Raw genomic sequence first — 88,667 nt, forward strand, 5'->3', positions numbered from 1 at the left:
GGTCGCCGATGCTCCGCATGGACTCCCTCCTCCGCCTTGCGATGCACGCACCCCGACGCCGCGCGCTGATCCGACGCGAATTGTCAGACACGCCCCGGTCCTGTCCGGCGGCCCGTCCGGGAGCGCCGGGGGACGGCCGGGCGAGCGGGCGCTGCGCCGGAGAGGCCGGAATCCACCGGATGATTCCGGTCGTACGGTGGACTGTTGACGAATCCTCAGGAACCGCTGGCTACGCTGGGGGCCATGGAACCCACCGCGATCCCCCACGGGCCGACCGGCCCCGGCACCTCGGCGGCCAGGCTCCACCGCTCGGCCCGGGACGCCGACCAGGGCGAGTTCCTGCGCGAGGTCGTCCGGGCCGGATACCCGCGGCGGCTGGAGGCGTGGGCGGACGGTTACGTCCCCGGCACGGATCCCGCACACGTGCGGGCCGAAGCCGAGTTCCTCACCGCCGAGCTCGCCACCTTCGGGATCCGCCACGACCGGGCCTACGTCGAGATCATGGCCGCCTACCGGCAGTTGATGATCCCGGTCGAGGACCCCGAGCTGGGGCTCGCCCTCACCCGGGACTGCCTGGTCCCGCTGATCGTCGACGACGCCTGCGGCCGGAGCGAGGTCGACGCGCACCGGGCGCTGGGCGCCGTGATGCTGCGCGGTGCGGTCCACCCGCGGCACAGCCGGGCCGCCCTGGACAGCGCCCTGCACCCGCCGTCGGTCTACACCGAGCACTCCTTCAATGCGCTGGCCCGGTACTGTTCACCCGAACTCCTCGGCCTGCACAAAGAGTTCTACTACCAGTCGTTCATCGGGGTGGTCCTGGAGTCGGGCTTCGGCACCGATGTCTCGGACGGCATCGACACTGAGTACACCCGGCAGCGCTCCGGCTTCTGCGAGTTCTACGCGACCGTGGCGGCGGTGGCGTACGACTGCCTCGACTTCGTCCCCAACCTCCGGTACTGGGGCGCCACGCTGCGGTTCTGGGTCGACTACCTGAACCTGGTCAACGACCTGATGTCCTGCTACAAGGAGGTGCTGAACGGCGAGTTCACCTCCAACAGCATCCACCGGCGGGCCGTCCAGGGCGGCCTGAGCCGACTGGACGCCTACGCGTACACCTTCGACCGGGCCGAGACCGCCCACCGCCGGATCCTGGCCGCCGCGGACGCCCGGCAGCGCCCGCACGTGCTCCGCTACCTCCAGGGGTACGTCCACTGGCACGCCACCTCCGAGCGCTACCGCTGGGCCGAGTTCACGGCGTCGGCGTAGCGCGGATCGCCGATCGCGGAGCGCTGATCTCGGGGCGCGGATCAGAGCACGGTGGCGCCGAGGGTGATCGCGACCAGCACCATCAGCAGCCCCAGCGCCGCGAAGGCGTACTCCAGCAGGCGGCGCTCCCGGCCCTCGACCACGACCTGCCGGGGGTCGGCCGGGTCGTAGCGGACCGGGACGTACCCGCCGTCGGGCAGCGGATGGCGGGTGGTCGACGGCACCGGGGAGAACACCTCGACCACCCGGCCGTCCTCGGTCTCGAACTGCAGCAGCGGCCGCGGCGGCAGCGCCCGGTCCTCCGGCGCGGGGACGCGGGCCCGCACCAGGGCCTGCGCCGGCACCCCGACCCGGCGCATCCGCCGGAGGTCGCGCAGCCCGACCACTCCGGCGAGGTAGGCGACCACGCCGCCCAGCGCACCGAACACCACCACGGCGAACCCGGCCGTCCCGCCCACCGCGCGCCTCCCAGCCCGACCGTACCCGACAAGCCCGGGAATCCCCCGAGACCCCAGTATCCCGCACCGGCCCGGCGGTGTGCGCTGCGGCCCGGGGCGGGACGACCGGCTGCCGGCGCGCCTCAGACCCGGTCGAGCGGGACCTTCGGGTCGGCCAGCGCCGCGACGTCCACCTCCCGCCCCGAGCGGACCAGTTCGCGGATCGGGTCGACGACGTCCCAGACGTTGACGTTCATCCCGGCGAGCACCCGGCCGCCGGAGAGCCAGAAGGCGATGAACTCGCGGCCGGCCACGTCGCCGCGGAACACCACCCGGTCGTAGCCGCCGGGCTCGACGTAGCCGACGTACTCCAGCCCGGCGTCGTACTGGTCCGAGAAGAAGTACGGGAGCCGGTCGTAGACGGCGTCCGGCTGCCCGAGCATGGCGCGGGCGGCGGTCTGCGGCTGGTTGAGGGCGTTGGCCCAGTGCTCGACCCGGATGTGCCGGTCGAGCAGCGGGTGGAAGGCGCTGGCGACGTCGCCGGCCGCGTACACGTCCGGGTCGGAGGTGCGCAGGTGCTGGTCGGTCCGGACGCCGTTGTCGACGTCCAGTCCGGCGGCCTCGGCCAGGGCGGTGGCGGGGGAGATGCCGATGCCGACCACCACCGCGTCGGCCGGCACCTCGCTGCCGTCGCCGAGCCGCACCCCGGTCACCGTGCCGTCGGCGCCGGTCAGTTCGGTGACCCGGACGCCGAGGCGCAGGTCGACGCCGTGGGCGCGGTGCAGGTCGGCGAAGACCTGGGCGACCTCCGGGCCGAGCACCCGCAGCAGCGGCAGCTCCAGCGACTCCAGCACCGTCACCTCGGCGCCCGCCGTCCGGGCCGCGGCCGCCACCTCCAGGCCGATCCAGCCCGCGCCGACCACCGCGATCCGGGCGCCCGGGCGCAGCGCGGCCTTGATTCGCTCGCTGTCCTCGACCCGGCGCAGATAGTGCACGCCGTCCTGGTCCGCGCCCGGCACCGGCAGTCGGCGCGGCACCGAGCCGGTGGTCAACAGCAGTTTGTGGTAGGCCACTTCGCCGTCGTCGGCGAGCGTGACGGTGTGCCGGGCGGGGTCGATCGCGGTCACCGCGGTGCCCAGCCGCAGCGTGACGTCGTTCTCCGCGTACCACTGCGGCGGGTGGACGTAGATCTTCTCCCGGGCCTCCTTGCCGAGCAGGTAGCCCTTGGACAGCGGGGGCCGCTCGTACGGGAGTTCGTGCTCCTCACCGATCAGGACGATGCCGCCCCGGTACCCGGCCCCGCGCAGGGCCTCGGCCGCCTTGGCGCCGCCCAGGGAGGCCCCGACGATCACGATCGGCCGCTCGCTGCCTGACATGCCCAACTCCTCGCGCTCCGTGGAAGACCAGGGGTCAGCCTGCCGTCGTCGGGGTGGGGTGTCGAGACCGCGCCGGGCGTGCCGCACCATGCTCGCCCGTTCGAGTGAACGGTGGTGCGGAAGGTGCGGGCGGCACGGTGCGGACGGTGCGGACGGCGTGCCGCGGGCGGTGCGGTTCAGCCGGTCATCGCGTCCCGGACCAGCGCGGTGTCGGTGAACTGCTCGAAGCGGACGATCCGGCCGCCGCGCACCGTGAAGTGGTGGGCGACCCGGACCGCGAGCGGCTTCCCGGTGGCCTTGTGGACGGCCGTGTAGCGGGCCAGCACCACCACGTTCTCGCCGTCCACCACATAGCGGTCGTCGTGCGCCGTCCAGTGGTCCCACTCCTCGGCGAGGCGCTCCATGACGTTGGCGGTGACGCCCTTCGGGGTGCGGTAGGTGCCGGCCAGCGGGAAGCCGGCCATCTCGGTCCACTCGACGTCCTCGGCGAGGGTGGCGCGCAGCGCGGCCAGGTCGCCCCGGGCGGAGGCCAGGTACTGGCGGCGGACCACGTCGGCGGGGGCGCCGGACTCGGCGAAGGCGGCGACGTCGTGGGGGATCTCGATCATCGGCCGCTCACCCCCACACCAGCTCGCCCATGGCGACCTTGGTGCCGATGTCCACCGCGATCCGCAGCCCCAGCTCCGGGAAGCGCCGCTCCAGCGCCTCCCGGGCGGCGTCCGCGTTCGCGGCTCGGCCCAGCTCCGTCTCGAAGGCGCGCAGGTAGGCGCGGGTGTGGTCGATCGCGTTCAGGTCGGTGGGGGCGCCGGCGATCCGGTGGCCGGCCGCCACCCAGGTCGGGTGGAGCGCCTCCATGCCGTCCAACAGGTCGATCCAGGCGGCACGTTGGGCGGCGGTGGGGGTGTCGGCGGTCCACACGTGCAGGCCCTCGAAGAGCAGCACCCCGCCGAGCAGCGCGCGGTGGTGGTGCTGCCACAGGTACTGCCGGTCGGGGAGGTGGAAGTCGGCGCCGCGCAGCTCGAACCGGTGGCCCTCGAAGACGATCTCGTCCCCGTGCAGCGGCTCGGGCCGGACCAGTCGGGTGGGCAGCTCGGAGCCGAGGTGCGCCCAGGCGCGCAGCTTGGCCTCGTAGGTCTCCTGGATGTGCGCGACGGTCGAGGCGGTGGCCAGGAAGCGGGCCTCGGGGAAGGCGTCCTGGACCTCCTGGGCGCCGAAGTAGAAGTCCGGGTCGCCGTGGCTGACGAAGACCGTGGTCAGCCGCTTGCCGGTGGCGCGCACCCGCTCGACCAGGCGGCGCCCGTCGGAGCGGGTGAACCCGGCGTCCACCAGCAGGGCGTCGTGCGGTCCGGTGACCAGGACGGCGGTCTTGTTCAGCGAGCTGTCGGGGGCGTCGATGATCTCGAAGTCGAGAGCGCTCATGCTGCGGAGTCCTTCCTCGGGGCCGGGCACGCCTCGTCGCCAGCATCCGTGCTGGGCCGGGCGGCCGCATCCGGAGCGCGGGCGGCCGGGCCGGGAGCGCCCGGTCGCCGGGCCGGGGCGTCGCGGGTGCCGCCGATCGGGTGCAGTCCGGGCTGTGCCCGGAGGACACCGCGTGCGCGTCGCGGACGCTCCGGGCACCGCCCCAGAAGACTTCCAGGGCCCCATCGTGTTCACGTCATGAGAGGACCGCGGTGAAACCCGCACCAAGACCGACGGCAGCAGCCGTCCCCTGGAGACGCCGACTGGGCAGGGCGATGAGTTCCGCCCTCGCCCTGACGCTCGTCCCCTTCGCCATGTCATTCGTCGCCGCGACACCGGCCGCGGCCGCCGGGCTACCGGGCGGGCTCGGGCCCTGCCTGGGCGCGGACTGCCCGGCGACCTTCCCCCCGGTCAACAACGGCGCCTTCACCGGCCGCGACGCCGGGGTGAACATCTTCGTCGGCGGCGACTTCAACGTCGGCGGCTCGGCCGCCGAGGCCGAGGGACACGTGGTCACCCTCGGCAACTTCTCGCAGAACAAGGCCGCCGGCGTCAGCTCCGTCTACAACATCGGCATCGTCGGCGTCGGCTCGCGCGTCCCCCCGCCGGACGGCGCGGACTTCCTCACCGCCGGGGGCAACGTCACGATCGCCTCCGGCCAGCGGCTGCTGGCGGAAGGCGGCGTCGTCCGCTACGCGGGCACGGCCTCCGGCACCATCACCGGCACCCAGACCCAGGACGCCCAGGCGGTGGCCGCCTACGCGCCGCTGCGCGGGCAGCTGCAGACGGCCAGTGCGTGCTACGCCGGGGTCGGCACGCCCCGCCCGCCCACCGGGACCGCCGTCAACCAGGGCTACCAGACCCTGTTCACCGGCGACGGCAGCTCCGCGCTCCAGGTCTTCAACGTCGACTTCGACATCGCCGGCAACGGCGGCGGCGCCCAGGGCGTGGCCTTCGCCAACATCCCCGCGAACGCCACCGTGCTGGTCAACATGGTCGGCGGCGCCCGCACCATCAACACCTACAGCGGCAGCCTCGACGACAGCGACCCGTGGAACCAGCTGCGCCCCCGGCTGCTGTGGAACTTCCCGACCGCGGCGACCGTCACCCTCACCGGCTCCGGGCAGTTCCAGGGCAGCGTGCTGGTCGGCAACCCGGCCAGCACCAGCACGATGAACCTGCCCGGCCTGAACGGACGGTTCTTCACCACCGGTTCGCTGCTGCACAACTCCGGTGGCGGCATGACCGGCACCGAGTTCCACGCCTACCCCTTCAACGGTGACCTGCCCGACTGCGGCAACCCGCCGGCCCCGACCGCCGCGACCAGCGTGACCAAGGTCGACTCCGCGACCGGCCAGCCGCTGGCGGGCGCGGTGTTCCAGCTGTGGCGGGAGACCAACGGCGTCCCCGGCCTGCAGACCACGGGCACCACCCCGGACACCAAGGTCGGCGCCCCCTGCACCACCGGCGCGGACGGCCTCTGCTCGGTGGGCGACCTGCCGCTGGGCACCTACTACTGGCAGGAGACCACCGCCCCGCCGGGCTACGACCTGCCGGCCCAGCCGGTCACCACGGTGGTGCTGGACACCAACGGGCAGACCGTCCCGGTCACCGTCGCCGACACCAAGAGTCCGGTGGTCGAGACCGCGTCGACCGCCGTGAAGAAGATCGACTCGGCCACCTCGGCGCCGTTGGCGGGCGCGGTGTTCCAGCTGTGGCGGGAGACCAACGGCGTCCCCGGCCTGCAGACCACCGGGGCCAACCCGGACACCGCGGTCGGCGCCCCCTGCACCACGCCCGCCTCGGGCGTCTGCACCGCGACCGACCTGCCGCTGGGCACCTACTACTGGCAGGAGACCGCGGCGCCCGCCGGGTACGACCTGCCGGCGCTCAACGTGACCGAGGTGGTGCTGGACACCAACGGGCAGACCGTCGCGGTGACCGTCGCCGACACCAGGACGGCGGCCCCGACCGCCTCCACCACCGTCACCAAGGTCGACTCCGCGACCGGCCAGCCGCTGGCGGGCGCGGTGTTCCAGCTGTGGCGGGAGACCAACGGCGTCCCCGGCCTCCAGACCACCGGGGCCAACCCGGACACCGCGGTCGGGTCGCCCTGCACCACCGGCGCGGACGGGGTCTGCTCGGCGCAGGGCCTGCCGCTGGGCACGTACTACTGGCAGGAGGTCTCGGCGCCCAACGGCTACGAGCTGCCCGACCTGAACGTGACCACCGTGGTGCTGGACACCAACGGGCAGACCGTCCCGGTGACCGTCCAGGACACCCAGACCGTCGCGCCGACCGGCTCCACCTCGGTGACCAAGGTCGACTCCGCCACCGGTCAGCCGCTGGCGGGTGCCGTCTTCCAGCTGTGGCGGGAGACCAACGGCGTGCCCGGGCTGCAGACCACCGGGACGAACCCGGACACGGCGGTCGGGTCGCCCTGCACCACGCCCGCCTCGGGCGTCTGCTCGGCCGACGGCCTGCCGCTGGGGACGTACTACTGGCAGGAGACCGCCGCCCCGGCGGGCTACGACCTGCCGGCCCAGCCGGTCACGACGGTGGTGCTGGACACCAACGGGCAGAACGTGCCGGTCACCGTCCAGGACACCAAGTCGGTGGCGCCGACCGGCTCCACCTCGGTGACCAAGGTCGACGCGGCCACCGGTCAGCCGCTGGCGGGTGCGGTGTTCCAGCTGTGGCACGAGACCAACGGGGTGCCGGGGCTGCAGACCACCGGCGCCAACCCCGACACGGCCGTCGGTGCGCCCTGCACCACCGCCGACACCGGGGTCTGCTCGGCGGACAACCTGCCGCTGGGCACCTACTACTGGCAGGAGACGGCGGCCCCGCCCGGCTATGACCTGCCCGCGCAGCCGGTGACGACCGTGGTCATCGACGCCAACGGGCAGAACGTGCCGGTCACCGTGCAGGACACCAAGTCGGTGGCGCCGACCGGTTCGACCTCGGTGACGAAGGTCGACGCGGACACGGGCCAGCCGCTGGCGGGTGCGGTGTTCCAGCTGTGGCACGAGACCAACGGGGTGCCGGGGCTGCAGACCACCGGTGCCAACCCCGACACCGCCGTCGGTGCGCCCTGCACCACGGGCGCGGACGGGGTCTGCTCGGCGCAGAGCCTGCCGCTGGGCACGTACTACTGGCAGGAGACCGCCGCTCCGGCGGGCTACGACCTGCCGGCCCAGCCGGTCACGACCGTGGTGCTGGACACCAACGGGCAGACCGTCCCGGTGACGGTCAAGGACAAGAAGACGGCCGTCCAGACCGGTTCGACCTCGGTGACGAAGGTCGACGCGGACACGGGCCGGCCGCTGGCGGGCGCGGTGTTCCAGCTGTGGCGGGAGACCAACGGCGTGCCCGGGTTGCAGACCACGGGTGCCAACCCCGACACGATGGTCGGCCCGATCTGCGTCACCGGCGTGTCGGGCGTCTGCTCGGCGGACAACCTGCCGCTGGGCACCTACTACTGGCAGGAGGTCTTCGCGCCGCCCGGCTACGAGCTGCCGGAGAACGCGGTGAGCACCGTCGAGCTGACCCCGGACTGCCCGTGCGTGGAGATCACGGTCCAGGACAGCAAGTGCCCGCCGGTGCCCTGTCCGCCGGAGCCGTGCCCGCCGGAGCCGTGCGAGCCGCCCGGCCACCAGTGGGGCACCCAGCCCGACGACAGCGCCAATGGGGGCGCCAGCCCCTCGGCGGCCACCGGTCAGCACGGGGCGCGGGTCTGACCGACCGTCCCCGGGCCTGAGCGCCTGAACCGATGACGTGGCCGGAGGAGCCGACAACGGCGCCTCCGGCCACCGTCGTGACCGGCCCGGTGGTCAACTCCCGGGCCGGGAGCGGGTCCAGAGGGTGAGGTCGCTGCTGGTGGCCACCGCGAGGGTGCGGCCGGAGGGGGAGAAGCCGGCGGCGCGGAAGGTGGACCAGGAGGCGTGGAAGACGTGCCACCAGGTCTCGCCGTGCCGGCCACCGCGGGTCATCCCATCGTCACCCGTGCGGCTGCTCCACCGGTCCCAGCCGCAGCACCGCCGCCGCGCCGATCGCCGTGGCCGCCGCGAGCACGCCCCACAGCGTTCCCGGCCCCACGGCCAGTAGGGCCGTCAGCGCCGCCGGTGCGGCCGCCCGGCCCACGCCCGTCGACAGCTCCCAGCGGGCCACCGCCCGGCCGAGCAGGTGCGGCGGGGCGGAGGCCGCCACCAGGGCCGGACCGGAGCCGGTGTAGAGGATCTCGCCCAGCGTGTACAGCACGGCCACCGCCGCGACGCCCACCGCCCCCGGGGTGCCGCCCAGCGACCCGGCGGCCCAGAAGCCCAGGTAGGAGACGCTCAGCACGACGCCGGCACTCGCGAGCACCGCGCGCCGGGAGCGCTTCGCCAGCCGCAGCACCAGCGCCAGCTGGAGCGCGATCACCAGCACCGTGTTGCCCACGAACACGCCCGAGGACCAGGCCGGCGAGGCGTGCAGCCGGAGCACCAGCAGCGCGGGCAGCGCCACCTCCAGCACGTCGGCGCAGAACGCGTACGGCAGATTGGCCAGGCTCAGCAGGGTGATCCGGCGCAGCGGCTCCCCGGTCGGCCCGGCGGCCCGGGCCTGCTCGACCACCCGCTGCGGCGCCCGCACCCGCAGCGACGCCACCAGCGCGGCGGCGACCAGGCAGGTCACCGCCGTCACCCCGGCCAGCGCCCGGATCACCTGCGGCCCGCTCGCCACCGCCACCGTCGCCAGCAGCGCACCCGCGCCCATGCCCGCGTTGCGCAGCGACCGCCCGGCGGCCAGCGCGGCGTCCCGCAGCCGGCCCGCGGTCAGCGTGCTCACCACGGCGGTGTGGGTGGTCGGCCAGGACTGGCTGCCGGTGCCGAACAGCACGGCGGCCGCGGCGAACAGCGGCAGGCCGTCGGCCGCCAGCAGGGTGAACGCGCCCGCCGCCCGCAGCACCAGGGTGACGGCGGCGGGCAGGGTGCGGGCCCCGCGGTCGATCCAGCGGCCGGTCAGCGGCACCACCAGCAGGCCGGCCACCATACCGGCCGACAGGGCCAGGCCGACCGCCCCGGCGCGCAGGTGCAGCACCCCGATGCCGTACAGCAGCAGGAACGGGCGCAGCAGGCCGCCGCCCACCGCGTCGACGACGAGCGCCGTCGCGTACCGGGGGCCGCCGGCCGCGGTGAGCAGGCCCAGCAGGGCGGCGGGGCCGGTGCGGGCGGCGGTGCGGTTGTCGGTACGGTTGTCGGAAGCAGCGGTGCGGGCGGGGTCGGCGGTGCGGTCGTGGACGGACTTCTCCCGGATCAGGCTCATGGCCGGTACCGTCCGCCCGGGCGGGGACGGGTGTCCCGTGGATTGACGATCAGCGTCAATCCACGGTGGAGCCGGTGGCAGGGGGTGGCAGGATCGCAGCCGTGAGCGTGACCATCGACATCACCGGACTGCCCGAGGAGCGCGTGCTCTTCACCCCCTCCCCGCTCGCCGAGCTGAACGCCATGCTGCACGTGCTCGCCGAGCCCGCGCACCACCCGGCGCTGCACGGCTGGGCGGCCGGCACCACCACCCGCATCCCGCCCGAGCTGGCGGAGCGGCTGTCCGAGGCCGACTTCCTCTGGCGCTCCTCGCGGGCCGACTTCCTGGCGCCCGGCCTGCCCGGGGGCACCCTCGCCGAGGAGCTCGACGCCATCGACCGGATCGACGACGAGCTGTACGTCCGCGGGGCCCTGATCACCACTTGCGGCTCCGCCCGGTTCTCCCGCCGGCTGGGCTCCCCGCTCACCGACCCCGCCGCGAACGAGCGGGCCCGCGACCTCGCGACGGCCCGCGGCCCCCGGCAGGCCGCCTTCGCGGACCGGCTGCTCGCCGACCCGCCCGCCGTCCGGGCCCTGGTCCGGCGGATGCTGGAGGACTGCCAGGCCGCGTTCTTCGCCGACGCCTGGCAGCGCGTCCTGCCGGACCTCGCGGCGGACGCCCGCCGGAAGGCCGACCTGCACGCCCGGCACGGGCTGGCCGGGGCGATCGCCGCGGTCTCCCCGGCCGTCGCCCTGGAGGAGGACGGCGGCCGGCGGCGGATCGTCATCGACAAGCTGCAGGACAGCACCACCAGCGGGACGGACGGCGGGGGCGTCACCTTCATCCCGACCGTCTTCGGCCGCCCGCACCTGCTGGTGGTGCACGCCCGGGGCTGGCGGCCGGTGCTGCAGTACCCCGTCGCCGAGGCCGGGCCGTCCGAGCCCGTCTCGCTCGCGCTGGTGCAGCAGCGACTGGAGGCGCTGGCCCACCCGATCCGGCTGCGGCTGGCCCGCACCATCGCCCGCGGCCCGCACACCACCGGCGAACTGGCCGCCGCCTGGCAGCTGAGCGCTCCCGAGGTGTCCCGCCACCTGGCCGTGCTGCGCAAGGCCGGGCTGCTGATCACCGAGCGGCGCGGGCGGTACATGCTCTACCAGCTGGACCTGTCGGGCAGTGCCCGGCTGGGCTCGGACTTCCTGGAGGCGGTGCTGCGCTGACCCGGCGCGCCGCGAACGGTGGGGCCACCGGGAACAGTGATCGCCGGGAACACGTTCGTCCGGTCATGACCGACGACGCTCCTGAGACCACCGCCCCCGAGATCCTCCGCTACGCCGCCTTCGCGATCCGCCCCGAGGGCGGCAACCCGGCGGGCGTGGTGCTCGACGCCACCGGGCTGACCGAGCAGCGGATGCTCGCGATCGCCGCGGAGGTCGGGTACTCCGAGACCGCCTTCCTGGCCCCCGGGAGTGCCCAGGGCGCCTACCGCGTGCGGTACTTCAGCCCGCTCACCGAGGTGCCGTTCTGCGGGCACGCGACCGTGGCCTCGGCCGTCGCGCTGGCCGACCGGATCGGCCCCGGGCGGTACCTGTTCGAAACGGCCGCCGGGGACGTCCCGGTCGAGGTCGAGCGGGGCGCCGACGGCCTGCGCGCGACGCTCACCAGCGTCGAGCCGAAGGTCGAGGAGGTGTCGGCGGCGGACGTCGCGGAGGCGCTCGCGCTGCTCGGCTGGACGGACGGGGACCTGGACCCGGCCCTGCCGCCGCGGATCGCCTACGCCGGCGCCCGGCACCTGGTGCTGGCCGCGGGCACCCGTTCCCGACTGGCCCGGCTGGACTACGACTTCGACGGCCTGGCGGCCTTCACCCGTGCCCGCGACCTGGTCACCCTGCAACTGGTCTGGCGGGAGGCCCCCGAGGTCTTCCACGTCCGCGACCCGTTCCCGGTCGGGGGCGTGGTCGAGGACCCGGCCACCGGCGCGGCCGCGGCCGCCTTCGGCGCGTACCTGCGCGAGCTGGGCGAGGCGACGGCCCCGACCGTGCTGACGCTGCACCAGGGCGAGGACCTCGGCCGCCCGGGCGTGCTGCGGGTGGAGCTGAGCGCGGCGGACACCCGGGTGCGGGTCTCCGGCACGGCGGTGGCGATCGTCTGACGGAAGGGGGGCTCCGGCCTGGCCGGAGCCCCCCGGAACGGCTTCAGGACCGGTCGGCGATCAGGGCGGCCAGGCCGTCCAGCCCCCGGTCCACGGTCGCCGGGTCGACCTGGCTGACCGAGAGCCGCAGTTGACGCTCCCCGCCCGCGCCCGGGTGGAAGTGGCACATCGGCGTCCAGATCACCCCGTACCGCGAGGCCGAGAGCTCCAGCAGCGCGTCGTCCACCACGCACGGCACCGTGAGCACCAGGAAGAACCCGCCGCGCGGCTCGTTCCAGCTCACCCCGCCGCCGGGCGGGAAGCGCCGGGCCAGGCCGTCCAGCACCAGCGCGAGGTTGCGCCGGTAGAGCGCGGCGACCTCGGAGTTGGCGGCCCGCAGGCGGAAGCCGTGCTCCAGCAGCGCCCCGCCGATCACCGCCTGGGCGATCGGGGAGGTGTTCACCGTGGTCATGCTCTTGATCATGCCGAGCAGGTCGGCCAGCAGCGCGGTGCCGCCCGCGCCGTCCGCGACCAGCTGGTCCGCCACCACGTACCCGACCCGGGCGCCGGGCAGGGCGGTCTTGGCGAAGGAGCCGAGGTGGACCACCCGGCGCGCGGTGTCCAGCGCCTTGAGCGAGGGCAGCCGCTGCTCGCCCGCGAACACGCCGTACGGGTTGTCCTCCAGGATCAGGAAGTCCTCCTCGGCGGCCACCGCCAGCAGTTCCCGGCGCAGTTCCAGCGGCAGGCTGGCACCGCTCGGGTTGGCCACGTCCGGCACCAGGTAGAGGGCGCGCGGCCGCAGCCCCTCGGCCCGGGCGGCGGCCAGCTGCCGGCGCAGGTCGGCGAGGTCCAGCCCGTCCGGGCCGTCGGCCACCGGGCGCACCGGCAGGTCCGCCAGCAGGGCGGCGCCGGTCAGCCCGACGTAGGTGGGCGAGACGGCCAGCAGCACGTCCTCGGGGCCGCGGCGCAGCGCCCGGAGCGTCAGGAACATCGCCTCCTGGCAGCCGACCGTCACCACGATCGACTCGGCGGGCACCTCGATGTCCTCGTCCACCGCGAGGTACTCGGCGATCAGTTCGTGGATGATCCCCTTGGTCCGCCCGTACTGGAGCAGTTGGCGCCGGGCCGCCTCCTCGGACAGCCCGCGCTCGGCGCGCAGGTGTCCGACGTAGCGGTCCAGGTGGCGGTGGACGGCCGCCAGCTCGAAGAACTGCTCGGCCGGGCGGCCGGCCGCGAAGGAGACCGCCTGCGGGTAGCGGATGGAGATCTCGTTGAGCAGGTTCATCGAGGTCATCGCCGGGTCGGCGAGCGAGGGGTGCAGATCGGCGAGGTGCAGGTCGGTCAGGTGCAGGTCGTGCGGCGGGGCGGTGGCGGTCACGGGGCACTCCAGGCGGGGCAGGGCAGCGGGGTGGTGCGCAGTTCGGCGGCGGCGGCCGGGTCGGCGCAGCCGGCCAGGCCGAGGGCGTGCCGCAGTTCGGCGGCCAGCAGCTCCAGCACCCGGGTGCAGCCCGGTTCGCCGTCCGCCGCCAGGCCCCAGATCAGCGGGCGGCCCAGCAGCACCCCGGAGGCGCCGAGGGCCAGTGCGGTGAGCACGTCGGAGCCGCCGCGCACCCCGCTGTCCAGCAGCACCTGGCAGTCCCGCCCGGCGAGCGCCTCGGCGACGGCCGGCAGGGCGGTCAACGAGGGGACGGCCCGGTCGAGTTGGCGGCCGCCGTGGTTGGAGACCACCACACCGGCGGCGCCCAGCCCGGCGGCCCGCAGCGCGTCCGCCGGGTCGAGCACGCCCTTGACCACCAGCGGCAGTTCGGTGTGCTCGCGCAGCCAGGCGAGGTCCGCCCAGGTGACGGCGGGGGAGAGCAGCTCGGCGGTGTGCGCGGCCACCGCCGACTCCTCGGCGGCGGCCCGGTGCGCCCGCCCGGCGGCGCCGCCGTCCAGCAGTGCCGCCCGGACGTGCCCGGGCAGCGCGAAGGCGTTGCGGGCGTCGCGCAGTCGGCGTCCCATGTACGGCACGTCGGCGGTGACCACCAGGCACTCGCTGCCGGCCGCCTCGGCCGCCGCGACCAGGTCCAGCAGCCGGCCCCGGTCGCGCAGCCAGTACAGCTGGAACCAGAGCGTCGCCCCGGTCGCCGCCAGTTCCTCGAAGCCGACGCTGCTGAGCGTGCCGACGGTGAACGGCACCCCCGCGGCGGCGGCCGCCCGGGCCGAGGCGAGCTCGCCCTCGGGGTGGAACAGCCGGTGGTAGGCGATCGGCGCCACCGCGACCGGCAGGGCCGCGCGGCTGCGCACCAGGGTGGTGGCGGTGGTGCGGGTGGAGACGTCCGTGAGCACCCGGGGCACCACGGCCGTCCGGTCGAAGGCCGCCCGGTTGGCGGCCAGGGTGCGTTCCTGCTCGGCGCCGCCGGCCAGCCAGTCCCAGACCTCGGGGGCCAGTGCCGCCCGGGCCGGTTCGGCGTACTCGGCCACGGAGAGCGGGAGATGACGATCCGTCAGGGTAGGTGTGCTCATCTGGCCACTTCGCTGGCGTTGCGCTGGAGTTCGACGGCCTCGTAGAGGGCGCGGATGTTGTTGCTGCCGAAGTTGCGGGCCCGGATGCGCTCGATCACCTCGAAGAAGAAGGTGCCGCGCGGGTGCCGGGAGCGGGTGAAGATCTGGAACAGCTGGCCGTCGTGGTCCTGGTCGACCAGCAGGTTGAGGTCGCGCAGTTCGTCCAGGGAGTGCCGCAGCGGGGTGAGTCGGGCGGGCAGCGCGTCGAAGTAGGCGCCCGGGGTGCGCAGGAACGGCACGCCGCGGGCGGCCATGGTGGAGACGGAGTGGACGGCGTCCTCGGAGGAGAAGGCGACGTGCTGCACCCCGGCGCCGTCGTGGTCGGCCAGGAAGGAGGCGATCTGGCCGCCGGCGTCCGGGGTGAGCGGCTCGATCAGGGTGAGGGTGACGCTGTGGTCGGGGCTCTGCACGACCATCGAGTCCATGCCGAGCGCGCCGACCTCGATCCGCTCCTCGAAGACCATCCGGAAGCCGAAGACCTCGCAGTAGTGCCGGACGGTGTCGCGCAGGTCGCCGGAGGGGACGCAGACCGCGAAGTGGTCCACGGTGCGCAGGCCCACCGACTCCGCGCCGGTCGGCTCGGCGGCGTCGGGCAGGCCGGGGATCCGGTCGGCGGGGACGTCCGGGCCCCGCTCGATCAGGGTGTGCACCACGTCGCCGAAGGCGCCCACCACGGCGGTGACGCAGCCGTCCGCGGCCTGCGGCGGGCGCAGTCCGGCGGCGCCCCGCCCGGTCAGCGCCCGGTAGGCGGCGGTGGCGTCCGGCACCCGCAGGGCCAGCGCGGCCACGCCGTCGTCGTGGCGGGCCAGGTAGCCGGCGGCGGGGTGGCCGGCGGCCAGCGGCTGGGTGAGCAGCAGCCGGACGGCGGCCTGGCCGAGCAGGGCCGAGGCGCAGCGCTCGGCGCTCTCGCCGCGCTCGGTGGGCGGGACGAGCAGCTCGAAGCCGTACTCCTCGGTCAGCCGGGCGATCTCGGCGGCGAGGTCGGCCACGTAGAACTCGACGTGGTCCAGGGTGAGTTCGAGGGGGACGGTGGGGTCGGTCTGCGTCTGGGTCTCGGTCTGGGACTCGGGAGAGGAACGGTCGGGCATCTGAGGGGCTCTCTCGTGAGGAGTGCGCGGAGGCCCGCCCCGGCGGCGGTGCGGTGCGGCAGGGCCGCCGCCGGGGCGGGCCGGTGACGTGGAGCGTGGGGCGTGTGGGCGGGCGGGGACGGGTCGGTCAGGTGGACTGGAGGCGCGGGGCTTCCGGGGCGAGTTCCGCGGCCGAGGCCTCGGCGCCCGCCGGGTCCGCGGTCGGCTCCGCCGCGGTGAGTTCCTCGGCGGCCGGCTCGGTGGACGCGGCCGCCTCCGCGGCCTCGTCCTCGTCCTCGTCGTCCTCGATGGGGGTGTCGGGCTTGCCGAGCAGGAAGAGGGCCGAGAGGACGGCGCCGATCACCATGGCGGCCAGCACCGTCCGGAAGTCCAGCGCGGCCACCAGTCCGGCACCGACGCCGATGGCGATCGCCTGCGGTGCGGTGAGCGAGAGGTTGACGGCCGCCTGGGTGCGGCCCATCAGCTGGGGCGGGGTGAGCGCCTGGGCGGCGGTGGCCAGGCCGACCACACCGGCCGGCATGCCGGCCCCGGCGATCACCAGGCCCGCCGACACCACCCAGACCGAGGGCACCAGCAGCAGGGCGGCGCCCAGTCCGAACACGGCCGAGCCGAGCATGACGGTCCTGCGCGGGCCGATCCGGCCGATCAGCACCCCGCCCAGCACCGAGCCGCCCAGTGCCCCGACCGCCTCCACCGTCTCCAGTACGCCGAGGAACTGCGGCGAGCGGTGCAGCCCGTGCTGGATGAGCGAGAACAGCACCGGCTGCAGGAAGCTCAGCACGGTCGCGGTGAGGGTGGTGGCGATCAGCAGCGGCAGCAGCGAGGCGGTGGTGCGCAGGTGCTGGAAGCCCGCCAGCACCTCGGTGCGCCAGTGCCGGCCGGAGGGCTCCGGCTTGGGCTCGGGCACCCGCAGCGCCAGGAAGGCGAGCGCCGCCGCGACCAGGATGCCGATGTCGACCAGGGCGACGGCCCGGCCGCCGAGCCACCCGTACAGGCCGGAACCGATCAGCGGGGCGACGAGCGTGGTGCCCGCGCGCATGGTCTGGGTGAACCCGACGGCCGCGCCGAAGTCCTGACGTTCCGTCAGGATGCTGCGCAGCATGGCGCTCTGGGCCGGGGCCAGGACGGCCCCGGCCAGCCCGTAGAGCACCGCCGTGACGTAGATGATCCACAGGTGGCCGCGGCCGTCGACCAGCAGCAGCGGTGAAACCGCCAGCGCCAGCACCAGGTTGACCGCGACCAGCAGCGGCCGTCGGCGGACCCGGTCGGCGACCAGGCCGCCGAGCGGCAGCAGCAGCATCGGGACGGCGTAGCAGAACATCACCAGACCGGCCGCCGAACTGCTCCCCGTCAGCACCTTGGCCCAGATGCCGAGGGCGATGAAGAGGGCGCTGTCCCCGAGGACGGACAGCGTCTGTCCCGCGATGTAGAGCCGGAACTCCGGCCGCGCCAGAAGTGGGTGCATGTCCTGTCCTTCAGTTGCTGCGGTGTGGTGGATGGTGCGGACTAGCGGGGTGCGGTGACGGTTCCGGCGGCCCGGGTGAAGGCCTCGATCACGGCGTCGTTGGCGTCCTTCTCGCCGACGGCGATCCGGATGCCCCGGCCCGGGTAGAAGCGGACGGCCACCCCGAGCCGCTCCAGCTCCGCCCTGACCGGGCCCTCGTCACCGGGGGCCTCGACCCAGAGGAAGTTGGTCAGGCTCGGCGGCACCGATCGTCCCAGGGTGAGGAGTTCGGCCCGCACCCGGTCCCGCTCGGCGGCGATCTCGGCGATCCGCCGGGCCACCTCCTCGCGGGCCTCGACCGCGGCCCGCAGGCCCGCCTCCTGGAGCCGGTTGACCGCGTACGGGACCTGGACGGCCCGGACACGCCGGGCCACCGACTCCTCGGCGATCGCGTAGCCGATCCGCAGCGCGGCCAGCCCGTGCGACTTGGAGAGGGTGCGCAGCACCACCAGGTTGGGCCACTCGGCGATCCGGGCCGACGGCTCCGGGGCCTCCCAGCCCTGGGCGAAGTCGACGTAGGCCTCGTCCAGCAGCACCAGCGCGGTGGCCGGGACCTGCCGGAGGAAGGCGGTCAGCTCCGCCCAGGAGTAGACCGTGCCGGTCGGGTTGTGCGGGTTGCACAGCACGACGATCCGGGTGCGGCCGTCCAACTGCCGTGCCATCGCGGCCAGGTCGTGCCGGGCGTCCGGGCCCAGCGGGACGGCCCGGGCCTCGGCGCCGGCGATCCCGCAGAACAGCGGGTACGCGTCGAAGCAGGGGTCCGAGTGCACCACGTTGTCGCCGGGGCGCACGACCGAGTGGAAGAGGTCCAGGGCCACGCCCGCCGAGCCGTGGCCGACCACGACCTGCCCGGCCGGGACGCCCTGCCAGTCGGCGACGATCCCGGCGAACCGCTCCGGACGGAAGTCCGGGTAGCGGTTCAGGTCGGAGACCGCCCCGGCCAGGGCGGCCAGCACGGACGGCAGCGGCGGGTACGGGTGCTCGTTCTGGGCCAGCAGGTGTCCGGCCGCGGCGGCGCCCGCCATCAGTCGGCCTGCAGCACGTAGAGCCAGGAGTGCGGGGTGGCCAGCGCCTCGACCCGGTCGATCCGCAGCCCGGCGTCGGCGAACAGCTGCTCGTAGGTCTCCTTGGTGTGCAGCGGCACGCCCATCATCGCGTGGGCCAGCTCGAAGCCGACCGAGAAGACCGGCATCGCGCTCTGGGACTCGCCCGGGCCGCGCAGCATGGTGTCGCCGAGCACGAAGGTGCGGGCCTTCGGGAAGGCCTCGCGCATCCGGGTGAAGATCGAGGAGCGGGTGGTCGGGTCGGCCAGCAGGTCGTGCAGCAGGAAGAAGCTCATCACGGTGTCGACCTCGGCCACCTCGGCGGCCTCGGCGTCGTTGTCGATCTGGGTGCCCAGCAGGCCCAGCACGTCGGCCCGGACGGCGGTGACCCGGTCCTGCAGCCCGGCCGCGGCGATGTCGGCGCGGGCGATGTCGGTGGCCGGACGGCTGATGTCGATGCCCAGACCGCGGCTGCCCTCGCGCTGGGAGACCACCCGGCGGACCCGGGCGGAGGTGCCGCTGCCCAGGTCGGCGATGGTGCGGAAGTCGATGGCGGAGAGCACGTCGGTGAGTTGCGCGGCGAACAGCGACTGGTCGCACTGGGCGGAGCCGAGGGCGACCATCGCCTCGTCGCGGAAGACGTCGCCGTTGTAGTGGTGCGAGCCGGTGCTCAGGTGGCCGGCCCGGCCGAACACGTCGTGGTAGCCGCCGACGGCCCAGGTGAAGTAGCCGCGGGCGGCGGCGATCTCGATGCCCGCCTCGGTGGGCAGGTAGCCGGCGCCGTCGGCCTTGAGGTAGCCGTAGTCGGTGGCGGCGCGCAGCACGGCCTCGGTGCGGGCGGTGTCACCGGACTCGGCCGTGATCTCGGTGGCGGAGAGCGCCTCGCCGCGGCCGAGCCGCTCCAGGACGCCGATCCGGTCGAGCGCGAAGATCACGTTGGCGGCGATGAAACCGTTGTAGGCGTCGGTCGACGAGATCGGCGCCGGGGTGATGCCGCGCCAGGTGTCGGGGATGACGGCAGACTGCATCGGTGGTGTCCATTCCTCGGGGTGGGCCGGGTCGCGGCCGCTGGGCGTGGTGGTGCGGGGGTGTCGCGGTGGTGCGGGGAGTCCGTACGGCGGGAGGTCTCAGGGGTGGGGGTCTCAGGGGTGGGGCGTGGGGTCCGGTGCCCGGCCGCGCAGCCGGTCGGCGAGCACCGGGCCGATGACCGCGAGCGCCTCCGCGCCGGTCATCGCGCCGTGGGTGCTCGGCACTTCGTGGATCTCCAGCCGGCCGCCCACGTGGGGCCGCCAGCTCTCCGGGTCGGGGGCGTCGGCCGGGCGGTCCTTGGCGGCGACGAAGACCAGCGCGTCGCCGTCGTAGCCGGCCGGCTGGGCGTCACCGGTCAGGGCCAGGTTGGCGAGGAAGACCTCGACCACCCGGGCCACCCCGGCGCCGCTCAGCCCGGCCAGCGGGCCGTCGCCGTGCCGGACCAGCTCGGCGAAGCCCGCCTCGTCGGCCGGCCAGGCGGTGATCTCGCCGGCCTGCTGGCCGAGCGAGGCGAGGATCGCGGCGAGCAGCGCCGGGTCCCGGTCGGGCCCGTCCCCGGCGTACCCGGCGTACTCGTCCAGCTCCGGGTAGCCGTCCAGCACGGCGAGCAGTTCGACCCGCTCGCCCTGCTCGCGCAGCAGCGCCGCCATCGCGTGGGCGACCGGGCCGCCGAAGGACCAGCCGAGCAGGGCGTACGGGCCCTCGGGGCGCACCGAGCGCAGTTCCGCGAGGTAGCGGTGGGCCAGCTCCGCCAGGCCGGTCGGGTGGCGGTCCAGGTCGGCCAGTCCGGGGGCCTGGAGGCCGTAGACCGGCTGCTCGGCGTCCAGGTGGCGCAGCAGCCCGGTGTACACCCAGCTGATCCCGGCCGCCGGGTGCACGCAGAACAGCGGCGGGCGCGAGCCCCGGGTGCGCAGCGGCAGCAGCACCGGGAAGTCCTCCTCGGCGGCGGTGCCGCCCCGGGCCCCGGTCAGCAGGTCGGCCAGCCCGGCGACGGTCGGGGCCTGGAACAGCGCCCGGACGCCGAGCCGGTCCGTGCCGGTCAGCTCGCGCATCCCGGCGACCAGCCGCCCGGCCAGCAGCGAGTGGCCGCCCAGTTCGAAGAAGTTGTCGTCGATGCCGACCCGCTCCAGGCCGAGCAGATCGGCGAACAGCCCGCAGAGCACCTCCTCCAGCGGGGTGCGCGGCCCCCGGCCACCGCCGGCCCGGCCCGGCTCGGGGGCGGGCAGCGCCCGCTCGTCGAGCTTGCCGTTGGGCGTCAGCGGCAGCCGCTCCAGCGGCACCAGGGCGGCGGGCAGCATGTAGTCCGGCAGTTCGGCGGCCAGCCGGGTGCGCAGCGCGTCCAGGTCCAGCGGGCCGGCGTCCGGGGCCGGGACGAGGTAGCCGACCAGGCGCTTGTCGCCCGGAACGTCCTCGCGCACCACCACGGCGGCCGAGGCCACCTCCGGGCGGCGGCTGAGCACCGAGCCGATCTCGCCGAGCTCGATCCGGAAGCCGCGGATCTTCACCTGGGCGTCGATCCGGCCCAGGTACTCCAGTTCGCCGTCGGCCGTCCAGCGGGCCAGGTCGCCGGTGCGGTACATCCGGGTGCCGGGGGCGCCGTACGGGTCGGCGACGAAGCGCTCGGCGGTCAGCGCCGGGCGACCCAGGTAGCCGCGGGCGAGCCCGGCGCCGGCCACGTACAGTTCGCCGGGCACCCCGGCGGGCACCGGGCGCAGTCGGGAGTCCAGCAGGTAGAGCCGCAGGTCCGGGATGCCCGCGCCGATCAGCGAGCGGGACTGCCCGGCGGCGGTGGCCCGGTCCAGCGGGCGGTAGGAGACGTGCACCGTGGTCTCGGTGATGCCGTACATGTTGACCAGGACCGGCGCGTCCTCGGCGTGCCGGGTGTACCAGGGGGCCAGCCGGGCCAGGTCGAGCGCCTCGCCGCCGAACACCACCCGGCGCAGCGCGAGTCGCCCGCCGAGCTCGGGGTCCTCCTGGTCGGCCTGCATCAACTGGTAGAAGGCGGACGGGGTCTGGTTGAGGAAGGTGACCCGCTCGCGGACCAGCAGCTCCAGGAACTCCCGGGGCGAGCGGCTGGTCTCGAAGGGCACCACGACCAGGCTGCCGCCGTGCAGCAGCGCGCCCCACAGCTCCCAGACCGAGAAGTCGAAGGCGTAGGAGTGGAACAGCGTCCAGACGTCCTGCGGGCCCGGGGCGAACCAGTGGTCGGTGGCGGCGAACAGCCGGGCGACATTGGCGTGCGGGACCACCACGCCCTTCGGGCGGCCGGTCGAGCCCGAGGTGTAGATGACGTACGCCGGGTGGTCCGGGCCGAGGGCGGGAGAGGGGGCCTCGGCGGACGCGCGGTGCAGCCCGGCGGCCGTCTCCGGGGTGTCGAGCAGCAGTAACCGGAGCCCCGCGTCCGGCAGTCGGGCGGCGGTCGCGGTGGTGGTGAGCAGCAGCTCGGGGGCCGAGTCGCGCAGGGTGTAGGCGATCCGGTCGGCCGGGTAGTCCGGGTCGATCGGCACATAGGCACCGCCCGCCTTGAGGACGGCGAGCACCGCGACCACCAGCTCCACCGAGCGCGGCAGCGCCAGCGCCACCAGCCGCTCGGGGCCGACGCCGTGGGCGGTGAGCAGGTGGGCCAGCCGGTTCGCCCGGGCGTCGAGCTCGGCGTAGCTGACCCGCTCGTCCCGGTGGACCATCGCGACGGCCTGCGGGGTGCGGGCCGCCTGGGCGGCGAACAGGGCGGGGACGGTGCGGAGTTCGGGGTGCTGGTCGGGGTGCCGGTCGGGGTGCCGGTCGGCTGGGTCCGGGAGCTGTTCGGGGCGGCTCCAGCGGTCCAGGATCAGGCTCCGCTCGGCCGGGTCGAGGATCTCCGCCTCGCCGACCGGGCGGGCCGGGTCGGCCACCAGGGCGGCGAGCAGCCGGGCGAAGCGCCCGCCGATCGCCGTCACCGTGCCGGGGTCGAACAGCTCCTCGGCGAACTCCACCACCACGCCGATCCCGGCCGGGGTGGCGTCCGCGGCCAGCTGCTCGCTGAAGCCGAAGGCCAGGTCGAACTTGGCGAGTTCGGCGACCGCCGGCTCCACCCGGGCGGGCAGCCCGGCGAAGGTGAGGGCGGTCGCGGGGGTGGCCACCGGGCCTGCCTCCGTTGCGGCGGTCGGGGCGGTGGCCGGGGCGGTGGTCGGGGCGGTCGGCGCCTCGGCGGCGCCGAAGGTCAGCAGCACCTGGAACAACGGGTGCCGGGCCGTCGAGCGGGCCGGGTTGAGCACCTCGACCAGGCGCTCGAAGGGCACGTCCTGGTGCTCGAAGGCGTCCAGATTGGTCCGCCGCACCCGCTCCAGCAGCCCGTGGAAGCTCGGGTCGCCGGAGAGGTCGGCGCGCAGGACGAGGGTGTTGACGAAGAAGCCGATCAGGTCGTCCAGGGCCTCGTCGGTGCGGCCCGCGATCGGGGTGCCGAGCGGGATGTCGGTGCCCGCGCCCAGCCGGTTCAGGGTGGCGGCCAGTGCGGCCTGCACCACCATGAACACGCTGGACCGACTCGCCCGGGCCAACTCGGCCACGGCGGCGTGCAGTTCGGCCGGGATTCGGAACTCGACGGTGTCCCCGCGGTGGCTCGGCAGCAGCGGCCGCTTGCGGTCGTGGGGGAGCGTCAGCTCCTCCGGGATCCCGGCCAGGGCCGTCCGCCAGTAGGCGAGTTGGGCGTACTCGATGCCGTCGGGGTCGTCCTCGGCGCCGAGCAGTTCGCGCTGCCAGAGCGCGTAGTCGGCGTACTGGACGGGCAGCGGCTGCCACTGCGGTGCGCCGCCGGCGAGGCGGGCCCGGTAGGCGGTGTCCAGGTCGCGCAGCAGCGGTCCGACGGACCAGCCGTCGCTGACGATGTGGTGCATCAGCACCAGCAGCACGTGCTCGTCCGCGGGCAGGGAGAACAGCCGGGCGCGGATCGGCAGGTCCTCGGCCAGGTCGAAGGACTCCCGGCCCGCCTCCGCCAGGGCGGCCCGCAGGGCCTCCTCGTCGGCGACCCGGTGGGCGCGGAGCTCGACCCGGGCGCTGTCCGCGATCAGCTGGTGGGGCCGGCCGTCGGCGACGGGGAAGGTGGTGCGCAGCACCTCGTGCCGGTCGACCAGGTCGGTCAGCGCCGCGCCGAGTGCGGCGGGGTCGACGGCGCCGGTCAGCCGGAGTGCGAAGGGGGTGTTGTAGAGCGCGCTCGGGCCCTCGAACTGGTCGATGAACCAAAGCCGTTGCTGGGCGGCGGAGAGCGGGACCAGCGCCGGGCGCTCCCGGGGCAGCAGCCGGGCCCGCACCGGGCCGGCCTGCTCGCCGAGGTGCCCGGCCAGGGCGGCGACGGTGGGGTGGTCGAAGAGGGTGCGGATCGGGACCTCGGTGCCGAGGACGGTGCGGATCCGGCTGATCAGCTTGGTGGCGAGCAGCGAGTGGCCGCCGAGGTCGAAGAAGCCGTCGTCGATGCCGACGGCGGGCAGCCCGAGGGTCTCGGCGAAGAGCCCGCAGAGCGCCCGCTCGGTGCCCGTGCGGGGCGCCCGGCCCTCCGCCGCCCCGGAGTAGTCGGGGGCGGGCAGCGCGCGGCGGTCGACCTTGCCGTTGGCGGTGACCGGCAGCGCGTCCAGGGTGACGATCGCGGCCGGGAGCATGTAGGCCGGCAGCCGGCCGGTGAGGAAGGTGCGCAGTTCGCCGGGGGTGGTGCCGTCGGTGAGGGTGGCGTAGGCGACCAGGCGCTTGTCCCCGGGCCGGTCCTCGCGGACCAGGGCCACCGCGTGGCCCACCGCCGGGTGGGCGGCGAGCGCGGCCTCCACCTCGGCGGGCTCGATCCGGAAACCGCGGATCTTGACCTGGTCGTCGGTGCGGCCGAGGAATTCCAGGACGCCGTCGGCGGTGCGGCGGACGATGTCGCCGGTGCGGTACATCCTTTCGCCCTTGCCGCCGAACGGGCAGGCCGTGAAGCGCTCGGCGGTCAGCGCCGGGCGGCCGACGTAGCCGCGGGCCAGGCCGTTGCCCGCGAGGTACAGCTCGCCGGGCACCCCCACCGGGACGGGCTGGAGCACGTCGTCCAGCACGTACGCCCGGGTGTTCGCCAGCGGGCGGCCGAGCGGCACCACGGCCGGGACCTCCCCGCCGGGCGACATGGTGAAGGTGGTCTTGATGGCGGTGGTCTCGGTCGGCGCGTAGACCGCGACCACGTCCGTCTCCGGGCAGGCCCGGAACAGCTGCCGGACCGCCTCCGGGGGCACCACGTCACCGCCGGTCCACACCTGCCGCACCGCGCGGAACGCCTCCGGGGCCTCCTCGGCCAGCAGCCGCAGCAGCCCCGAGGGCGCCTGCACCAGGGTGACGCCGTGCCGGGTGACGGTCGCGGCCAGCGCGGCCAGGTCGAGCTGCCCGGGCGCGGCCAGCACGATCCGTCCGCCGGTCACCAGCGGCGCCCACACCTCGGTGGTGGAGGCGTCGAAGGCGGTGGGCGAGTGCAGCAGCACGGCCTCGTGGTGGCCCTGGTGGAAGTGCCGGTTGGCCAGCAGGTCGACCACGTTGCGGTGGGTCACCGCGACGCCCTTGGGGATGCCGGTCGAGCCCGAGGTGTACATCACGTACAGCAGCTGGCCGGGGTGGGCGCGCCGGCCGGCCGGGGCCTCGGTGACGGCGCGGAGCCCGGTGGTGCCGCGGGCCTCGGTGACGTCCAGGGCGAGCAGGTCGGCGTCGTCGAGCGCCGGGTGCCCGCGGTGCGCCGGGTCGACCAGCACCAGCCGGGCCCGGGTGTCGGCGAGGATGTGCCGCATCCGGTCCAGCGGGTAGCGGGTGTCCAGCGGGACGTAGGTGCCGCCCGCCTTGGTGACCGCCAGGATCGCCGTCACCAGGTCGGCCGAGCGGTCCATCAGGATCGCGACCGGCTCCTCCACCGCCAGCCCGCGGGCCAGCAGGACGGCCGCCAGGGTGCCGGCCCGGGCGTCGAGTTCGGCGTAGCTGAGCCGTTCGGTGTCGGAGACCACGGCGACGGCCGCCGGGGTGGCCGCGGCCTGGGCCTCGAACAGCTCGGCCAGGGTGGTGTCGGCGACCGGGGCGGCGGTGTCGTTCCAGCCGGTGAGCAGCCGGGACCGCTCGGCCGGGTCGAGGATGTCGATCGCGCCGATGGGTGCGTCGGGGTCGGCGGCGGCCGCCGCCAGGACGCGCAGCAGCCGCTCGGTGAGGGTGGTGACGGTGGCGTGGTCGAAGAGGTCCGCGGCGTACTCGACGGCCGCCGTTACGCCGAGCGGCGTGCCGTCCTCGCCGTGGCGTTCGGTGAAGTTGAAGTTCAGGTCGAAGTGCGCCTGGGACTCGCCGCCGCCCTCCAGCACTCCGCTCGCCCCACTCTCCCCTCCGAGGGAGAGCACCGGCGCGGGGCCGCTGTTGACGGTGAGGACGGTCTGGAAGAGCGGGTGGCGGGCCGGGGTGCGGGTGGGGTTGAGCTGCTCGACCAGCCGCTCGAAGGGGACGCTCTGGTGCTCGAAGGCGTCCAGGTCGTGCCGGCGGACGCGGTCGAGGAGTTCGCGGAAGCCGGGGTTGCCGCTGGTGTCGGTGCGCAGGACCAGGGTGTTGACGAAGAAGCCGACCAGGTCGTCGAGGGCGCCGTCGGTGCGTCCGGCGACCGGGGTGCCGAGCGGCAGGTCGGTGCCGGCGCCGAGCCGGGTGTAGAGGGTGGCGACGGCGGCCTGCAGCACCATGAACAGGCTGGCCCGGTTGGCGGTGGCCAACTCGGTGAGCCGCTGGTGCAGTTGGGGATCAAGTCGGTACTCGACCGTACCGGCGCGGTGGCTCGGGGTGGCCGGGCGCGGGCGGTCGTAGGGGAGCTCCAGCTCCTCCGGCGCTCCGGCCAAGGACTGCTGCCAGTGGGCGAGTTGCTCGGTCAGCAGCGCGCTGGGCCGGTCCTCCGCACCGAGCAGCTCGCGCTGCCAGAGGGTGTAGTCGGCGTACTGGACGGGCAGCGGCTCCCACTGCGGCGCGCCGCCGTCGAGGCGGGCCCGGTAGGCGGTGGTGAGGTCGCGCAGCAGCGGGCCGACGGACCAGCCGTCGCTGGCGATGTGGTGCAGCAGCAGGACCAGGGCGTGCCGGTCGGCGCCGAGCGAGAACAGCGACACCCGGATCGGTGGGTCCTCGGCGAGCCGGAACACCTCGCCGGTGGCGGCGGCCACGGCGGCGGCCAACTCCTCCCCGTCGGCGACCTGGTGGGCGCGGAGGTCGACCCGGGCGCGGTCCGCGACCAGCTGGTGGGGGCGGCCGTCGGCGACGGGGAAGGTGGTGCGCAGCACCTCGTGCCGGTCGACCAGGTCGGTCAGTGCCGCGGCCAGCGCGGCGGGGTTGACGGAACCGGTGAGGTGGGCCACGAACGGGGTGTTGTAGAGCGCGCTCGGGCCCTCGAACTGGTCGATGAACCACAGCCGTTGCTGGGCGGGGGAGAGCGGGACGCGCTCGGGTCGCTCGGCCGGGCGCAGGGCCGGGCGGGCCGGGCCGGGGGTGGGCAGGGCGGCGGCGAGGGCGGCGATGGTGGGGTGGTCGAAGAGGGTGCGGATCGGCAGTTCGGCGCCGAGGACGGTGCGGATCCGGCTGGTCAGTTTGATGGCGAGCAGCGAGTGTCCGCCGAGGTCGAAGAAGTCGTCGTCGATGCCGACGGCGGGCAGGCCGAGGATCTCGGCGAAGAGCGTGCAGAGGGCCTGTTCGGTGTCGGTGCGGGCGGTGCGGCCCTCGGGGGCGCAGGTGTGGTCGGGTGCGGGGAGGGCGCGGCGGTCGATCTTGCCGTTGGGGGTGACGGGCAGGGCGTCGAGGATCACCACGGCGGCGGGGAGCATGTAGGCGGGGAGCCGGTCGGTGGCGAAGGTGCGCAGTTCGCCGGGGGTGGTGTCACCGGTGGTGGTGAGGTAGGCGACCAGGCGCTTGTCGCCGGGTCGGTCCTCGCGGACCAGGGCGAGGGCCTGGCGGACGGCGGGGTGGGCGGTGAACGCGGCTTCGACTTCGCCGAGTTCGATCCGGAAGCCGCGGATCTTGACCTGGTCGTCGGCGCGGCCGAGGAACTCCAGGACGCCGTCGGTGGTGCGGCGGACGATGTCGCCGGTGCGGTACATCCTTTCGCCCTTGCCGCCGAAGGGGCAGGCTGTGAAGCGCTCGGCGGTGAGGGCCGGGCGGGCGAGGTAGCCGCGGGCGAGTCCGGCGCCGGCGATGTAGAGCTCACCGGGCACCCCGGCCGGGACGGGTTGGAGCCCGTCGTCCAGGACGTAGGCCCGGGTGTTCGCCATCGGGCGGCCGATCGGGACGCTGTCCGGCACCGAATCGGCGTCGGGGAGGGCGAGTTGGGTGGCGCAGAGGGTGATCTCGGTGGGGCCGTAGAGCACCCGGACGGCGAGTCCCGGGACGGCTGCCAGTACCCGCCGCACGGCCGGCGCGGAGACCAGGTCCCCGCCGGTCAGCACCTCGTGCAGGCCGGTGAAGACGGCCGGGTCCTCCTCGGCGATGACCCGGAACAGTCCGGCGGTGACGTGCACATGGGTGAGGTGGTGGGCCCGGACCAGCGTGCCGATGGCGGCCGCGTCCAGGTCGCCCTGGGGTGCGACGACGACCTGGCCGCCGGAGAGCAGCGGGGCCCACAGTTCGTAGGTGGAGGCGTCGAAGGCGTGCGGGGCGTGGAGGAGGACGCGGAGCCCGTCGGGGTGGTGCCAGCTGGGGTCGGAGGCGAGCTGGACCACGTCCCGGTGGGTGATGGCGATGCCCTTGGGTTCTCCGGTGGAGCCGGAGGTGAACATCAGGTAGGCGAGCTGTTCCGGGTGGATCGTCGGCCGGTGGGTCTGTCGCCTGCGTGGTCCGTCGAAGTGGTCGGGGGTGATCGTCAGGACGGGGCAGGGCGCGTCGGTGGCCAGTGGGTGGTCCCGGTGGGCGGCGTCGGTGAGGACGAGCGCCGCCCCGGTGTCGGTGGTGATGTGGTGCAGTCGTTCGGCCGGGTGCCGGTCGTCGAGCGGGACGTAGGTACCGCCCGCCTTGAGGACGGCCAGCAGAGCGACCACCAGTTCAGCGGAGCGGCTCATCAGCAGCACCACCGGGGTGTCGGTGCCGACCCCGGCGTCGGTGAGCTGGGTGGCCAGGTGCTCGGCCCGGGAGTCCAGTTCGGCGTAGCTCAGCGTTCCGGTCTCGGAGACCACCGCGACGGCGTCAGGGGTGGCGGCCGCCCGGGCGTCGAAGAGCTCGGGCACCGAGCCGGTCGGCAGCTCGGTGACCGGGCCGTGCCAGCTGGTCAGCAGCTGTTCGCGCTCCGCCGGGGCGAGGATCTCGATCGCGCCGATCGGTGCGTCGGGGTCGGCGGCGACGGCCGTCAGGACGCGGAGCAGTCGCTCGGCCAGGGTGGCGACGGTGGTGTGGTCGAAGAGGTCCGCCGCGTACTCGATCGCGCCGGACAGTCCGCCGGGCTCGCCGGTTCCGTTGGGCTCGTCGGTTCCGCTGGGCTCGGTGAATCCGAAGGACAGGTCGAACTTGGCGACGTTGAGCTCGAACTCCAGCTCATTGCACGTCAGTTCGCCGAAGGTGCGCGGCGCCGTCGCCTGGTTCTGCAGGGCGATGAGGGTCTGGAAGAGCGGGTGGCGGGCCTGGGTGCGGGTGGGGTTGAGCTGCTCGACCAGCCGCTCGAAGGGGACGTCCTGGTGCTCGAAGGCGTCCAGGTCGGTGCGGCGGACGCGGTCGAGGAGTCGGCGGAAGCTGGGGTTGCCGCTGGTGTCGGTGCGCAGCAGCAGGGTGTTGACGAAGAAGCCGACCAGGTCGTCCAGCGCTTCGTCGGTGCGTCCGGCGACCGGGGTGCCGAGCGGCAGGTCGGTGCCGGCGCCGAGCCGGGTGTAGAGGACGGCGACGGCGGCCTGCAGCACCATGAACAGGCTGGCCTGCTGGGCGGTGGCCAACTCGGTGAGCCGCTGGTGCAGTTCGGCGTCCACGGTGAACTCGACCAGCTCGCCCCGGTGGCTGGGCGTGGCCGGTCGCGGGCGGTCGTACGGGAGCGCCAGTTCCTCCGGGGCGTCGCTCAATGAGGCCTGCCAGAAGGAGAGTTGCCGCCCGATCAGGCTCTCCGGGTCGTCCTCGGAGCCGAGCAGTTCGCGCTGCCACAGGGTGTAGTCGGCGTACTGGACGGGCAGCGGCTCCCACTGCGGCGCGGCTCCGGAACAGCGGGCCCGGTAGGCGGTGGCCAGGTCGCGGAAGAGCGGGGCGACGGACCAGCCGTCGCTGGCGATGTGGTGCAGCAGCACCAGCAGCACGTGCTGCTCGCCGTCCAGCGAGAACAGCTCGGCCCGGAGCGGCAGTTCGGCGGACAGGTCGAAGGCGTGGCCGTTCGCCGCGGCCAGCAGGGCGGCGAGCTCGGTCTCGTCGGCGGCCCGGGTGACCGTCAGGGTGGGTACGACGGTGTCGGTGACCAGCTGGTGGGGCTGTCCGTCGCCGGTCGGGAACAGGGTGCGCAGCACCTCGTGCCGGTCGACCAGGTCGGCCAGGGCGGCGGTGAGTGCGGCGGGGTCGATGGCGCCGGTCAGCCGGAGCGCGAAGGGGGTGTTGTAGAGCGCGCTCGGGCCCTCGAACTGGTCGATGAACCACAGGCGTTGCTGGGCGTAGGAGAGCGGCACCGACGCCGGGCGCTCGCGCCGCGTCAGCCCGGCCCGGACCGGGGTGGTGTCGGAGCCGAAGTGTTGGGCCAGCGCGGCGATGCTGGGGGTGTCGAACAGGGTGCGGATGGGGAGTTCGGTGCCGAGGGCGGTGCGGATCCGGCTGACGAGTCTGGTGGCGAGCAGGGAGTGCCCGCCGAGGTCGAAGAAGTTGTCGTCGATGCTCACCGTCGCCAACCCGAGGACGTCGGCGAAGAGTTGGCACAGGCTGCGCTCGACGGCGGTGCGGGGCGCCCGGCCGGTGGCGGCGGTGTGGCCGGGGGCGGGCAGGGCGCGGCGGTCGACCTTGCCGTTGGAGGTGACCGGTAGGGCGTCGAGGGTGACGATCGCGGCGGGCACCATGTAGCCGGGCAGTCGTTCGACGACGAAGGCGCGCAGTTCGTCCAGCGGGGCCGGGCCGGTGACGTAGGCGACCAGGCGCTTGTCACCGGCCTGGTCCTGGCGGACGGTCGCGAAGGCCTGGCGGACGGCCGGGTGGGCGGCGAACGCGGCCTCCACCTCGCCGAGTTCGATCCGGAAGCCGCGCAGCTTGACCTGGTCGTCCGTTCGACCGACGAACTCCAGTTCGCCCGTGGTGGTCCAGCGGACGAGGTCGCCGGTGCGGTACATCCGGCCGCCGGGCTCGCCGTAGGGGCAGGCCACGAAGCGCTCGGCGGTCAGGGTCGGGCGGCCGACGTAGCCGCGGGCCAGGCCGGGCCCGGCGAGGTAGAGCTCGCCGCGGACGCCCGCCGGAACGGGGCGCAGGGCGCCGTCCAGCACGTACACCCGGCTGTTGGGCAGCGGACGGCCGATCGGTACCACGGCGGCCGGCACCTGCTCGGGGGAGCTCATCGGGCGGCGGGTGGCGAAGGTGGTGGCCTCCGTCGGTCCGTAGCCGTTGACCACCCGGAGGCCCGGGCAGGCCTGCAGCACCCGGCGGACGGCGGTCGGCGAGACGATGTCCCCGCCCGTCCACAGCTCCCGCATCCCGGCGAAGGACTCCGGGGCCTCGGAGGCCAGCACGTTGAAGAGCCCGGCGGTCATCCAGGCGGCGGTCACCCCGCCGGGTCCGATGGTGGCGGTGAGCTCGCCGATGCCCAGGCGTCCGGCGGGGGCCAGCACCAGGCGGCGGCCGGAGAGCAGCGGCGCCCACAGCTCGTAGGTGGAGGCGTCGAAGGCGGTCGGGGAGTGGACCAGCACGCGGTCGTGGCCGCCGGTGTCGAAGGCCCCGGCGAGGGCGAGGTCGACGATCGAGCGGTGGGTGATGCCGATGCCCTTGGGTACTCCGGTGGAGCCGGAGGTGTGCATCACATAGGCCAACTGGGCGGCGGGGAAGCGGAGTCCGAGGTTGTCTGCGGTCTCCTCGCCGACCGCGAGGGTGGTCAGCCCGGCCAGGGCCGGGTGGTCCCGGTCGGTGACGGCGAGGCCGGCGCCGGCGTCGGCGAGGACGGCTCGCAGGCGCTCCTCGGGCTGGGCGTCGTCGAGCGGGACGTAGGTTCCGCCGGCCTTGAGGACGGCCAGGACGGCCACCACCAGGGCGGGGGAGCGCTCCAGCAGCACCGCCACCGGGGTCTCGGTGCCGACGCCCGCCGCGACCAGGCGCAGCGCCAACCCGTTGGCCCGGGCGTTGAGTTCGGCGTAGCTCAGTGCGGTGTCGCCCGCGACCAGGGCGACGGCGTCGGGGGTGGCGGCCGCCCGGGCCTCGAAGAGCTCGGGCACCGAGCCGGTCGGCAGGTCGGCGACCGGGCCGTTCCAGCCGGTCAGCAGCTGCTCGCGCTCGGTCGGGGCGAGGATCTCGATCGCGCCGATCGGTGCGTCGGGGTCGGCCGCGACCGACCGCAGCACCCGGGCGAGGCGCTCGCCGAGGGCGACGGCGGTGGTGTGGTCGAACAGGTCCGCCGCGTAATCCACCGAGCCGGTCAGGCCGTTGGCCGTGCCGTGGGCGTCGTGCTGCTCGACGAAGGCGAAGGAGAGGTCGAACTTGGCCAGGTGCTGTTCGAGGACGTACTCCCGGGCGGTGAGTCCGGCGAAGTCGGTGGGGAGGTCCTCGTCGCTGTCCAGGGTCAGCATGGTCTGGAACAGCGGGTGCCGGGCCGGGAGACGGGCCGGGTTGAGCTGTTCGACCAGCCGCTCGAAGGGGACGTCCTGGTGGTCGAAGGCGTCCAGGTCGGTGCGGCGGACCCGGGCCAGCAGCTCGCGGAAGCTCGGGTCGCCGGAGGTGTCGGTGCGAAGCACCAGGGTGTTGACGAAGAAGCCGACCAGCTCGTCCAGCGCCTCGTCGGTCCGCCCGGCCACGGCGGTGCCCAGCGGCAGGTCGGTGCCCGCCCCGAGCCGGGTGTACAGGGTGGCCACGGCGGCCTGCAGCACCATGAACAGGCTGGCGCGCTCCTGTGCGGCCAACTCGGCGAGCGCGGTGTGGAGTTCAGCGTCCAGGGTGAGGACGGCGGAGCCGCCGCGGTGGCCGGGCGCGGCCGGGCGCGGGCGGTCGGCGGGGAGGTCGAGCTCCTCCGGGGTGTCGGCCAGGACGCCCTGCCAGTAGCCGAGTTGGCCGGTGAGGACGCTCTCCGGGTCGTCCTCCTCGCCGAGCAGCTCGCGCTGCCAGAGGGTGTAGTCGGCGTACTGGACGGGCAGCGGCTCCCACTGCGGCGCCTCGGCGGTGAGCCGGGCCCGGTAGGCGGTGGCCAGGTCGCGGAAGAGCGGGGGGACGGACCAGGCGTCGCTGGCGATGTGGTGCATCAGCACCAGCAGCACGTGCTCCCCGGCGGAGAGCGAGAACAGCGTGCAGCGGACGGGCAGTTCGGCCGCCAGGTCGAAGACGTGCCGGATCGCGTCGTCCAGCCGGACGGCGAGTTCGGCCTCGTCGGCGACCGGGACGGCGGTGACCTCGACGGAGGTGACGGCGGGGCCGTCCGGCGCGGTGATCGACTGCTCCGGCCGGCCGTCGGTGCTGGGGAAGGTGGTGCGCAGCACCTCGTGCCGGCCGAGCACGTCGCGCAGGGCGAGGGAGAGCGCGGCCCGGTCGATCCCACCGGTCAGCCGAACGGCGAACGGGGTGTTGTAGAGCGCGCTCGGGCCTTCAAGCTGTTCGATGAACCACAGCCGCTGCTGCGCGAACGACAACGGGATCACGGTCTGCCTCCGACGGATGACGTGCTGAGTGGGGACGTGGCGGTCGGGCCACCGGGGACGGCCGGTGGCGTGTGCCGCCTAGGAGGCGCTGCCGGGCCGGCGCATCGGCCTGAGGGCGGGCCGGGCCTTGCGGGCCGCGGGCAGCGCGGCGGAGAGTTCGCCGACCGTGGGGTGGTCGAAGAGGGTGCGGATCGACAGCTCGACGTTCAGGGCGGCGCGGATCCGGCTGACCAGCTTGGTGGCGAGCAGCGAGTGGCCGCCGAGGTCGAAGAAGCCGTCGTCGATGCTGACCGTGGCCAGCCCGAGCACCTGGGCGAACAGCTCGCACAGGCTCTGCTCCTGCGCCGTCCGGGGGGCGCGGCCCTCGGGGGCGCCGGTGTAGTCGGGGGCGGGCAGGGCGCGGCGGTCGACCTTGCCGTTGGGGGTGACGGGCAGCGCGTCCAGGGTGACGATCGCGGCCGGGAGCATGTAGGCGGGCAGCCGGTCGGTGGCGAAGGTGCGCAGTTCGCCGGGGGTGGTGTCACCGGTGAGGGTGAGGTAGGCGACCAGGCGCTTGTCGCCGGGTCGGTCCTCGCGGACCAGGGCGAGGGCCTGGCGGACGGCGGGGTGGGCGGTGAACGCGGCTTCGACTTCGCCGAGTTCGATCCGGAAGCCGCGGATCTTGACCTGGTCGTCGGCGCGGCCGAGGAACTCCAGGACGCCTTCGGTGGTGCGGCGGACGATGTCGCCGGTGCGGTACATCCGCCCTCCTTGCCCGCCATCGGGCAGGAGGGGCCCATTGCCCTTGCCGCCGAAGGGGCAGGCTACGAAGCGCTCGGCGGTGAGGGCCGGGCGGGCGAGGTAGCCGCGGGCGAGTCCGGCGCCGGCGATGTAGAGCTCGCCGGGCACCCCGGCCGGCACGGGTTGGAGCCCGTCGTCCAGGACGTAGGCCCGGGTGTTCGCCATCGGGCGGCCGATCGGCACGCTGTCCGGTACCGACTCGGCGGTGGCAAAAGGCAGTTGGGTGGCGCAGAGGGTGATCTCGGTGGGGCCGTAGAGCACCCGGACGGCGAGCTCCGGGACGGCTGCCAGTACCCGTCGTACGGCCGGCGCGGAGACCAGGTCGCCGCCGGTCAGCACCTCGTGCAGGCCGGTGAAGACGGCGGGGTCCTCCTCGGCGATGACCCGGAACAGTCCGGCGGTGACGTGCACATGGGTGAGGTGGTGGGCCCGGACCAGCGTGCCGATGGCGGCCGCGTCCAGGTCGCCCTGGGGTGCGACGACGACCTGCCCGCCGGAGAGCAGCGGGGCCCACAGTTCGTAGGTGGAGGCGTCGAAGGCGTGCGGGGCGTGGAAGAGCACCCGCAGCCCGTCGGGGTGCTGCCAGCACGGGTCGAAGGCGAGCTGCACCACGTCCCGGTGGGTGATGGCGATGCCCTTGGGTTCCCCGGTGGAGCCGGAGGTGAACATCACATAGGCGAGCTGTTCCGGATGGATCGCGGGCCGCTGGGCGCGCCGCTCGCGCGGGCCCTCGAAGCGGTCCGGGGTGACCGTCAGCACGGGGCAGGGCGCGTCGCTGGCCAGCGGGTGGTCGCGGTGGGCGGCGTCGGTCAGGACGAGCGCCGCCCCGGTGTCGGCGGTGATCCGCCGTAGCCGTTCGGCCGGGTGCCGGTCGTCGAGCGGGACGTAGGTACCGCCCGCCTTGAGGACGGCCAGCAGGGCGACCAGCAGCTCCGCGGAGCGGGCCATCAGCAGCACCACCGGGGTGTCGGTGCCGACCCCGGCGTCGGTGAGCTGGGTGGCCAGGTGCTCGGCCCGGCCGTCGAGTTCGGCGTAGCTCAGCGCCCCGGTCTCGGAGACCACCGCGACGGCGTCGGGGGTGGCGGCCGCCCGGGCCTCGAACAGCTCGGGCAGCGACGCGTCCGGGACGGGCACGGCGGTGTCGTTCCAGCCGGTGAGCAGCTGTGCGCGCTCGGCCGGGGCGAGGATCTCGATCGCGCCGATCGGTGCGTCGGGCTCGGCCGTGACGGCCCGCAGCACCCGCAGCAGCCGCTCGGCGAGAGCGGTCGCGGTGCCGTGGTCGAACAGGTCGGTGGCGTACTCGATCGCCACCGTGAGGCCGGCCCGGGGGCCCTGCTCGGTGAAGCGGAAGGACAGGTCGAACTTGGCCACGTCCAGCACGAAGGGGTGCTCGGCGCAGGCCAGTTCACCGAGGGCGGTGGGCACCGCCGCCGGGCTCTCCAGGGCCACCAGGGTCTGGAACAGCGGGTGGCGGGCCGGGGTGCGGGTCGGGTTGAGCTGCTCGACCAGGCGCTCGAAGGGCACGTCCTGGTGGTCGAAGGCATCCAGGTCGGTGCGGCGGACCCGGTCCAGCAGCTCGCGGAAGCCGGGGTTGCCGGAGGTGTCGGTGCGCAGCAGCAGGGTGTTGACGAAGAAGCCGACCAGGTCGTCCAGCGCCTCGTCGGTGCGTCCGGCGACCGGGGTGCCGAGCGGCAGGTCGGTGCCGGCGCCGAGCCGGGTGTAGAGGACGGCGACCGCGGCCTGCAGCACCATGAACAGGCTGGCCCGCTGGGCTGCGGCCAACTCGGCCAGTGCGGCGTGCAGTTCGGCGTCCACCACGGCCTCGGCCAGGCCGCCGCGGTGGCTCGGCGCGGCCGGTCGCGGCCGGTCGTACGGAAGCGCCAGCTCCTCCGGGGCGTCGGCCAGGGTCTGCTGCCAGTAGGCGAGTTGGGCGGTCAGCAGGGCGGTGGGCCGCTCCTGGTCGCCGAGCAGCTCGCGCTGCCAGAGCGCGTAGTCGGCGTAGTGGACGGGCAGCGGCTCCCACTCCGGTGCGGCACCGGTCAGGCGGGCCCGGTAGGCGGTGGCCAGGTCGCGGAAGAGCGGGGCGACGGACCAGCCGTCGCCGGCGATGTGGTGCAGCAGTACCAGCAGCACATGCTCGTCCTGCGGCAGGGAGAACAGCGAGCAGCGGAGCGGAAGTTCGGTCGCGAGGTCGAAGACCTCCCGGCCGGCCCCGGCCAGGGCGGCACGCAGTTCCGCCTCGTCGGCCACCGGGACGACCCGCAGCGGGAGTTCGGGGACCTCGGTGACCAACTGGTACGGCTGGCCGTCGGCGGTGGGGACCAGGGTGCGCAGCGCCTCGTGCCGGGCCGCCACGTCCCGTAGGGCCCGTTCCAGGGCGGGGTGGTCGACGGCGCCGGTCAGCCGGAGCGCGAAGGGGGTGTTGTAGAGCGGGCTCGGGCCCTCGAACTGCTCGATGAACCAGAGGCGTTGCTGGGCGGGGCTGAGCGGGACGCGCTCGGGCCGCTCGGCCGGGCGCAGGGCCGGGCGGGCCGGGCCGGAGGCGGGGAGGGCGGTGGCCAGCGCGGCCACGGTGGAGTGGTCGAACAGGGTGCGGATGGGGAGTTCCGCGCCGAGGGCGGTGCGGATCCGGCTGACCAGCTTGGTGGCGAGCAGGGAGTGCCCGCCGAGGTCGAAGAAGTTGTCGTCGATGCTCACCGTCGCCAACCCGAGGACGTCGGCGAAGAGTTCGCACAGGGACCGCTCGGCGTCGGTGCGCGGGGCCCGGCCCTCGGCGCCGCGGTAGTCGGGGGCGGGCAGGGCGCGGCGGTCGACCTTGCCGTTGGAGTTGACCGGCAGGGTGTCGAGGGTGACGATCGCGGCGGGCACCATGTAGCCGGGCAGTCGGTCGGCGACGAAGGCGCGCAGCTCCTGGGGGGTGGCCGGGCCGGTGGCGTACGCGACCAGGCGCCGGTCGCCCGGTCGGTCCTCGCGGACCAGGGCGATGACCTGCCGGACGGCTGGGTGGGCGGCGAACGCGCTCTCCACCTCGCCGAGTTCGATCCGGAAGCCGCGCAGCTTGATCTGGTCGTCCGCTCGACCGACGAACTCCAGTTCGCCCGGGTGGCTCCAGCGGGCGAGGTCGCCGGTGCGGTACATCCGGTCGCCGGGCTCGCCGTAGGGGTCGGCGGTGAAGCGTTCGGCGGTCAGGGCCGGGCGGCCGACGTAGCCGCGGGCCAGGCCCGGTCCGGCGAGGTAGAGCTCGCCCTGGACACCCGCCGGCACCGGCCGGAGTCCGGCGTCCAGCACGTACGCCCGGGTGTTGGGCAGCGGGCGGCCGATCGGGACGCTGTCCGGCACCTCGGCCGCGGTGGCCATCGGGTGGCGGGCGGCGAAGGTGGTGGTCTCGGTCGGCCCGTAGACGTTGAGCACCCGGAGGCCCGGGCAGGCCTCCAGGACCCGGCGCATGGCGGTCGGCGAGGCGATGTCCCCGCCCGTCCACACCTCGCGCATCCCGGCGAAGGACTCCGGGGCCTCGGTGGCCAGCACGTTGAAGAGTCCGACCGTGATGAAGGCGCCGGAGACCCGCTGCCCGCCGAACAGCCGGGCGAGCTCGGCGATCCCGAGCCGGCCGGGCGGGGCGATCACCAGGCGGCCGCCGGAGAGCAGCGGGGCCCAGACCTCGTAGGTGGAGGCGTCGAAGGCGGTCGGGGAGTGGACCAGTACGCGGTCGTGGGCGTCCCGGTCGAAGGCTCCGCCGAGGGCGAGGTCGACGATCGAGCGGTGGGTGATGCCGATGCCCTTGGGTACTCCGGTGGAGCCGGAGGTGTGCATCACATAGGCTAACTGGGCGGCGGGGAAGCGGAGTCCGAGGTTGTCGGCGGTCTCCTCGCCGACCGTGAGGGTGGTCAGCCCGGTCAGCGCGGGGTGGTCCCGGTCGGTGATGGCGAGGCCGGCGCCCGCGTCGGCGAGGACGGCCCGCAGGCGCTCCTCGGGCTGGGCGTCGTCGAGTGGGACGTAGGTTCCGCCGGCCTTGAGGACGGCCAGGACGGCCACCACCAGGGCGGGGGAGCGCTCCAGCAGCAGGGCGACGGGGGTCTCGGTGCCGACGCCCGCCGCGACCAGGCGCAGCGCCAACCCGTTGGCCCGGGCGTTGAGTTCGGCGTAGCTCAGCTCTCCGGTCTCGGAGACCAGGGCGACGGCGTCGGGGGTGGCCGCCGCCCGGGCCTCGAACAGCTCCGGCACCGAGCCGGTCGGCAGCTCGGTGACCGGGCCGCGCCCGCCGGTCAGCAGCCGTTCGCGCTCCTCCGTGGTCAACACCTCGACCGTGCCCAGGAGTTCGGCCGGGTCGGCGACGATCCGGTCCAGCAGGGCGAGGAAGCGGTCCAGCAGGGTGCGCGCCTCGGCCGGGGTGAAGGCGTCCGGCTGGTGGTCCAGCCGCAGGTGGAGGCCGTCGCCGGGGGTGAGCGCGAGCACCAGCGGGTAGTGGGCGCTGTCCACGTCCTCGACCAGGGTGACCCGGGTGGCGCCGCTCGGGTCGGCCGCGTCCAGGGCGGACGGGTCCGGGTAGTTGCCGTACACCGTGACGGTGTCGAACAGGCTGCCCAGTCCGGCGAGTTGCTGGATCTCGGTGAGGCTGAGGTGCTGGTGGTCGAGCAGCGCGGACTGCTCGTGCTGGAGGCGCAGCAGCAGCTGCCCCCAGCTCTCGGCCGGGTCGAGGGCGACCCGCACCGGCACGGTGTTGATCAGCAGGCCCATCATCCGCTCGACGCCGGGCAGGTCGTGCGGCCGGCCCGACACGGTGGTGCCGAACAGCACGTCCTCCCGCCCGGTGAGCCGGGCCAGCAGCACGCCCCAGGCGGCCTGCACCAGGGTGTTGAGCGTCACGCCGTAGCGGCGGGCGGTGCGGCCGAGCGCCTCGGTGGCCGTCGGGGTGAGGCCGGTGTGCAGGCGCAGCGGCAGTCGGGGGACGGCGGCGGAGCGGCCGGGGGCGAGCAGGGTGGGCTCGTCGGTGCCGTCGAGGGCCCGGGCCCAGGCGGCGCGGGCGGCGTCCTCGTCGCGCCGGGTGATCCAGCGCAGGTACTCGCGGTACGGCGCGGCCGGGGGCAGCGGCTGCCCGAAGTACAGGGCCCAGAGTTCCTCGGCGAACAGCGGGGTGGACCAGCCGTCCAGCAGGATGTGGTGGGCGGAGGCGATCAGCCGGTGCCGTCCGGGGGCCAGGGTGAGCAGGGTGTAGCGCAGCAGGGGCGGCCGGGCGAGGTCGAAGCGGCGGCCGTACTCGGCGGCGGCGATCCGGTCGGCCTCGGCCTCCGGGTCGGCCTGGCCGGTCAGGTCGACGACGGCGAAGGGCAGGTCGACCCGGTCCGGGACGGCCTGCACGGGCGGGCCGTCGGGGCGTTGGTGGAAGCCGGCCTTGAGGTTGGGCTGGCGCCGCAGCAGGTCCTCGGCGGCGGTGCGCAGGCGTTCGGCGTCGACCGGGCCGGTGAGGTCGAAGGTGCAGACGGAGGTGTAGACGTCGGCGCCGTCGGTGTCGTAGGCGGCGTGGAAGGCCATGCCTTGCTGCAGCGGCGAGGTGGGCCAGACGTCCACCAGGGCGGCGGGGGCGTGGAGTTCGGCGAGCCGGTCCACCTCCGCCTGGTCGAGCGCGACCAGCGGGAAGTCGGAGGGGGTGTGGCCGCCGGCGTCGGGTCGCTCGGCGTGCCGGGCGAGTGCGCCCAGCGCGGTGAACCAGGCCTCGGCGAGCGCCCGGACCCGTTCCGCGGTGAGCAGTTCGCCGGCCCAGGACCACTGGGCGACCAGCAGCGGACCCTGCGGGGTGTCCACGGTGGTGGCGTCCAGACCGAGGACCCGGCCGAGCGCGAGCTCCGGCGCCGCGCCCTCCGTCATCGCCTCGGCCCCGGCGAGCACGTCCTCGGCGGTGACGCCCTCGGGCTGGAAGCGGCCCAGGTAGTTGAACTCGACCTGCGGCTCGGCGTATCCGGCCAGCACCGGGGCGGTGGCCGGGTTGAGGTGGCGCAGCAGGCCGTAGCCGATGCCGTTGTCCGGGACGGCGCGCAGCTGCTCCTTCACCCGGCCGAGGGCGCGGCCGAGCAGGGGCCCGGCGGCGGTGACCTCGGACCAGCCGAGCGGCCCGGGGGCGAGCCGGACGGGGTAGACCGAGGTGAACCAGCCGGCCGTGCGGTGCAGGTCGACGCCCTCGACGACCTCCTCCCGGCCGTGGCCCTCGACGCTCAGCAGCACCGCGCCGTCCGGCCCGGCCGGTACGTCGCCGCGCCAGTGGGCGAGGGCGAGCGCCAGCGCGGTCAGCAGCACGTCGTTGACCTGGGCGTGGTAGGCGGCCGTGACCCGGGTGAGCAGGGCCCGGGTGGTGTCGGCGGGGAGCACCAGGCGCAGGGTGCCCTCGGTGGCGTAGGTGTCCCGGGCGGGGTCCAGCGGTCGGTCGCCGAGCAGCGGGTCCGGGGTGGCCAGCGCGGCCTGCCAGCGCGGGAGTTCGGCGGCCCGGCGGTCGGTGCGGGCCTCGGCGGTGAGCCGCTGGGCCCAGCGGCGGAAGGAGGTGGGCACCGGGGGCAGTGCGGGCTCCCGGCCCGCGCGGACGGCGGCCAGCGCGGCGAGCAGGTCCTCCTCGACGATGCGCCAGGTGACGCCGTCCACCACCAGGTGGTGGATCACCAGCAGCAGCTGCCCGGGCAGCTCGGGGCCGGTGCCGAAGCGGACGGCCTGGACCATCCGGCCGTCCTCGGGGGAGAGCCGGTCGCGGGCGGTCCCGGTGGCGGCGCGCAGGCTCTCCGCGGTGGCCGGGCCGGGGACGCCGAGCAGCACGGTGGCGGCCGGGACGGCGCCGGGCGCGGGGACGTGCAGCGTCCAGGGGCGCTCGGCGAGCGGGGAGGTGCGGGCGCGCAGCAGGTCGTGGTGGTCGAGCAGCGCCTGCAGGGCGGTCACCAGGTCGGGGTCCGAGGTCCCGGCGGGCAGGGTGAGCAGGGTGGCCTGGTGGAAGCTCCGCACGGCGCCGTGCTGTTCGGAGAGCCAGTGCACGATCGGGGTCGGCGCCACCTCGCCGAGGCCGGCCCCGGGGGGCTCGACCGCGACCGGTCCCTCCAGCGGGCGGGCGAGCGGGGCCAGCGCTTCGACGCTCGGCGCGTCGAAGACCGCGCGGGGGGTGAGCCGGAGCCCGGCCTGTCGGGCCCGGGAGACCAGTTGGATGGCCACGATGGAGTCGCCGCCGAGCTCGAAGAAGGAGTCGGTGACCCCGACCCGGGGGAGGCCGAGCACCTCGGCGAAGAGCCGGGCCAGGGTGTGCTCCACCTCCCCGGCGGGTGCCCGGCCGCCCTGCTCGGCGGCGCCGAGCACGGGGGCGGGCAGGGCGCGCTTGTCCACCTTGCCGTTGGGCGTGAGCGGCATCCGGTCGAGCACCACGACGACCGGCACCATGTGGTCGGGCAGCCGCTCGGCGCAGTGGGCGCGCAGCTCGGCCGGGTCGGCGCCGCCGACGGTGTAGCCGACGAGGCGGCGCTCGCCCGGGCGGTCCTCGCGGACCAGCACCGCGGCCTGGCGGACGTCGGGGTGGGCGGAGAGGGTCTGCTCGATCTCGCCGAGCTCCACCCGGAAGCCGCGGATCTTCACCTGGTCGTCGGCCCGGCCGAGGAAGTCCAGCTGGCCGTCCGGTCGTCGGCGGCCGAGGTCGCCGGTGCGGTACATCCGGTCGCCGGGCCCGCCGAACGGGCAGGCCACGAAGCGGTCCGCGGTCAGGGCGGGGCGGCCCAGGTAGCCGCGGGCCAGGTGCGGTCCGGAGACGTACAGTTCGCCGACCGTGCCGGGCTCCACCGGGCGCAGCCGCTCGTCCAGCAGGTGGATCCGCACGTCCTGGCAGGGGTGGCCGATCGGGGGCTGCTCGGTGCCGGTGAGCGGCTCGCTCATGGTGACGATGACGGTGGTCTCGGTCGGCCCGTAGCTGTTCAGCATCAGCCGGTCGCGGCCGAGCCGGGCGGCCAGTTCGCGCGGGATGGCCTCGCCGCCGCCGATCAGGGTGCGCAGCGTGGGCAGCGGGACGTCCGGCAGGGTGGCGGCCATCGCGGTGGCGACGTCGGCGTGGGTGACGCCGTGCCGGTCGATCAGCGCGGCCAGCGACTCGCCGACCAACTCGCTCTGCTCGCGCGGGAGGACGAGCGCGGCGCCGGTGCTGAGCGCCACCGCCAGGTCGGAGACGGACACGTCGAAGCTGAGCGAGGCGGCCTGGAGCACCCGGCTGCCGGGGCCGACGCCGGTGGCCGCGACCTGGGTGCCGATCATGCTGGGCAGCCCGGAGTGGGTGACGGCCACGCCCTTGGGCAGGCCGGTGGAGCCGGAGGTGTAGATGACGTACGCGGTGTGGTCGGCGGTCAGCGGCCGGACCCGCTCGGCGGCGGTGAACGGGGTGCCGGTCCGCTCGGCCAGCTCGGCGAGGTGCCCGGGGGAGTCGAGCAGCAGCCGGGGCGCACCGGTGTCCGGCAGCCGCCCGGCGGTGTCGGCGGTGGTGAGCACCAGCGCGGCCCGGGAGTCGGTGAGCAGGTGGCGCAGCCGGTCGGCCGGGTAGGCCGGGTCGGCGGGCAGCCAGGCGGCGCCGGTCTTGGCCACGGCCAGGATCGCGGCGATCGCCTCGGGGGACTTGGGCAGGGCGAGCGCGACGACGTCCTCGGTGCCCAGCCCGCGGGCGGCCAGCACCCGGGCCAGCCGGTTGGCCCGGGCGTCCAGTTCGGCGTACGTGAGGACGGCGTCCCCGGCGTACAGCGCGGGGGCGCCCGGGGTGCGGGCGACCTGGGCGTCCACCAGCGCGCCGAGGGTCGGGCGCGGGTCGACGTCCGGGTCGGCGGCCGGGGCGGCGAGCCGGGTGGCCAGGGCGGCCGGGGTGGGGGCGTCCAGCAGCAGCGGCAGCGGCACCCGGAAGCCGAGCTCGGCGCGCACCCGGGCCGACAGCCGGACGGCGGCGGGCCGGTCGCCGCCCAACTCGAAGAAGCCCGCCGCGGGGTCGACCGACTCCCGGCCGAGCACCTCCGCGAACAGTCGACACAGCACCTCGGCCGCTGCCGGCCGTGGGTGGGCTCTGTGCGTCTGCTGGTCCCCGGACATGTGGCTCTCTCCCTCGTTGCTGCGCGACCGGTGGAGCGTGCGGTGGTGCGGTTCCGTGGTGCTGTGCCGTCGTGCGGTGCCGTGGTGCTGTGCGGCGGGGTGCGGCGGGGTGGTGCGGTGCCGTCAGTGGCCGGACAGGTGGGCGACCAGGCTCTTCGGCCGCAGGTCCTGCCAGTGCTGCTCGACGTAGTCGACGCAGTCCTGCCGCCCGGCGGCGCCGAAGACCTGCTGCCAGCCGTCGGGCACCGGGCTGAAGACCGGCCACAGCGAGTGCTGGCCCTCGTCGTTGACCAGCACGAGGTACTGGGCGTCCGGGTCCTCGAACGGGTTCGCCATCGTCGGTTTCCTCTCTGTTCCGGGAATTACGGGGAGGGGGGAATTTCGTCGGCGTTCGGTGAACGGTGCGGGTCGGCTTCGCGTGGTGCGGAGAGTGCGTCGGCATACCCGGCCGGTGACTTCACCGCGGTGCGGTCACGGACCCCAGCCGGAGTCGTCCCCGTGCACCGTGTGGACCTTGGTGAGCCCGGCGGAGGCCATGGAGAGGTGCGCTCCGGAGCGGCCCTGGAGGACGACGAAGGAGATCAGCAGAAGGGCGAGAATCCCGAGCATCTCGTGAATGCGACCGGCATGATTCGTCATGGCGAATTCCTCTTCCTGAGGCGGGCGGTGTGTGCGCTCCTCGCTGTGAAAGAATCCTGCCGAGGCTCAAACTGAGGTGGAAGCTCTGGTCGTTGTCGGGATCACGCAATGCGGGAACCGGAAGCGTGAACAAAGTGTGTCAAAAACGGGCAGAACTGATGCAATGAGCACCTGGCACTGTCAGATCAGTGGTGGGGGCCGCGCTCAGTGCCGGGAGCCCCGGCGCAGTTCCTCCCGGACGGCCGGCCAGTCCCCGCTCCACGGCCGCCCGGCCCCGGACGGCGAGTCCAGCGCCAGCGTCGCCAGGTAGACCCGCTTGAGCGCGGCCCGTTCGTCCCGCACCCGCCCCGCGACCTGTTCGATCCGGCGCAGCCGGGCGTGCAGCCGCTCCAGCGCGCCCCCGCCCGCCAGCAGCCGGCGCGCCTCCGGCCCGAACCGGAAGCCGGGGGCGAGCAGCGGCCAGGCCGCCCGCCAGACCCGGAACACCTCGCGGTGGCTCGGCCCCCACTCCCGCTCGGCCCGGCCGAGCCGTTCCAGCGCCACGGCCTCGGTGGGCGCCGTGCAGATCTCGTGCAGGGTCCGGGCCAGCCCGCCCCAGTCCTCACCCGGGGCGTGCCGCAGCGCGGCGTGCAGCAGTTGGGCCACCGAGGTGTGCACCACGGTGCGCGGCCAGCGCTCGGCCGCCGCCTCGGCCAGGCCCGGCGCGGCGTCGCCGACCAGCACCCAGACCTCCCGCACCCCGCGCTCGGCCAGCCCGGCCAGCACCTGCGGCCAGTTCTCCCCGTCCGCGGTCGGCCACAGGCCCAGCACCTGCCGCAGGCCGTCGGCCGAGATCCCCAGCGCCAGGTGCACCAGCGGGCCGCCCGAGCGGCCGCTGCGCACCGAGTCGAGGAAGACCACCGGGTAGACCGGGTCCAGCGGGCAGCCGCGCCGCTCGGCCAGCTCGTCCAGCACCTGGTCGGTGATCGCCGAGACGGTCTCCCGGCTGAGCTCCACCCCGTACACCTCGGCCAGATGGGCCACCAGCTCGCCGGAGCTGAGGCCGCGCGCGGTGAGCGAGACCACCAGCCGGTCCAGGCCGGGCAGTCGGCGGGCCCGGGGGCGGACCGTCCGGGGGGCGAAGCTGCCGTCGCGGTCGCGCGGCACCCGCACCTCGACCGGGCCGATCTCGGTGAGCAGCCGTCTGGCCCGGGCGCCGTTGGGGCCGTTGGTGCTGTTGGGGCCAGTAGTGCTGTTGGTGCCGTTGCCGCCATCGGGACCGGCGGGGTCGGCGGCGCCGCCGGGGCCGGCCGGGGCGTCGGCGCCCGGACCGTGCAGGTGCTCCTGGAGCTCCAGCTCCAGGGCGCGCTCGATCAACTGTTTGGCGAGCGCCTGGAGCAGCCCGCCGTCGCCGAGCAGCCGCACCGCGCCGGAACCGACCTGCGCGGCCGCCGCCTCCGCGAGCTGGCGCACCAGCCGCTGGTCCACCAACCCGGTCGGGTCCCCGGAGGCGGGAGGGGGGTCGGGATCAGTGCGCAACAATGGGGGTGCCCTCCGTCCGTCGGCCGGACCGTCCACCGGCCGTTCGCTCCGGCCGCCCTGACGGGGCGACACGTGCAATGCGACGGTCATCCGCCCGTCACCGCAGCCGGGTACGGTCGTGCTCGCGTCACCACCGTCGGACGCCGTTGCCGGGCAGGCCCGATAGCGCCGAGAACCGCTGATTTCCGCGCCTTCAGGGCGTACACTCGCGGCTGTCGTGGCCCGGGGGGGATGCGTCCGAACGGCAGGCTGTTCCATCCTGCCCCTTCGGATGCCTGGCTCCAGCCGGTGCGGGCATTCGTGAAAGCGCAATGCCGAAGCCGGAAGGACGCCCAGATGTGCGTATCCCAGGACAGCTGCACGGAAAAGGGGACACCTCAACTCTGTGACCGGGGGGTCGAGTTCTACCGCCTCGCGGTCGCCGAAGGCGGCGCCGACGCCGGACAGGCCCCCGAATGCCTGCTCGTCATGGGCCTGCTACGGGCCCTGCCCGGCGACGGACAGCGGCTGGCCGCCGTCCCGCCGGACCTCGCGGTCACCGGCCTGACCCGGCCGCTCGAACTCGCCGTACTCGCCCACCAGGAGCGGCTCGCCGAACTGCGCACCGCCTTCGCCGTCGCCGAACACGCCTACCGGGACGTGATGAGACAGGCCCAGCTCCCGATTCGCCTGCTGGCCGGCGAGGAGATCAACCCCGCGCTGGACAAGGCCGTCGCCGCCTGCACGGAGGAACTGCGTACCGCCCAGCCCGGCGGCGGCCGCGGCGCCGACCACCTGGCCGACGCGCTCCCGCGCGACCTCGCCCTCGCCGAACGCGGCGTCCGCCAACGCACGCTGTACCAGCACACCGTGCGCTCGCACGGCCCCACCCTCGCCTACATCGAGCAGGTCACCGCCCGGGGCGCCCAGGTGCGCACCCTGAACGAGGTCTTCGACCGGGTCATCATCTGCGACCGCTCCACCGCCTTCATCCCGGCCGGCGCCCAACGTGAGGCCGCCGCAGTGCTCATCCAGTTCCCGCCGCTGGTGGAGTACCTGCTCAAGATCTACGAACTGATGTGGGAACGCGCCGAACCCGTCACCTACCAGGACGGCCACCACCGCCCCCGGCTGCTCACCGACCGCACCCGGCAGAACGTGCTGCGGCTGATGGTCAACGGCTACACCGACGAGGCCATCGCCTCCCGCCTCGGGATGAGCACCCGCACCGTCTCCAGCCACATCCAGAAGGCCAGCGAACTCCTCGGCAGCCGCAGCCGCGGGCACCTGGGCTACATCATCGCCAGCGAAGGCGTGTTGGCCGAAGCGCTCGACGAACTCTGACCGCACTCCCGGCACTTCCGGTACTCTCGGCACTCCCGGCACGAGGCTACGGGCAGCGCAGCCTCACCAGGGAAGCCCTCGGAGAAAGAAGACCCCGTGCTCGACCCCGCGCTCCGGAGCGCGCTCCGGGACCTCCGAACCGTGCGGTCCCGCAAGCCCGCTGACGACGACCGGGACGGTCTCGCCGACTGGCACGAGGCGATGGCCGACGTCCTGGAGGCGCTGGCCGGGCTGCTCCTCTTCGCCTCGGACCGACGGCAGGCCCGGACGGCGGCCGACCGGGCCCGGAGGGCGGCGGCCGAAATCCGCTCGCGTCCGGCGGCCGGCGTGGGCGAGGCTGAGCGGATGCAGCGAGCGAACAGTCGGACCGTGACCGTCGATCTGACCCACGGGGACGCGTACTTCGGGCAGCTGGGCCCGTTCGAGACGGACCTCGGCTGGTGGTCCTCGGTGGACGGCGTGGTCGCCCGGGCGAGCGAACTCGCCGGAGTGCCGGTGCTGGTGACCCGCCTGCTCGACGGACGGAGCGCGGACCCCGGCCACGGCGGCCGGGTGCGCTACCACGCCGAGGCGCTCCGGCGGCCGACCGGCCTCGACCCGCGCCCGCCGGACGCCGGGACGGCCGCCCTGCTGGCCCCCGCCGCCGGGCGCGCCGCCTGGGCCACCCCGGAGGGCCTGCGCGCCGCCCTGGCCTGGGCCGAGACGCGGCTCGCCGACCTCGGCCGCCCGGCCACCGGCGCCGCCCGGCAGATCCGGACCTGGAACCTGTCCGGCCTCTTCCGCGTCCCCACCGCCACCGGCACCGACGCCTGGCTGAAGACCACCAGCCCGCGGTTCAACGCCCCGGAGGGCCGGGTGATCGCCCTGCTCGGTGGCATCGACCCCGCCCTCGTCCCGACGGTGCTCGCCGACGACCCGGCCGACGGGCGGCTGCTGCTCGACCACGTCCCCGGCGAGGACTGCTGGCGCCCGACCCCCGGGACCGTCGCCGACGTCGTCCCCCGCTTCGTCGCCGCCCAGGCCGCCCTGGCCGAGCGCCCGACCGCCCTGGCGGGGCTGCGCGACCGCACGCCCGCCGCACTGCACGCCCGGTTCACGGACCTGCTGGAGCGGCTGCCCGCCGAGACCGACCTGACGGCCGAGGAACGCGACCGGCTGGGGCGGTTCGCCGCCGAACTGCCCGCGCTGCTGCGCGAACTGGCGGCCTGCGGCCTCCCGGAGACCCTGCTGCACGGCGACTTCCACCCCGGCAACTGGCGTACCGGCGAGGCCGGTTCGGTGGTGGTCGACTACGCGGACGCCTGCCTCGGCCACCCCGCCGTGGACGGCCTGCGCCCCCGCGGCTACCTCGGCCCGGCGGCCTGGCGGCACCACGCCGGGGTCTGGGCGGAGGCCTGGCGCCGGCACCTCCCCGGCTCCGACCCCGAGCGCGCCCTCGAACTCGCCGAGCCGCTGCAACACCTGTTCTACGCGCTGCGCTACCAGGAGTTCCTGGACCACATCGAGCCCAGCGAACGCCCGTACCACGAGGGCGACCCGGCCGCCGAACTGCGCGCCGCCCTGGCCTGCCCGCCCCTCCGACCGGACCTTGCCTAGACTGCGAGGGTGGACCGTACGCCCTCGAACCCCGTGCCCGCGGCGCCGCCCGGGCACGTGCTGCCCGAACTGCCGCTGCAGGAGCTGGAGTGCTTCTCCGTCCTCGTGCACCAGTTGCACTTCGGGCGGACGGCCGGGCTGCTCGGCGTGTCCCAGGGGCGGGTCTCTCAGCTGATCAAGCGGTTGGAGGGCCGGGTCGGTGCGCCGGTGTTCGAACGGACCAGCCGGCGGGTGGAGTTGACCGAGCTGGGCCGTGGCCTGGCCGAGCAGGTGGTGCCCGCCTTCGCCCGGCTGCGGGCGGGCTACGACGAGGCCCGGGCCCGGGCCGCGGCCGCCGACGCGCCGCTGCGCCTCGGGTTCCAGTGCGCGGTGTACGAGCCGGTGGCGCGGGCCGTCTCCCGGCTGCCGGAGGGCGCCGCGGACCTGGTGGAACTGCCCTGGGGGGACCCGTTCTCGCAGCTCGACCGGGGTGAGGTCGACCTGGCGATCGCGCTCGCCCCGTGCCGGGAGCCGGGGTTGGAGGTGCTGCTGGAGTTCTCCCGGCGGCCGGTGTACGTGGCGGTGGCCGCCGCGCGCCGTCCGGCGGGCCCGGCCGTCGTGTCCGCCGAGGAGCTGGCGGAGCTGCCGTTGATCGAGCCGCGCGGCGCGGCGCCCGAGTACTGGCGGCTGGCCAACGCCCCGCGCCGGACGACGGACGGGCGGGAACTGACCTATCCGACGGGCGCCGCCACCGTCCAGGAGGGGCTGTCGATGGTGGCCAGCACCCGCCGGGGCCTGCTGCTGTGCGAGGACAGCACGCGCTACGTCCCGCGGCCGGACATCCGCTACCTGCCGGTGCCGGAGCTGGAGCCGAGCGCGCTGCAGGTGGTGCAGAGCGTACGGCGGCCGCACCGCCTGGCCGGTCGGTTCGTGGACTTGCTGCTGGCCGAGGTCAGTTGACGCTGTCGGCGCCGCCGGTACGGGCGTCGGCGGCGCGCGGCCGGGTGACGGCGGCGAGCAGCAGCCCGGCGGCGGTCAGCCCGGCCGCGGTGTACAGCACGGCGTGGTTCCCGGACCGGTCGACGACCACCCCGCCGGCCAGCGAGCCGAGCGCGATGCTCGCGTTGAACACGCCCGCCCAGACGGCCGCCGAGGCCTCGATCCGGCCGGGGTCGGCGGTGCGGATCCAGGTCTGGGTGGAGACCGACACCCCGCCGTACGCGGCGCCCCAGAGGATCAGGGCGAGCAGCACGGTGGCCACGCCGCCGGTGGCGGCCGGCAGCAGGGCGGCGGCCAGGGTGACGCCGGAGAGGGCGAGGGTGACGGCGAGCTTGGGACGGCGGCCGGACAGCGGACCGAGCGAGAAGTTCCCGGCGACGCCCGCCAGTCCGTACACCAGCAGGCAGGTCGCGATGGTGCCGCTGCTCAGGCCCGCGTCGGTTTCGAGGACCGGGCGGACATAGGTGTAGCCCGCGAAGTGCCCGAGCACGACGAACGCGGTGACGGCGGCGCCGGCCGCGACGCCCCGGTTGCGCAGCGCGTCGGTGAGGCCGCCGAGGCGACCGCGCCCGGTGACCGGCAGGGCGGGCAGGGCGGGCAGGGTGGCGGCCAGTGCGGCGGCGGAGCCGGCCCCGAGCAGGGCGAGCGCCCAGAAGGCGGCGCGCCAGTCGAGCAGTGCGGCGAGGTAGGTGCCGAGCGGGACGCCGAGCACCGAGGCGATCGAGACCCCGGAGAAGATCAGGGTCATGGTCAGCGCGATCCGCGGACCGTCGGCCAGCCGGGGGCCGAGGCCGGCGGCGAGGCCCCAGACGATCCCCATCGCGCCGCCGAGCAGGATCCGGCCGAGCGCCAGCACCGGGAAGGTCGGCGCGAGCGCGCTGACCGCGTCGGCGAGGGCGAGCAGCAGCATGAAGGCGATCAGCACGGTCCTGCGGTCGCGCCGTCCGACCAGGACCGGGGTGAGCGGGGCGAGCAGGGCGGCGATCAGGCCGGTGATGGTGAGGGTGAGTCCGGTGGTGCCGTCGGAGACGCCGAGGCTGTCGGACATCGGGGTGAGCAGGCCGACCGGCATCATCTCGGAGGACACCACGGTGAAGGTGGCCAGGGCCACGGCGAGCACCGGGGACCAGCGGTGGCCGGCGACCGGGGCCGGGACCGGGGCGGTCGGAGGGGCGGGGGTGGTTTCCGCTTGCGTCATGCGGTCAGCTCACCAGCGGCCCCGACGGCCGAACAAGATCGAATATCTCATCGACCGATGAGCCCGGCTCATCGATCGGGACAAGATCACCGCCGGGCCACCGGGACCCGGAACCGCAGGTGACAGCGTGACGGTCGGTGTGCGACCCTGCAGGTCGCGCGCCGTCGCGCGCAGGGGACCGGGGGGTTTCGGATGAGCGGTGGGTCGCCGTCGGGCGGGCACGGGCGGTGGGGTCGCCCGGCGGGCGTGCTGCTGGTCGTCCTCGGACTGATCGCGGCCGCCGCGGCGCTGCGCCCCGAGGGCGGGCTGCTCGGGACCCCGACGACCGGGCCGGTGGCGAACCTCGGCTACGTGGTGCTGCTCGGGCTGGTCTTCGCCGGCCTGGTCGGCAGGTTCGCGGCGCGCTACCGCGAGGAGGTCCGCCACCTCGACGGGCCGACGCCCCGGGCCGAGCGCCTGCGGGCGGTGGCGATCCGCCTGCTCCCGCTGGCCGCCGGCGCGGTGCCGGTCCTGCTGCTGGTCCTGCACACCCGGGCCGGCAAGCCGTCCGTACGGTTCGAGCCGCCGGTGGTGACCCCCATGAGCTTCCCGCCCGGCCTCCCGCAGGCCCCGCCGGTCACCGTCCCGGAGGGCGGCGGGGTGGGGGTCGGCGCGGTGGTCGTCGGCCTGCTCGCGGTGGTGGCGGTGGCCGCCCTGCTGATCGGGCTCGTCCTCCTGCTCCGGAAACGCCGTGGGCGGGTGCCGCTGCTGCCCGCGGCGCCGCCCCTCGCCGTCGTGCCGGCGCGTCCCGAGGAGGCGCTCGCGGAGGCCGTCGCCTCCGGCCGCCGGGCGCTGACGGGTGACGACGCCCGGGCCGCGGTGATCGCCTGCTACGCGGCGATGGAGGGCTCGCTGGCCGAGTCCGGCCTGCCCCGGCAGGCCTGGGAGAGTCCGACGGAACTGCTCCACCGGGTGCTGTCCGACGGGCGGGTCGACGCCGCCGCGGCACGGGAGCTCACCGCGCTGTTCCGCGAGGCCCGGTACTCCACCCACCCGATGGACGACGAGCAGGTGCGCCGGGCCCGTGCGGCCCTGGACGCCATCGCCGCCCGGCTCGCGGAGGCCGGCCCTCCGGCGGAGGACGGACTTCCGGCGCAGGCAGGGGCGCAGACCGGGGGAGGAGCGCGATGAGCGGCACCACGCGAGCGGACCGGGAATCGGACCGTGAACTCGCCCGCCCGGGCTCGGTGCGCCACAGCCTGATCGAACTCGCCGTGCCCGCCGTCCTCGCCGAGGTGCTGTTCGCCCTGGTCGGCGGCTGGCCCGGCGCGGGATTCGGCGCGGCCCTGCTGGCCGTCACCGGCCTGCTGGTCGGCCGCCGGGTGGCCGGAGCGGGAGCCGACGCCGTCGCCCTGCGCAGCCGGCCGCGGCAGCAGGAGCTGTACGAACCGGGCCTCGGCGACTGGCGCTGGACGGTCCGCCAGGGCCTCGATCCCAAGGGCGACACCGGACCGCTGCGCACCCGGATCCGCCGGCTGTACGCGGTACGGCTCGCCGAGGAGCACGGCCTGGACCTGTCGGCCGACCGCGACCGGGCCGCCGAACTGCTCGGGCCGCGGCTGTGGCCGTGGATCGACCCGCTGGCACCCCCGCCGGCGGCGGTCTTCCCGGCGGAGGTCGTGCGCGAGCTGGTCGACCGGCTCGACACGCTGTGACCTCCCGCCACCGACCCGACCCCGGTACCGACTTTGGCACCGGCCCCGGTACCGACCTTGGTACTGACTGCGGTACCGAGCCCAGAACCCAGCGACCGAATCGTTTCCGCAGGAGCGTCATGCCCGACCTTTCCAGCACCCTCCAGGACTCCGTCCGCCCCGTCGCCCCGCTGACCCCGCGGCAGGCCGGAGAGCGGGCCCGCGCGGTGATCGCGGAGATCGAACGGGCCGTGGTCGGCAAGCCCGAGGCGCTGCGCCTGGTCATGCTCGGAGCGCTGGCCGGCGGGCACGTCCTGGTCGAGGACCTCCCCGGCCTTGGGAAGACCCTGCTGGCCCGCTCGTTCGCGACCACCCTCGGCCTGGACTTCCGCCGGATCCAGTTCACCCCCGACCTGCTGCCCTCCGACGTCACCGGCGCCCCCTTCTACGACCGCAGGACCGGCGAGATGGTGTTCCGACCGGGACCGCTGTTCACCCAGCTGCTGCTGGCCGACGAGATCAACCGGACCCCGCCCAAGACCCAGGCCGCCCTGCTGGAGGCGATGGCCGAGGGCCAGGTCTCCGTCGACGGCGCCACCCGCCGCCTGCCGGACCCCTTCCTGGTCATCGCCACCGCCAACCCGATCGAGTACGAGGGCACCTACTCCCTGCCCGAGGCCCAGCTCGACCGCTTCCTGCTGCGGGTGCGGATGGGCTACCTCCCCACCGCCACCGAGGCGGCGATGCTGCGCGCCCGGATCGACCGGGCGGCCCCCGAACCGGTGCTGGAGACCGTCGCCGGCCCGGCCGAACTGCTCGCCATGCGGGCCGCGGTGGAGCGGGTCGAGGTCGACGACGACCTGGTCGACTACGTCATCGCCCTGGTCGACGCCACCCGCAACGACCAGCAGATCCAGGTGGGTGCCTCGCCCCGCGGCGGTCTGGCGCTGATCCAACTCGCCCGCGCCAACGCCATGGTGGAGGGTCGCGACTACCTGACCCCCGAGGACGTCAAGGCGCTGGCCGGCCCCGCCCTGGCCCACCGGATCACGCTCAAGCCGGAACTGTGGGTACGGCAGATCGAGGCGGACGACGTGGTGGCGCGGCTGGTCGCCTCCGTCCCGGTGCCGCAGACGCTGCCGCGGGCGGTGACGCCGTGAACCCCGGCCCGGCCGCCGAGCGGGACGGGACCGGCGAGGAAGCCGCCGACGACGACCGCCTCGCCCGCCGGGCCCGGGCGCTGGCCGTCGCCCGCAGCGTCCGGGCCAGCGCCGCCGGCCTGCCCGACAGCCCGCCCGCACCGCACTGGCGGCCCGGGGAGCAGACCCTGCGCCTGCTCACGGTGGCCACCGTCGCGGCCGTCACCGCCGTGGTCACCGGCCAGGCCTGGCTGCTCGCCCCGGGCGCCTTCGCGGCCGTGCTGCTCGCGTTCGCCGCCCCCGGAACCGGCCGGCCCGCCCGGCTGTCCGCCGAGAGCGCCGTCGGGCCGCGCCGCTGCTTCGAGGGCGAGCCCGTCACGGTCCGGGTCACCGTGGCGCACGACGGCCGGATCGGCCGCCCCGAGCCCGTGGTCTCGCTCGGCCCCGGCCTCGCCCTGGACGCCCTGACCGTCACCCCGACCGGCGTCGACCTCGTCCTGCACGCCGACAGCTGGGGCCGCCGGCACCTGGGCGTGGTCGACCTGGACGTGCCCGACGCCCACGGCCTGACCCTCCGCACCGTCCGCACCGACCTCGGCACCGTCGACGTCTTCCCCGTCCCCGACTCCGCCCGGCTCACCCCGATCCCGGTCCGGCTGCCGGAGCGGATCGGCGAGCACACCACCGCCCACGAGGGCACCGGCGTCGAGGTGGTCGGCGTCCGCCCGCACGTGCCCGGTGAACGGCAGCGCCGGATCCACTGGCCGTCCACCACCCGCCGCGACGCCGTCCAGATCAACCAGTTCGCCGCCGAACGCGCCGCCGACGCGGTCGTCCTGCTCGACACCCTCGCCGACTACATCGACACCGCCACCGGCCGCCGCAGCCTGGACGAGACCCTGCGCGCCGCGGCCGGCCTGGCCCGCGCCTACCTGCGCCGACACGACCGGATCGGTCTGATCGCGGTCGGCGGACAGCTGCGCCAGCTCGCCGCAGGCAGCGGCGACCGGCAGTTCTACCGGCTGGTGGAGAGCGTGCTGGAGGCCCGTCAGGACCGCCCCCGGCGCGGCCCGCTGCCGCCGCTGCCGCTCGCCGCCCTGCCCGGGCACGCCCTGGTCTACGCCTTCACCCCGCTCGCCGACCAGCGCATCCTGGACGTCCTCGGCCAGATCCGCGAGCGCGGCAACCCCCTCGTCGTGGTGGAGATCCCGGCCGGTGAGCCGACGCCCCGCCCCGGCGAGGAGATCGACGCCCTCGCCCTGCGCCTGTGGCGCGCCGAACGTGAGGCGATGCGCGCCACCCTGCGCGGCCGGGGGATCCCGGTGGTGGGTCACACGCCGGGCGAAACCCTGGACCTGGCCCTCGGGCCGCTGCTGCGCCGCCGCATCATGGGAGCCGCCCGATGACCGTCCCCTCGACATCCGGTATGTCCGGTACGACAGGTACGACCGGCACGACGGGTTCCGCGCGGGCCACCGGGGCGGCCGGGGCCGCCGACCGGTCCGAAGGGCTCGAACGCGCCGCCCTGCGCGGGGTCGGCACCGCGCTCGCCCTGGCCGCCGCGGGCGTCGGAAGCGGCACGCTCACCGACCGGGTCGGGCCGGTGCTGCTGCTGCCGGTGGCCGCCTTCGCCCTGTGGGCGGCCGTCCCCGCGGCGGACGGGCCGACCCCGGCGCGCTGGCCGGCGCGGCTGTCCGCGGCCCGTACCACCCTGCTCGTCGCCGGAGCCGTGCCGCTCGCCGCCGTCGGTGCGCCGACCTGGTGGCGGGCGCTCGCCGTGACCGTCCTGCTGGCCGGCTACCTGGTGCTGCTCGACGCGTTCGGCCCCCGCCATCCGACCGTCCGCCCCGGTGCCGCGGCCGCCGCCCTCGGCGCCGCGCTGCTGGTCCTGCCGGTGGCCTTCGCCGCCGGCGCGGCGGGGGAGTGGTCCCGCCCGCTCGCCGTGCTCGGTCTGGCCGCGGCCGCCGTCGGCGTGGGCCTGGCCCTGCGGCCTACGGGCCGGCCGGCGGAGGAGGACGGCCCGGGCCGCACCTGAGCCCCCGTGGGGGCTGAGGACGGCCCGGGCCGGGACGCGGTCACTCCGGCGGGTCGATCCGGTGCCCGCCGGAGGCCGAGTGCAGGGTGAGCGCCTCGACCGGACAGAACTCCACGGCCTCGGCCAGCCCGTCCGTCAACTCCCCACCGCCGTCGGCGAATCCGGCCACCGGCAGGGCCTGGCCGTCGGGGCCGAGGGCCAGCGCTTCGGGCGCGCTGAGCACGCACATCCCGGAGCCGATGCAGCGGTCCCGGTCGACCCGGACCAGCACCGCCTCCTCCTCCGCTGCCGCCGCCCCCGCCAACGGATCGGCTTCCGTCGCCCCGCCGGACCCCGTCACCAGCTGACCCGCAGGGCGCTGGGGCTGCGGGTGAGCAGACCGCGCCGCCAGTCGATGGCGTCGACCGGGTCGGCCAACCGCAGCGAGGGCAGTCGGCGGGCCAGCCGGTGCAGGGCGAGTTCGAGTTCCATCCGGGCCAGCCAGGCGCCCAGGCAGTGGTGCGGTCCGGCGCCGAAGGTGAGCATCGGCGCGGCCAGCGGGAAGAACAGCTCGGTGCCGAGGTCCCTGGTGAAGACCTCCGGGTCCTGGTTGGCGGTGGTGGTGTCGGCGGCGACCACGCTGCCGGCCGGGATCACCACTCCACCGATCTCCACGTCCTCGACCGTGCGGCGCAGCAGCCCGGGCAGGTGCTCCGAGGAGTCGCCGAGCGGTACGGCGCGCAGCAGTTGCTCGGTCGCGGCCGCCGCGCTGGCCTCGTCGGAGGCGAGCCGCTGCCAGGCGTCCCGGCCGTCCTGCAGCAGGTACACCAGGGCGTTGCCGAGGCTGGTCATGGTGGTCTCGTGCCCGGCCACCACCAGGCCGATCACCAGGGCGATCAGCTGTCCCTCGGTGATCGAGCCGTCCTCGGCGGCGGCCGTGAGCAGGCTGCTGACCAGGTCCTCGCCCGGGGCGGCGCGGCGGTCGGCGATCACCCCGGCGCCGAAGACGGCGAAGTCGCCCATCGCGGTGGCGACCGCCTCGGCGCTGTAGGCGGTGGTGGAGAGCGCGTGGTCGCTCCAGTGCTCCAGCCGCTTGGTGTCCAGGTTGTCCAGCCCCATCAGGCGGCTGATCACCGAGACCGGCAGCGGTCGGGTGTAGGAGGCGACGATGTCGGCGGGGGAGCCGTGGTCGATCAGTTCGTCGATCAGCGACTCGACCACCGAGGCCACCCAGGGCTTCCAGCGGGCGATCGCGCGCGGGGTGAACGCCCGCTGCACCGTGCGGCGCAGCCGTTGGTGCTCGGTGCCGTCGATGTTCAGCATGCTCTGCGGGTCGTCCAGGATGTTCGGCGTGACCGTGGTCGGCGGCGCGTCCGGCGCGTAGAGCGGGGCACGGCCCAACCGGGGGTCGGTCAGCACCTGGCGGACGTCGGCGTGTCGGCTGACCAGCCAGACCGGGGTCCCGGTGGGCAGCGCGGCGAGTCGGGGCGGGCCGGGTTCCAGGTGGCGCAGGCAGTGCAGCGGGGGGAGCGGGGCGGTGCCGGTGCCGGCACCGGTCGCACTGTTCTCGGTGGACATCCGTACTCCAGACTCCAGGGCAGGGACCGCGCGAGGGCGGCCCGACGGGGGGATGGATCCGGGGTTCGTGCGGGACGGGCGGTTCGGCCGGGGCGGCTCGACTCAGGGCCGGCGGTGCGGTGGTTCCGAGCTGTGACGGTTCCGAGGTGTGACGGTTCCGAGCTGTGATGGGTTCCCAGCTGCGGAGGATTCCGGGCTGCGGCGGTGCGCAGCGGCGGGGTCGTTCCGGGGAGGCTGCCCGCGCGGGGGCGCGGGCCCGGGCGCGGGATGGCGCGAAACGTGCGGGGGCGTACGGTCGGTACGCCCCTGGCACGGCCGGCGCGGGGTGGCGTGCCGTCAGGTGGGGCGGGTGTGCTGAGCGTGGTCGCGTGGACCGTCTCTGCTACGACCGTACGTGGACGGCGGGGTGCCCGTCAGCGGCACTTCCAGCCAACGGTGGCGCTTTCCGGGCAGTCCGTAGCACGCTGACGGGCGCTCAGCGCCACCCGCGCGCCCCTCGTGTCCGGCGGGCTCCGCCGACCCGCCGGGTCGGCGGTCGAACGGGTGGGCGCTACCCTTCGTAGGCGGTCTTTCGGCAGTGCTCCTAGAGTTCTCCCGCAGACCCTCTGCAGTCGTTTGTCGCAGGTCACGCCGGGGCAGAGCCGCACCGGCCGACGGAGGTGGAATCGGATGGCCCAGCAGGTCAAGGCAGTCATCGCGCGCGCCAAGGGCGCGCCCGTGGAGGTGACCACGATCGTGGTGCCGGACCCGGGCCCGGGCGAGGCGGTGGTGCGGATCCAGGCTTGCGGTGTCTGCCACACCGACCTCCACTACCGGGAGGGCGGCATCAACGACGAGTTCCCGTTCCTGCTCGGCCACGAGGCCGCGGGCATCGTGGAGTCGGTGGGCGAGGGCGTGACCGAGGTCGAGCCCGGTGACTTCGTCGTCCTCAACTGGCGCGCGGTGTGCGGCCAGTGCCGCGCCTGCAAGCGCGGCCGCGCGCAGTACTGCTTCAACACCCACAACGCCAAGCAGAAGATGACGCTGCTGGACGGCACCGAGCTGTCCCCGGCGCTGGGGATCGGCGCGTTCGCGGAGAAGACCCTGGTCGCGGCCGGGCAGTGCACCAAGGTCGACCCGGCCGCCGAGCCGGCCGTGGCCGGCCTGCTGGGCTGCGGCGTGATGGCGGGCCTGGGCGCCGCGATCAACACCGGCAACGTCGGCCGCGGCGACACCGTCGCGGTGATCGGCTGCGGCGGCGTCGGCGGGGCGGCCGTGATGGGCTCCCGGCTGGCGGGCGCGTCGAGGATCATCGCGGTGGACATCGACGACCGCAAGCTGGAGACGGCCCGCACCCTCGGCGCCACCCACACCGTCAACTCCCGCACCACCGACCCGGTCGAGGCGATCCGCGAGCTGACCGGCGGCAACGGCGCCGACGTCGTGGTGGAGGCCGTCGGCCGTCCGGAGACCTACAAGCAGGCCTTCTACGCCCGCGACCTCGCCGGCACCGTCGTCCTGGTCGGCGTGCCCACTCCGGAGATGACCCTCGAACTGCCGCTGCTGGACGTGTTCGGCCGCGGTGGTGCGCTGAAGTCCTCCTGGTACGGCGACTGCCTGCCGTCGCGGGACTTCCCGATGCTGATCGACCTCCACCTCCAGGGCCGCCTGGACCTCGGCGCCTTCGTCACCGAGACCATCGAACTGGACGCCGTCGAGCAGGCCTTCGAGCGCATGCACCACGGCGATGTGCTCCGCTCGGTGGTGGTCCTGTGAGCGAGCGAGTCCGCATCGACCGGCTGGTGACCGCCGGGACCTTCGAACTCGACGGCGGCAGCTGGGAGGTGGAGAACAACGTCTGGATCGTCGGCGACGACGAGGAGGCGGTGGTGATCGACGCCGCGCACGACGCCGAGGCCATCGAGGCCGCGCTCGGCGGGCGCCGGCTGCTGGCGATCGTCTCCACCCACGCCCACAACGACCACATCGACGCCGCCCCGGCGCTGGCCGGGCGCACGGGTGCGCCGATCCTGCTGCACCCGGACGACCTCCCGCTGTGGAAGCTCACCCACCCCGAGCGGCTCCCGGACGGCGAACTCGCCGACGGGCAGCGGATCGAGGTGGCCGGCACCGAGCTGACCGTGCTGCACACCCCCGGCCACGCGCCGGGCGCGGTCTGCCTGTACGCGCCCGAACTGGGCACCGTGTTCACCGGCGACACCCTGTTCCAGGGCGGCCCCGGCGCGACCGGCCGCTCGTTCTCGCACTTCCCGACCATCGTCGAGTCCATCCGCGAGCGGCTGCTGTCGCTCCCGGCGGACACGGTGGTGCGCACCGGCCACGGCGACCCGACCACCATCGGCGCCGAGGCCCCGGCCCTGCCGGAGTGGATCGCCCGCGGCCACTGAGGTCGCCCGCGCCCATAGCCCCGGACAGCGCTGCGGCCCCCGGGAGGTCGGTGACTCCCCGGGGGCCGTACGATCGCGATCATGGCCCACGACCCGCGCGACCTCGACGAAGCCTTCCTCGCCTTCTGGCGTGAGCGGCACATCGCCACCCTCACCACCACCCGGCCGGACGGCACGCCGCACGTGGTGCCGGTCGGCGTGACCTTCGAGCCGGCCACGGCCACCGCCCGGGTGATCACCAGCCGCACCAGCCGCAAGGCGCGCAACGTGGCGGCGGCCGGAGCCGACGGCCTGCGGGTCGCGGTGTGCCAGGTGGACCGGGCCCGCTGGTCCACCCTGGAGGGCGTCGCGGTGCTGCGCGAGCTGCCCGAGCAGGTCGCCGACGCGGAGCGGCGCTACGCCGAGCGCTACCGCCCGCCGCGGGAGAACCCGGACCGGGTGGTCATCGAGATCGCCGTCGAGCGGGTCCTCGGCCGGGCCTGAGCCCGGTCCCCGGCTCCGCCGGCCCGGTCCTCACTCCGCCAGCGCGGTCCTTACTCCGCCAGCGCGGGCGCGATCCGGCGCAGCACCGACGGCCAGCCCTGCGCCATGCCGTGGTGGGCCTGCCGTCCCATCAGGGTGTCCAGGTCGAACCCCGCGTGCTCCAGCAGCAGCCGGGTCCCGTGCCCCTCGGGCACCAGCCGCCAGGTGACGGTGGTGTCCAGCGTGCCGGCGGCGAAGCTGTACCGCAGCAGCTGTTCCACCTCCACCTCGACCACTTCGCAGGGCTGCTGCCCGAACGGCCCCATGTCCAGGGTGAACCGGTGCCCCACCACCGCCTTCACGTCCCCGGCGGCCCACCAGCGGGCGTGCAGCTCCGGGTCGGTCAGCGCCTCCCACACCCGCGCGGGCGGGTACGGCAGGAACTCGTCGCAGTGGATCGCGGCCTTCTCGGTCATGAACTCTCCTCGTCCAGGAGCTCGCGCAGCGTGCGCATCCGCGCCCGCCAATAGTGCTCAAAGGGGTGCAGCCACTGCCCGACCTCGGCCAGTGGCGCGGCTTCCAGGTGGTAGTAGCGGTGCCGCCCGCGCGGCTCCTCGCGCACCAGCCGGGCGTTCCGCAGCACCGCCAGGTGCTCGGAGACGGCCGGCCGGCTGAGCTCGAACTCCCCGGCCAGTTCCCCGGCCGCCCGGGGGCCGGCCCGGAGGCTCTCCAACAGTTTCCGCCGCACGGGGTTGGCCAGCGCGCTGAATACGTCGACATCCGCCATGGCTCCACCATGCGTCGGAGACTCCCGACATGTCAACTTCTTCCGACGCATCGCCCTGCGGCGCTCGGCAATGCCGCGCACGCCCGGCTCCCCTGACGGCCGGTCGCGCACGACGCCGCGCTCGCGGCCGGCGGCCGCGTCACAGCGCGATGCGGGGCTGTCCGCTGGAGGCGCCGAGGCCGCCGTCGACGGGGAGTTGGACGCCGGTCACGTACCGCGCGTCCGGGCCGGCCAGGAAGGCGACCACGGAGGCGATCTCTTCGGGAAGGGCGACCCGGCCGAGCGGGATGCGTTCGGCGAAGGCCCTGACCACGGGGGAGTCGGCGGCCAGGCCGGCCGTGATGCCGGTGTCCCGGGTGAAGCCCGGGTGGACGGCGTTGACGCGCACGTCCGGGGCGTGGTCCAGGGCCATGGCGCGGGTCAGGTTGACGACGGCGCCCTTGGCCGCGTTGTAGGCGGCCATGCCGTAGTCGCCGCCGAGTCCGCCCGTGGAGCCCACGTTGACGATGGAGCCGCGCGCGGCCCGCAGCAGCCCGAGCGCGGCCCGGCTGGTGAGGAAGACCGCGTCCAGGTTGAGCGCCATCGCGTCGCGCCAGGCCCCGGGGGTCATCGCGTCGACGGCTCCGAAGGCCGGCGCGCCCGCGTTGTTGACCAGCACGTCCAGCCGCCCGAGTTCGGCCTCGACGGCGGCGAACAGCGCGTCGACCTGCTCGGCCACGGTGAGGTCGGCGGTCATGACGAGGACCTTCGCGCCCGCGGGTGCCCCGGCGGCCGTGCGCTCCAGTTTCTCCCGCGTCCGCCCGACCACGACGACCGTCGCGTCCTCGGCGGCGAAGCGGTGGGCGATCGCCGCGCCGATCCCCGATCCGGCGCCGGTCACCACCACGACCCGTCCGGTGTCCGTGCTCACGAAGTCCTCCTCGGCTCGTCCTGCTTGCTGCACCCCTGTGCGGGGGAGGGCGGGAACCCGGCCTCCCCCGGCTCCACCCACCCTAGGGAGGGCCCGGTTCCGTACGCTTGGACATGAGTGCCACATCGACGGGACTTCAGCGCCAGCCCTGGGAGGCAACGGGTGTCGGGGACGAGCGGACCAGGAAACGGCGGGAGCTTCTCGGCCGATGTGACCGCCCCGGGCGCTCCGGAGCACGGGTTCGACCGGTTCCGGCAGGGCTGGGAGGAACAGGTCGGCGAGGCCTACCCCGCGCCCGCCTTCACCCCCGGGGCGACAGGAGAGTTCAGGATCAGCGCCCGCGCCGTCCTGGTCCACGAGGCCGTGCTCGCCGACGTACACAGCCGATCGCTGGCCGGTACCAACAGCAGCGCCTTGGACCAGGGCGACGACACGGTGCTGTTCCACGCGGTGACCCGCAACGCCTGGGACTTCGCCCGGCACGGGGAGGGCCGGCTCACCGTGCCCGCCGGGGACTTCATGCTCCAGCGCAGCGGACCGCCGACCGTCGAGGCCGCCCGGCAGGCCAGGGCGACGGTACTGATCCTGCCTGCCCGAGGCCTCGGCCCGCTCATCGGCGACCGGCTGGTCACCGGCTCCGCGGCCACGGCCGAGGCGCGGTTGCTGCTGGGGCACGCAGAGCTCCTGTCCCGCAGCGCACCGGACCTCTCCCCGAGCGGGGCCGAGGCCGCCCAGCTGGCCCTGATCGAGTTGGTCCGGGGCGTGCTGCGGCAACAGCCCGACGCCACCGAGCCCGCCCACGCTCCCGCCCTGGCCCAGGCCGCCCGGGAGCTCGCGGAGGCCCGCCTCGCCGATCCGCAGCTCTCACCCGCCCTGCTGGCCGGGGAACTCGCCGTCTCCGTCCGCACCCTGCACCGGGCCTTCGCCGGTGCGGAGGAGACCGTCGCCGGATACATCCGCCGTCGTAGGCTCGAACGGGCCAGGGCGGCGCTCCTGTCGGCGACCGGTCGGCCGACCATCTCGGAACTCGCCGCCTACTGGCAGTTCGCCGACAGCAGCCACTTCGGCCGGGCGTTCAGGCGCCAGTACGGCCAGAGTCCGGCCGAGTTCGTCCGCGCGGCGACGAACCGCCGTAGTGGGCACGGCGGCTCAGGTGCGCGGCTCCCAGCGGAAGCGGCGGGCCGCGATCCAGGCGAAGAGGGCGGTCCAGGCCAGTGACAGCGCGATCCGGGCGAGGGTGTCGAGGGCCGTCAGTTCGGCGGACCATCCGGAGCGGATGAGGTCGACGGTGGCCGACAGCGGGGCGAGGACCAGGAGGTCGCCGAGCGGGGCGGGCAGCACCTCGCGCGGCAGGTAGACGCCGGAGATCATCGGCAGCACGAACAGGGCGGGCAGGGTGGCCACCATCACGGACTCGGCGGTGCGGCAGAGCGCGGCGGTGGTCGCCGCCATGGCGGCCATCAGGGCGCAGCCGGTGAGCAGGCCCGCCAGCGCGGTGAGCGGCTGCCGGACGCCGGTGCCGGACATGACCGACACGGCGGCCGCCACGGCGGCGATCTGGGCGACGGTGACGACCACGTACATGGAGGCGCCGCCGGTCAGGATGGCGAGGTCGGAGACCTGCCCGGTCCTGAGCCGCTTGAGGACGAGTTCCTCCCGGCGGGCCACGTACAGGCCGGTGACGGAGGAGTAGAGGGAGAAGATCAGCAGGACGCCGGTGGCCGTCGCCGCCATCACGGGTGCGGCGTTCAGGCCGTGCGCGGCGAGGTCGAGCTGGTCGTGGACGAACCGCATCGCGACGATGATCATGAGCGGCGCGAACACGACGAAGACGTAGTTCCCCTTGATGCGCCGGAACAGCTTCCACTCGATGCGGAAGAGGGTCTTCATGTGCGCGAGGTCGACGCTCTTCACGTCAGGTCAGCTCCCGGTCGTCGTCATCGTTCCCGTGGGCGGCGGCGATGCGGATGAAGGCCTCTTCGAGGGAGGCCGGCCGCGCGGTGAAGTGCTCCAGGGTCACCCCGCGGCTCTCGGCCCAGGTCAGCAGCCGGGTGGCGTCCCGTTGCAGGTGTCCGGTGGCGAGGGTGATCCTGCCGTCCGCCGTCCCGGTCGGCGTGGGGGCGGACAGGCCGGGCGGAAGTTCCTCCCGCAGCCCGGCCGGCAGGCCGAAGGAGAGGGTCGCCGGGTGGTCGGCGACGATCTGCCTGACGGTGCCCGCGGTGGCGATGCGGCCCCGGTGCATGATCGCGAGCCGGTCCGCGAGGGTCTCGGCCTCGTCCAGGTGGTGGGTGGTGAGCACGACGGTGGATCCCCGGTCCCGTAGCTGCCGGATCAGTCGCCAGGTGCCCTGTCGGCCCTCCGCGTCCATGCCGGTGGTCGGTTCGTCGAGGAAGAGCAGGTCCGGCTGGGCGAGGGTGGCGACGGCCAGGTCGAGGCGGCGGCGCTCGCCGCCGGAGAGGTTCTGCACCAGCACCTCCGCGCGACGGCTGAGCCCGGTCAGCTCCATGGCTTCGGGGACGGACCGGGAGCCGGCGGTGAGGTCGGCCCACATGCCGACGGTCTCGGCCACGGTCAGGTGGGAGATGAAGCCGCCCTGTTGCAGCATGGCCCCGGTGCGCGGGCGGATGGCGGAGCGGTCGGCGACCGGGTCGAGTCCGCCGAACAGCCGGATGGCCCCCCGGTGCGGGCGGGCGAGCCCTTCGAGCAGTTCGACCGTCGAGGTCTTGCCCGCGCCGTTCGTGCCGAGTAGGGCGAACAGCTCGCCGCGCCGCACGGTGAAGCTGACGCCCCGCACGGCGTCGAACGCCCGTTTCCCCTGCCCGTAGCGACGCCACACGTCCTGGACCCGAATGCAGTCCTCCGGCTCGTTCCGGGTCATCGGGCCCCTCCTCTGGATCGGCCTCCGGCGGTGTACCCGTCGAAACTATTGCCTCCTCTTGGATTTGCCAACCCTTGGTAATGCAGTAGTAAAATGTTGCGCAGATCACATTCCTTCAGGTCCATTTCCAGGGGAAAGGGGCCGGCAATGTTCTTGCGGAAGATGAATTCCGCCCGCCGGGGTCAGTCGACGGTCGACAGGTGGATCCCCTCGTAGGCGAGCCACTGGGCGAAGGAGTGCAGCCCGTAGTCGAGGTCCACCTCGGGGCGCCAGTCCGCGGGGCCCTCCGGGAGGACCTCGGCGCGGACGGGGGAGGCCGGGGGATCGGCGGGCGCCTCGACCGGCACCGGTCGGACGACCCGGTGGACGGTGTCGGCGAGCTCCCGGACGGTGATCGACTGCTTGTCGACGAGCGTCAACGGCCCGGTCGCGGCCGGGGCCCGGAGCGCGGCGGAGAGCGCCCGCACCAGGTCCTTGACGTGCAGCGGGTGCAGCGGGGCGGTGGGGTCGCCGTCGAGCACGATCGGTTGGCTGCGCAGGGCGTCCCACACCATCCGCCCGATCGGGGAGGTCCGGGTGCAGCCGGGGCCGTAGAGGTCGCCCACCCGTACGGTGCGGACGCCGGGGGCGGGCTGCGGCTCGGGCCGGTCGAGGGGGGACAGCCGGAGGACGAGCGGCGGGCCGGTGGGGTCGACGCGACGGTCGTGAGACTCGGGCAGGAGCCGGCCGAGGTCGACCAGCGCGCCCGACCCGGCGAACCCGGCCTCCGCGTCGACGACGTGGTGTCCGTGGTCGCGCAGGCCGCGGACGATGTGCTCGCCCAGCGGTGAGGAGGCGCCGAGCACGCCGACCGGGGCGAGCGGTCGGCGGGGGGCGGCGGGGCCGCGCCCGGGTGCGCGGGCGTCCTCCTGGCCGGCCCGGAGGCCGTGCCGGGTGAGTGCGGCGAGGTCGGCCCGCAGGGCGTCGATCACCGCCGCGGTGCCGGTCTGGGAGACCCCGCCGGGACCGAGGGTGTCCAGGGCCTCGGCGAGTACGGCCGGGTCGGCGTCGACATCGGCGGAGGCGGAGGCGGGGGAGGCGCCGAGGCCGTCCCGCTGCTGCACCAGTCCCATGGTGTAGGCCGTGAGCCAGGTGCCCCAGGCCACCTGGGGGTCGACCCCGGGGCCGGTCGCCGGGAGCCGGGACCGCAGTCGTCTGACCGGGACGCCCGCCCCCTCCAGGTACTGCTCGCACTCCAGGTGCAGCCAGCGCGGTCGGCCGGGGCCGGGCAGCCGGACGTCGCAGCGGGCGATGCCGTACTTGAAGAACGGGATCACCGACAGTCCGGTCAACTGCCGCCGTTCGTCGCCCGGTCGGTCCGAGGGCAGGAAGCACACGGACCGGCGGGGGCCGCGGAAGGCGTTGCCGGAGATGCTGCCCTGGTCGTCGTGCTCGGCGAGGTTGGGCACGGCGACGAAGCGCGGGACGTCGGTGGCCCGCAGGTAGCGGTCCATCAGGATGTCGTCGGGCCAGGCGAACAGGTGTCGGCTCGCGAACTCGACGTACCCGGCGGCGACTTCGCGCGGCAGGATGATGGCCACGCACGGGAAGTACTCGCCCACCGCGCCCACCCAGCGGGCGCCGGCCAGGGCGCCGAAGCGGACGGCCGCGCCGTTGCGGGAGTCCCAGAGCGCGAACAGCGCCAGGGCGGCGTCCGGCATCGCCTCGACGGCGCGGTGGGCGCGCTCGAAGAACGACTCGGACAGGATCATGTCGTCCTGGACGACCAGGTGGTGGGTGGCGCCCTCCTCGATCGCCGACCAGGCGGCCAGCGCGGTGCGCAGCACGGAGGGCTTTCCGGTCGGGTCGGGGTCGACGACCACGGAGAGGGCACCGGCCGGAGCGCCGGCGGCGAGCCTGCGCGCCGCGTCGAGCCGCTTCGGGTGGGTCATCACCGAGCCGCTCATCCGGTACGGCGTCCTGCTGGTCCCTGGCATCCCGGTGTCCCGTCCCTCCGCGGAGTCCCGGGTTCCGGGCGGTCGACGCGGAAGGTCCGGGTCCGCGCCGACCGCCGCGGAGGGTCCGGCTCCGATGCGTGCGTGCTCGGCCTCGCGGACGGTACCGGCGCTTCCGGGCGTGCGGCAAGTGCGCATTGATGGTCCGTCAGATGCGCCCCAATGCCACCTTGCCGTGTCCTGCGCCCGCCTGCATGCTTTCCGGGCCACCACTCCAACGCAGAACCGGAGGGGAACAGATGACCGCGTACAGCGTTCAGGCACCACACCCGGAGGCGGGAGTCCCGGGCACCGGATCCGCCGGTTCCGCCGGTTCCGCCGGAACCGGGGAAGCCGCCGCATCCGAAGAATCGATTCTGCTCCGCCTGGCCGGCCTGCGGGGTGCCCGGGTCGCGGTGACCGGCGGGGGAGGCCTGGTCGGCAGCCGCGTCGTGGCGCTGGCACGCCGGGCGGGCGCCGCCGTCACGGTGCTCGACCGCTTCGACGCCTACCCGGAGGACGTCCGGGGGCTGTTCGGCCTCGACCGGCACGACGTCGACCTGGTGGTCGGGGACGTCGCCGACCGGGAGGCCGTCCGGCGGCTGGTCAAGGGCGCGGACTACGTGATCCACGCCGCCGCCTACGCCGACGTCGCCGCCTGCACCCGGCACCCCGACGTGGCCTTCGAGGCGAACGTGCGCGGCACCCAGACCGTGCTGGAGGAGGTCGCGGCCGCCCCGGTGCGCCGGCTGGTGTTCATCTCCTCGGCCGCGGTCTACGGCAACGGTCGCCCGGGCGTCACCGGCCCCCAGGTGTTCCAGGAGGACCAACTCCTGGTCCCGGTCTCCGTCTACGCCAACACCAAGCTGTGGGCCGAGCACCAGGCCCGGCTGATGCTGGGCGGCCCGGGCCGGGCCGAGTGCACCGTGCTGCGGTACTTCTCGGTCTACGGCGACCCGCAGGTCCCCAAGCCCGGCAGCCACTCCTGGATGGTGGCGTGGATGGCCATGCACGCCCACCTCGGGCTGCCGATCCGGCTCAACGGCGGCGGCGTGCAGGTCAGGGACCTGGTCCACGTCGACGACATCGCCGCCGCGACCGTGCTGGCGCTGGTGGCCGAGCGCGCCGCCGGGCAGGTCGTCAACGTCGGTACCGGGAAACCGACTTCGGTGCGCGAGGTGGCCGACCGGATCGCCCCGCACTACCCGGGCTCGCGGCGGATCGTCACCCCGATGCCCGAGGGCGACCCGCTGGGCGGCTACGCGTCGACCGAACGGATGCGCGAGGTACTGGAGTTCACGCCGCGGATCGGTGTTCCCGAAGGCGTCGCCCGGTACGTACGCTGGCTCTCCGCCAACCCGCAGGCCGTCCCCGGCTGGCTGGCCTCCGAGGCCGCGGCAGCGCTGGACGGCCGGGCCGGGTGACCGCGGCGGGCGCCCGGAGCGGGTGCCTGGAGCGGGTGCCTGGAGCGGGTCGAACGACGAGGGAGGGCACGTGAGTTACGTCGGGTCGTACGTGTGGAAGCTGCGGCAGAAGGTGGGCAGCCAACTGCTCCTGCTGCCCGGCGCCCAGGTGCTGGTGGTGGACGCCGCCGGGCGGGTCCTGCTCCAGCAGCGGCGGGAGAACGGCCTCTGGGAGCTGCCCGCCGGAGCGTGCGAGGAGGGCGGCACCTTCGCCGGGACGGCGGTGCGGGAGTTGGCGGAGGAGACCGGCCTGCGGGTCGACGAGGCCGATCTGATCCCCTTCGCCTCGCTCTCCGACCCGGACGTCCACACCCTCACCTACCCCGGCGGCGACGTGGCCCAGTGCTTCGCGCTCTGCTTCGCCGCCCACCGCTGGTCCGGCGAGCTCTCGCCCGGGCCCGACGAGGTGCTCCGGGCCGGGTTCTTCGACCCGGGGAGCCTGCCCGAACCGCTGTACCGGGCCACCGCCGTGGTGCTGGAGCTGTACGGGCACTTCCGCGCCACCGGAAGGTTCCAGGCCCGGTGAGCGCCGACGCCGAGGTGAGCGCGGACGCCGGGACCCGCGCTGGCGCCGGGACGCGCGCCGGCGCCGGGACGCGCGCGGTGGTGCCCTGCCGGGCCTGCCTGTCCGGTGAGGACCTGGACTGGCTGGGCGGCCGCTCGGTGAGCGTGGCGCTCGACCTGCCGACGACGGTGGAGGTGTTCCCGGCGACCGCCGGCGGTACGGACCGTACGGACGCGGGCAGTTGGGCGGCCGAGGTGTGGGCCTTCCTGCGGGACCGGCTCCCCGCGCTGCCGGACGGGCCGCCGCCGGCCGTCCGGGTCGGCAGCGACGCCCCGGCCGCCAGCGGACTCTCCTCCTCCACCGCGCTGATCGTCGCGCTCTTCGAGGCCTACCTCGCCGCCCACCGGGCGGCCGGTGACGTCCCCGTGGGGACGGTCACCCGGTGGGCGTACGAGTTCGAGTTCGCGGTCTTCAACGGCGGCGGGATGGACCAGGTCGCCGTGGTCGAGGGGGGCGCGCTGCTGCTGGAGGGCCGGACCACCGGGCTGCCCGCGATCCTGGAGCGGACGGCCTTCCCGGCGGACTGGACGCTGCTGGTGGTGGACTCCGCCACGGCCAAGTCCACCGGCGACCACATCCGCACCGTGCGCGCCCAGGTCGCGGCCGACGACCCGGCGTTGGCGGAGTACATGGCCGGCACCGACGCGACCTCGGAGGAGGTCTGGAAGGCCCTGGTCGGGCGCGACCTCACCGGACTCGGGAACGCGATGAGCCGCGCCCACGTGGCGATGCGGGACCTCCAGCGGATGTCGACGCCGCTGCTGGAGGACCTCCGGGAACTCGCCCTGGCCCGGGTCGGCCTGCCGCTGAAGCTCAGCGGGGCCGGTGGCGGCGGCGCCCTGGTCGGCGTCTGCCCGGCCGAGGAGGCCGAGGCGACCGCCGCCCGGCTGCGCTCGGCCCTGCACGGGCGCCACCCGGACGTGCGGGTGCTGCCGGCCCGGGCTGCGGGGCGTCGGACGCCGGGCGCGTGACGGATTCGGTCGGACGATGACAGCGGGCGGCGCCTCCGGCTCCGGAGGCGCCGCCCGCTGCCCCTGCTGCCGCCGCCCCGCACGCGGGGGGAGCGGCAGCGGCCGACGATCAGGCCATCAGATGAACGGGTCGTAGTCGGCGTCCAGGACCGGAGCCCCGTCGCCCTCGCCGATCCGCTCCAGCTCCAGGTTGGAGGCGTGGCGCGCGCAGTGGAACCGGCAGTCCGAACTCGGGTTCACCAGCCCGCGGTCCGAGTCCCGCCAGATCTCGGCCAGGCTCTGGGTGACCGCGTCCCCGATCCGCGCCTTCTCGTTGCCGCGGTGGTAGGCGCAGGTGTAGACCCCCGAGGGGGTCACCAGCGTCCGCAATTCGGCGATCCGGCAGCGTTCGTACTGCTTCGGCTGGACCGGTCCGCGGTGGTTCCGGAGCGAATGCAGCGTCGAGGAGTTGACGATCTGGAAGGTGTCGCCCTCCAGCCGGGCGGCCCGGGCCAACTGTTCCTCGACGGAGGAGAGCAGGGAATCGGCGACCGGGATGATGTGGTGGTCGTCGTCGAACATGGCCTTTACCTCGAAGTAATCGCAGCCGATGTCATATGCCAATTCGGCGGCGGTGTGCACTTCGTGATGGTTGCTCACGGATTTTCCATCGGCCTGCGGGCGGGACATCAGCAGGAATGAGTAGCCGAGGGCTCCGCTTTTCGCCTCGGCCAGCAACCGCATGTTGGCGATCACCCGGTCGAAGACGCTGGCGCCCTTGCGGTCGGGCCGGAACACCCCGTAGGTGGCGCTGGTCCCGGCGTCCACCGAGACCCGGACCCAGGAGGCGTACGCGGCCAGCTCGTCCAGGTTCTGCCTGATCAGCGTCCCGTTGGTGACCACCCCGACGGCGAGGCCGGCCTCGCCGAGGACGCGCAGCACCCGCTTGGTGCCGGGGTGGGCGAGCGGTTCCCCGCCACCGATCAGGATCACCGCCCGGACGGACATCTCCACCAGTTCCCGGGCGAGTTCGGACAGTCGTTCCGCGGAGAAACGGCCCTGATTCAACAGTTTCCCGCTGATGCACTCGGGGCAGGCCAGGTCGCAGAAGGTGGTGGGGTCGAGATCGACCACGAGCGGGGCGGTGGAACGGGATCCGGCGGCCACCTCCAATATCCTCGGCCAGCCTGACGGCTGGTAAAGCTTGGAGACCAGGTCGAGACGATCGGCAGCCATGGTTCTCCTTCGTGGGGCACGGCGAATTGGCCTCTCCTACCCTGCCCCTAAAGGCCGGGATCAGTCGTCGAGTTCCGGACACCTTGGGCGCATTGACGATTCGGACGGCCAATTTCCGGTCGTTTTCCCCGGTTGTCCGCGAGCGGTCCGAGCGGCGTCTGCCACCATCGGTCCGCGCGCCCTGCCGCGCCCCGCCGCGCGACGTCACCGCGCCCCGACGCGCGACGCCGGACGCGCCCTGCCACCTGACGAAGGAGCCCCCGAGATGACCGCCGCGCCCCGCATCAGCGCCTCCGTGATGACCCACCCGGTGCGCCGGGTCCAGGCCGAGGAACTGGCGGCCCACCTCGGCGTCGGCAACCTGGCCGTCGATCCCCGACCGGACGAAGGACCGTCGGCGCTGCGCACCGCGCTGGTGGCCTGGGGGCAGGCGGAGCCCGGCGCCACCCACCACCTGATGGTGCAGGACGACGTGGCCGCCCCCGCCGCGCTGCTCGACCTGGTGGCGGGGGCGGTGCGGCGCTTCCCGGAGGACGCCCTGGTCTTCTACACCAACTGGCACGCGCGCAACGGCGCGTTGTCCCGGCTGGCGGCGCTCGCCGGTGCGGGGTGGGTGCGCGGGGTGCCGCAGGAGTTCACCCCCACCCTGGCCGTCTGCCTCCCGGTCGACCTGGTGACGGGGTACCGCCGGTTCGCCGGCCGGAGCGGGGAGCGCCACGACGACGAGGTGCTCTCCGCCTTCCTCCGGCCGCGCGGGCGGATGGCGCTGCTGGCCGTCCCCGGCGTGGTCGAGCACATCGGCACCAGCAGCATCAACGGGCACGCCGCGCAGGGCGTCCGCCGGGCGGCCTGCCCGCTCGACGAGGAGGACGCCCGGCCGCTGCTCGCCGAGGGCTGGGTGCTGGAACGGCCGGACTGGCTGCCCTACATGCGCAACGGCGAGGGCTACCTCCAGGTCTCCTGGGAGCCCGAGCCGGCCGGCCACCTCCCCTGGCGCGAGGCCCTGCCGCACACCGGCCTGACCGAGGCGGAGCTGGACGGGCTGGTCCGCGCCCACCGACCGGCCGAGGACGCGGCCCGGATCGGCCGCGCCTTCGGCCCCCGGTACGCCGACGAGCTGTGGCTGCACGCCCTGCTGCTCGGCGCCCAGGCGGAGGCCGCGGCCCGGCGGCGGGGCGGTGGCACGGCCGGACCGGAGCACGAGCGGCTGCGGTCCCGCGCCGTGTCCACCCTCGGCATGGCCAGCCTCCCGGCGGAGCGGCGCCCGGAGGTGACGCCGGAGCAGGCCGCGCTGCTCACCGGGTACGCCTGGAGCGCGATCCGGTGCGGGAGCCGGCTGCTCAGCGACCCCGGGCGTCGTGGGTGACCCAGACGCCGGGCTCCCAGTAGGTGCCGAGGTCGCGCTCCCGGTCGATGCGCACCGGGGCCAGACCGGCGGGGAAGACGTAGTCGCCGTCCTCGGGGAACGCCAGGCCGGTCCAGGACTCCCACTCCGCGACCGTCCCGGTGATCCGCGAGGACCGCGGCACGCCGTGCGCGAGGACCCCGCCGACCCCGACCTGGGTGCGCACCCAGGGGTCGAAGGGGGTGCCGTCCGCGCGCGTCCACCGGGCGTAGCGCTCGATCGGGACCAGCGGGTAGCGGTCCTTGTGGGTGGGCCGGACGGGGACGACGACGGTGGCCAGGCCGGCCGTCCGGGCGAGCCCGGTCAGCTCCCGCAGCAGCACCTTGGACAGGCCCCGGCCCTGGTGGGCGGGGGAGACCTCGACGCCGAGGGCGCAGAGTGCGGTCGGCTCCGTCCCGGCGTCGCGGTCGCGGAAGGCCGCCGCGATGGAGTCGTCCAGTCCGGGGCCGAGCCCCTCGGCCGAGCCGTCCCAGCCCCGGGGGAGCGAGCGCCCGGTGCCCAGCACGGTGTCGGCCGCCTCGTCGTACAGCAGGAACTGGTACTCGGGGAACTCCGCGAACAGCCGGTCCCAGTAGTCGTCGGCGATGTCGCCGTGCAGGTTGTACTCCGGCACCACGCCGGCGAAGTCCGCCGGGATGCGGTCCCACAGCTCCGGCCGTTCGCTGTAGCGGGCCACCACCCAGGACGGCGCGGTCACGCCGGCACCACCGCCTCCCAGATCACCATCAGCGGCAGGCCGTCCCAGGCGGCGCGGGCCGCGTCGGCGATGAACTCCTCGTAGCCGCCGGGGGCGAGGCTGCCGTTGAACACCGGTTCGTGGCAGCTGCGGACCTGGAGCCCGGCGGCGGTGAAGGCGTTCAGGTAGGCGCTGGGCAGGTGGAGGTGGTTGCGGACGAAGCCGAGCCGGCCCGGGCCGCGGACGAAGATGCACTGGCCCTGCAGCGCGATCACGAAGGGGTGCAGGTCGGAGATCAGCACCCGCCCGCCAGGGCGCACCACCCGGGCCAACTCGGCCACCGTGCCGTCCACTTCGGGCTGGTGGGTGAGGGCCATGGTGCAGACGGCGAGGTCGACGGAGTCGTCGTCGAGCGGCAGCGCCTCCAGCCGGCCGGTGCGGAACTCGGCCTGCGGGGCGCGCTCGCGGGCCCGGGCGATCATCTCCGGCGACTGGTCCACCCCGATGGTGCGGTGGCCGCGGGCCAGCAGCGCGGCGGTCTGCCGGCCGGTGCCGCAGGCCGCGTCCAGCGCGACTCCGGCCGGGAGGCCGTCGAGCAGGCCGTGCAGCACCGGCTCCTCGACCTGGATGAAGGAGCTGGGCAGCGAGTCGTAGCGCTGGGCCCACTCGGCGTATCCGCCCGCGAGTTCGAGCTCGTGGATCTCGGCCTCGGCGTCCGGCATGGGTTCGTCGTCCTGGGTGGCGAACCTGCGGATCTCCTCGACCCGGGCCTTGAGGAAGGCCTCGTCGCCCCCGACCGCGTTGCGCAGCAGGGCCATTCCCTCGATGCCCAGGATCAGTTCACGGACGCGGAGTCTGTTGTCCATTCGTTTTCCCCTCGACTTCCGTACGACAGGAGACATGGTGCCGCAACCCGTTCCCGGCTACCCCGTCCGACGGGACGGCAGACGTGCCCGGTTCCGCATGTCCGGAAAGGCGTGCCGACTGGCCGAAGCACGGCCCGTGGAAAGGGCGGTGGCGGGCGCGCTAGCGTGACCGTCCGATCATTCGAAGAATGCTGGGGGCAGCATGATCGAGGGGTATTTCGGCCGGGAAAGCGTCGTCGCGGGAGACACCCTGGTGTGCCACGTCTCCACCGATGCGGCGGCCTTCCGGCTCTGTTTCTACCGGCTGGGGGAGCGGGTCGAGTTCATCGCCCGGACGGGGTGGCACCGGGGCGTCCACCGCCCGCCGCCGCCGCACCCGGACGGCGTGGCCGGCCACGCCTCCCCGGCCGAGGACTGGGGCTGGCCCCCGTACGCCTTCGCCGTCCCGGCGGACTGGGCGCCGGGGATCTACGTGGCGCTGTTCGTCGAGCGCGGCACCGGCGCCGAACCGGCCGACCCGGTGCTGGACGGCGCGACCCTGGAGGGCCCCGAGCGGGAGTTCTTCGTGGTCAGGCCGGTGCACCCGGGCCGGCACTCCCGCATCCTGTACAAGAAGTCCAGCTACACCCGGCACGCCTACAACCGGGCCGACCACCCGGCGGCCGAGCGCGCCGCCAGCCTCTACGACAACCCGGTGTACCAGGACGGCGCCGACGGCCGGCCGCGCGGCCACAAGCTGAGCCTGCACCGGCCCGGCGGCATCATCGACCTGGCGTACTGGGACGCGCCGTTCATCGCCTGGCTGGCACGCAACGGCTACCCCGTCGAATACTGCACCGACCTGGACCTGCACGAGAATTCCGCCCTGCTGGCCGACTACGACCTGCTGCTCAGCGTCGGGCACGACGAATACTGGAGCGCGGCGATGCGCGCCCGGGTGGAATCCTTCGTCGCGGGCGGCGGAAACGTGGCCTTCCTGAGCGCCAACACCTGTTGGTGGCGAATCCATCCGACCGACCGCAACACCGCTTTCGTCTCGGACACCGACCACCGGGTCGGTGACGCCTACCCCCACCTCCCGGCGACCGATCTGTGGTGGGCGGAAAAACCGGACGGCGTGGGCGAACCGGAGAATTCCCTGACCGGCGTGAGTTTCCGCAACGGCGGCATGTGGCCGGGCGAGTGGCCGGGTGACCGGCCGTTGGACGGCTACACCGTTCAGCACGCCGACCACTGGATCTACCGGGGGACCGGACTGCGCGACGGCTCGGACGGCGGCCCGGCCGACGCGCTGGGCGCCGGCACCCCGCTGGTCGGCTACGAGTGCGACGGCGCCGCGATCGCCTACGGCCCGGACGGCGTGGCCCGGGCGACCGGCGCGGACGGCACCCCCGCCTCCTTCCTGGTGCTCGGCGTGCACCTGCTGCGGCCGGTCCACGAGGACTTCCACACCCTGAAGTGGGGCCACTGGAACTGCCCCGAGCGCGAGCCGGGCGCCACCGGGCCGCGGGCCGCCACGATGGGGCTGTACACCCGGGGCGGCACGGTCTTCACGGCCGGCACCACCGACTGGCCGGCGGTGGTCGGCCGCGGGCAGGACGCGGCGGTCGAACAGGTCACCCGCAACCTGCTCGACCGGCTGCGCCACCGCCTCGGCGTGGACCGGGCGGCGGATCCGTCACCAGCTCCGCCACCGCCGCCAGACCGGTGATCCGGACGGCCCCGCCGTGCACCGGCGGGGCCTCGCCGTCCACCGCGCGGTCCGGCCGCCACAGGTGGGCCGCCCGCATGCCCATGGCCAGCGGGCCCTCGACGTCCGGGCCCCAGGCGTCCCCGACGAACAGGGCCTCCTCCGGCCGCAGGCCGCACCCGTCCAGCACCGTCCGGAAGATCCGGGGGTGCGGTTTGCGGGCGCCGGCCCGGGCCGAGGTGACCACCACGTCCAGCAGGTCGGCGAGCCCGACCCGGGCGACGGCCCGGTCCAGGTCCCAGTACCAGTTGGAGCAGAGCGCCACCACCAGCCCGCGCCGGCGCAGCCCGGCCAGGGTCTCCCGGACGTCGTCGAACAGCTCCAGGTGGATGGCCTTGATGGCGGTGTCCAACTCGGCGGCGAGTCCGTCCAGTTCCCCGGCGGGCACCCCGCAGGCCCGGGCCCTGGTCCTGAGTCGCTCCAACTCCCAGGCCAGATAGGCCTGTTCGCTGACCGATTGGGCCACGTGCTGCTCGCCGTCGGCAGGGCCGACCGACCACTGGTCGCCCCAGCGGGCCCCCGCCGCGCCCAGCCCGCGCCGCTCGAACACCGAGGCGTGGCTGGGCGGCAGCGGGTCGACCATCCGGACCAGGGTCCCGTAGAAGTCGAAGATCACGCCCCGGATGCGGGTCATCGGGGTCAGTACCTCCCGTACCGCCGGGGGAAGTAGTCCTCCAGCCCGCCCTCGCGCTCGATGTCCACGGTCGAGCAGTGCAGCCCGCCGCCGAACGGGCCGACCGCGCGGAACGGGACGGGGACGATCTCGAAGCCGTACCCGGAGAGCTGGTCGGCCAGCCGGACCTCGTTCTCCTCGATGCACAGCGTGTTCTGGTCCAGGTTCAGCATGTTGGCCGCCAGCCAGGGGCTGCAGAAGGACAGCTTCGGCGGGTGGTCCCAGCTGGCCGGCTGCACGGCCTCGACGATCTCCCAGTCGTTGAGCTTGAAGAACTCCATCAGCTCGGGGTCGGCGAGCCGCTCCCCGCAGTGCAGCACCAGGCCCGGGCGCAGCGGGACCCAGGTGGAGTCGATGTGCAGCGGGTGGGTGTTGGTGGACGTCACGGCGTGCACCCGGTGGTCGGGGAAGTGCCGCTTGAGCCAGTCGTAGCCGCTGCGGTTGGTGACGAAGGACAGCTGGACGAACAGGTCCTTGCCGAACCGGGCCACGTCGGCGGCGTCGAACAGCGGCTCGGCCTCGGTGAGCACCAGGTCGTAGTCGCGCACCCGGGCCAACTGCTCCTCGGTGGTCTGGGTGTTGAAGGTGTCCCAGAACCCGGCGTGGTAGGAGTCGTCGGTCAGCCGGGGCTTGGGCGCGGCCTCCCAGCGCATCCGCGGGTCGCCGTCGAACAGGCTCTGCAGCACCGGCCGGTAGCACAGGTACTCGAACCAGCGGCTGCGGTAGGACATGGTCGCTTCCAGCACCTCGTTGCCCACGGTGAGCAGCAGGTCCCGGGGCGGCATGCAGCCGAACATGGAGGGCTGGGTCCACTCGGGGGTGGCGACCGGCGCGCTGAAGTCGAGCGGGGTGGGGCGGTCCACCCGGATGCCGCGGCGGCGCAGCAGCTCGGCGAAGGCGTCGAGTTCCTCGTTGGCCGCGGCGGTCATGTCCTCGGGCATCGGCCCGTAGGTGCCCAGCGGGAAGCCGTCGTCCGGGTAGTCCCGGCGGACCGCGAGCTCCGGGGCCTGGACCATGGTGCCGTCGGCGCGGCCGACGATGACGTGCCGCAGGGGGTCCCAGCCGTTCCAGGCGTTGACGCGGAGGGGGCGGGTGTTCGGGTCCGTGGTCTGCGCGCCGAGCTCGGTCACGTGCGCATCCTTCGGTAGGGGGTGTGTGTGCTGCCAAGGTGCAACCGGGGGCCGTCACCGTCAAGAGTTGCCCGATTGCCGATGGTGACCTTTGCGTCATTGTTCGCGTTGACGGAACGGGGTGACCGTTTGTGCCTCCGGAGGGATCGCCCCATGTGTCGATAGCATTGATCTGACGTCGGGTCAGCTGATCGACAGCACCGTGATGGCCGAAAGTCGGTTCCCCCAGCGTGAGTTGGGGCTCAGTGGGTAACTGCGCCCAGCAAGTCGGCGGAGGAGGAGGGGTCATGACAAGAACGGTGCGCGGCGTGGTCGCGACCGCGTCGGCCGTCGCGTTGCTGGCGGGCGCGGCGGCCTGCGAGAGCGGTGGAGGCGGATCGGCGAAGGGCTCCCAACGGCTCACCGTCTGGCTGACCGTCGACGCCCAGGAGAGCTGGCCGGATCTCGTGGAGTCCACCAACACCCGCTTCGCGCAGCAGCATCCGGGTGTGGACGTCGCCGTCGAGTACCAGCAGTGGACCACCAAGAACCTCAAGCTGGACGCCGCCCTGGCCGGCCGCGACGTGCCGGACGTGGTGGAGATGGGCAACAGCGAGGTGGTGAACTACCTCGTCAACGACGCCTTCGCGGCCGTCGACCCGGCGAACTACGACCACTCGGCCGAGTGGCTCCCCGCGCTCAAGGAACCCTGCGAACTCAACGGCCGCACCTACTGCGTCCCCTACTACGTCGGCGCCCGGGTCGGCATCTACCGCACCGACCTGTTCCAGCAGGCCGGACTGTCGAAGGCCCCCGACACCTACCCCGAGCTGATCACGGACCTCGACGCGCTGAAGGCCAGGTTCGGCGCCCAGGACCACGCCTTCTCCGCGCTCTACATGCCCGGCCGCTACTGGTACGCCGCGCTGGCGTTCCTGAAGGACGCCGGCGGCGACATCGCCGTGAAGACCGGCGACCAGTGGAAGAGCGCGCTGTCCACACCCAAGTCGGTGGCCGGGCTGAAGGCCTGGAAGGACCTGCTGGACGCCTACTACGTCGGGGACCGCTCCAAGGACAACGGGGACGAGCCCGCCGTGGTCGGCCAGGGCAAGGTCGCGATGTTCTACGGCAACACCTGGGAGGCCGAGGCCGCCGCCGACCCGCAGTCCGGCGGGGACCCGGCACTGAAGGGCAAGTTCGCGACCTTCCCCTTCCCCGGCCCCTCCGGCGGACCGCTGCCGCCCTTCCTGGGCGGCTCCGAACTGGCCGTCCCGACCAAGTCGAAGAACCAGCGGCTCGCCCAGGACTGGATCAAGCTGTTCACCGACCGGACCTCCCAGCAGCGCCTGATCAAGGCCAACACCCTGCCCAACAACACCGCCCAGCTCGCCGACGTGGACCCGGCCGGCGTCAACGGCTCCGCGGCCAAGGCCGCCGCCCGCGGCTGGGTGACCCCGCCGGCCCCGGGCTGGGTGGCGGTCGAGAAGGCCAACATCCTCCAGGAGATGCTGGAGGACATCGCCACCGGCAAGCACACGATCGAGGACGCGACGAAGACGGCGGACGGCCGGATCGACGCCGTCATCAACAAGAACTGAGGTGGCACGATCCCCCCGGGACCCGCGATCAGGAGCGCCGAACCCGCCGAACCCGTCGCACCCGCCGACCCCGCCGTGCCCGCGCGCCGGCCGGGCGGCGCCCGCCGGGCGCGCCGGGCCACCCCGTACCTGCTGATCGCGCCGATGGTCGGCACCCTGCTGCTGGTGCTGGGCTACCCGCTGGTCGACATGGTCCTGCTCTCCTTCAAGGACATGACCCGAAAGCAGCTGTTCGCCGGCACCGCGCCGCCCTGGGTCGGGCTGGACCAGTACCGGACGGTCCTGTCGGACGGCTTCTTCTGGGAGGTGGTCGCGCGCACGGTGGCCTTCGCCGTCGTCTGCGCCGGGCTCACCATGCTGTGCGGGCTGGCGTTCGCGCTGCTGCTGCGCGCGGTCTCGGCCTGGGTGCGGGTGGTGCTGGTCGGGGTCCTGGTCGCGGTGTGGGCGATGCCGTTCATGGTCGCCGCCTCGGTGTTCCGCTGGCTCTCCGACGCGGACTACGGCGTGGTCAACTGGCTGCTCGGCCGGGTCACCGGGGCGGACTTCCGCGGGCACAACTGGTTCAGCGACCCCTGGCAGGGCTTCGCCGTCATCGTCGCCGTCGTGGTGTGGGGGGCGATCCCGTTCGCGGCCATCACGCTGCACGCGGCGCTCACCCAGGTGCCCGCCGAACTGGAGGAGGCCGCCCGGGTCGACGGCGCGCGCGGCGTCGCCCTCTTCCGCCACGTCACCTTCCCGATGATCAGGCCGCTGTTCACGGTGGTCGCGGCACTGTCGGCGATCTGGGACTTCGGGGCGTTCAGCCAGATCTGGCTGATGCGCGGCGGCCAGCCGGAGCGGGACTACTACCTGCTCGGCGTCTACTCCTTCATCGAGTCCTTCGCGGTCAACCGCTACAGCGTGGGCGCGGCGATCGCCCTGGTCACCGTCGTCCTGCTGCTCGGCGGATCCGCGGTCTACCTGCGCCAGGTGCTGCGGACGGGAGAGGTCGAATGACGAGCCGGGACCGCAGACGGCGGCGCAACCGCCGGATCGCCGACGCCGTCGGGCTGCTCGCCGCCGCCGTGATGGCCTTCCCGGTGTACTGGATGGTGCTGACCGCGTTCCGGCCCGCCAGCCAGATCCTCCACCTGCCGCCGCAGTTCTGGCCCAGCTCGGTCACCCTGGACAACTTCCGCCGGGCGGTGAGCTCGGACGGCTTCTGGTCCAACGTCCGCTCCAGCGTAGTGATCGGCGTGGGGACGGTGCTGATCTCCCTGGTCATCGGCACGCTCGCGGCCTTCGCGGTCGCCCGGTTCGCCTTCGCCGGCCGCCGGGCCCTGGTGCTGGCGCTGCTGTGCGTCCAGACCATCCCGCTGATCGCCCTGGTCATCCCCGTCTACCTGCTGCTCAACGACCTCGCCCTGACCGACACCCTGACCGGCGTGATCCTCACCTACCTCGCCTTCGCCCTCCCCTTCACGGTCTGGATGCTGCGCGGCTTCATCGTCGCCATCCCCCCGGAACTGGAGGAGGCCGCCATGGTCGACGGCTGCGGCCGGCTGGGTGCCTTCCGCCGGGTCACCCTGCCGCTGCTCGCCCCCGGCCTGGTGGCCACCTCGATCTTCGCCCTGGTGCAGGCCTGGAACGAGTACGTGCTGGCGTACGTCCTGCTGTCCAGCAACTCCAAGCGGACGCTGCCGATCTGGCTGGTCTCCTTCCAGACCAGCTTCGGCACGGACTACGGCGGCCTGATGGCCGGGGCGACCCTCACCGCGCTGCCGGTGGTGGTCGCCTTCCTGCTCGTCCAGCGCCGGATCGCGGCGGGGCTGGCCACCGGCGCCATCCGGGGCTGACGGCCCGGCGGCCCGTCAGCCCCAGTGCCCGGCCGACCGGGCAGCGGGCCTCAGCCCGGGAGCCCGACCGAGAGGGCGTGCCGGAACACGTCGCGCGGGTCCCAGCGGGCCTTGACCCGCTGGAGGCGCGGGTAGTCGTCCTTGTAGTAGAGGGTGTGCCAGGGGACGCCGGAGGTGTTCCAGGCCGGATCGGCGAGGTCGACGTCCGGGTAGTTGATGTACGAGCCGTCGCTCACCTCGCCCGGCACGGGCACGCCGCCGGTGTCGGCGTAGACGTCCCGGTAGAGCTCGCGCACCCAGGAGAGGTTGGCCGCGTCGTCCCCCGGGTCGGCCCAGACGCTGTGGTAGACCGCCTTCATCACGACGTCGCGCTGGGCCACCGCGGTGGCGCCGGGCTCCACGGCGCGGACCTGCCCGCCGTAGCCGACCACCAGCAGGCCGCACTCGGGGTTGCCGCCGGCGTTGGTCAAGTGGCGGTAGACGGTCGCCAGTTGGTCTTCGGTGAAGGAGCGTCGGAGGTAGCCGGCCTTGCCCTTGTAGCGGCGGGTGATGATGTCGCCGGCCTCGCCGTTGCCCGGCCAGGTCATCGGGTAGAGCCAGGGGACGGTCGCGCTGCCGCCGCCCGCGTCGAGGCCGGTGCCGGCGTTCACCCGGTCGACGAAGTCCCGCACCAGCGCGGCCGCGCCGGGGAGGTCGGCGTCGATCTGGACCACCATCGAGAAGCCGGTCGCCGACCAGTGGTTGAGCCGCAGGACGGCGTACAGACCGGCGCCGGGCGAGCCGGGGTCGCTGTTGCGCTCGTGCCACTCGCAGAAGTTGCGCAGCAGGGTGGTGAGCGCCCGCTCGGTCGTCCTCGCCCGGTCCCAGGGCCACTCCACCAGCCGCTCCAGCATGTGGGCGGGCGACGGCGGCAGCAGCCGGCCCGGATCCGGTGCGGCCGACCGGGCCTCGGCGTCGGCCTGCGGCGAGCGCAGCCAGTACCGGGTCACCACGCCGAAGTTCCCGCCGCCACCGCCGGTGTGCGCCCACCACAACTCCCGTGCGGGGTCGTCCGGTTCACGGGTGGCGACGACCGCGCGGGCGGTGCCGTCGCGGTCGACCACCACCACCTCGACCCCGTACAGGTGGTCCACCACCGAGCCGTAGCGCCGCGACAGCGGGCCGTACCCGCCGCCGACCAGGTGGCCGCCGGCGCCCACCTCGGGGCAGCCGCCGGCCGGCAGGGTGACGCCCCAGCCCTTGAACAGCGTCCGGTACACCCGGCCGAGGGTGGCACCCGGCTGGACCTCGAAGGCGCGCCGCACCGGGTCGTAGCCCACCGCGTCCAACGGCGAGAGGTCCAGCAGCAGCCGGATCGCCGGGTCGGCGGTGAGGCCCTCGAAGCAGTGGCCGCCGCTGCGCACGCCGATCCGCCGCCCGGAGCGGACCGCGGCCTGGACCGCCCGGACCACCTGCTCGGTGCTGCCGGCCACCAGGATCTCCTCCGGGCAGCCGACGAAGCGCTGGTTGTCGCCCAGCAGCAGGGCGTCGTAGCGCGGATCGCCGGGGCGCACGGCGGCCGGGCCGAACGGCGCCGGGTCGCCCGGCCCGCCCGCCGGGGCGGGGTCCGCCACTGCGGGGGCGGCGGACCCGGCCAGTCCGGCGGCCAGGCCCCCCGCGGCGGCGAGCAGGGTGCGGCGGCCCGGGCGGGCGGCTGGTCGGTCGGGACGACTCATCATCAGCTCCCGGATGGTGGAGGGTGGTCGTCCCCGTAGCATGCCCGCGCCGGCGGGGGCCTGCCCAGGGGGCGGGCGGACGTGTCGCCGACCCGCCAGACACGGCGACCCGCCGACGCACCGCACGGCGCGATGCCGACCCGCGGTGCGTCGGCCGGCCGTCAGGCGCCGCGCAGGTCGAGGACGAGCTCGCGCGGCAGGCCGTGGGTGTCGTGGAGGTAGTGCAGGTCGTCCTCGCTCAGCGGGCCGCGGAACCGGGGGCGGGAGAGCACCCGGCGGCCGCGCTCCAGCAGCAGGTCGAACCGTCGCTCCTCGTCGATCAGCACCCGGCGGACCACCTCCGGGGGCAGTTCCTGGCGGAAATGGTCGAGGGTGTGCCGCAGCAACTCCTCCGGCAGGTCGCCGAGTCCGCGCCCCGGGTCGTCCCGGCGCAGCACGGTGAGCACCCGGCGGAGCAGTCGCCGCAGCACGTAGCCGCGGCCGGTGTTGGACGGGCGGACGCCGTCGCCGATCACCACCACGGCCGAGCGCAGATGGTCGCCGACCAGGCGCAGCGAGGGCTCGTCCAGCGGCCACAGCGGCGGGAGCAGACGGCGCCAGGGGTCGAACACGTCGCACTCGAAGACCGAGGAACGGCCCTGCAGCAGCGAGGAGAGCCGCTCCAGGCCGAGCCCGGTGTCCACGTTGCGCTGGGGGAGCGGGACGAGCGAGCCGTCGTCGAGCCGCCGGTGGCGCATCATCACGTGGTTCCACACCTCGACCCAGCGGTCGTCCCCGGTGGGGGTCGACTCCGGCGGGGTGTCGCCGGTCCACAGGAAGATCTCCGAGTCGGGGCCGCAGGGGCCGGTCGGCCCGTTGGACCACCAGTTGTCCTCGACGGTGAGCTCGACCGGGACGCCGAGGCCCTCCCACAGCTCCAGCGAGCCGGTGTCCGGGCCGACCTGCTCGTCCCCGCCGAAGACGGTGACGTGCAGCCGGCCCGGATCGACGCCGAAGCCGTCGGTGAGCAGGCGGTAGCCCCAGTCGAGGCTCTGCGGGCCCTCGTAGTCGCCCAGCGACCAGCTGCCGAGCATCTCGAAGACGGTGAGGTGGGTGAGGTCGCCGACCTCGTCCAGGTCGGTGGTGCGCAGGCAGCGCTGCACGTTCACCAGTCGGCGGCCGAGCGGGTGCGGGCGGCCCTCCAGGTAGGGGGTGAGGGGGTGCATGCCGGAGGTGGTGAACAGCACCGGATCGCCCGGCGGGGGGATCAGGGTCGAGCCGGTGATCCGGTGGTGGCCGTGTTCCTGGTAGTACTCCAGGAACGTGCGGACGAGCTGGTCGGTGTTCATGGCGGTGGCTCCTTCGCGGGGAGGGAGGCGCCGGAGAACGGACCGCGCGAGCACCGGGACCGAGGCGGGAACGCCTCGAAGCCACCACCGGCGGACCGTTTCCGGTCGCCGGGGGGAGGGGGTACGTCAGGCGGCGGCGGCCGGCGAGCTGGTCGCTCGCGCGGCTGCGGTGAGGCTTCGATCCATGACGTCCATGCCGCCGAGGGTAACGCGCCGCCCGCCCGGAGCGCGAACGGTTTACGGGTGTCCCGCGCCGACGGGGCCAACGGAGCCGACGGAGGTGACGGGGCCGACGGAGCCGACCGGGCCCGCCGCCCGGCGCGGCGCGGAGCCGAGCTCGCCCGCCCGGCGGAGCAGGGCGAGGGCCTGCTCGCTGGGGGAGCCGGCCGGCGCGGTGTGGACGACGAGCGCCTGCTCCGGGGCGGCGGCGATCGACAGCAGCTGCTGGGTCACCAGCAGCTCGCCCACCACCGGGTGGTGCAGCCGGTGCGCGTCGGTGTCGCACGGCGCGACCCGGTGGTCGGCCCACAGGGCGACGAACTCCGGGCTGTTCATGGTCAGTTCGCCGATCAGCTCGGCGAGCAGCCGGTCCTCCGGATGCCGGCCGACGGCGGCGCGCAGGTTCCCGACCACGGTCCGGGCCTTGCGCGGCCAGTCCGCGTACAGCTCCCGGGTGTGGGCGTCCAGGAACAGCATCCGGTTGAGGTTCGGACGCCGCGCCGGGTCGTCCGGGCTGTCCCGGTCCAGGTGTCCGGCCAGCAGGGCGTGGCCGAGGGCGTTCCAGGCCAGCACGTCGGTACGGCGGCCGAGCACCACCGTCGGGACGCCGTCGAGGGCGCGCAGCAGGTCGCGGGTGCCGTCCGTCAGCCGCTCCGGCCGGGGGCGGCGCACCCGGGGCGCGTGCCGGGCCGCGTCGGCGAGCCGGTCGAGGTGCGCCCGCTCGTGGTCGCCGAGCAGCAGGGCCCGGGCGATCGCGTCCAGCACCTCGGCCGACGCCCCCCGGGACAGCCCCTGTTCCAGCCGGGTGTAGTACGAGACGCTGACGCCCGCCAGCTGCGCCACCTCCTCCCGCCGCAGCCCGGCCACCCGCCTGCGCGGTCCGAGCTCGCGCAGGCCGACGTCGGCGGGCCGCAGCCGCGTCCGGCGGGCCCGGAGGAAGTCACCGAGGGGTCCTGGTCCGTTCATCCCCCCAGTATTCGGCGGGCGGCCCAGCCCCAGCCACACCCTGCGAGGGGTAGGAAAGGGCGGGTCTGGCCCCCGCCGGCCGGAACGCCGAGGCTCGGTTCGAGTCGGCCGCCCGCCCCGGGGCGGCCCAGGACCGGAGGACGGACCCGTGCACCACCACCCGGAACAACGCCATCCAGAACAGCGCCACCCGGAACAGCTCATCCTCGGCGACGTCACCGTCACCCGGGTCAAGGAGTTCTACGGCCCGGTCGGGCTGACCCCCGGGGAGTTCTTCCCGGACAGCCCCGACGGCGCGTGGCAGCACCACCGGGACTGGCTGGCCCCCGACTTCTGGGACCCGGCGACCGACCAGTGCCGCTCGGCCGTCCAGACCTGGCTGCTGCGCAGCGGGGGCCGCACCATCCTGGTCGACACCGGGGTGGGCAACCACAAGGAGCGGCCGCACGCTCCGGTGTGGCACCGGCTGGAGACGGACTTCCTGGCCGGCCTGGCCGCCGCCGGAGTGCGGCCCGAGGACGTCGACCTGGTGGTCAACACCCATCTGCACGTCGACCACGTGGGCTGGAACACCCGCCTCGACGGCGGGAGTTGGGTCCCGACGTTCCCCAACGCCCGCTATCTGATGCCGCGCCGCGACTTCGAGTTCTGGGACCCGGCCAACGGCCACCGCAGTGTGCTCGGCGAGGGGAACGGGAACGTCTTCGAGGACAGCGTCGCGCCGGTCCACCGGGCCGGACTGGTGGACCTGTGGGACGGCGGCCACCGGATCGACCGCGACCTGCGGCTGGACCTGGCGCCCGGGCACACCCCCGGAACGTCCGTACTCACCCTGGACTCCGGCGGCGAACGGGCCCTGTTCGTCGGGGACATCCTGCACACCGCCCTCCAGATCGCCGAACCGGACGTCAACTCCCGCTTCTGCGAGGACCCGGAGCGGTCCCGCGCCACCCGGCGCCGGCTGCTCGGCGAGGCCGCCGACCGGCACGCGCTGCTCTTCCCGGCGCACTTCGGCGGCAGCGGCGCGGTCCGGGTCGAGCGCCGGGGAGCGGGCTTCGCGGTCAAGGACTGGGCGGGCCTCCCGCGCATCGCCTGACCCCATTCGACCACCAGAGAGGAACCAAGTCCCATGTCCCGACCGTCAGACCCGCGACCGTCAGACCCGCTCGTCACGACCCCGGCCGGAGCCGTCCGCGGCGCCCGTGTCCCAGCCGGCGAGCGCTACCGCGCCGTCCCCTACGCGGCGGCCCCCACCGGCGCCGGCCGCTTCGCCCCGCCCGCACCGCACCCCGGCTGGTCCGGCGTCCGCGACGCCACCCGGCCCTCACCCACCGCCCCGCAGCCGCCCCGCGTCTTCGACGGGCTCGACGTGAGCCCCTACTTCGGGCCGGGCTGGGTGCCCGGCGCGGAGTACCTCACCGTCGACGTCCACACGCCCGCCGCCGACGGCGGACGCCGCCCGGTGATGGTCTTCGTGCACGGCGGCGGCTTCATCACCGGCTCCAACCGGGCCGCCCTGTACGACGGTTCGGCCTTCGCCCGGGACGGCGTCGTCCTGGTGACGGTCAACTACCGCCTCGGCATCCCCGGCTTCCTCGACCTGCCGGGCGCCCCGCCCAACCGGGGCGTGCTGGACGTGCTCGCCGCGCTGCGCTGGGTGCGCGACACGATCGCGGCCTTCGGCGGCGACCCCGGCAATGTCACCGTCTTCGGGGAGTCCGCGGGCGCCACCCTCACCTGCGCGCTGCTGGCGCTGCCGGAGGCCCGGGGACTGTTCCGGCGGGCGATCGTCCAGAGCGGCAGCGGCACCGGCGCGTTCACCCCGGAGCAGGCCGGGCGGGTCACCGCCGCCGCGGCCGCCCTCCTGGGGGTGGAACCGTCCGCCGAGGCCTTCGCCGCCGTCCCGGACGAGCGGCTGGTGGCCGTCCTGCCCGCCCTCGTCGGCCTGGACCTGCGCACCGACACCGCCGTGGACCCGCTGGCCGGACTCAGCCCGCTCGGCCCGGTGCTGCCCGTCCAGCCCGCCGACGCGCTGGCGGCCGGCCCGGCCCGGGACGTCGACCTGCTGATCGGCACCAACGCGGAGGAGGCCAACCTCTACCTGGTGCCGGAGGGAGCCTTGGAGTCCACCACCGACGCCGAACTGGAGGCCGCCGCCGCCCGCCTGCTGGCGGACCCCGACACCGTCCTCACCGCCCTCCGCACGGCCCGGCCGCACGCCACCCCGGGCGAACTGCGCTCCGCCGTGCTCGCCCATGCCCTGTTCGAGGCCGGCACGGAGCGCATCGCCCGGGCCCACGCCGCGATCACGGGCGGCGGCCGCACCCACCGCTACACCTTCGGCCACCGCTCCACGGCCCTGGACGGCCGGCTCGGTGCCGCCCACACCATCGAGCTGCCCTTCGTCTTCGACCTGGCCGACGAGCCCTGGCTGCACGGCCCCGAAGGCCTGCTCGGGCCCGACCCCGCCCCGGCCGGGTTGGCCGCCCGGGTGCACGGCGCCTGGACCGCCTTCGCCCGCACCGGCGACCCGGGCTGGCCGCCCTACGACCCCGACCACCCGGCGGCGGAGGCCCTCGGCGGCTGACCGCCGCTGCTGGTTCAGTCCTACCCTGGAGGGCATGGACGCGCTCGGGATGCCCTCCGCCGACCCGGTGGCCGATACGGCCGGGCTGGCGGTGCTGGTGCGGCGGCTGGCCGGGCGCGGGGTGGTGGTGCTCAGCGGGGCGGGGCTGTCCACGGAGTCGGGGATTCCGGACTACCGCGGCGAGACCGGCAGCCGGCGGCGCGCGGCGCCGATGACGTACCAGGAGTTCACCGGGAGTGCGGCGGCCCGGCAGCGGTACTGGGCCCGCAGTCACGTCGGCTGGCACTCGATCGCGGGGGCCGAGCCGAACGCCGGGCACCGGGCGGTGGAGCAGCTGCGCCGGTCCGGGCACGTCGCGGCGGTGATCACCCAGAACGTGGACGGCCTGCACCGCGCGGCCGGCACCCGCACCGCCGTGGAGCTGCACGGCGGGCTGCACCGGGTGGTGTGCCTGGCCTGCCGCCGGACCAGCCCGCGGATGGAGCTGGACCGGCGGCTGGAGGAGCTGAACGGCGGCTTCCGGGACGGCCCGGCGCCGGTCAACCCGGACGGCGACGCCGAGTTGACCCAACCGCTGGTGGACGGCTTCCGGGTCGCGGACTGTGCCGCCTGCGGGGGAGTGCTCAAGCCGGACGTGGTGTTCTTCGGCGAGAGCGTGCCCAGGCCGAGGGTCCAGCGCTGCTTCGAACTCGTCGACGCGGCCCAGGCGTTGGTGGTGCTGGGCTCCTCGCTGACGGTGATGTCGGGGCTGCGCTTCGTGCGCCGGGCCGCCCGCGCGGGCACCCCGGTGGTGATCGTCAACCAGGGCGCGACCCGCGGGGACGAGCTGGCCGAGGCCCGGATCGGCCTGCCGCTGGGGGCGGTGCTCACCGAGGCGGCCCGGCGGGTCAGGGCCGGCGCCGGCCCGGCGAACCTCAGGGCCTGACGGCGAGGGTGTGCAGAGCGGCCGTGAGGGCGGCGGTGAAACGGTCCCGGGTGGCCTCGTCGACCAGGTCGAGGGAGAGGTACGGGTTGAGGTCCTCCAGCTCGACCAGGAGGAGGTCGCCCTCGGGGGTGCGGCAGGCGTCGACCCGCTGGATGCCGTGCTCGACGGTGTTCCAGGCGATGAAGCGCCGGGCGAACTCCAGGTCGACGGCGCTGGGTTCGTACGCTTCGAGGTGCCAGCGCCGCTCGGGGTCGGGGGCGTGCAGGGCGTACTGGAAGGCGTCGTCCACGAAGTAGAACGAGACCTCGTAGCGGAACGGGATCAGCGGCTGGACCAGCACGTCCTCCTGGAACGGGACGGTGTCGAGCTGCTCGCGGGGGAGGATCCGCAGGCCGATGGAGTCGGCGCCGAGCTTGGGCTTGACGACGTACTCGGGCACCACGGGCAGCCGGTCGAGGTCGGCGGCCCGGTCGACGGTGGGGATGACGGGGTACCCGGCGGCGGTGAGGTCGAGCAGGTACTGCTTGCCCGCCATGTCGGCGCGACCGGTCAGCTGGGTGTAGACCCGGGTGCCGCGCTCCAGCGCCTTCCGGCGGAAGTCCTCGTACGCGCCCGGGTGGTTGAGCACCGGGCCGCTGTTGCGGACGAGCACCACGTCGAAGGAGTCCATCAGCCGGGCGGCGTCCAGCGGGTGGCAGAGGGCGAGGTCGAAGTCCTCGCGCAGCCGGGTGGAGAGCCGGATGTCCTCGTCGCAGTAGCGGCGGCCCCGGGCCTGGTAGCCGAGGTCGGTGACGAGGAGCACGCGGGGCTTGGCGGTGGTCATGGCTCTCCTGAAGATCATCTGATCCGTTCAGCCTAACGCGCCGGGCCCCGAGCGGTCGCTGCTACGGCGGGGCGCCCGGCCCCGGCCCCGGCCCCGGCCCCGGCCCCGGCCCCGGCCCCGGGGCGCGCGGGGGGGGGCGGGCGGG

Annotated in this window: 62 protein-coding genes; 27 read left to right on the forward strand and 35 right to left on the reverse strand. The window is 74.6% G+C overall.

Annotation, left to right across the window (positions count from 1 at the left end; all coding sequences use genetic code 11):
- Nucleotides 1-243: 243 nt before the first annotated feature.
- Complete coding sequence (locus tag ABTZ03_RS27310; protein ID WP_350515729.1) at nt 244-1,266, forward strand: hypothetical protein; 1,023 nt, start codon at nt 244-246, stop codon at nt 1,264-1,266.
- Nucleotides 1,267-1,307: 41 nt separating this feature from the next.
- Here the strand turns inward: ABTZ03_RS27310 and ABTZ03_RS27315 are convergent, their stop codons facing one another.
- The 4 genes from ABTZ03_RS27315 to ABTZ03_RS27330 form a co-directional block, all read right to left on the reverse strand.
- The gene (locus tag ABTZ03_RS27315; protein WP_350515730.1) at nt 1,308-1,724 is read right to left on the reverse strand and encodes a DUF3592 domain-containing protein; all 417 of its coding nucleotides are present in this window, start codon (nt 1,722-1,724) and stop codon (nt 1,308-1,310) included.
- Nucleotides 1,725-1,846: 122 nt separating this feature from the next.
- Nucleotides 1,847-3,079 (reverse strand): NAD(P)/FAD-dependent oxidoreductase, encoded by a 1,233-nt coding sequence (locus ABTZ03_RS27320; protein ID WP_350515731.1) that lies wholly within the window; start codon nt 3,077-3,079, stop codon nt 1,847-1,849.
- A 176-nt stretch (nt 3,080-3,255) separates the two neighbouring features.
- On the reverse strand, nt 3,256-3,687 hold the full coding sequence (locus ABTZ03_RS27325) for a nuclear transport factor 2 family protein (RefSeq protein ID WP_350515732.1): 432 nt from the start codon (nt 3,685-3,687) through the stop codon (nt 3,256-3,258).
- Between the two features lie 7 nt (nt 3,688-3,694).
- The gene (locus ABTZ03_RS27330; RefSeq protein ID WP_350515733.1) at nt 3,695-4,498 is read right to left on the reverse strand and encodes an MBL fold metallo-hydrolase; all 804 of its coding nucleotides are present in this window, start codon (nt 4,496-4,498) and stop codon (nt 3,695-3,697) included.
- A gap of 314 nt (nt 4,499-4,812) precedes the next feature.
- On the opposite strand from ABTZ03_RS27330, the gene ABTZ03_RS27335 reads away from it, so the two are divergent.
- On the forward strand, nt 4,813-8,277 hold the full coding sequence (locus tag ABTZ03_RS27335; RefSeq protein ID WP_350515734.1) for a SpaA isopeptide-forming pilin-related protein: 3,465 nt from the start codon (nt 4,813-4,815) through the stop codon (nt 8,275-8,277).
- A gap of 93 nt (nt 8,278-8,370) precedes the next feature.
- Here ABTZ03_RS27335 and ABTZ03_RS27340 read toward each other — a convergent pair whose 3' ends face one another.
- On the reverse strand, nt 8,371-8,529 hold the full coding sequence (locus ABTZ03_RS27340) for a hypothetical protein (protein WP_350515790.1): 159 nt from the start codon (nt 8,527-8,529) through the stop codon (nt 8,371-8,373).
- Nucleotides 8,530-8,536: 7 nt separating this feature from the next.
- Nucleotides 8,537-9,841, reverse strand: a complete 1,305-nt coding sequence (locus ABTZ03_RS27345) for an MFS transporter (RefSeq protein WP_350515735.1) — start codon at nt 9,839-9,841, stop codon at nt 8,537-8,539.
- Nucleotides 9,842-9,942: 101 nt separating this feature from the next.
- On the opposite strand from ABTZ03_RS27345, the gene ABTZ03_RS27350 reads away from it, so the two are divergent.
- Nucleotides 9,943-11,037 carry a DUF5937 family protein gene (locus ABTZ03_RS27350; protein WP_350515736.1) on the forward strand — a complete coding sequence of 365 codons (1,095 nt, stop codon included), beginning with the start codon at nt 9,943-9,945 and terminating at the stop codon, nt 11,035-11,037.
- Between the two features lie 65 nt (nt 11,038-11,102).
- Nucleotides 11,103-11,969 (forward strand): PhzF family phenazine biosynthesis protein, encoded by an 867-nt coding sequence (locus tag ABTZ03_RS27355; RefSeq protein ID WP_350515737.1) that lies wholly within the window; start codon nt 11,103-11,105, stop codon nt 11,967-11,969.
- 43 nt (nt 11,970-12,012) lie between these two features.
- On the opposite strand, the gene ABTZ03_RS27360 is transcribed toward ABTZ03_RS27355, so the two are convergent.
- The 11 genes from ABTZ03_RS27360 to ABTZ03_RS27410 all read right to left on the reverse strand — a co-directional run bounded on the left by ABTZ03_RS27360 (nt 12,013) and on the right by ABTZ03_RS27410 (nt 44,934).
- A complete protein-coding gene (locus ABTZ03_RS27360) occupies nt 12,013-13,242 on the reverse strand; it encodes an aminotransferase-like domain-containing protein (RefSeq protein WP_502894599.1) in 1,230 nt (409 codons plus the stop codon).
- 80 nt (nt 13,243-13,322) lie between these two features.
- Complete coding sequence (locus tag ABTZ03_RS27365) at nt 13,323-14,453, reverse strand: alpha-hydroxy acid oxidase (protein ID WP_350515739.1); 1,131 nt, start codon at nt 14,451-14,453, stop codon at nt 13,323-13,325.
- A complete protein-coding gene (gene hppD, locus ABTZ03_RS27370) occupies nt 14,450-15,580 on the reverse strand; it encodes a 4-hydroxyphenylpyruvate dioxygenase (protein WP_350515740.1) in 1,131 nt (376 codons plus the stop codon). The genes ABTZ03_RS27365 and hppD overlap by 4 nt, the downstream gene beginning before the upstream one ends.
- 127 nt (nt 15,581-15,707) lie before the next feature.
- Entirely contained in the window at nt 15,708-17,045 is a 1,338-nt protein-coding gene (locus tag ABTZ03_RS27375; RefSeq protein WP_350515741.1) for an MFS transporter, read from the reverse strand.
- A 41-nt stretch (nt 17,046-17,086) separates the two neighbouring features.
- Nucleotides 17,087-18,109 (reverse strand): pyridoxal phosphate-dependent aminotransferase, encoded by a 1,023-nt coding sequence (locus tag ABTZ03_RS27380; RefSeq protein ID WP_350515742.1) that lies wholly within the window; start codon nt 18,107-18,109, stop codon nt 17,087-17,089.
- The gene (locus ABTZ03_RS27385) at nt 18,109-19,155 is read right to left on the reverse strand and encodes a class I SAM-dependent methyltransferase (protein WP_350515743.1); all 1,047 of its coding nucleotides are present in this window, start codon (nt 19,153-19,155) and stop codon (nt 18,109-18,111) included. The genes ABTZ03_RS27380 and ABTZ03_RS27385 overlap by 1 nt, the downstream gene beginning before the upstream one ends.
- Before the next feature lie 114 nt (nt 19,156-19,269).
- A complete protein-coding gene (locus tag ABTZ03_RS27390; RefSeq protein ID WP_350515744.1) occupies nt 19,270-32,916 on the reverse strand; it encodes a non-ribosomal peptide synthetase in 13,647 nt (4,548 codons plus the stop codon).
- Nucleotides 32,917-32,994: 78 nt separating this feature from the next.
- Complete coding sequence (locus ABTZ03_RS27395) at nt 32,995-42,777, reverse strand: non-ribosomal peptide synthetase (protein WP_350515745.1); 9,783 nt, start codon at nt 42,775-42,777, stop codon at nt 32,995-32,997.
- 123 nt (nt 42,778-42,900) lie between these two features.
- A complete protein-coding gene (locus ABTZ03_RS27400; RefSeq protein ID WP_350515746.1) occupies nt 42,901-43,113 on the reverse strand; it encodes an MbtH family protein in 213 nt (70 codons plus the stop codon).
- Between the two features lie 135 nt (nt 43,114-43,248).
- The gene (locus ABTZ03_RS27405; RefSeq protein ID WP_350515747.1) at nt 43,249-43,416 is read right to left on the reverse strand and encodes a hypothetical protein; all 168 of its coding nucleotides are present in this window, start codon (nt 43,414-43,416) and stop codon (nt 43,249-43,251) included.
- A gap of 204 nt (nt 43,417-43,620) precedes the next feature.
- Nucleotides 43,621-44,934 carry an IS256 family transposase gene (locus ABTZ03_RS27410; protein ID WP_350515748.1) on the reverse strand — a complete coding sequence of 438 codons (1,314 nt, stop codon included), beginning with the start codon at nt 44,932-44,934 and terminating at the stop codon, nt 43,621-43,623.
- Nucleotides 44,935-45,273: 339 nt separating this feature from the next.
- On the opposite strand from ABTZ03_RS27410, the gene ABTZ03_RS27415 reads away from it, so the two are divergent.
- From ABTZ03_RS27415 to ABTZ03_RS27425, 3 genes are all read left to right on the forward strand, one after another.
- Nucleotides 45,274-46,260 (forward strand): helix-turn-helix transcriptional regulator, encoded by a 987-nt coding sequence (locus ABTZ03_RS27415; protein WP_350515749.1) that lies wholly within the window; start codon nt 45,274-45,276, stop codon nt 46,258-46,260.
- A gap of 96 nt (nt 46,261-46,356) precedes the next feature.
- Nucleotides 46,357-47,856 (forward strand): phosphotransferase family protein, encoded by a 1,500-nt coding sequence (locus tag ABTZ03_RS27420; protein ID WP_350515750.1) that lies wholly within the window; start codon nt 46,357-46,359, stop codon nt 47,854-47,856.
- Nucleotides 47,857-47,865: 9 nt separating this feature from the next.
- A complete protein-coding gene (locus ABTZ03_RS27425) occupies nt 47,866-48,795 on the forward strand; it encodes a LysR family transcriptional regulator (protein ID WP_350515751.1) in 930 nt (309 codons plus the stop codon).
- Here ABTZ03_RS27425 and ABTZ03_RS27430 read toward each other — a convergent pair.
- Nucleotides 48,788-50,032 (reverse strand): MFS transporter, encoded by a 1,245-nt coding sequence (locus ABTZ03_RS27430; protein ID WP_350515752.1) that lies wholly within the window; start codon nt 50,030-50,032, stop codon nt 48,788-48,790. The two genes, ABTZ03_RS27425 and ABTZ03_RS27430, sit on opposite strands and share 8 nt — an antisense overlap.
- A gap of 192 nt (nt 50,033-50,224) precedes the next feature.
- On the opposite strand from ABTZ03_RS27430, the gene ABTZ03_RS27435 reads away from it, so the two are divergent.
- The 5 genes from ABTZ03_RS27435 (at nt 50,225) to ABTZ03_RS27455 (ending at nt 54,879) form a co-directional block, all read left to right on the forward strand.
- On the forward strand, nt 50,225-51,202 hold the full coding sequence (locus tag ABTZ03_RS27435) for a DUF4129 domain-containing protein (protein WP_350515753.1): 978 nt from the start codon (nt 50,225-50,227) through the stop codon (nt 51,200-51,202).
- The gene (locus tag ABTZ03_RS27440) at nt 51,199-51,726 is read left to right on the forward strand and encodes a hypothetical protein (RefSeq protein WP_350515754.1); all 528 of its coding nucleotides are present in this window, start codon (nt 51,199-51,201) and stop codon (nt 51,724-51,726) included. The genes ABTZ03_RS27435 and ABTZ03_RS27440 overlap by 4 nt, the downstream gene beginning before the upstream one ends.
- Nucleotides 51,727-51,845: 119 nt before the next feature.
- Nucleotides 51,846-52,865 (forward strand): AAA family ATPase, encoded by a 1,020-nt coding sequence (locus tag ABTZ03_RS27445; RefSeq protein ID WP_350515755.1) that lies wholly within the window; start codon nt 51,846-51,848, stop codon nt 52,863-52,865.
- Entirely contained in the window at nt 52,862-54,250 is a 1,389-nt protein-coding gene (locus ABTZ03_RS27450) for a DUF58 domain-containing protein (protein ID WP_350515756.1), read from the forward strand. The genes ABTZ03_RS27445 and ABTZ03_RS27450 overlap by 4 nt, the downstream gene beginning before the upstream one ends.
- 20 nt (nt 54,251-54,270) lie before the next feature.
- Nucleotides 54,271-54,879: a hypothetical protein gene (locus ABTZ03_RS27455; protein WP_350515757.1), complete on the forward strand. Its 609-nt coding sequence runs from the start codon at nt 54,271-54,273 to the stop codon at nt 54,877-54,879.
- 40 nt (nt 54,880-54,919) lie between these two features.
- Here ABTZ03_RS27455 and ABTZ03_RS27460 read toward each other — a convergent pair whose 3' ends face one another.
- Nucleotides 54,920-55,150, reverse strand: a complete 231-nt coding sequence (locus ABTZ03_RS27460; protein ID WP_350515758.1) for a ferredoxin — start codon at nt 55,148-55,150, stop codon at nt 54,920-54,922.
- Between the two features lie 65 nt (nt 55,151-55,215).
- A complete protein-coding gene (locus tag ABTZ03_RS27465; protein ID WP_350515759.1) occupies nt 55,216-56,436 on the reverse strand; it encodes a cytochrome P450 in 1,221 nt (406 codons plus the stop codon).
- A 669-nt stretch (nt 56,437-57,105) separates the two neighbouring features.
- Here ABTZ03_RS27465 and ABTZ03_RS27470 point away from each other — a divergent pair.
- The 3 genes from ABTZ03_RS27470 to ABTZ03_RS27480 all read left to right on the forward strand — a co-directional run bounded on the left by ABTZ03_RS27470 (nt 57,106) and on the right by ABTZ03_RS27480 (nt 59,306).
- A complete protein-coding gene (locus ABTZ03_RS27470) occupies nt 57,106-58,191 on the forward strand; it encodes an S-(hydroxymethyl)mycothiol dehydrogenase (RefSeq protein WP_350515760.1) in 1,086 nt (361 codons plus the stop codon).
- A complete protein-coding gene (locus ABTZ03_RS27475; protein WP_350515761.1) occupies nt 58,188-58,823 on the forward strand; it encodes an MBL fold metallo-hydrolase in 636 nt (211 codons plus the stop codon). The genes ABTZ03_RS27470 and ABTZ03_RS27475 overlap by 4 nt, the downstream gene beginning before the upstream one ends.
- Before the next feature lie 81 nt (nt 58,824-58,904).
- Nucleotides 58,905-59,306 carry a pyridoxamine 5'-phosphate oxidase family protein gene (locus ABTZ03_RS27480; RefSeq protein ID WP_350515762.1) on the forward strand — a complete coding sequence of 134 codons (402 nt, stop codon included), beginning with the start codon at nt 58,905-58,907 and terminating at the stop codon, nt 59,304-59,306.
- A gap of 50 nt (nt 59,307-59,356) precedes the next feature.
- On the opposite strand, the gene ABTZ03_RS27485 is transcribed toward ABTZ03_RS27480, so the two are convergent.
- The 3 genes from ABTZ03_RS27485 to budC form a co-directional block, all read right to left on the reverse strand.
- Nucleotides 59,357-59,761: an SRPBCC family protein gene (locus tag ABTZ03_RS27485; RefSeq protein WP_350515763.1), complete on the reverse strand. Its 405-nt coding sequence runs from the start codon at nt 59,759-59,761 to the stop codon at nt 59,357-59,359.
- The gene (locus ABTZ03_RS27490) at nt 59,758-60,072 is read right to left on the reverse strand and encodes a metalloregulator ArsR/SmtB family transcription factor (protein WP_350515764.1); all 315 of its coding nucleotides are present in this window, start codon (nt 60,070-60,072) and stop codon (nt 59,758-59,760) included. Before ABTZ03_RS27490 ends, ABTZ03_RS27485 begins: the two co-directional genes overlap by 4 nt.
- A gap of 139 nt (nt 60,073-60,211) precedes the next feature.
- Nucleotides 60,212-60,982 carry a meso-2,3-butanediol dehydrogenase gene (gene budC, locus ABTZ03_RS27495; protein WP_350515765.1) on the reverse strand — a complete coding sequence of 257 codons (771 nt, stop codon included), beginning with the start codon at nt 60,980-60,982 and terminating at the stop codon, nt 60,212-60,214.
- Between the two features lie 210 nt (nt 60,983-61,192).
- Between budC and ABTZ03_RS27500 the strand changes: the two genes are divergently transcribed.
- Nucleotides 61,193-62,200: a helix-turn-helix domain-containing protein gene (locus ABTZ03_RS27500; protein WP_350515766.1), complete on the forward strand. Its 1,008-nt coding sequence runs from the start codon at nt 61,193-61,195 to the stop codon at nt 62,198-62,200.
- Here the strand turns inward: ABTZ03_RS27500 and ABTZ03_RS27505 are convergent.
- The 3 genes from ABTZ03_RS27505 to ABTZ03_RS27515 all read right to left on the reverse strand — a co-directional run bounded on the left by ABTZ03_RS27505 (nt 62,132) and on the right by ABTZ03_RS27515 (nt 65,836).
- Nucleotides 62,132-62,896 carry an ABC transporter permease gene (locus ABTZ03_RS27505; RefSeq protein ID WP_350515767.1) on the reverse strand — a complete coding sequence of 255 codons (765 nt, stop codon included), beginning with the start codon at nt 62,894-62,896 and terminating at the stop codon, nt 62,132-62,134. The two genes, ABTZ03_RS27500 and ABTZ03_RS27505, sit on opposite strands and share 69 nt — an antisense overlap.
- A 1-nt stretch (nt 62,897) precedes the next feature.
- Nucleotides 62,898-63,860, reverse strand: a complete 963-nt coding sequence (locus ABTZ03_RS27510; RefSeq protein ID WP_350515768.1) for an ABC transporter ATP-binding protein — start codon at nt 63,858-63,860, stop codon at nt 62,898-62,900.
- Between the two features lie 182 nt (nt 63,861-64,042).
- Nucleotides 64,043-65,836, reverse strand: coding sequence for a hypothetical protein (locus ABTZ03_RS27515; protein ID WP_350515769.1), 1,794 nt, complete (start codon nt 65,834-65,836; stop codon nt 64,043-64,045).
- A 392-nt stretch (nt 65,837-66,228) separates the two neighbouring features.
- On the opposite strand from ABTZ03_RS27515, the gene ABTZ03_RS27520 reads away from it, so the two are divergent.
- From ABTZ03_RS27520 to ABTZ03_RS27530, 3 genes are all read left to right on the forward strand, one after another.
- On the forward strand, nt 66,229-67,257 hold the full coding sequence (locus ABTZ03_RS27520) for an NAD-dependent epimerase/dehydratase family protein (protein ID WP_350515789.1): 1,029 nt from the start codon (nt 66,229-66,231) through the stop codon (nt 67,255-67,257).
- A gap of 70 nt (nt 67,258-67,327) precedes the next feature.
- The gene (locus tag ABTZ03_RS27525; protein WP_350515770.1) at nt 67,328-67,822 is read left to right on the forward strand and encodes an NUDIX domain-containing protein; all 495 of its coding nucleotides are present in this window, start codon (nt 67,328-67,330) and stop codon (nt 67,820-67,822) included.
- Nucleotides 67,819-68,832 carry a GHMP family kinase ATP-binding protein gene (locus tag ABTZ03_RS27530; RefSeq protein WP_350515771.1) on the forward strand — a complete coding sequence of 338 codons (1,014 nt, stop codon included), beginning with the start codon at nt 67,819-67,821 and terminating at the stop codon, nt 68,830-68,832. The genes ABTZ03_RS27525 and ABTZ03_RS27530 overlap by 4 nt, the downstream gene beginning before the upstream one ends.
- A gap of 117 nt (nt 68,833-68,949) precedes the next feature.
- Here ABTZ03_RS27530 and ABTZ03_RS27535 read toward each other — a convergent pair whose 3' ends face one another.
- Nucleotides 68,950-70,047, reverse strand: a complete 1,098-nt coding sequence (locus ABTZ03_RS27535; RefSeq protein ID WP_350515772.1) for a radical SAM protein — start codon at nt 70,045-70,047, stop codon at nt 68,950-68,952.
- Nucleotides 70,048-70,312: 265 nt separating this feature from the next.
- Between ABTZ03_RS27535 and ABTZ03_RS27540 the strand changes: the two genes are divergently transcribed.
- Nucleotides 70,313-71,413: a hypothetical protein gene (locus tag ABTZ03_RS27540; protein ID WP_350515773.1), complete on the forward strand. Its 1,101-nt coding sequence runs from the start codon at nt 70,313-70,315 to the stop codon at nt 71,411-71,413.
- Here the strand turns inward: ABTZ03_RS27540 and ABTZ03_RS27545 are convergent.
- Nucleotides 71,388-72,149: a GNAT family N-acetyltransferase gene (locus ABTZ03_RS27545; protein WP_350515774.1), complete on the reverse strand. Its 762-nt coding sequence runs from the start codon at nt 72,147-72,149 to the stop codon at nt 71,388-71,390. The genes ABTZ03_RS27540 and ABTZ03_RS27545 overlap by 26 nt on opposite strands.
- Nucleotides 72,146-72,994 (reverse strand): class I SAM-dependent methyltransferase, encoded by an 849-nt coding sequence (locus ABTZ03_RS27550; protein ID WP_350515775.1) that lies wholly within the window; start codon nt 72,992-72,994, stop codon nt 72,146-72,148. The genes ABTZ03_RS27545 and ABTZ03_RS27550 overlap by 4 nt, the downstream gene beginning before the upstream one ends.
- 202 nt (nt 72,995-73,196) lie before the next feature.
- Here ABTZ03_RS27550 and ABTZ03_RS27555 point away from each other — a divergent pair, with 202 nt between their 5' ends.
- Complete coding sequence (locus ABTZ03_RS27555; RefSeq protein WP_350515776.1) at nt 73,197-74,705, forward strand: N,N-dimethylformamidase beta subunit family domain-containing protein; 1,509 nt, start codon at nt 73,197-73,199, stop codon at nt 74,703-74,705.
- Here ABTZ03_RS27555 and ABTZ03_RS27560 read toward each other — a convergent pair.
- Together ABTZ03_RS27560 and ABTZ03_RS27565 are read right to left on the reverse strand one after the other, a co-directional pair.
- Nucleotides 74,611-75,378 carry an HAD family hydrolase gene (locus ABTZ03_RS27560; RefSeq protein WP_350515777.1) on the reverse strand — a complete coding sequence of 256 codons (768 nt, stop codon included), beginning with the start codon at nt 75,376-75,378 and terminating at the stop codon, nt 74,611-74,613. The genes ABTZ03_RS27555 and ABTZ03_RS27560 overlap by 95 nt on opposite strands.
- A 5-nt stretch (nt 75,379-75,383) precedes the next feature.
- Complete coding sequence (locus ABTZ03_RS27565; protein ID WP_350515778.1) at nt 75,384-76,547, reverse strand: serine/threonine protein kinase; 1,164 nt, start codon at nt 76,545-76,547, stop codon at nt 75,384-75,386.
- A 287-nt stretch (nt 76,548-76,834) separates the two neighbouring features.
- Here ABTZ03_RS27565 and ABTZ03_RS27570 point away from each other — a divergent pair, with 287 nt between their 5' ends.
- The 3 genes from ABTZ03_RS27570 (at nt 76,835) to ABTZ03_RS27580 (ending at nt 79,959) form a co-directional block, all read left to right on the forward strand.
- Nucleotides 76,835-78,124: an extracellular solute-binding protein gene (locus ABTZ03_RS27570; protein ID WP_350515779.1), complete on the forward strand. Its 1,290-nt coding sequence runs from the start codon at nt 76,835-76,837 to the stop codon at nt 78,122-78,124.
- 75 nt (nt 78,125-78,199) lie between these two features.
- A complete protein-coding gene (locus ABTZ03_RS27575; protein WP_350515780.1) occupies nt 78,200-79,120 on the forward strand; it encodes a carbohydrate ABC transporter permease in 921 nt (306 codons plus the stop codon).
- Nucleotides 79,117-79,959, forward strand: a complete 843-nt coding sequence (locus ABTZ03_RS27580; RefSeq protein ID WP_350515781.1) for a carbohydrate ABC transporter permease — start codon at nt 79,117-79,119, stop codon at nt 79,957-79,959. Before ABTZ03_RS27575 ends, ABTZ03_RS27580 begins: the two co-directional genes overlap by 4 nt.
- A 50-nt stretch (nt 79,960-80,009) precedes the next feature.
- Here ABTZ03_RS27580 and ABTZ03_RS27585 read toward each other — a convergent pair whose 3' ends face one another.
- The 3 genes from ABTZ03_RS27585 to ABTZ03_RS27595 all read right to left on the reverse strand — a co-directional run bounded on the left by ABTZ03_RS27585 (nt 80,010) and on the right by ABTZ03_RS27595 (nt 84,187).
- Nucleotides 80,010-81,674, reverse strand: coding sequence for an FAD-binding oxidoreductase (locus tag ABTZ03_RS27585; protein WP_350515782.1), 1,665 nt, complete (start codon nt 81,672-81,674; stop codon nt 80,010-80,012).
- A 161-nt stretch (nt 81,675-81,835) separates the two neighbouring features.
- On the reverse strand, nt 81,836-83,002 hold the full coding sequence (locus ABTZ03_RS27590; protein ID WP_350515783.1) for an alanine--tRNA ligase-related protein: 1,167 nt from the start codon (nt 83,000-83,002) through the stop codon (nt 81,836-81,838).
- 237 nt (nt 83,003-83,239) lie between these two features.
- Nucleotides 83,240-84,187: a helix-turn-helix domain-containing protein gene (locus ABTZ03_RS27595; RefSeq protein ID WP_350515784.1), complete on the reverse strand. Its 948-nt coding sequence runs from the start codon at nt 84,185-84,187 to the stop codon at nt 83,240-83,242.
- Nucleotides 84,188-84,335: 148 nt separating this feature from the next.
- Here ABTZ03_RS27595 and ABTZ03_RS27600 point away from each other — a divergent pair, with 148 nt between their 5' ends.
- The 3 genes from ABTZ03_RS27600 to ABTZ03_RS27610 are packed head-to-tail and all read left to right on the forward strand — an operon-like array spanning nt 84,336 to nt 87,699.
- Nucleotides 84,336-85,283 (forward strand): MBL fold metallo-hydrolase, encoded by a 948-nt coding sequence (locus ABTZ03_RS27600; RefSeq protein ID WP_350515785.1) that lies wholly within the window; start codon nt 84,336-84,338, stop codon nt 85,281-85,283.
- A 33-nt stretch (nt 85,284-85,316) separates the two neighbouring features.
- Complete coding sequence (locus ABTZ03_RS27605; protein ID WP_350515786.1) at nt 85,317-86,774, forward strand: carboxylesterase/lipase family protein; 1,458 nt, start codon at nt 85,317-85,319, stop codon at nt 86,772-86,774.
- 34 nt (nt 86,775-86,808) lie between these two features.
- Nucleotides 86,809-87,699, forward strand: coding sequence for an NAD-dependent protein deacetylase (locus ABTZ03_RS27610; protein ID WP_350515787.1), 891 nt, complete (start codon nt 86,809-86,811; stop codon nt 87,697-87,699).
- Here ABTZ03_RS27610 and ABTZ03_RS27615 read toward each other — a convergent pair.
- Nucleotides 87,689-88,522 (reverse strand): ATP-grasp domain-containing protein, encoded by an 834-nt coding sequence (locus ABTZ03_RS27615; RefSeq protein ID WP_350515788.1) that lies wholly within the window; start codon nt 88,520-88,522, stop codon nt 87,689-87,691. The two genes, ABTZ03_RS27610 and ABTZ03_RS27615, sit on opposite strands and share 11 nt — an antisense overlap.
- Between the last annotated feature and the right edge of the window lie 145 nt (nt 88,523-88,667).

This window comes from Kitasatospora sp. NPDC096077 (assembly GCF_040303245.1).
GTDB lineage: Bacteria > Actinomycetota > Actinomycetes > Streptomycetales > Streptomycetaceae > Kitasatospora.

Coding starts and splice junctions, on each gene's coding strand:
- ABTZ03_RS27605 (WP_350515786.1), top strand. CDS start 85,317: ATGTCCCGACCGTCAGACCCGCGACCGTCAGACCCGCTCGTCACGACC.
- ABTZ03_RS27435 (WP_350515753.1), top strand. CDS start 50,225: ATGAGCGGTGGGTCGCCGTCGGGCGGGCACGGGCGGTGGGGTCGCCCG.
- ABTZ03_RS27375 (WP_350515741.1), bottom strand. CDS start 17,045: ATGCACCCACTTCTGGCGCGGCCGGAGTTCCGGCTCTACATCGCGGGA.
- ABTZ03_RS27335 (WP_350515734.1), top strand. CDS start 4,813: ATGAGTTCCGCCCTCGCCCTGACGCTCGTCCCCTTCGCCATGTCATTC.
- ABTZ03_RS27480 (WP_350515762.1), top strand. CDS start 58,905: ATGGCCCACGACCCGCGCGACCTCGACGAAGCCTTCCTCGCCTTCTGG.
- ABTZ03_RS27585 (WP_350515782.1), bottom strand. CDS start 81,674: ATGAGTCGTCCCGACCGACCAGCCGCCCGCCCGGGCCGCCGCACCCTG.
- ABTZ03_RS27550 (WP_350515775.1), bottom strand. CDS start 72,994: ATGGACAACAGACTCCGCGTCCGTGAACTGATCCTGGGCATCGAGGGA.
- ABTZ03_RS27310 (WP_350515729.1), top strand. CDS start 244: ATGGAACCCACCGCGATCCCCCACGGGCCGACCGGCCCCGGCACCTCG.
- ABTZ03_RS27385 (WP_350515743.1), bottom strand. CDS start 19,155: ATGCAGTCTGCCGTCATCCCCGACACCTGGCGCGGCATCACCCCGGCG.
- ABTZ03_RS27360 (WP_502894599.1), bottom strand. CDS start 13,242: ATGACCTCGATGAACCTGCTCAACGAGATCTCCATCCGCTACCCGCAG.
- hppD (WP_350515740.1), bottom strand. CDS start 15,580: ATGCCCGACCGTTCCTCTCCCGAGTCCCAGACCGAGACCCAGACGCAG.
- ABTZ03_RS27470 (WP_350515760.1), top strand. CDS start 57,106: ATGGCCCAGCAGGTCAAGGCAGTCATCGCGCGCGCCAAGGGCGCGCCC.
- ABTZ03_RS27400 (WP_350515746.1), bottom strand. CDS start 43,113: ATGGCGAACCCGTTCGAGGACCCGGACGCCCAGTACCTCGTGCTGGTC.
- ABTZ03_RS27535 (WP_350515772.1), bottom strand. CDS start 70,047: ATGGCTGCCGATCGTCTCGACCTGGTCTCCAAGCTTTACCAGCCGTCA.
- ABTZ03_RS27380 (WP_350515742.1), bottom strand. CDS start 18,109: ATGGCGGGCGCCGCCGCGGCCGGACACCTGCTGGCCCAGAACGAGCAC.
- ABTZ03_RS27365 (WP_350515739.1), bottom strand. CDS start 14,453: ATGAGCACACCTACCCTGACGGATCGTCATCTCCCGCTCTCCGTGGCC.
- ABTZ03_RS27490 (WP_350515764.1), bottom strand. CDS start 60,072: ATGGCGGATGTCGACGTATTCAGCGCGCTGGCCAACCCCGTGCGGCGG.
- ABTZ03_RS27320 (WP_350515731.1), bottom strand. CDS start 3,079: ATGTCAGGCAGCGAGCGGCCGATCGTGATCGTCGGGGCCTCCCTGGGC.
- ABTZ03_RS27405 (WP_350515747.1), bottom strand. CDS start 43,416: ATGACGAATCATGCCGGTCGCATTCACGAGATGCTCGGGATTCTCGCC.
- ABTZ03_RS27555 (WP_350515776.1), top strand. CDS start 73,197: ATGATCGAGGGGTATTTCGGCCGGGAAAGCGTCGTCGCGGGAGACACC.
- ABTZ03_RS27580 (WP_350515781.1), top strand. CDS start 79,117: ATGACGAGCCGGGACCGCAGACGGCGGCGCAACCGCCGGATCGCCGAC.
- ABTZ03_RS27590 (WP_350515783.1), bottom strand. CDS start 83,002: ATGAACACCGACCAGCTCGTCCGCACGTTCCTGGAGTACTACCAGGAA.
- ABTZ03_RS27455 (WP_350515757.1), top strand. CDS start 54,271: ATGTCCGGTACGACAGGTACGACCGGCACGACGGGTTCCGCGCGGGCC.
- ABTZ03_RS27465 (WP_350515759.1), bottom strand. CDS start 56,436: ATGTCCACCGAGAACAGTGCGACCGGTGCCGGCACCGGCACCGCCCCG.
- ABTZ03_RS27515 (WP_350515769.1), bottom strand. CDS start 65,836: ATGCCAGGGACCAGCAGGACGCCGTACCGGATGAGCGGCTCGGTGATG.
- ABTZ03_RS27330 (WP_350515733.1), bottom strand. CDS start 4,498: ATGAGCGCTCTCGACTTCGAGATCATCGACGCCCCCGACAGCTCGCTG.
- ABTZ03_RS27395 (WP_350515745.1), bottom strand. CDS start 42,777: ATGTCCGGGGACCAGCAGACGCACAGAGCCCACCCACGGCCGGCAGCG.
- ABTZ03_RS27340 (WP_350515790.1), bottom strand. CDS start 8,529: ATGACCCGCGGTGGCCGGCACGGCGAGACCTGGTGGCACGTCTTCCAC.
- ABTZ03_RS27430 (WP_350515752.1), bottom strand. CDS start 50,032: ATGACGCAAGCGGAAACCACCCCCGCCCCTCCGACCGCCCCGGTCCCG.
- ABTZ03_RS27415 (WP_350515749.1), top strand. CDS start 45,274: ATGTGCGTATCCCAGGACAGCTGCACGGAAAAGGGGACACCTCAACTC.
- ABTZ03_RS27615 (WP_350515788.1), bottom strand. CDS start 88,522: ATGACCACCGCCAAGCCCCGCGTGCTCCTCGTCACCGACCTCGGCTAC.
- ABTZ03_RS27510 (WP_350515768.1), bottom strand. CDS start 63,860: ATGACCCGGAACGAGCCGGAGGACTGCATTCGGGTCCAGGACGTGTGG.
- ABTZ03_RS27325 (WP_350515732.1), bottom strand. CDS start 3,687: ATGATCGAGATCCCCCACGACGTCGCCGCCTTCGCCGAGTCCGGCGCC.
- ABTZ03_RS27540 (WP_350515773.1), top strand. CDS start 70,313: ATGACCGCCGCGCCCCGCATCAGCGCCTCCGTGATGACCCACCCGGTG.
- ABTZ03_RS27440 (WP_350515754.1), top strand. CDS start 51,199: ATGAGCGGCACCACGCGAGCGGACCGGGAATCGGACCGTGAACTCGCC.
- ABTZ03_RS27610 (WP_350515787.1), top strand. CDS start 86,809: ATGGACGCGCTCGGGATGCCCTCCGCCGACCCGGTGGCCGATACGGCC.
- ABTZ03_RS27485 (WP_350515763.1), bottom strand. CDS start 59,761: ATGACCGAGAAGGCCGCGATCCACTGCGACGAGTTCCTGCCGTACCCG.
- ABTZ03_RS27445 (WP_350515755.1), top strand. CDS start 51,846: ATGCCCGACCTTTCCAGCACCCTCCAGGACTCCGTCCGCCCCGTCGCC.
- ABTZ03_RS27595 (WP_350515784.1), bottom strand. CDS start 84,187: ATGAACGGACCAGGACCCCTCGGTGACTTCCTCCGGGCCCGCCGGACG.
- ABTZ03_RS27560 (WP_350515777.1), bottom strand. CDS start 75,378: ATGACCCGCATCCGGGGCGTGATCTTCGACTTCTACGGGACCCTGGTC.
- ABTZ03_RS27570 (WP_350515779.1), top strand. CDS start 76,835: ATGACAAGAACGGTGCGCGGCGTGGTCGCGACCGCGTCGGCCGTCGCG.
- ABTZ03_RS27355 (WP_350515737.1), top strand. CDS start 11,103: ATGACCGACGACGCTCCTGAGACCACCGCCCCCGAGATCCTCCGCTAC.
- ABTZ03_RS27345 (WP_350515735.1), bottom strand. CDS start 9,841: ATGAGCCTGATCCGGGAGAAGTCCGTCCACGACCGCACCGCCGACCCC.